The organism is Exiguobacterium sp. s193 (assembly GCF_018618755.1).
GTDB lineage: Bacteria > Bacillota > Bacilli > Exiguobacteriales > Exiguobacteriaceae > Exiguobacterium_A.
Genome location: NZ_JACSMR010000010.1, coordinates 1 through 115,343, shown reverse-complemented (window position 1 = coordinate 115,343; position 115,343 = coordinate 1). Strand labels below are relative to the sequence as shown.

General features: G+C 48.4%; 103 protein-coding genes, 1 CRISPR repeat array and 2 riboswitches (1 of these 106 running past the window's edge). Of the genes, 63 read left to right on the top strand and 40 right to left on the bottom strand.

The features are described 5' to 3' along the window. The 15 genes from cas3 to KNQ04_RS12110 all read left to right on the top strand — a co-directional run. A protein-coding gene (cas3, locus tag KNQ04_RS12180; RefSeq protein WP_214851037.1) for a CRISPR-associated helicase Cas3' crosses the window boundary here: on the top strand, nt 1–1,567 show its 3' portion. The gene continues 755 nt to the left of window position 1, outside the view; the window shows 1,567 of its 2,322 coding nt (coding positions 756–2,322); its start codon lies off the left edge, out of view; it ends in the stop codon at nt 1,565–1,567. A gap of 20 nt (nt 1,568–1,587) precedes the next feature. After that, entirely contained in the window at nt 1,588–2,286 is a 699-nt protein-coding gene (gene cas5c, locus KNQ04_RS12175; RefSeq protein ID WP_214851036.1) for a type I-C CRISPR-associated protein Cas5c, read from the top strand. A 15-nt stretch (nt 2,287–2,301) separates the two neighbouring features. Continuing rightward, complete coding sequence (gene cas8c, locus KNQ04_RS12170) at nt 2,302–4,167, top strand: type I-C CRISPR-associated protein Cas8c/Csd1 (protein ID WP_214851035.1); 1,866 nt, start codon at nt 2,302–2,304, stop codon at nt 4,165–4,167. After that, nucleotides 4,164–5,021 (top strand): type I-C CRISPR-associated protein Cas7/Csd2, encoded by an 858-nt coding sequence (cas7c, locus tag KNQ04_RS12165; protein WP_214851034.1) that lies wholly within the window; start codon nt 4,164–4,166, stop codon nt 5,019–5,021. Before cas8c ends, cas7c begins: the two co-directional genes overlap by 4 nt. Continuing rightward, complete coding sequence (gene cas4, locus KNQ04_RS12160) at nt 5,011–5,670, top strand: CRISPR-associated protein Cas4 (RefSeq protein WP_214851033.1); 660 nt, start codon at nt 5,011–5,013, stop codon at nt 5,668–5,670. The genes cas7c and cas4 overlap by 11 nt, the downstream gene beginning before the upstream one ends. Next, nucleotides 5,667–6,698, top strand: coding sequence for a type I-C CRISPR-associated endonuclease Cas1c (gene cas1c / locus KNQ04_RS12155; protein ID WP_214851032.1), 1,032 nt, complete (start codon nt 5,667–5,669; stop codon nt 6,696–6,698). Before cas4 ends, cas1c begins: the two co-directional genes overlap by 4 nt. 13 nt (nt 6,699–6,711) lie before the next feature. Next, on the top strand, nt 6,712–7,002 hold the full coding sequence (gene cas2, locus KNQ04_RS12150) for a CRISPR-associated endonuclease Cas2 (RefSeq protein ID WP_214851030.1): 291 nt from the start codon (nt 6,712–6,714) through the stop codon (nt 7,000–7,002). A gap of 181 nt (nt 7,003–7,183) precedes the next feature. Further along, a CRISPR array of direct repeats spans nt 7,184–13,695; the repeat unit is 32 nt; unit sequence GTCGCACTCCTCGTGAGTGCGTGGATTGAAAT. A 153-nt stretch (nt 13,696–13,848) separates the two neighbouring features. Then, nucleotides 13,849–14,856 (top strand): NAD(P)/FAD-dependent oxidoreductase, encoded by a 1,008-nt coding sequence (locus KNQ04_RS12145; RefSeq protein WP_214851028.1) that lies wholly within the window; start codon nt 13,849–13,851, stop codon nt 14,854–14,856. A gap of 106 nt (nt 14,857–14,962) precedes the next feature. Then, a complete protein-coding gene (locus tag KNQ04_RS12140) occupies nt 14,963–15,814 on the top strand; it encodes a PPK2 family polyphosphate kinase (RefSeq protein ID WP_214851027.1) in 852 nt (283 codons plus the stop codon). A gap of 136 nt (nt 15,815–15,950) precedes the next feature. Next, the gene (locus tag KNQ04_RS12135; RefSeq protein ID WP_214805641.1) at nt 15,951–16,289 is read left to right on the top strand and encodes a zinc ribbon domain-containing protein YjdM; all 339 of its coding nucleotides are present in this window, start codon (nt 15,951–15,953) and stop codon (nt 16,287–16,289) included. 143 nt (nt 16,290–16,432) lie between these two features. Beyond that, nucleotides 16,433–16,858 carry a DMT family transporter gene (locus KNQ04_RS12130; protein ID WP_214802732.1) on the top strand — a complete coding sequence of 142 codons (426 nt, stop codon included), beginning with the start codon at nt 16,433–16,435 and terminating at the stop codon, nt 16,856–16,858. Between the two features lie 12 nt (nt 16,859–16,870). Continuing rightward, on the top strand, nt 16,871–17,539 hold the full coding sequence (locus KNQ04_RS12125) for a Crp/Fnr family transcriptional regulator (RefSeq protein WP_214851026.1): 669 nt from the start codon (nt 16,871–16,873) through the stop codon (nt 17,537–17,539). A gap of 12 nt (nt 17,540–17,551) precedes the next feature. Beyond that, nucleotides 17,552–18,022: a DMT family transporter gene (locus KNQ04_RS12120; protein WP_214851025.1), complete on the top strand. Its 471-nt coding sequence runs from the start codon at nt 17,552–17,554 to the stop codon at nt 18,020–18,022. 3 nt (nt 18,023–18,025) lie between these two features. After that, nucleotides 18,026–18,727, top strand: coding sequence for a YjjG family noncanonical pyrimidine nucleotidase (locus tag KNQ04_RS12115; RefSeq protein WP_214851024.1), 702 nt, complete (start codon nt 18,026–18,028; stop codon nt 18,725–18,727). Between the two features lie 63 nt (nt 18,728–18,790). Further along, complete coding sequence (locus KNQ04_RS12110; RefSeq protein WP_214851023.1) at nt 18,791–19,270, top strand: GNAT family N-acetyltransferase; 480 nt, start codon at nt 18,791–18,793, stop codon at nt 19,268–19,270. Between the two features lie 50 nt (nt 19,271–19,320). On the opposite strand, the gene KNQ04_RS12105 is transcribed toward KNQ04_RS12110, so the two are convergent. Both KNQ04_RS12105 and KNQ04_RS12100 read right to left on the bottom strand, forming a co-directional pair. After that, on the bottom strand, nt 19,321–19,881 hold the full coding sequence (locus KNQ04_RS12105) for a hypothetical protein (protein ID WP_214851022.1): 561 nt from the start codon (nt 19,879–19,881) through the stop codon (nt 19,321–19,323). A gap of 45 nt (nt 19,882–19,926) precedes the next feature. Beyond that, nucleotides 19,927–20,532, bottom strand: coding sequence for a hypothetical protein (locus tag KNQ04_RS12100; RefSeq protein WP_214851020.1), 606 nt, complete (start codon nt 20,530–20,532; stop codon nt 19,927–19,929). A 124-nt stretch (nt 20,533–20,656) separates the two neighbouring features. On the opposite strand from KNQ04_RS12100, the gene KNQ04_RS12095 reads away from it, so the two are divergent. The 3 genes from KNQ04_RS12095 to KNQ04_RS12085 all read left to right on the top strand — a co-directional run bounded on the left by KNQ04_RS12095 (nt 20,657) and on the right by KNQ04_RS12085 (nt 23,591). Next, the gene (locus tag KNQ04_RS12095) at nt 20,657–21,700 is read left to right on the top strand and encodes a YcjF family protein (RefSeq protein ID WP_029332308.1); all 1,044 of its coding nucleotides are present in this window, start codon (nt 20,657–20,659) and stop codon (nt 21,698–21,700) included. A 64-nt stretch (nt 21,701–21,764) separates the two neighbouring features. Further along, nucleotides 21,765–22,400: a peroxiredoxin-like family protein gene (locus KNQ04_RS12090; RefSeq protein WP_214851019.1), complete on the top strand. Its 636-nt coding sequence runs from the start codon at nt 21,765–21,767 to the stop codon at nt 22,398–22,400. A gap of 237 nt (nt 22,401–22,637) precedes the next feature. After that, nucleotides 22,638–23,591: a type I phosphomannose isomerase catalytic subunit gene (locus KNQ04_RS12085; RefSeq protein WP_214851017.1), complete on the top strand. Its 954-nt coding sequence runs from the start codon at nt 22,638–22,640 to the stop codon at nt 23,589–23,591. Nucleotides 23,592–23,677: 86 nt separating this feature from the next. On the opposite strand, the gene KNQ04_RS12080 is transcribed toward KNQ04_RS12085, so the two are convergent. Further along, the gene (locus tag KNQ04_RS12080; RefSeq protein ID WP_214851016.1) at nt 23,678–25,012 is read right to left on the bottom strand and encodes a sugar phosphate nucleotidyltransferase; all 1,335 of its coding nucleotides are present in this window, start codon (nt 25,010–25,012) and stop codon (nt 23,678–23,680) included. Nucleotides 25,013–25,053: 41 nt separating this feature from the next. Here KNQ04_RS12080 and KNQ04_RS12075 point away from each other — a divergent pair, with 41 nt between their 5' ends. Next, on the top strand, nt 25,054–25,668 hold the full coding sequence (locus KNQ04_RS12075) for a response regulator (protein WP_214851015.1): 615 nt from the start codon (nt 25,054–25,056) through the stop codon (nt 25,666–25,668). On the opposite strand, the gene KNQ04_RS12070 is transcribed toward KNQ04_RS12075, so the two are convergent. Genes KNQ04_RS12070 through KNQ04_RS12060 form a run of 3 tightly spaced genes read right to left on the bottom strand, consistent with a single transcriptional unit; the run spans nt 25,652 to nt 28,844 of the window. Next, nucleotides 25,652–26,518: a glycosyltransferase family 2 protein gene (locus tag KNQ04_RS12070; protein ID WP_214851014.1), complete on the bottom strand. Its 867-nt coding sequence runs from the start codon at nt 26,516–26,518 to the stop codon at nt 25,652–25,654. The genes KNQ04_RS12075 and KNQ04_RS12070 overlap by 17 nt on opposite strands. Continuing rightward, complete coding sequence (locus KNQ04_RS12065) at nt 26,515–27,654, bottom strand: glycosyltransferase family 4 protein (protein WP_214851013.1); 1,140 nt, start codon at nt 27,652–27,654, stop codon at nt 26,515–26,517. Before KNQ04_RS12065 ends, KNQ04_RS12070 begins: the two co-directional genes overlap by 4 nt. After that, nucleotides 27,651–28,844 (bottom strand): lipopolysaccharide biosynthesis protein, encoded by a 1,194-nt coding sequence (locus KNQ04_RS12060; protein WP_214851012.1) that lies wholly within the window; start codon nt 28,842–28,844, stop codon nt 27,651–27,653. Before KNQ04_RS12060 ends, KNQ04_RS12065 begins: the two co-directional genes overlap by 4 nt. 51 nt (nt 28,845–28,895) lie before the next feature. Between KNQ04_RS12060 and KNQ04_RS12055 the strand changes: the two genes are divergently transcribed. Beyond that, the gene (locus tag KNQ04_RS12055) at nt 28,896–30,050 is read left to right on the top strand and encodes a glycosyltransferase (RefSeq protein ID WP_214851011.1); all 1,155 of its coding nucleotides are present in this window, start codon (nt 28,896–28,898) and stop codon (nt 30,048–30,050) included. Nucleotides 30,051–30,096: 46 nt separating this feature from the next. On the opposite strand, the gene KNQ04_RS12050 is transcribed toward KNQ04_RS12055, so the two are convergent. Both KNQ04_RS12050 and KNQ04_RS12045 read right to left on the bottom strand, forming a co-directional pair. Beyond that, nucleotides 30,097–34,563: a YihY/virulence factor BrkB family protein gene (locus tag KNQ04_RS12050; RefSeq protein ID WP_214851009.1), complete on the bottom strand. Its 4,467-nt coding sequence runs from the start codon at nt 34,561–34,563 to the stop codon at nt 30,097–30,099. 246 nt (nt 34,564–34,809) lie between these two features. Continuing rightward, on the bottom strand, nt 34,810–36,336 hold the full coding sequence (locus KNQ04_RS12045; RefSeq protein ID WP_214851008.1) for a methyl-accepting chemotaxis protein: 1,527 nt from the start codon (nt 36,334–36,336) through the stop codon (nt 34,810–34,812). A 207-nt stretch (nt 36,337–36,543) separates the two neighbouring features. Between KNQ04_RS12045 and ypfJ the strand changes: the two genes are divergently transcribed. Beyond that, nucleotides 36,544–37,389: a KPN_02809 family neutral zinc metallopeptidase gene (ypfJ, locus tag KNQ04_RS12040; RefSeq protein WP_214851007.1), complete on the top strand. Its 846-nt coding sequence runs from the start codon at nt 36,544–36,546 to the stop codon at nt 37,387–37,389. A 273-nt stretch (nt 37,390–37,662) separates the two neighbouring features. Here the strand turns inward: ypfJ and KNQ04_RS12035 are convergent, their stop codons facing one another. Then, on the bottom strand, nt 37,663–38,046 hold the full coding sequence (locus tag KNQ04_RS12035; RefSeq protein ID WP_214851006.1) for a nuclear transport factor 2 family protein: 384 nt from the start codon (nt 38,044–38,046) through the stop codon (nt 37,663–37,665). Nucleotides 38,047–38,060: 14 nt separating this feature from the next. Continuing rightward, nucleotides 38,061–38,543 carry an Rrf2 family transcriptional regulator gene (locus KNQ04_RS12030; RefSeq protein ID WP_214851005.1) on the bottom strand — a complete coding sequence of 161 codons (483 nt, stop codon included), beginning with the start codon at nt 38,541–38,543 and terminating at the stop codon, nt 38,061–38,063. Between the two features lie 211 nt (nt 38,544–38,754). Between KNQ04_RS12030 and cydD the strand changes: the two genes are divergently transcribed. After that, nucleotides 38,755–40,485, top strand: a complete 1,731-nt coding sequence (gene cydD / locus KNQ04_RS12025) for a thiol reductant ABC exporter subunit CydD (RefSeq protein WP_214851004.1) — start codon at nt 38,755–38,757, stop codon at nt 40,483–40,485. Next, nucleotides 40,482–42,197, top strand: coding sequence for a thiol reductant ABC exporter subunit CydC (gene cydC / locus KNQ04_RS12020; RefSeq protein WP_214851002.1), 1,716 nt, complete (start codon nt 40,482–40,484; stop codon nt 42,195–42,197). The genes cydD and cydC overlap by 4 nt, the downstream gene beginning before the upstream one ends. A gap of 58 nt (nt 42,198–42,255) precedes the next feature. Here the strand turns inward: cydC and KNQ04_RS12015 are convergent, their stop codons facing one another. Next, a complete protein-coding gene (locus KNQ04_RS12015) occupies nt 42,256–42,759 on the bottom strand; it encodes a hypothetical protein (RefSeq protein ID WP_214851001.1) in 504 nt (167 codons plus the stop codon). Nucleotides 42,760–42,910: 151 nt separating this feature from the next. Here KNQ04_RS12015 and KNQ04_RS12010 point away from each other — a divergent pair, with 151 nt between their 5' ends. Continuing rightward, nucleotides 42,911–43,558: a cyclase gene (locus KNQ04_RS12010; protein ID WP_214851000.1), complete on the top strand. Its 648-nt coding sequence runs from the start codon at nt 42,911–42,913 to the stop codon at nt 43,556–43,558. Nucleotides 43,559–43,802: 244 nt separating this feature from the next. On the opposite strand, the gene kynB is transcribed toward KNQ04_RS12010, so the two are convergent. From kynB to kynU, 4 genes are read right to left on the bottom strand one after another with little or no spacing between them, the layout of a single operon-like run. After that, a complete protein-coding gene (gene kynB, locus KNQ04_RS12005; RefSeq protein ID WP_214850999.1) occupies nt 43,803–44,426 on the bottom strand; it encodes an arylformamidase in 624 nt (207 codons plus the stop codon). A 13-nt stretch (nt 44,427–44,439) separates the two neighbouring features. After that, a complete protein-coding gene (kynA, locus tag KNQ04_RS12000; RefSeq protein WP_214850998.1) occupies nt 44,440–45,279 on the bottom strand; it encodes a tryptophan 2,3-dioxygenase in 840 nt (279 codons plus the stop codon). A 20-nt stretch (nt 45,280–45,299) separates the two neighbouring features. Next, on the bottom strand, nt 45,300–46,682 hold the full coding sequence (locus KNQ04_RS11995; protein ID WP_214850997.1) for an amino acid permease: 1,383 nt from the start codon (nt 46,680–46,682) through the stop codon (nt 45,300–45,302). A gap of 10 nt (nt 46,683–46,692) precedes the next feature. Then, a complete protein-coding gene (gene kynU, locus KNQ04_RS11990; RefSeq protein WP_214850996.1) occupies nt 46,693–47,970 on the bottom strand; it encodes a kynureninase in 1,278 nt (425 codons plus the stop codon). A 110-nt stretch (nt 47,971–48,080) separates the two neighbouring features. Between kynU and KNQ04_RS11985 the strand changes: the two genes are divergently transcribed. Then, on the top strand, nt 48,081–48,707 hold the full coding sequence (locus KNQ04_RS11985; protein ID WP_214850994.1) for a TetR/AcrR family transcriptional regulator: 627 nt from the start codon (nt 48,081–48,083) through the stop codon (nt 48,705–48,707). A gap of 54 nt (nt 48,708–48,761) precedes the next feature. Next, complete coding sequence (locus tag KNQ04_RS11980) at nt 48,762–49,214, top strand: DUF4385 domain-containing protein (RefSeq protein WP_214850993.1); 453 nt, start codon at nt 48,762–48,764, stop codon at nt 49,212–49,214. 148 nt (nt 49,215–49,362) lie between these two features. On the opposite strand, the gene KNQ04_RS11975 is transcribed toward KNQ04_RS11980, so the two are convergent. The 3 genes from KNQ04_RS11975 to KNQ04_RS11965 form a co-directional block, all read right to left on the bottom strand. Further along, a complete protein-coding gene (locus KNQ04_RS11975) occupies nt 49,363–50,559 on the bottom strand; it encodes an MFS transporter (RefSeq protein WP_214850992.1) in 1,197 nt (398 codons plus the stop codon). A gap of 216 nt (nt 50,560–50,775) precedes the next feature. Next, a complete protein-coding gene (locus KNQ04_RS11970) occupies nt 50,776–51,837 on the bottom strand; it encodes an acyltransferase family protein (RefSeq protein WP_214850991.1) in 1,062 nt (353 codons plus the stop codon). Continuing rightward, nucleotides 51,834–53,597, bottom strand: a complete 1,764-nt coding sequence (locus KNQ04_RS11965; RefSeq protein WP_251137025.1) for a CDP-glycerol glycerophosphotransferase family protein — start codon at nt 53,595–53,597, stop codon at nt 51,834–51,836. Before KNQ04_RS11965 ends, KNQ04_RS11970 begins: the two co-directional genes overlap by 4 nt. 311 nt (nt 53,598–53,908) lie before the next feature. Here KNQ04_RS11965 and KNQ04_RS11960 point away from each other — a divergent pair, with 311 nt between their 5' ends. The 3 genes from KNQ04_RS11960 to KNQ04_RS11950 are packed head-to-tail and all read left to right on the top strand — an operon-like array spanning nt 53,909 to nt 56,880. Further along, nucleotides 53,909–54,622, top strand: a complete 714-nt coding sequence (locus KNQ04_RS11960; RefSeq protein WP_214850990.1) for an IspD/TarI family cytidylyltransferase — start codon at nt 53,909–53,911, stop codon at nt 54,620–54,622. Next, nucleotides 54,619–55,644, top strand: a complete 1,026-nt coding sequence (locus tag KNQ04_RS11955; protein ID WP_214850989.1) for a ribitol-5-phosphate dehydrogenase — start codon at nt 54,619–54,621, stop codon at nt 55,642–55,644. The genes KNQ04_RS11960 and KNQ04_RS11955 overlap by 4 nt, the downstream gene beginning before the upstream one ends. 30 nt (nt 55,645–55,674) lie before the next feature. Then, a complete protein-coding gene (locus KNQ04_RS11950) occupies nt 55,675–56,880 on the top strand; it encodes a CDP-glycerol glycerophosphotransferase family protein (protein ID WP_214850988.1) in 1,206 nt (401 codons plus the stop codon). Nucleotides 56,881–57,116: 236 nt separating this feature from the next. Here the strand turns inward: KNQ04_RS11950 and KNQ04_RS11945 are convergent, their stop codons facing one another. The 4 genes from KNQ04_RS11945 to KNQ04_RS11930 all read right to left on the bottom strand — a co-directional run bounded on the left by KNQ04_RS11945 (nt 57,117) and on the right by KNQ04_RS11930 (nt 60,830). Next, nucleotides 57,117–57,674, bottom strand: a complete 558-nt coding sequence (locus KNQ04_RS11945; RefSeq protein WP_214850986.1) for a nitroreductase family protein — start codon at nt 57,672–57,674, stop codon at nt 57,117–57,119. A gap of 127 nt (nt 57,675–57,801) precedes the next feature. Beyond that, nucleotides 57,802–58,344 (bottom strand): hypothetical protein, encoded by a 543-nt coding sequence (locus KNQ04_RS11940; RefSeq protein ID WP_214850985.1) that lies wholly within the window; start codon nt 58,342–58,344, stop codon nt 57,802–57,804. Between the two features lie 122 nt (nt 58,345–58,466). Then, nucleotides 58,467–60,161: a DHA2 family efflux MFS transporter permease subunit gene (locus KNQ04_RS11935; protein ID WP_214850984.1), complete on the bottom strand. Its 1,695-nt coding sequence runs from the start codon at nt 60,159–60,161 to the stop codon at nt 58,467–58,469. 12 nt (nt 60,162–60,173) lie between these two features. Next, entirely contained in the window at nt 60,174–60,830 is a 657-nt protein-coding gene (locus KNQ04_RS11930; RefSeq protein ID WP_214850983.1) for an HlyD family secretion protein, read from the bottom strand. Between the two features lie 193 nt (nt 60,831–61,023). On the opposite strand from KNQ04_RS11930, the gene KNQ04_RS11925 reads away from it, so the two are divergent. Beyond that, nucleotides 61,024–61,638 (top strand): TetR/AcrR family transcriptional regulator, encoded by a 615-nt coding sequence (locus KNQ04_RS11925; RefSeq protein ID WP_214850982.1) that lies wholly within the window; start codon nt 61,024–61,026, stop codon nt 61,636–61,638. Between the two features lie 45 nt (nt 61,639–61,683). On the opposite strand, the gene KNQ04_RS11920 is transcribed toward KNQ04_RS11925, so the two are convergent. Continuing rightward, nucleotides 61,684–62,787 (bottom strand): GGDEF domain-containing protein, encoded by a 1,104-nt coding sequence (locus KNQ04_RS11920; protein WP_251137024.1) that lies wholly within the window; start codon nt 62,785–62,787, stop codon nt 61,684–61,686. Between the two features lie 145 nt (nt 62,788–62,932). Further along, entirely contained in the window at nt 62,933–63,388 is a 456-nt protein-coding gene (locus KNQ04_RS11915) for a MarR family winged helix-turn-helix transcriptional regulator (protein WP_214850981.1), read from the bottom strand. 164 nt (nt 63,389–63,552) lie between these two features. Next, nucleotides 63,553–63,737, top strand: a riboswitch (Lysine riboswitch). Nucleotides 63,738–63,850: 113 nt separating this feature from the next. Here KNQ04_RS11915 and KNQ04_RS11910 point away from each other — a divergent pair. The 5 genes from KNQ04_RS11910 (at nt 63,851) to KNQ04_RS11890 (ending at nt 70,379) form a co-directional block, all read left to right on the top strand. Beyond that, complete coding sequence (locus KNQ04_RS11910; protein WP_214850980.1) at nt 63,851–65,335, top strand: amino acid permease; 1,485 nt, start codon at nt 63,851–63,853, stop codon at nt 65,333–65,335. A gap of 665 nt (nt 65,336–66,000) precedes the next feature. Beyond that, nucleotides 66,001–67,761 carry a solute:sodium symporter family transporter gene (locus KNQ04_RS11905; protein ID WP_214850979.1) on the top strand — a complete coding sequence of 587 codons (1,761 nt, stop codon included), beginning with the start codon at nt 66,001–66,003 and terminating at the stop codon, nt 67,759–67,761. A 56-nt stretch (nt 67,762–67,817) separates the two neighbouring features. Next, nucleotides 67,818–68,000 (top strand): hypothetical protein, encoded by a 183-nt coding sequence (locus tag KNQ04_RS11900; RefSeq protein WP_029332347.1) that lies wholly within the window; start codon nt 67,818–67,820, stop codon nt 67,998–68,000. Between the two features lie 71 nt (nt 68,001–68,071). After that, complete coding sequence (gene msrA, locus KNQ04_RS11895; RefSeq protein WP_214850977.1) at nt 68,072–69,019, top strand: peptide-methionine (S)-S-oxide reductase MsrA; 948 nt, start codon at nt 68,072–68,074, stop codon at nt 69,017–69,019. A 70-nt stretch (nt 69,020–69,089) separates the two neighbouring features. Then, nucleotides 69,090–70,379 (top strand): DUF2252 domain-containing protein, encoded by a 1,290-nt coding sequence (locus KNQ04_RS11890; RefSeq protein ID WP_214850976.1) that lies wholly within the window; start codon nt 69,090–69,092, stop codon nt 70,377–70,379. 85 nt (nt 70,380–70,464) lie between these two features. On the opposite strand, the gene KNQ04_RS11885 is transcribed toward KNQ04_RS11890, so the two are convergent. Further along, nucleotides 70,465–72,123: a glycerol-3-phosphate dehydrogenase/oxidase gene (locus KNQ04_RS11885; protein ID WP_214850975.1), complete on the bottom strand. Its 1,659-nt coding sequence runs from the start codon at nt 72,121–72,123 to the stop codon at nt 70,465–70,467. A 36-nt stretch (nt 72,124–72,159) separates the two neighbouring features. Continuing rightward, nucleotides 72,160–73,125, bottom strand: coding sequence for a Gfo/Idh/MocA family oxidoreductase (locus KNQ04_RS11880; RefSeq protein ID WP_214850974.1), 966 nt, complete (start codon nt 73,123–73,125; stop codon nt 72,160–72,162). Nucleotides 73,126–73,181: 56 nt separating this feature from the next. Here KNQ04_RS11880 and KNQ04_RS11875 point away from each other — a divergent pair, with 56 nt between their 5' ends. The 4 genes from KNQ04_RS11875 (at nt 73,182) to KNQ04_RS11860 (ending at nt 75,330) form a co-directional block, all read left to right on the top strand. After that, nucleotides 73,182–73,448, top strand: coding sequence for a DUF5327 family protein (locus KNQ04_RS11875; protein ID WP_214850973.1), 267 nt, complete (start codon nt 73,182–73,184; stop codon nt 73,446–73,448). 56 nt (nt 73,449–73,504) lie between these two features. Further along, nucleotides 73,505–74,155 carry an SDR family NAD(P)-dependent oxidoreductase gene (locus tag KNQ04_RS11870; protein WP_214850972.1) on the top strand — a complete coding sequence of 217 codons (651 nt, stop codon included), beginning with the start codon at nt 73,505–73,507 and terminating at the stop codon, nt 74,153–74,155. Further along, nucleotides 74,152–74,505, top strand: coding sequence for a thiol-disulfide oxidoreductase DCC family protein (locus KNQ04_RS11865; RefSeq protein ID WP_214850971.1), 354 nt, complete (start codon nt 74,152–74,154; stop codon nt 74,503–74,505). Before KNQ04_RS11870 ends, KNQ04_RS11865 begins: the two co-directional genes overlap by 4 nt. 78 nt (nt 74,506–74,583) lie before the next feature. Next, nucleotides 74,584–75,330 (top strand): thermonuclease family protein, encoded by a 747-nt coding sequence (locus KNQ04_RS11860; RefSeq protein ID WP_251137023.1) that lies wholly within the window; start codon nt 74,584–74,586, stop codon nt 75,328–75,330. Between the two features lie 322 nt (nt 75,331–75,652). On the opposite strand, the gene KNQ04_RS11855 is transcribed toward KNQ04_RS11860, so the two are convergent. The 4 genes from KNQ04_RS11855 to KNQ04_RS11840 form a co-directional block, all read right to left on the bottom strand. After that, the gene (locus KNQ04_RS11855; protein ID WP_214850968.1) at nt 75,653–76,627 is read right to left on the bottom strand and encodes a cation diffusion facilitator family transporter; all 975 of its coding nucleotides are present in this window, start codon (nt 76,625–76,627) and stop codon (nt 75,653–75,655) included. A gap of 35 nt (nt 76,628–76,662) precedes the next feature. Then, complete coding sequence (locus KNQ04_RS11850) at nt 76,663–77,448, bottom strand: glucose 1-dehydrogenase (protein ID WP_214850967.1); 786 nt, start codon at nt 77,446–77,448, stop codon at nt 76,663–76,665. 22 nt (nt 77,449–77,470) lie between these two features. Beyond that, complete coding sequence (locus KNQ04_RS11845; protein ID WP_214851050.1) at nt 77,471–78,322, bottom strand: GRP family sugar transporter; 852 nt, start codon at nt 78,320–78,322, stop codon at nt 77,471–77,473. 129 nt (nt 78,323–78,451) lie between these two features. After that, nucleotides 78,452–80,080: an ABC1 kinase family protein gene (locus KNQ04_RS11840; RefSeq protein WP_214850966.1), complete on the bottom strand. Its 1,629-nt coding sequence runs from the start codon at nt 80,078–80,080 to the stop codon at nt 78,452–78,454. Between the two features lie 165 nt (nt 80,081–80,245). Between KNQ04_RS11840 and KNQ04_RS11835 the strand changes: the two genes are divergently transcribed. Both KNQ04_RS11835 and KNQ04_RS11830 read left to right on the top strand, forming a co-directional pair. Beyond that, nucleotides 80,246–80,851: a trimeric intracellular cation channel family protein gene (locus tag KNQ04_RS11835; RefSeq protein WP_029332360.1), complete on the top strand. Its 606-nt coding sequence runs from the start codon at nt 80,246–80,248 to the stop codon at nt 80,849–80,851. 2 nt (nt 80,852–80,853) lie between these two features. Continuing rightward, nucleotides 80,854–81,222: a DUF423 domain-containing protein gene (locus tag KNQ04_RS11830; protein ID WP_214850965.1), complete on the top strand. Its 369-nt coding sequence runs from the start codon at nt 80,854–80,856 to the stop codon at nt 81,220–81,222. A gap of 518 nt (nt 81,223–81,740) precedes the next feature. Here KNQ04_RS11830 and KNQ04_RS11825 read toward each other — a convergent pair. Both KNQ04_RS11825 and hemQ read right to left on the bottom strand, forming a co-directional pair. Continuing rightward, entirely contained in the window at nt 81,741–81,890 is a 150-nt protein-coding gene (locus KNQ04_RS11825; protein ID WP_204251414.1) for a hypothetical protein, read from the bottom strand. Nucleotides 81,891–81,983: 93 nt separating this feature from the next. Next, on the bottom strand, nt 81,984–82,760 hold the full coding sequence (hemQ, locus tag KNQ04_RS11820; protein WP_214850964.1) for a hydrogen peroxide-dependent heme synthase: 777 nt from the start codon (nt 82,758–82,760) through the stop codon (nt 81,984–81,986). A gap of 345 nt (nt 82,761–83,105) precedes the next feature. Between hemQ and pta the strand changes: the two genes are divergently transcribed. The 8 genes from pta to KNQ04_RS11780 all read left to right on the top strand — a co-directional run bounded on the left by pta (nt 83,106) and on the right by KNQ04_RS11780 (nt 92,641). Further along, on the top strand, nt 83,106–84,089 hold the full coding sequence (pta, locus tag KNQ04_RS11815) for a phosphate acetyltransferase (RefSeq protein ID WP_251137021.1): 984 nt from the start codon (nt 83,106–83,108) through the stop codon (nt 84,087–84,089). 59 nt (nt 84,090–84,148) lie between these two features. Continuing rightward, nucleotides 84,149–84,248, top strand: a riboswitch (purine riboswitch). 74 nt (nt 84,249–84,322) lie between these two features. Next, a complete protein-coding gene (locus KNQ04_RS11810) occupies nt 84,323–84,907 on the top strand; it encodes a xanthine phosphoribosyltransferase (RefSeq protein ID WP_214850963.1) in 585 nt (194 codons plus the stop codon). Beyond that, a complete protein-coding gene (locus KNQ04_RS11805; protein WP_214850961.1) occupies nt 84,904–86,211 on the top strand; it encodes a nucleobase:cation symporter-2 family protein in 1,308 nt (435 codons plus the stop codon). Before KNQ04_RS11810 ends, KNQ04_RS11805 begins: the two co-directional genes overlap by 4 nt. A 228-nt stretch (nt 86,212–86,439) precedes the next feature. Continuing rightward, nucleotides 86,440–87,816 (top strand): amino acid permease, encoded by a 1,377-nt coding sequence (locus KNQ04_RS11800; RefSeq protein WP_214850960.1) that lies wholly within the window; start codon nt 86,440–86,442, stop codon nt 87,814–87,816. Nucleotides 87,817–87,909: 93 nt separating this feature from the next. Continuing rightward, nucleotides 87,910–88,209 carry a rhodanese-like domain-containing protein gene (locus KNQ04_RS11795; protein ID WP_214850959.1) on the top strand — a complete coding sequence of 100 codons (300 nt, stop codon included), beginning with the start codon at nt 87,910–87,912 and terminating at the stop codon, nt 88,207–88,209. 682 nt (nt 88,210–88,891) lie between these two features. Then, nucleotides 88,892–90,871, top strand: coding sequence for a methyl-accepting chemotaxis protein (locus KNQ04_RS11790; protein ID WP_214850958.1), 1,980 nt, complete (start codon nt 88,892–88,894; stop codon nt 90,869–90,871). A gap of 127 nt (nt 90,872–90,998) precedes the next feature. Further along, nucleotides 90,999–92,192 carry a DUF2157 domain-containing protein gene (locus KNQ04_RS11785; RefSeq protein ID WP_214850957.1) on the top strand — a complete coding sequence of 398 codons (1,194 nt, stop codon included), beginning with the start codon at nt 90,999–91,001 and terminating at the stop codon, nt 92,190–92,192. After that, a complete protein-coding gene (locus KNQ04_RS11780; RefSeq protein ID WP_214850956.1) occupies nt 92,189–92,641 on the top strand; it encodes a GDYXXLXY domain-containing protein in 453 nt (150 codons plus the stop codon). The genes KNQ04_RS11785 and KNQ04_RS11780 overlap by 4 nt, the downstream gene beginning before the upstream one ends. A gap of 297 nt (nt 92,642–92,938) precedes the next feature. On the opposite strand, the gene KNQ04_RS11775 is transcribed toward KNQ04_RS11780, so the two are convergent. The 4 genes from KNQ04_RS11775 to folE2 form a co-directional block, all read right to left on the bottom strand. Further along, a complete protein-coding gene (locus KNQ04_RS11775; RefSeq protein WP_214850955.1) occupies nt 92,939–94,732 on the bottom strand; it encodes a carbon starvation CstA family protein in 1,794 nt (597 codons plus the stop codon). Nucleotides 94,733–94,867: 135 nt separating this feature from the next. Then, nucleotides 94,868–95,563: a LytR/AlgR family response regulator transcription factor gene (locus tag KNQ04_RS11770; protein ID WP_214850954.1), complete on the bottom strand. Its 696-nt coding sequence runs from the start codon at nt 95,561–95,563 to the stop codon at nt 94,868–94,870. Beyond that, the gene (locus tag KNQ04_RS11765; RefSeq protein ID WP_214850952.1) at nt 95,544–97,310 is read right to left on the bottom strand and encodes a LytS/YhcK type 5TM receptor domain-containing protein; all 1,767 of its coding nucleotides are present in this window, start codon (nt 97,308–97,310) and stop codon (nt 95,544–95,546) included. The genes KNQ04_RS11770 and KNQ04_RS11765 overlap by 20 nt, the downstream gene beginning before the upstream one ends. Nucleotides 97,311–97,414: 104 nt before the next feature. Further along, the gene (folE2, locus tag KNQ04_RS11760) at nt 97,415–98,320 is read right to left on the bottom strand and encodes a GTP cyclohydrolase FolE2 (protein WP_214850951.1); all 906 of its coding nucleotides are present in this window, start codon (nt 98,318–98,320) and stop codon (nt 97,415–97,417) included. A gap of 307 nt (nt 98,321–98,627) precedes the next feature. On the opposite strand from folE2, the gene KNQ04_RS11755 reads away from it, so the two are divergent. The 7 genes from KNQ04_RS11755 to KNQ04_RS11725 all read left to right on the top strand — a co-directional run bounded on the left by KNQ04_RS11755 (nt 98,628) and on the right by KNQ04_RS11725 (nt 105,498). Continuing rightward, nucleotides 98,628–99,485: a TerC family protein gene (locus tag KNQ04_RS11755; RefSeq protein ID WP_214850950.1), complete on the top strand. Its 858-nt coding sequence runs from the start codon at nt 98,628–98,630 to the stop codon at nt 99,483–99,485. 149 nt (nt 99,486–99,634) lie between these two features. After that, the gene (locus KNQ04_RS11750) at nt 99,635–100,390 is read left to right on the top strand and encodes a TerC family protein (RefSeq protein WP_214850949.1); all 756 of its coding nucleotides are present in this window, start codon (nt 99,635–99,637) and stop codon (nt 100,388–100,390) included. 57 nt (nt 100,391–100,447) lie between these two features. Continuing rightward, a complete protein-coding gene (locus tag KNQ04_RS11745) occupies nt 100,448–101,581 on the top strand; it encodes a YfbR-like 5'-deoxynucleotidase (RefSeq protein ID WP_214850948.1) in 1,134 nt (377 codons plus the stop codon). Between the two features lie 12 nt (nt 101,582–101,593). Beyond that, nucleotides 101,594–102,793 carry a Bcr/CflA family multidrug efflux MFS transporter gene (locus KNQ04_RS11740; RefSeq protein WP_214850947.1) on the top strand — a complete coding sequence of 400 codons (1,200 nt, stop codon included), beginning with the start codon at nt 101,594–101,596 and terminating at the stop codon, nt 102,791–102,793. A gap of 431 nt (nt 102,794–103,224) precedes the next feature. Beyond that, complete coding sequence (locus KNQ04_RS11735; protein WP_029332376.1) at nt 103,225–103,464, top strand: hypothetical protein; 240 nt, start codon at nt 103,225–103,227, stop codon at nt 103,462–103,464. Beyond that, entirely contained in the window at nt 103,454–103,975 is a 522-nt protein-coding gene (locus KNQ04_RS11730) for an NfeD family membrane protein (protein WP_214850946.1), read from the top strand. The genes KNQ04_RS11735 and KNQ04_RS11730 overlap by 11 nt, the downstream gene beginning before the upstream one ends. Next, nucleotides 103,972–105,498 carry a flotillin lipid rafts scaffold protein FloT gene (locus KNQ04_RS11725; RefSeq protein WP_214850945.1) on the top strand — a complete coding sequence of 509 codons (1,527 nt, stop codon included), beginning with the start codon at nt 103,972–103,974 and terminating at the stop codon, nt 105,496–105,498. Before KNQ04_RS11730 ends, KNQ04_RS11725 begins: the two co-directional genes overlap by 4 nt. A 492-nt stretch (nt 105,499–105,990) precedes the next feature. Here KNQ04_RS11725 and KNQ04_RS11720 read toward each other — a convergent pair whose 3' ends face one another. Beyond that, a complete protein-coding gene (locus KNQ04_RS11720; protein WP_214850943.1) occupies nt 105,991–106,839 on the bottom strand; it encodes a DegV family protein in 849 nt (282 codons plus the stop codon). Nucleotides 106,840–106,852: 13 nt separating this feature from the next. Then, on the bottom strand, nt 106,853–107,677 hold the full coding sequence (gene lipL / locus KNQ04_RS11715; protein WP_214850942.1) for an octanoyl-[GcvH]:protein N-octanoyltransferase: 825 nt from the start codon (nt 107,675–107,677) through the stop codon (nt 106,853–106,855). A gap of 146 nt (nt 107,678–107,823) precedes the next feature. Between lipL and KNQ04_RS11710 the strand changes: the two genes are divergently transcribed. From KNQ04_RS11710 to KNQ04_RS11695, 4 genes are all read left to right on the top strand, one after another. Next, a complete protein-coding gene (locus tag KNQ04_RS11710) occupies nt 107,824–109,143 on the top strand; it encodes an HD domain-containing protein (RefSeq protein ID WP_214850941.1) in 1,320 nt (439 codons plus the stop codon). Between the two features lie 190 nt (nt 109,144–109,333). Continuing rightward, nucleotides 109,334–109,600, top strand: a complete 267-nt coding sequence (locus KNQ04_RS15650; protein WP_353049725.1) for a phosphotransferase — start codon at nt 109,334–109,336, stop codon at nt 109,598–109,600. 259 nt (nt 109,601–109,859) lie between these two features. Continuing rightward, nucleotides 109,860–111,038: a NupC/NupG family nucleoside CNT transporter gene (locus KNQ04_RS11700; protein WP_214850940.1), complete on the top strand. Its 1,179-nt coding sequence runs from the start codon at nt 109,860–109,862 to the stop codon at nt 111,036–111,038. 540 nt (nt 111,039–111,578) lie between these two features. Further along, nucleotides 111,579–111,923: a YciI family protein gene (locus KNQ04_RS11695; RefSeq protein ID WP_251137026.1), complete on the top strand. Its 345-nt coding sequence runs from the start codon at nt 111,579–111,581 to the stop codon at nt 111,921–111,923. A 60-nt stretch (nt 111,924–111,983) separates the two neighbouring features. Here KNQ04_RS11695 and KNQ04_RS11690 read toward each other — a convergent pair whose 3' ends face one another. Then, complete coding sequence (locus KNQ04_RS11690) at nt 111,984–112,613, bottom strand: NAD(P)-dependent oxidoreductase (protein WP_214850938.1); 630 nt, start codon at nt 112,611–112,613, stop codon at nt 111,984–111,986. Between the two features lie 92 nt (nt 112,614–112,705). After that, a complete protein-coding gene (locus KNQ04_RS11685; protein ID WP_214850937.1) occupies nt 112,706–112,891 on the bottom strand; it encodes a 2-hydroxymuconate tautomerase in 186 nt (61 codons plus the stop codon). A gap of 174 nt (nt 112,892–113,065) precedes the next feature. Here KNQ04_RS11685 and KNQ04_RS11680 point away from each other — a divergent pair, with 174 nt between their 5' ends. The 3 genes from KNQ04_RS11680 to KNQ04_RS11670 all read left to right on the top strand — a co-directional run. After that, nucleotides 113,066–113,593, top strand: a complete 528-nt coding sequence (locus KNQ04_RS11680; RefSeq protein ID WP_214850935.1) for a hypothetical protein — start codon at nt 113,066–113,068, stop codon at nt 113,591–113,593. Between the two features lie 68 nt (nt 113,594–113,661). Then, nucleotides 113,662–114,156 carry a YwhD family protein gene (locus KNQ04_RS11675; protein WP_214850934.1) on the top strand — a complete coding sequence of 165 codons (495 nt, stop codon included), beginning with the start codon at nt 113,662–113,664 and terminating at the stop codon, nt 114,154–114,156. A 586-nt stretch (nt 114,157–114,742) separates the two neighbouring features. Next, nucleotides 114,743–115,343 (top strand): RNA-guided endonuclease TnpB family protein (locus KNQ04_RS11670; RefSeq protein ID WP_214850933.1); only part of this gene is annotated, 601 nt, incomplete at its 3' end.

Here is a 115,343-nt window from a genome sequence, read left to right as displayed (position 1 = left end):
CCCCAGTGGAGTGTATACACTCTCAATCCCGACAGGCGGAGGAAAAACGCTTGCTAGTTTACGTTATGCACTTCACCACGCAACAACACATCAAAAGAAACGCATCATTTATGTCGTACCGTTTACGACGATCATCGAACAAAATGCACAGGTTGCAAGAGACGTATTAGGAACAGACATGATTTTAGAACATCATTCGAACGTCGTCGAGATCGAAGGTGCTTCAGACGATGTGATGGATATCCAAGCGAAATTACATTTGGCGAAGGACAATTGGGATGCACCGATTATCTTTACGACGATGGTCCAATACCTCAATACGTTTTATGCAAAAGGGAATCGGAATACGCGACGGTTACATCATTTAAGTGAAGCCGTCATTATTTTTGACGAGGTTCAAAAAGTTCCACTCAAATGTATTTCACTTTTCAATGAGTCAGTGACGTTTTTAAAGGATTCATTGCAGTCAAGTGTGGTCCTGTGTACGGCAACACAACCGGCACTTGATTTTGTAAAGTATCAGCTCATCCAAGATGGAGAGATGATTGATGCGTTACCGCAAGTCATGGAGGCTTTTAGGCGAACGGACTTAGAAGTCATCGAGGGAGAGATGGATACAGCGCGTCTTGCTGATGTTGTGACGCGACAGGCAGAAGAAAAAAATAGTGTGTTAGTCATTCTGAATACAAAAAGTGTCGTCAAACAACTTTATGAAGCACTACGAGAACAACACCCGAATGAAGAAGTCATCCATCTCAGTACAGCAATGTGTGCAGCACATCGGACAAAGATTCTTCAAACAATCAATGAGCGACTAGAACAAGGAGAACGCATCATATGTATAAGCACCCAGTTAATTGAGGCAGGAGTCGATGTCAGCTTTGCTTGCGTCATTCGCTCACTAGCGGGACTCGATTCAATTGCACAAGCAGCGGGGCGCTGTAATCGACATGGTGAAGTCGCACGACGAACAGTGTATCTCATCGATCATGCAGAGGAAAATCTAAAATACCTTCCGGAAATTGCCCGTGGTAAGGAAATCGTTCGTGCTCTACTTGTTGATTTTCTCCGTGACGGAAAGTCGTATGAAGGAAATTTGTTAGGAACAGCAGCGATGACCCGATATTTCCAAGAGTTGTATGACGCATCTGAAGTAGAACTTGATTTTCCGGTCCGTGGAAAGACATTGACTTTAGCACCACTGCTCTTTAAGTCAAGAAATGTTCCTGAACTGATGTTATCGAGTCGCCATCGAACGGTCGCGGATCAGTTTAAAGTCATTGAGGATATGACCGAGACGGTGCTCGTTCCGTATGGTGAAGAAGGAAAACGTTTGATTGCGTTTCTGAATGGAGAAGCAGATTGGGAAGACATGCGTAAATGGTTGAAACAAGCGCAGCAATACAGTATCAACTTGCATACGCACGAACGAAAAAAATTAGAAGAAACGCAGGGATTGCACGTCATTTTGGATGGCGCAGTTCTTGTCTTGAGTGAACGTGCGTACGATGAGCATTACGGACTGAACCTAGAGCAGGATTCGATACTAGAAGAGAAGATTTTATGATGTAAAGGAAGTGTTGGAACATGCGGAATACGATTGAGTTTAAAGTATACGGCGATTATGCGTTGTTTACTGACCCACTTACGAAGCTTGGTGGCGAAAAGATGTCGTATCAAATCCCGACATATCAAGCAATCAAAGGTATCGTTGAATCAATCTACTGGAAACCGACGATTTTGATTGTCGTAGACGCTATCCGGATTATGCATCCGATCAAGATGGAAGCAAAAGGGATGCGACCGATTGAATACGGAGGGGGAAACTCACTTGCGCATTACACCTATTTGCGTGACGTCTGCTATCACGTACGCGCCCATTTCGAGTTCAATGAGAACCGTCCTGACTTAGTTTTCGACCGGAATGAAGGGAAACATTATGCAATCATGAAGCGGTCACTCGAAGCAGGGGGACGACGCGACATTTTCCTTGGTGCTCGGGAATGTCAAGGATATGTAGAACCGATTGATTTCGATTCAGGTGACAGCTTCTATGATGGTGCAGATCTGCACTTCGGGACGATGGTTCATGGGTTTGATTATCCCGATGAGACCGGGCGTGACGAACTCGCCGTTCGACTATGGAATCCTGTCATGAAAGATGGCGTCATTGCATTTCCGAGACCGGAGACGTGTTCGCTCGTTAAGACGGTCAAGGTGATGGCCGCTAAGCCGTTTGATGCATCGAACATAACAGGGGTCGAAGAACTGTACGAACAACTCTAAAGGAGGTGAAAATCGATGAGTGTTTGGAAACAGCTATATGATACGTACGAAATGAACGTAAAACATGTCGGTGAGTTCGAAAGTCGTTGGGAAGGACAGGACTTTACATTGCTTCCTGTCTCGCATACGACGCAGACAGCACATGTGACGATAATCGTGACGCCGGACGGAGAGTTTCATTCAGCGACACATATCGAAAAAGGACAGGGAAATACGTTGATTCCGAGCACGGAAGATTCTGCGAATCGTGCAGGCAGTGTCGTTGCCCCGTATCCGTTACATGATAAGTTACAGTACGTCGCAGGCGATTTCTTGAAGTACGGTGGTGTTTATAAAGGGGAGAACGCACACCTTGCTTATCTTCGCCAACTCAAAGCATGGGTTGAAACCGCCCCATACGCGCCACTTGAGAGTATTTATCGTTATGTTCAGAAAGGTCGGTTGATCGAGGATTTGATTCAAGAAGGTGTGTTTTCTGCAACTGAGAGTGGTGAACTTCGCTGGACATGGAAGGAAGCAGGGGACAAGCCGCCGGTTTACGGAATCGTCACCGGCGGACTCGAAGGAACATTTGTCCGTTTTCAGGTACGTTCAACGGACGGCATGCACCGGCAACCTTGGCGAGATCAGGCATTCTTTGATTCATTCATCACGTTTTATGCAGCACGTCCAGGAACGGAGGGTCTTTGTTTCGTAACTGGAAAACAAGAGCGGTTATCCTCGAAACATACGAATAAGATTCGAAATTCAGGGGATAAAGCCAAGCTGATTTCTGCGAATGATAGCTCTGGATTTACATTTCGAGGGCGTTTCGATAAACCGGACGAAGCGGCAAGTATTAGCTATCAAGCTTCGCAAAAAGCACATAACGCATTAAAGTGGCTCATTCAGCGACAAGGTCGTAGTATCGACCAGCGTGTGTTCTTGATTTGGGGAAATCAACAACCTGATCTACCTAATCCACTCGAGAATACCTTGTCACTTGCACAACTCTTTGGTGAAGAAGAGGAATTCGTCGCGCACACGGTTCAAGAGGGGGCGCTTGCCTTTTCGGATGCCTTGCTCGGGTTTAAGCGACGCTTACCAAAACAAGAGGTGAATATCTTGACACTTGATGCGGCGACGACTGGACGTATGGCGATTTTGTACTACCGGACGTTTGATCAAGAGACGTACTTCAAACGGTTAGAACGCTGGCACACGGAGTACCCGTGGGAATATACCTACCAAGATGCAAATAAAAAACGTCAAGTGTACATCGGCGCCCCTTCTTTAAAGGATATCGCCCTGATGACCTATGGAACACGCGGAAATGAAAAATTAATTAAAGCGACCGTCGAGCGTTTATTACCTTGTGTCATCGATGAACGGCGTGTCCCGACGGATATTATCCGTTGTCTCACACAACGCGCATCGAATCCTGTCGGGATGGAGCACTGGGAGTGGGAGAAGACACTTAGTATTGCTTGCGGCATGGTCAATAAAAAGGAGGAGATGACAGTGTCATTGGATCAAGAAATCAACGATCGAGATTATTTATTTGGTAGATTGCTCGCACTTGCCGACTATTTGGAACGGCGTGCGTTAGGACAGGACAATCGGGCGACAAATGCGATTCGATACATGAACGCCTTTTCTCAAAATCCGGCACGGACATGGATGACGATTCAAAGTGCGCTACAACCTTACCAAGCGAAGCTCGGCGGGAAAGTGTTGTTCATTAACCGTCAAATCGATGAAATCGGGGCACGACTGACAATTGAACAATTTACGAACAAGCCGCTATCTGGTAAGTACCTGCTCGGTTTTTATAGCCAACGGCATGAACTGTATCAAAAACGAGAAGAAACCATTAAACAAGAGGAGCGTGTGGAAGTATGAACACATTAGACCGGAAAATTGATTTTACTGTGATCTTATCTGTCGAAAAAGCAAATCCGAACGGAGATCCATTGAACGGAAATCGTCCCCGCCAAAACTATGATGGATATGGTGAGATTTCGGACGTCGCAATCAAGCGGAAGATTCGGAATCGGTTGCAAGACATGGGTGAATCCATTTTTGTACAATCCAATGATCGGAATCTTGATGGGTATGCGAGTTTGCGCGATCGGGCTGAAGCGAACGATACGATCAAAAAACTGATGAAAACGAAAAATGCAAGCGACCAAGTTGCGGCAGAAGCATGTGCGACATGGATGGATGTTCGAGCTTTTGGTCAAGTCTTTGCGTTCAAAGGAGATAAAGCGGGTGGTGTTTCAGTCGGCGTACGTGGTCCTGTCTCGATCCATACAGCGACAAGTGTCGCACCGATTGACGTGACGAGCATGCAGATTACGAAAAGTGTCAATTCTGAGAGCGGAAAGGAACGCGGTTCAGATACGATGGGGATGAAACATCGTGTGGACCATGGCGTTTACGTTCTCAATGGCAGCATCAATACACAGTTGGCTGAAAAAACGAAGTTCACACAAGAGGATGCTGAAAAATTTAAGCAGGCTCTCGTATCATTGTTTGAAAACGATGCGTCATCGGCACGTCCGGAAGGTAGTATGGAAGTGCACAAGGTCTATTGGTGGGAACATGATTCAAAATTGGGTCGTTTCTCTTCCGCAAAAGTTCACCGAGCGGTTAGTGTCCAGGCATTGACGGATGAACCAAAAAGCTTTTTGGACTATGAGATTAAAGTGGATGCACTTGAAGGACTTGAACCGGAAATATTAGATGGACTATAAGCGAGACGATACCTATCTTTTACTATCGGGCATTCAACATTTTCAATTTTGTCCGAGGCAGTGGGCCTTGATTCATATTGAACAGCAATGGGCCGAAAACGTGCGGACGATCGAGGGACAGGCACTTCATCAAAAGGCAGATGATCCGTTTCAACGAGAAAAACGCAAAGAAAAATTGATTGTCCGAGGGATGGCGATTAAATCTGAGCAACTGAACATAAGTGGACAATGTGATGTCGTCGAATTTATCGAGGATGCGTCAGGTGTTCCGATTCACGGGACACCTGGCACGTTTATTCCTGTACCTGTTGAATATAAAAGAGGGAAGCCGAAAGTAAATCCAGCGGACGAACTGCAACTTGCTGCCCAAGCGATGTGTTTAGAAGAAATGTTACTTTGTGCTGTACCAATCGGTTACTTGTATTATCATGAGACCAAACATCGGCATCCTGTTCCGATTACAAAAGAATTAAGAGCGTTGGTTTTAGCGACGGTTTCGAAGATGAATGATTATTACAATCGTCGTCATACGCCACGAGCAAAAATCGGTCCACATTGTAAGAGTTGTTCACTACAAGAAATTTGTCTCCCACGCCTAACAGAACGAGAGAGCGTCGCGGATTATATGAACAGGAGGTTGTGGGAGTGAAGAAGCTTCTGAACACATTGTTTATCAATCAGTCTGACTCCTACTTAGCACTCGATGGAGGAAATGTCCTCGTTAAAGCGGATGACCAAGTTCTAGGTAGAGTCCCTTTGCATAATCTAGAAGGAATCGTCGCATTTGGTTATACAGGAGCGAGTCCGGCTTTGATGGGGCATTGTGCAGAAAATGGGATAGCACTGACGTTTATGACGAAGCATGGGCGGTTTTTAGCACGTGTCATCGGGGAAAGTAGAGGAAATGTTGTTTTGCGAAAAACACAATACCGACGCTCAGATGATGAAACGGCATCGACCCGGCTCGCAAGAAACTTCATCCTAGGAAAACTCTATAATCAAAAGTGGATGTTAGAACGAATGACACGTGATTATCCGTTGCGCCTTGATGTCGAACGGTTCAAATCAACCTCTCAAGAGATGACTGAAACGATGCGCGAAATCCAAGTCTGTGAAAATCTCGAACGTTTAAGGGGATTGGAAGGAACGATTGCTGTTCGATACAATCGGTTGTTTGATTCGATGATCCTGCAACAGAAAGAAGATTTTCACTTCAAAGGAAGAACCCGTCGTCCACCGTTAGATCGAGTCAACGCGATGTTATCATTCGCATATAGCTTACTCGCGCGTGACGTAAGTGCGGCACTCGAAGCAGTAGGACTCGACGCGTATGTTGGATTTTTACATCGTGAACGTCCGGGGCGGGCATCACTTGCTCTTGATATGATGGAAGAACTGCGTGGTATTTACGCGGAACGTTTTGTTCTCTCGTTGATCAATAAAAAAGTCATTCAAGGAAAAGACTTTTTACAAAAAGAGAACGGGGCAGTCATCATGACAGAGAATGGAAGAAAAACATTTTTAACAGCGTGGCAAAAAAAGAAACAAGAAACGATTCAGCATCCTTATTTAAAAGAAAAAATGATGTGGGGTTTGGTTCCGTATGCCCAAGCGTTACTTCTCGCACGACATCTTAGAGACGATTTGGAAGCATATCCACCGTTCCTGTATAAATGAAGGAGGAAATGCCATGTTGGTTCTGATTACGTATGACGTCAGTACCGTCTCACCGGGTGGTAAAAAACGGCTGCGGCACGTAGCCAAACTATGCCAACGTTATGGACAACGTGTTCAAAATAGTGTTTTTGAGTGTATCGTCGATCAAACAGAATTTACATCGCTGAAACTCCGTTTGCAGGAGATCATCAATCACGAGCGTGACAGCTTACGCTTCTATAAACTAGGGAATCAATATGTATCGAAAGTCGAGCATTATGGAATAAAACCCTCCTTAGATATGGAGGGGCCTCTGATTTTTTAAAACATTCGACAGGTGCGAATATGAAGTACACATGAATTCATAGTTCGATTCGCACCTATTTTTTTGCGTAAAAATAAAGGGAAACAGATGATTTGATTTTTAAAAACGATGTTTCCCTACCATGTACGAACGTACCTTCGCTAAAAATGAGGTCATAGTCATTTTTATGACCATTTTAGCTGTCGCACTCCTCGTGAGTGCGTGGATTGAAATCCTAAATCCGTGTTGACGTTCGCGAAAAAATCCTGTCGCACTCCTCGTGAGTGCGTGGATTGAAATGAAGAAGATGACTTCGACGGGGCACTGGTCGCGGTCGCACTCCTCGTGAGTGCGTGGATTGAAATACGTACACGTATCCACTGTCATCCGCACTAAAGAGTCGCACTCCTCGTGAGTGCGTGGATTGAAATAGCCGCATCTCGAGAATCTCAATCTCACTCTTCGTCGCACTCCTCGTGAGTGCGTGGATTGAAATTAACTTGCTCATGTTGTCCTTACTCATATCCAATCGTCGCACTCCTCGTGAGTGCGTGGATTGAAATTCGTGCTGGAGTCGTTCGATTGTCGTTTGGGCGAGTCGCACTCCTCGTGAGTGCGTGGATTGAAATTAGATTGATGACATATACGTTGAAATCCGAATCGGTCGCACTCCTCGTGAGTGCGTGGATTGAAATGCACGCGAGCAGGAATACCTGACGGACCCCGACGTGTCGCACTCCTCGTGAGTGCGTGGATTGAAATGCCATCGCACTACTAAGTGTAGGCGCTCATGTTTGTCGCACTCCTCGTGAGTGCGTGGATTGAAATTCCTGCACGAGGTCGCCGGTGATGTTGAGCGGTCCGGTCGCACTCCTCGTGAGTGCGTGGATTGAAATCATCAAGCTGATCGTCGTCGAATTTTTGTAGCCGTCGCACTCCTCGTGAGTGCGTGGATTGAAATACGTACGAGGCGATGGCAGCGTCGCGCCGTGTCTGTCGCACTCCTCGTGAGTGCGTGGATTGAAATCGGAACTACATCAGCCCTGAAGAAGTCGGCAACGCGTCGCACTCCTCGTGAGTGCGTGGATTGAAATAATGATGGCTTTCTTGATGTCGGCACGACCATAGGTCGCACTCCTCGTGAGTGCGTGGATTGAAATTACTTGTACGTTGTTTTGCAAAGTTGTTTGGAAAGTCGCACTCCTCGTGAGTGCGTGGATTGAAATCCGTCGGAACGCCAAACGGATGGCAGCCATGCGAATGTCGCACTCCTCGTGAGTGCGTGGATTGAAATAGCATACTCAGATAGACAATATACAAAATACGCCGGTCGCACTCCTCGTGAGTGCGTGGATTGAAATATCACAGGCATTTCAAACACGGTAGGGGATGGAAGTCGCACTCCTCGTGAGTGCGTGGATTGAAATCGTCTGTCTTTGCTGCTCCGTCTGTATCTCCTACGTCGCACTCCTCGTGAGTGCGTGGATTGAAATACAAATTTCATGATTATACATAAATAAATGCCCCGTCGCACTCCTCGTGAGTGCGTGGATTGAAATATATCGAGCGAGAACTCCTGACCCGTACGTTCAGTCGCACTCCTCGTGAGTGCGTGGATTGAAATCTTAGCCATGCGATCGTAGTAATTTACAATGACGTCGCACTCCTCGTGAGTGCGTGGATTGAAATACGCGTCATGGAAGCCCTCGGTGGCTTTACAGGCGTCGCACTCCTCGTGAGTGCGTGGATTGAAATAGGCGATACCGAGTTGTTAGATAGCTTGTTTAAGTCGCACTCCTCGTGAGTGCGTGGATTGAAATGTTTACGCGCGACGATGCGAGGTGGTAAAGCCTTGTCGCACTCCTCGTGAGTGCGTGGATTGAAATTCGTCGTCGCAGGAGCAGTCGCCACTGGTATCGGGTCGCACTCCTCGTGAGTGCGTGGATTGAAATAGGAACTTGGATTGGAAATGAGACGACCTGAGAGGTCGCACTCCTCGTGAGTGCGTGGATTGAAATGGTTACCTCGTCAAGCGGCAGTCGAAGAATCCAGAGTCGCACTCCTCGTGAGTGCGTGGATTGAAATTCCGACTGGGTCACCGATACCACTGTTGACGGCGCGTCGCACTCCTCGTGAGTGCGTGGATTGAAATGAACCTTGTAGAGCGGCGACGAGCCGGGCGACGGTCTGTCGCACTCCTCGTGAGTGCGTGGATTGAAATGAACTACGAACCGACGGACCCGAACTTGCTCGAGGGTCGCACTCCTCGTGAGTGCGTGGATTGAAATATCGCATACGAGTACGAGGAACTACGAAAAGGAGTCGCACTCCTCGTGAGTGCGTGGATTGAAATTTCTTGTTCTTTTGCCACAAGTTTTTCAAACTCGTCGCACTCCTCGTGAGTGCGTGGATTGAAATAGTTGATACGATGCGATCAACGGCATCAGCTAAGGTCGCACTCCTCGTGAGTGCGTGGATTGAAATGTAAGCTGGTTACTCGTCCCATCCCCGATATTCAGTCGCACTCCTCGTGAGTGCGTGGATTGAAATCAATAACCTTCGTCATACCGTTCTTCCTTGCAGCCGTCGCACTCCTCGTGAGTGCGTGGATTGAAATCCATGACTCGCGGGAACAGGCGAAAGCGGACGGTGTCGCACTCCTCGTGAGTGCGTGGATTGAAATCGCTTCGTGTAGCTGCTCCCGAGGTCAATCTGTCGTCGCACTCCTCGTGAGTGCGTGGATTGAAATTACAAATAAACGAGGAGGCTACATCTATGTATTGTCGCACTCCTCGTGAGTGCGTGGATTGAAATACGGCCGACGGATCGTAAGGCAGCGAACGTGTCTGTCGCACTCCTCGTGAGTGCGTGGATTGAAATTAATGCGACTCCCCGTTGTGTTCATTTCTGTTCCCGTCGCACTCCTCGTGAGTGCGTGGATTGAAATCGGTCACGCCGGAATCGATGCCGAGCACACGGCTGTCGCACTCCTCGTGAGTGCGTGGATTGAAATAGTAGAGTGTTCAGCATCGAAAACAACTAGATCAGTCGCACTCCTCGTGAGTGCGTGGATTGAAATTAGATGAGCGACTGATTCGAAAAAGATTTTACCGTCGCACTCCTCGTGAGTGCGTGGATTGAAATTCATCCCAAAACGTTTTGATTTCCGCGAGTTTCTGGTCGCACTCCTCGTGAGTGCGTGGATTGAAATGGCTTTCGCGGGCTTCGGTACTGGGACTTTACCAGTCGCACTCCTCGTGAGTGCGTGGATTGAAATATCCAGCGTGATGGGGAGTGGATGCCGAGGGCACGTCGCACTCCTCGTGAGTGCGTGGATTGAAATGCATCGAGCAGGTGGGATGCGTCTGCCATGTGTGTCGCACTCCTCGTGAGTGCGTGGATTGAAATGCAAAGACGGCGGCTACATGATCGCCCGTCACGGTCGCACTCCTCGTGAGTGCGTGGATTGAAATGTCACGGGTGTGGTCGGTGTCATCGGTTTAATCGGTCGCACTCCTCGTGAGTGCGTGGATTGAAATTTGCGCCAGGTGAATCAATTAACAAGTGCATCCCGGTCGCACTCCTCGTGAGTGCGTGGATTGAAATGAACGAGAGTTGTGGGATGGCGGCACGTACCGCAGTCGCACTCCTCGTGAGTGCGTGGATTGAAATGCGTTTGCCATCCTGCCCCGTGAAGGGACGGTCGGTCGCACTCCTCGTGAGTGCGTGGATTGAAATACCTTGTCGTCGACCACCTTCGCATCAACGACCGGTCGCACTCCTCGTGAGTGCGTGGATTGAAATCATGTCTTCGAGATCGTAGCCAGTGAGCGCGTCGGTCGCACTCCTCGTGAGTGCGTGGATTGAAATGTTTTCGTTAGCCATTTTATCCCACCCCCCTTAGTCGCACTCCTCGTGAGTGCGTGGATTGAAATATCCTGTACCTCCTGCACCTGCATCGGAACTTTCACAGTCGCACTCCTCGTGAGTGCGTGGATTGAAATATCGGCACGAAACGCCTTTGTAAACGTCCAGCGAGTCGCACTCCTCGTGAGTGCGTGGATTGAAATGGGAATGAAAGCAATTTTGAGAAAGAACTTATCAGTCGCACTCCTCGTGAGTGCGTGGATTGAAATGTGATGTATTTTCTACCCCCCTGTTAGTATTCGGGGTCGCACTCCTCGTGAGTGCGTGGATTGAAATAAAATGAAAGGTTTTATGTGCGCCAAGTGTATTAGTCGCACTCCTCGTGAGTGCGTGGATTGAAATACGCAGTGGTAATGGATCGCGCAAGGCGTCCTCCGTCGCACTCCTCGTGAGTGCGTGGATTGAAATGGGAAGGTTCCGCTTTGTGCCGATGTCGGGCGAGGTCGCACTCCTCGTGAGTGCGTGGATTGAAATCGCCTTGATCTCGCAAGGTGGACTGGACGAGACAGTCGCACTCCTCGTGAGTGCGTGGATTGAAATGACGTTCGGGGAAGTCAAAGCTACGTTCATTACGGTCGCACTCCTCGTGAGTGCGTGGATTGAAATGGAATGGTTGACCTCACTGGTTGTGAGCTTGCGGTCGCACTCCTCGTGAGTGCGTGGATTGAAATTCACGTGGGATGACGATACGCAAAAGATACAAGGCGTCGCACTCCTCGTGAGTGCGTGGATTGAAATGTGGAGTTTACCTATGACCGCTTGTTGCTAGCAGTCGCACTCCTCGTGAGTGCGTGGATTGAAATAAATGCTCGCTGGCATCGACGCCAAGCGCAAACAATCGTCGCACTCCTCGTGAGTGCGTGGATTGAAATTCTTGCTGCACCCGTCGCATCTCGTCGAGGACGGGTCGCACTCCTCGTGAGTGCGTGGATTGAAATGTGGAGTATGGGACGCGGAAAATGCCAGCGCAACGTCGCACTCCTCGTGAGTGCGTGGATTGAAATGAATGCGATGTCTGCGATCAAGTCCGTCATCTCCGTCGCACTCCTCGTGAGTGCGTGGATTGAAATACGATCCCTGCCTTGCCGAGCCAACGTTTGACGGGTCGCACTCCTCGTGAGTGCGTGGATTGAAATCTTAGCCATCTTAAATCACCTCCGCGATAATATGAAGTCGCACTCCTCGTGAGTGCGTGGATTGAAATTGGCTTGCCGCTGGCTTGCTGTCGTCGAATGGCGTCGCACTCCTCGTGAGTGCGTGGATTGAAATACCAAGGCAGATCCTTATCTTTAGATACGGACATAGTCGCACTCCTCGTGAGTGCGTGGATTGAAATTGATTTAGGTTCTGATATTGGCGGTTGGCTCTCTGGTCGCACTCCTCGTGAGTGCGTGGATTGAAATCGGATGGCTTCGTTCTTCCAAGCACCGCCGTCCGTCGCACTCCTCGTGAGTGCGTGGATTGAAATAGTGACGTCGAAGTCGCGTTCGAACAAGCGTTGCGTCGCACTCCTCGTGAGTGCGTGGATTGAAATATCTATGATGCCCAGTCGATGATTCCATTTAAACGTCGCACTCCTCGTGAGTGCGTGGATTGAAATACGACGTATCACACGGTCAAGAATTACTTTGATGTCGCACTCCTCGTGAGTGCGTGGATTGAAATTTCGTTCTTGCGGATCTCATCCATCGCCCAGCGCGTCGCACTCCTCGTGAGTGCGTGGATTGAAATTCGAAAACGTTCGGTCTGACGAAAGACCAAGTCTGTCGCACTACTCGTGAGTGCGTGGATTGAAATTCAACTGGTTTATAGCGGTAGTAAATCAGATTTAGTCGCACTCCTCGTGAGTGCGTGGATTGAAATGTCGAGGAACTGATCGATGCCTTGAAGTTCATTGTCGCACTCCTCGTGAGTGCGTGGATTGAAATGTACCTGCTTTGACGTAATCAGAATTGATGGCGTGTCGCACTCCTCGTGAGTGCGTGGATTGAAATGACACGGTCGAAAAGAAAGCCATCGATCCGGCGGGTCGCACTCCTCGTGAGTGCGTGGATTGAAATTCTAATATCCTTAACTTTACGAAATCTTGACGTCAGTCGCACTCCTCGTGAGTGCGTGGATTGAAATATGTAGATGACTTCGAGGACACTTGTCGTCTCCGTGTCGCACTCCTCGTGAGTGCGTGGATTGAAATTTGATCACTCGTGAGTAAGTGATTCATCTACCTTGTCGCACTCCTCGTGAGTGCGTGGATTGAAATAGCATGACGTAGGCATCGAGGAAACGTTCGGCGTGTCGCACTCCTCGTGAGTGCGTGGATTGAAATATAGTCGGCTTGTTGTTCGACGGTATCAGCCATAGTCGCACTCCTCGTGAGTGCGTGGATTGAAATGCTGTTGTCTCGTTTTTCCTTCCTATCGGCATCCTGTCGCACTCCTCGTGAGTGCGTGGATTGAAATACTCCTCTGAATTGGTTACTAATAATATAATACAGTCGCACTCCTCGTGAGTGCGTGGATTGAAATGAGGTCAAGACCTTTTGTTTTGTCTTTCATGGCGTCGCACTCCTCGTGAGTGCGTGGATTGAAATAAATCAGAGCCGAGCGTGAAGACGATTCGCGGGCGTCGCACTCCTCGTGAGTGCGTGGATTGAAATCTTTGCTATCGGTCGTGATAACCAGGCGAACATTGTCGCACTCCTCGTGAGTGCGTGGATTGAAATATCGTTATCCTTGTAAATCCATCGACTTTTAACGTCGCACTACTCGTGAGTGCGTGGATTGAAATACGACTGATTGACAGCGGGCCTCTGACCCCCGAAAATCGTACTCTTTGCGCGTGCATGAATGTGAAGCATATTCAAAGGACGTTAAAAAGCGTCACTCAATGATGAAACCGCTATACTTGTGGAAATGAAGCAAGTAGAGGGGGAGATATCAGATGGAACAACCAAAACGAATCGGAATTATCGGCGGTGGACTCGCGGGGACGTTTGCTGCACGCCAATTACAAGTCGAGGGGTACGAGGTCGAGATCATCGAAAAAAGCCAAAGCGTCGGGGGACGCATGGCGACACGACGAATCGATCAGGGAACGGCGGACCACGGTGCTGTCTTTTTCACCGTCCGGACGGATGAATTGGCGCAGGAAGTCGATGAATGGCTCGAACGCGGATTAATCCGGAAATGGTTCGGCGATGATTTTCCGCGGTATATCGCGATTAACGGGATGAATCAACTCGTTCAGTCGATTGCACGTGATATTCCCGTCCACTTGAATGAACAGGTCGGACGGATTGAAGCGGACACGGTTTCCATGCGGACGATTTCAGCGAGCCAGACACGGGTCTATGACGCGATGCTCGTGACAGCACCGGTCCCGCAAGCCTATGACTTACTGCAAGCGTCCCGACTGACGCTGGACGCAACCGATCATACAGCGTTAGGCCGCGTCACGTTCGAACCGACATTCGTCGGCCTGTTTGAACTGAAAGAACCGCTCGAAATTGGACAGGTCGGTCTGGCGGACGAAGGGCTTGTCCCTGGGATGCTGAAGCTCGTCAACAACGCAGAAAAAGAAATCTCGGCGACGCCGTTACTGAGTGTCTACATGACGGGTGAGTGGAGTGAAGCCTGGTATGAAAAAGAAGAGGCGGTCACGCTTGCTGAAATCGAACGGCTCCTCCAAGCACAACTCGGTCCCGTCGAAATTGTCTCCCGTCAGTTAAAACGATGGCGTTATGCCCAGGCACGCGATGTCTTCCGCACGCCATTTCTAAAGCTGAATCACCATCCGCTGTGGCTTGCCGGGGATGCCTTCCTTGAAGCAGATGATACATCGGGACGGACACGCGTTGAGAGTGCCATCATATCCGGTCTCCGTGTCGCAGCGACCATCGATGCGCATTTCAAACAGCTGGTTCCAGTCTCAACTCCACAAAAAAAGTAAGCAGTGAAATGATTATCATTGAAAGTTAAGTTCATCTGAACGAGTTTTTAGGATTCCTTCTCAGGGTATAACTTTCAGAGGAAGTGAAAGTTGAGGGGGAGTAAGAGTGGACATCAAAAAACATCAAGTCACACCTGGCGCAACCGTTCGTTTGTCGGACTATAAGACGTCTGATCCGGACCGGATTTCTGAAGAGCAATTACTCAAGACATACATTCCAGATAGCGTTGAGGAATTGAAAGAGCTACATTGGCGGCTTCATGCAGAAGAAAAGCAGGGCATTCTTGTCGTCCTGCAGGCAATCGATGCCGGTGGAAAGGACGAAGCGATCAGCTATATCTTTTCAAACCTGAATGCCCAGGGCTTGAAGACGATTTCCGTCAAGAAACCGTCAGAAGAAGAACAAAAACATGATTTCCTATGGCGAATTCATGACGGGTTGCCGGCCAAGGGCGAAGTCGGGATTTTGAACCGCTCGTATTATGAAGACGTCATTGCGCCGCGGATTCATAATCTGCTTGAGGAGGAAGAGCTCCCGGACAATCAGGACGTTTGGCAGATGCGGTACCGGCAAATCAATGACTTCGAGCGGTACCTGGTCGAGAACGGCGTCCGTGTCGTCAAGTTTCTCTTTAACGTCTCAAAAGACAAACAAAAGGAACGGTTGCTCGAACGGATGAAAGACCCGAAAAAGAACTTCGAGTTTTCGTTCAGTGACGTCGAGGAGCGGGAACACTGGCAAGAATATCAAGACGTCTTCGCGGACCTCTTGTCACATACATCGACGGGGTATGCGCCGTGGCACATCCTCCCTGCGGACGATGATTGGTTTGCCCGCTACATCGTGACGGAAGTGATGAATGACGTTTTACGCGACATCGATCCGAAGTTTCCTAAAGTGTCGGACGAGGATCAAGAAAAACTAGATGAAGCAATCAAAAAGCTGGAAAATGAATAATTAAAGCCGGTCATCGTCTGACGATGACCGTTTTTTTATTTTTGGTAGAGAGTTGTTCGGATTTTTGACGTACATTAGCATCAGACACGTTATACTAAACAGGGAAGAAACGATGAACGATTTGGAGGAATCACACATGACTGAATATCCAAACTGTCCGAACTGTGGATCGAGCTATACATATGAAGATGGGAATTTGTTCGTCTGCCCGGAATGTGCCCATGAATGGACGCAGGCTGAAGCGGACGTGACGGAAGAGACGGCGGTCATCCGTGACGCGAACGGAAACGAATTGCATGACGGTGATACGATTACGGTCATCAAAGACTTGAAGGTCAAAGGGACATCACTTGTCGTCAAACAAGGAACACGTGTGAAAGGAATCCGTCTTGTCGAGGGAGATCACGACATCGATTGCAAGATTGATGGACTGGGCGCAATGAAGTTAAAATCCGAGTTCGTTAAAAAAATCTGATGTAAAAAACCGCCAGTCAAGTCGACATGGCGGTTTTGTGTTTTCGACGAATGAATTTATGTTCAGGACAAATGTCCTTTATCAATCATCCACCATCGTTTTAGGATAGGATGAAAGAAGATAACGAAAGGAAGGCGATACAGATGCGAGGTATCCTTTTTGCAATCAGCGGCGGTTTTTTCCTGACGCTCCAAAGTGTCGCCAATGCCCGAATCAGTGATGGGATCGGGACCTGGCAGGCAGCGACCGTGACCCAAATGACAGGCTTCATCGTCGCCTTATTGATCACATTCGCCTTACGCGACCGGACGTTTCAAGAGATGCGTCACGTCAAGCCACTTTATCTATCAGGAGGCGCACTGGCGGCAGCTGTTTTGTTCAGTAATATCACAGCCGTGCATTTGATGGGTGTGACATTGACGATTTCACTCTTTTTGATTGCCCAGCTCGGTCTGGCCCTGTTGATTGACTGGAACGGTTGGTTCGGAATGATGAAACGTCGGTTGCAGTTGCCGCAAGTCATCGGAATTTTGTTGATGGTCGGCGGTGTCTTGATCTTGAAACTATAAGGAGGGATTCGCGTGGAGGATGAGCGACTTGCGACATACTTGGATCGTTTTCAATTGACGCATGTCTTTGACGAGCGCTTACGTCGTCATCTTGAATGCGTCAAGGTCGAACCGGGCGAATACTTGTGCCAGCAGGGCGATGACGCGAAACAGCTGTATTTGCTCGTCGAAGGAAAGTTGAAGATCACACATATGTCAGCGGCCGGACGACGGCTCGTCCTTTCCTTTAAGCATCCGTTTGATTTAATCGGCGATATCGAATATGTCCGTCGTATCCCCTTGATGAATACGGTCGAGGCCGTGACACCGGTCCAAGTCTTTCGAATCAGTTATGCGGCACTCGAACAGGTCGGAACGGACAATCCGGCATTCTTACGTTTTTTACTCGAGACGATCACGATGAAATTCGAACTGAAATCCCACTCGATGAGCTTCAACCTGTTATATCCAGTCGAAGTCCGGCTCGCGAGTTATCTGTTGTCGATGACACCGGAAAAACAAACCCTGCCGGTCACGGATTTAGTTGATGCAGCGGATTTGATCGGAACGAGCTACCGGCACCTGAACCGGGTATTGCTCCAGTTCAGCCGGGAGGGATTAATTGACCGGACGAAACGGACGATTGAGATTATCGACCGCGCGGGTTTAATGGAACGTGTCGGGGAAAGTATTTATGAATAGGAGGCAGGCACGATGACACTTGGGATTTTACTCGCCTTATTTGGCGGGATGCTCGTCTGTATTCAAAACACCTTTAACGCCAAAGTCAAAGAACGGGTCGGAGCCTGTGCAACGACGACGTTAGTCCTTGGACTTGGCTTTCTCGCTTCACTGACGATTGGATTGCTCGTTGAAGGGACGGCACTTTTTTCTCTGACCGGTATGCAGCCGTGGTTTTGGTTCAGCGGCATCATTGGTGTCGGCGTCGTCCTGTCTGTGACGCAAGGCGTCCAGCAACTCGGACCGAGCTACGCGATCTCGATCGTCATGGTCTCACAAATCCTCTTTGCCCTGCTGTGGGACACGCTCGGGTGGTTCGGTCTCGAACAGGTCGCCTTCACATGGACGAAGGCAGTCGGCGTTCTCTTGATTGGCGGCGGGGTGCTTTTGTTCCAACTCGGCGGGAAGCTGACAGAAAAACGGATCTTACGAAAAGGAGCATGACGGATGAGCTATACAACATTACTCTTTGATATCGACCATACCTTACTAGATTTTGACGCAACGGAACGCTGGGCACTGCGAAAACTATTCGCGGACGAACAGCTCGAATGGACGGAAGAACGTGAAACCCGGTACCGGTCCATTAACAAAGCTTTATGGGCAGCCCTCGAACGGGGGGAAGTGACGCGAGACGCAGTCATCTCGGAACGTTTCGTGACGTTTTTTGCAGAGCAGGGACGGGTGGTCGACGGGAAACAGATGGATGAGCGTTACCGGACATATCTCGGTCAGGGAACGGATTTGATTGACGGGGCACATGAATTGGTCGGGCAGTTAAAAGGACATTACCGGCTCTACGTCGTGACGAACGGTGTCTCGCGGACACAACATGCGCGACTTGCTGGTTCAGGACTGTTGCCGTACTTCGACCAGATTTTTGTTTCGGAAGACACGGGCTATCAAAAACCGATGCGTGCCTTCTTTACGTATGTATTCGACCGGATTCCGGCATTCCGTCCGGACCAGACACTGCTCATCGGCGACTCCCTGACTGCAGATATCCAAGGCGGCATTTCAGCTGGAATTGACACATGTTGGTTCAATCCAAGTCAGGAAACGGATCCTGATGAATTGACGCCGACCTACACCATTGAACGGCTCGAACAGTTACTTGATCTGTTGCGGACGACGGAACGAGTCCGCTGACGAAAATAGGTCAAGATTGTGTGACGGTGAGGCGATAAAAGACTAGAAAAGGAGCAGAGTGTCATGAAGTTACGGGCAATGACCGCAGCAGATTATCCGGAAGTCGGACGGATTTACCAACAGGGGATCGAGACGCAGAATGCGACGTTCCGAACGGAAGTACCGCCGTTTGACTACTGGAATACCCATCATCACGTACACAGCCGGATTGTTGCGGAGGAGGCGGGACGGCTACTCGGTTGGGTCGCCATCAGTCCGTTTTCATCGATTCCGGCCTATGCTGGTGTTGCCGAAGTCAGTTTGTATATTGATGAAGACGTACGGGGAAAAGGAGTCGGGACGGCATTGATGCAGGCGCTCATTACGTCGAGTGAAGCAGCGGGCATCTGGACGCTGCACTCGCAAATCTTTCCGGAAAACACCGCCAGTCTCAAACTCCACAAGCGATTCGACTTCCGTGAAGTTGGTCGTAGGGAACGGATTGGACACTTGGCTGGTGTCTGGCGGGATACCGTGTTACTCGAGCGGAGAAGTGAAATTTAAAAAATGGGGCTGGCGCATAGGTCAGTCCCATTTTATTTTGCTGATGTACGTCATGTGTCGAGGGGGGATAAAACAAGCGCAAAAATCTGTTCCCCTTTTTTTACATCGATATCTCCCGGACCATGTATATCTTTAATCGAATAAGTACGCAATTCATTATTGACCGACAACTTACGCAGCAATAAAACATGGTAATGACTGAGTGTAATTTCATCATTCAGATGTTCTGAACTAAAGGCGTCCGGCTTTCGCTTTAAGACGTCATGCCCCCGCATACTGGTACCCTCGAGGTTTGCACCGAAGTGAATGTATTTCGCAGATGAGGATTGGAGGACGCGAAGCGTCGAATCGTATGTCTTTGGATTGATTTCCATTGAAAAGAGCGTCCGTTCCTTATGGTGTGGGAGGTACTCGACTCCTTTTAATAAATAGGTTTTGTTTAGTTTACCTTCCAAATGAAAAGCGGCGATGTCTTGACCGTTGATTTGCGCAAAGGCTTCTTCACCAGCTTTTATTCCAATCGGTGTCACAGTCAGGCGATCGTTTTCAGGTGAGAGACAGCCACTCAGTAATAGAGTGGCGAATAAGCAAGCAATACCAAACTTCTTCATGCAGTAACACATCATTTCTTAAGAATATTGTAGGAACGTCAGATTTTACTTTTGATTGGATAATACGATTCCGAAAATCCGCTCTCCTTTTTTGAGTGGCACGTCAGCGGGACGCGTGATTTCATTTAAATTAAATCCACGTATTTCTTCATTTTTCGACAGATGATAAACCATCAAAAGATTATAAGGGGTCGCCGTAGCCGTTTTTGAGCGGAAGTCGGCACCACGGACGATGTAATCGTCGAGATGCGTAAACGTATCGTCACCGAAAAGTACCGTATCACCGACGTCAATTCCAAATTTAATCAGATTGTCCGAGAACGACTGGGAAAACCGGATTGCGGTATCGTACTTTTTCGGTTCAAGTTCCATCGAGAAGAGGACATGTTCTTGTTTGTTCGGGAGATATTCGACACCTTTTAGCCAGTGGGTCGTCGTTAATGTTCCTTTTAACTGAACGGCACCAATCTGTTGGTTGGCAAGTGCCGCGAATTTTTCTTCCCCTTCTGTAACGGACAGGGGAGCGAGTGTGAAAGTAGAAGCAGGATGGGTGACAGGTGCTTTTTTCGTGGCGGATTCGATTTGATCGTGATTTTGGCTACATCCCATCAAAATTAATGCGGCAAGTGGTATGTACATCCAGTTTTTCATAGATGAAGCTTCTTTTCTTTATGTATTGGAAACATTATCCATCATTAAGCTTATCGTTTTTTGGGGGTGATTTCAATCAAGAACGGGAAAAGACTGACAGCACATATTTTCAGGAGGGGTAACGATGGATGATTTTTTCGGTGAAGGACTTGAGACGAATGAACAGAAACGGAAATCAAAGCTTGAGGAAGTATTTGATCAGTCGTTTGAAGCAGAACGGCGCGATTTTAACCAGTCGCTTAATCAAGAGGTGACCGTCGCCCTGATTGGAGACGTCAATGCTGGTAAATCGTCGACATTAAACGCGATCCTCGGGCGTGACGTCGCGACAGTCGGGGCACAACCGGGAGAAACGACACGCATCGATCAAATCCGGCAGCACCCGGAAGATAAAGTCATCTTCGTCGATACGCCGGGACTCAATGATGCGAACAGCTTAAATTCGGATACGACATGGCAATTTTATGAGAGTGCTGACGTCATTTTGTATTTCTTGAATGCGGCGGGGACCGTCTTATCGGAGACGGAAACAAAAAACTTTAATAAGATTTATGCTCATAACAAAAACATCCTCATCGTCGTGACAAAAATTGACGCGACAAATGACTTAGAGACCGTCACCCGGCACATCGAATCGAAGTTACCGGGACCGACCCTTGTCCCTGTATCAGCGAAGGACGGAACAAATATCGACCGGCTGCGGCGTGAGGTGCTCGACATCTTAAAAAAGTTCGATAAGGATAATCTATTTGTCCGCGAAATCGATCCTTCGTTACGGGGGAAAATCGCCAACAACTGGATTGTCGGGGCCGGGACAGCAGCGGGAGCGATTGGTGCGGTCCCGTTCCCGGGCGCGGACATCATCCCTTTGACGTCGATTCAAATCGGCTTGATGCTGAAGCTGTCGAACTTATACGAACGCAATTTATCGAAAGAGAGCGCAAAAGAATTGCTTGTCGTGACGATTGTCGGTAATTCAGGAAAAACGGCGTTTCGTCAACTGGCAAAGATGGTACCCGGATACGGGGCTGTCTTCGGAGCAGGAATCGCCTCGACGGCGACGCTCGCACTTGGTTACGGAACGAAATATGCCTATGAAAACAAAATTGAACTGACACCGGAAAGTTTGATGGGATTCGTCAAACGCTTCCGAAAGAAGTCGGAGTGAGCAAAATCTCAGTCATTTGTCAGACGCCCTGTTATGCTAGGAAACACAACAGGGAGGGATTGTCATGTCTACATTATTAGAAGAGATTCAAGCCTATCAGGAACAGTTCCGTCAGAAAGCGCCGGCTGAAAAGCAGCGGCTGATGACGCAGGCAACAGAAGAACTCGCAGCATCGAACGGAGCAAAAGGGTTAACCGTCGGTGACGAGGCGCCACGCTTTACGCTACCGAACGCGGCAGGAACATCCGTCGCTTTAGCAGATTTACTTACACAAGGTCCCGTCATCGTCACGTTCTACCGCGGCGGCTGGTGCCCATACTGTAACTTGGAGCTTCGTGCGTACCAACGTGAACTGGCGAAGATTCAGGAAAAAGGGGCGACACTCGTCGCGATCAGTCCGGAGACACCCGATCATTCGCTTTCGACACAAGAAAAAAATGACTTGGAGTTCGCCGTCCTCAGTGACGTCGACAATATCGTTGCTAGTCAATTTGATCTCGTGTTCGAGATGCCGGATTATTTGATTGAAATCTACAAAGCATCCGGTCTTGACGTCGCTGGACACAACGGAAACGAAGACTGGCAGTTACCGAAACCAGCAACGTTCATCATCCAGCCGTCAGGTGAAATTTCATTTGCCGATGTTCCGTCCGATTACACGAAACGTGTCGATCCGTTGACGATCATCTCAAAACTTTAAAAACGTCAGACAGAGTCAGCTTGATGCACATAGGAAACGCCGGTGATCCTGAATCGATCACCGGCGTTTTTTAGTTTAGGATGCCATAAGACGCGGATGAGATAGACATTAAGAAGTTGCAATCAACATAGAGAATTTTTGTTGTAAATTGTATATAAATGGGTAAAGAAAGGTAACGAATTGAAGAAATGGAGGTGCGGCGTCTCTCCTTTCCCTACAGAAGAGTTCGCTACTAGGATGTATAAATTAGAACCGGTATTCAAAGAACGTATTTGGGGTGGTCGTCGTCTCGAGGAGTTGTTTCAATTCGATTTGCCTACGGGTAAAATCGGAGAATGCTGGGCTGTTTCTGCACATCCTAGTGGATTGACACGTCTGACCGAAGGACCGAATCGTGGACAAACGCTTGATGTGTTGTGGGCATCACAACGGCTTGATTTATTTGGCTCCTATGCACTCGATTCGTTTCCTTTACATGTGAAGTTGCTGGATTCTTCCTCTTACTTATCGATTCAAGTCCATCCGAATGACGAAGAGGCAAGACGTCTTGAAAATGAACCGTATGGAAAGAGTGAATGCTGGTACGTCCTTGAAGCGGATGAAGGGGCGGAAGTCATTCTCGGGCACACGTTGACATGCCAGGAAGAACTGAAGCAATGTGCGAAAGAGAAGGACTGGGATAACTGTTTACGCCACATTCCAGTGCGCCGTGGTGATTTTCTTTATATCCCGAGCGGAACGATCCATGCGCTCGGACCGGGAATTGTCTTACTCGAGATTCAACAGATGAGTGACCGGACGTATCGGTTATACGATTACGATCGGTTGGACGAACAGGGAAATCCAAGGGAACTGCATCTCGAAAAAGCGATTGCTGTCACGACGATACCGGACGAACCGGCGATTTTTGAGCCGGTGGAGGAAGTCATGCCTTCGGGAATCAAGACGACACTGCTTGAAGCGCCCTGTTTTACAATCATCCGCCATCACGTGACGGGGGCGGATTATCTCCTTAAAAATCACGAAGTGTTTCGTTTACTGTCCGTTGTCGATGGGGAAGCCGTCGTTCGTCAGGATGAAACGAGCCGGATAATCAAAAAAGGAGAACATTTTTTTATTCCGCGGGCGAGTGGTGACTTTTTCATCACCGGGGAGGTCGAATTCGTGACGAGCGAAGTGTTTCCGCGCTGACTGAAGACTGGGCAATCAAAAAAAAGTGTAAACTTCCGTCAATACGAGGGAGTTTACACTTAATTATTATGAAGCGAAAAGAAAGGTTATCCTTTAGAACGTAACGAAATGGGTAGAGGATAGTTATCTTCTTCCGTCCAATCGACGGAGTATTTGACTTCAATCATGATCAAATCGTCGAGTGTCTTTAACGTATGCGGGACACCTTGCGGAATGTGGACGACAGACGTCGGTCCGAGGAGTTGCTGTTCCCCATCGATGATGGCTTCGGCCCGTCCTTTAAGGATGCTCCATGTCGAATCTGTATGTTCATGGTAATGGTGACTGATCATTTGGTCCGCCTTGATGTGCAGACGACGTGTAACGGCGTAGCGTCCGTCATCAAGTAATTGTTGATGCAAAATTGTCGCGTAACCCCAACGTTTCCACTCGAATTGAGGAGGAAGGTCTTGGTCGACAAGGTATTCTTTTAAGTGCGGGGTCTCGTCTTTTGAAGAGACGAGAACGCCGTCCGGGCTGACCGATACGACGAGATCCTCTAAGCCGATACCGAGCACCGGAATTTGAAGTTCGTTGACGATATGGGTGTTCTTCGACTTCAAGATTCGTGCATTGCCATGAAGAACACTTGGCATTTCTTCCGTCAACGTGTTCCACGTTCCGAGGTCCTTCCAGTAGCCTTCATAGCGATGGACATAAATCGATTCCGTTTTTTCGACGATCGCATAGTCAAATGAGGTTTTCTCCAAAGCATCGTAGGAGGCAAGGAGGTCACGGTATGCGGTCGGGACATCTTGCGCAGTCAATTGCTTCATCAGGAAACTGAGTTGGCAGGCGAAAACACCGCAGTTCCAAAGGGCACCTTCTTGAATCAACTGTTCCGCAACAGCCGTCGTCGGTTTTTCTTGGAACTTTTTGACGCGTGCCATCTTGTCTCCCGTCTCCGGTATGATGTAGCCATATTTCGGCGTCGGATGCAGCGGTTCGACCCCCATCAAATGTAACGCCTCCGGATGGGCATGGACGGCTTCGTCGAGTGCTGTGAACGTCTCGAAGAATGAGGTATCGACGTACGGGTCGACAGGCATGATGACGATCGTTTCCGTCGGATCGACGATTTCCGCCAAGTAGCTTGTCGCGAGCATGATAGCGGGGAACGTATCGCGGCGCGAAGGTTCACAGATGACGGCGACATCCTGACCAAGCTGATGTTCGATTGCATCGAGCTGTGCTTCTGTCGTTGTGATGACCGTCCGTTCGGATAAACCGACCTCCTGTAATTGAAGAAACACACGTTCCATCATCGATTGTTTTTGTCCTTGGTTATCTTCTAAAATTCGTAAAAATTGTTTCGAGCTTAAATCATTCGAAAGCGGCCACAGCCGTTTTCCCGAACCACCAGATAATAAGAGAATATACATTGTCATCCATCCTTTCGATAAAAAAATGGGGGTATTTATACATGGCACTTTATTTATTGGTAGATCCACATGAGCCGACTCGGAAAATTTTACAACGAAAGTTGCTTGCACATCAGCAAGCCGTCATGGAAGCAGGATCAGCGGAAGAAGCACTGGACTTGCTGGAACAATACGACATCGATGTCGTGATCACGGAACTGCGTTTACCGAAAATGGACGGTGTCGAACTTTTGAAGCAGGTGACGCTCGAGTATCCGGTCATCCGCCAAGTCGTCTTGACGGATTATGTCCAAATCCATACGTTGCTCGCAGCGGTCAACTCGGGTAACATCAGTCGTTTGATGACGAAACCTTTGAGGGTTGATGCGACGATTTTAGGGATTCTTGAGAAAATTGGGGCAGAAGTCGTTGAGCTGAAGTCACGTAAAACAATCATTTCGACGGCTTTTAATGAAGTCTTGCTGAACTCGAACCGCCCGTATTGCTTGTTCTTTGAAGATGGGACGATCATCGGTCAGCGTGAACTTAATCTTGCAGACAAAAATGCACCGAGTGACGAAGAAAAAGATGGATTGCGCCGGCTTGAATTTCCGACGCAATTCGGGACGTATATCTTGTATCAGTCGGTCACGAAAATGATCATGAAGCCCGTTTGAAGAGAAGGGAACTGACGCCGATTAAGCTGAGGCGGACATACATGTAGATCACACCAGCCGTCAACTTCGGATGCGTGACGTACTTCTTCATATTTGTCGGATGATAGAGAACCGGACGGAAGAAGTACCAGCGTTTGAGGGCTTTTAAAAAGCCGCCGTCTTCACTTGCGAGTGTCGTCGGCATGACGTCAAAATAATAGCGTTTTTTCTTCAGCAGGTCGGCGAGTTCGACCTGTTTTTCGTTGTGTCGGACGTGGGTGAACGTCGCCCGGCGGATTTCCCCGCCTTGTTCGAGGTAACGGATTGTCGGTTGTGTCTCTTCGAAGCTGATTTGGGTCGGATCGATTTCACCTGACTGAACATAGGCGGCAAGTCGCCAAAAACGGGCTGCCTCAATCGAGTTGGCATCAATTCGGTCGTCCGGTACGTTAAAAAGGTTACGTTCAAATACTTTGACCTGACTGAAATAGTTCGAATAGTCACTGTAAGCCTGTTCCGGAATGATCAGGGCTCCGATGGACGGGTGGGCCTCGAGATAGAGCAGGCAACTTTTCAGTAGACCATCTGCGAGGACCATATCGGAATCGATGACATAGAGATACGAGACGTTCAACGCCTTCAAACGGTCGATGGCTGTTTTTCGGGCGATGCCGCGCTCACCATGTGGGAGGGCGACGACTTCGAACCGTTCATCACCTTCCGTCATCTGGCGCATCAAGGCGACGGTGCCGTCAGTCGAACCATCGTCAGCGATGACGCACCGGAATGCTGCTTGTTGGAGCTTGAGCGAAGTAATCGTTTCATGGATGATGGCTTCATTTTCATACGTCGACATGGCGATTCCAATCATTCATATTCCTCCTTGAATTGTGATGGGACAAGTACGGTATCGAGCCATTCTCGAAAACGGTGTCCGGTATTATCCCAGTGCAGCGTCTTCGCAAAACGGTGGGCGGCAAATTGAATCGCTTCGTACTGTGCCGGGTCCTGAATACACGACCGCATTTCAATCGCTAACGCACCTGGCGTCTGTGCAGTCGCTAAGTAACCGGCTAACCCATACTGGACGGCGTCCCGTAGTCCCGGGGCATCGTAGACGATCGTCGGTGTTCCGACAGCCGCTGCTTCACTGACGGTCAATCCCCAACCCTCCCGTTTTGACGGGAACAGCAGGGCCGTCGCCCGACTCATCCGTTCGAGCTTCTCCTCTGCACTGACGAATCCGAAGTACGTGATATCTTGCCGCATCTCTTCCGGAACAAGTGGATTCAGTTCGTTTTCGATATAGGCGTCATCTTTTTTACCGATTACCCAAAAGCGGGCGGCAGGAAATTCTTGTTTCAGCGTCACGAACGCTTTGATCGCATCGTTGATTCCTTTATAGGCAGACATGCGCCCGACATAAAGGAAGGTCGGATTCGCTTCTTTTGCTTGCCACTGCTCTTTCGGCCACGGAACGAAGTCGAGTCCCTCGGGCAAAATCGTGACGTGTTCCGGTGTAAAGCCGATGTCGATCAAGTCGTCCGCCGTCGACTTGCTGACAGTCAGAGCTAAATCGTTTCGGTAGAGACGGAGGCGTGGAGTCTCCGTCCGCTCTCCTAACCAGGCATAGGGTTGTTTAACGTTGATGTTCCAAATTTCACGCGTCAATTGATGAATGAACAAGACGCGTTTCGCCCGTGGTACGTAAAGGGGCGTAAAAAATTGATGGGTGTTGACTTGATCGACGACAAGGTCGATCGTCGCCGCGTGCGTTTGGTAATAACTGAAGGCATAAGGAATGACGGTTGAGAGCGTTCCGCGCCGGATGTAGGTGACGCCGTCGAGGAATTCGACATCATGTCCCCCTTCGAAGCGAGGCGAGATATGTGTGATTTGGTAATCATCCGCGACACGTTTGAGCATCTCGTGTGTGAAGACTTCCGCACCACCTGCTTTCGGGTGCTTGATGTCACGCCAGGATAAGAATAAGAGATGTGGTTTCATTCGTCTTCCTCCTTCAAAGTAGTAGTCGGTACGCGGTGTTTTTGTAAGATGAGCCGTAGGAAAACGGCACTTGCGAGAAAGACGATGACTTGCGCCGTCAACCAGATTTCAATCGTCTGGCGGAACAAGAGTAAGGAAAGGACAAGTACGACTAAGATGCCCCAGTACCACTTTAAGTAGCCGGTCCGGTGTAAGGAAAATTGAACGAGTGCTTCGTATTGAATCAGAGTGATCCCCGCATAGACGAGTGCCATATATTTTACATATTGTCCCGATTGTTCATACCCGTCTCCGAATAAAATCGGAATCAAGTACGGAACGGCGAGGAAGTAGAAGAGGACGGAACAGGCAAGTCCACCGACAATCAAAAAATACAGTTTTCGTTCCCATGCGATGAACGTATCCGACTGATTCAAACTGCTGAGTCGTGGTAAAAGTAACTGAGAAAGTGAAAGCGCGACGAACAACAGCAATTGACCGAACCGGAGGGCGACGGAGTAATCCCCTGCGAGCGTCGGGAAGAAGCGGGTGACGAGCAGGCTGTCGAGTGTAAAGAACAGCGTCATGACGACTTGGGTATGGATCATATGGGTCAATCCGTGCCATTTCGTCTTGCCGGAGCTTGCTGGAAATGATACTTGCACCAAACTGCTGAGATACGCGAGAATCATTCCGAGCAAAATGAAGAATAGGGCGAGCGTGACGTCGGTGTAGCTTAAGAAAACCCACGTGGCCGCTACCTTGACGACCGACTCGACGTAGTAGGAAAAATTCAACGCATAAAACCGTTCTTCTGCTTGAAGAACACCCCGCCGAAACGATAGCAGGATATGGATTAAGATTGTAAGTGTGATTAGAAGAAGGTTTATTTTGGTAAAAGGTAGAATGAATGGTAATACGTACATTAAAATAAGTAAGATGAATCCGGTGTACAGAAGTAAGCGAAGACGTAACTGACGGTATTGATTGTTCAGGCGCTGGCTGAGGTCACGGGTGACAGTCCATTGTAGAGCACTACCGATAATCAACAATAATCCAAGTAGAGCGAGGTACGCGTTGAGTAGTCCATAATCGACGCTCGATAACTCTCGGGCGAGTAACAAATGATAGGCATAGTTGACGACGTTCAATAAGACATCAAGTAGCGGAAAGATCAAAATGACCGCATGACGGTTTAAAAAGCTTGTCAATGTAACCCCTCCAGTCGATCGATTTGCGTGAAACGGAAAGGATGATAGTGAATGAATCCAGGTCATATTGCAGTCTTTAGCGATCAAGCACGGCAAATTCCCTATGAGTCATTGATTTCGTACTATTCAGTACTACTTTACACACAACCGGGCAAGTGTCCTGCTTCTTTCGAACAAATTGCATTGACGGAAGTCAAAGAGGCGGAAAGTGAGCATAATATTAAACTCTACATCATCGACTATTTGAAGCGTGAGGATCAAATCCAAGTCATCAATCAAATTCGTGATGGCAGACCACGCGCTAAGATTCTCGTCATTAAAGATGTCGTCCGGATGAAGGGGGATTTTCCGTACCAGGAAATTCACGGGGATGGTGTCTTCCGTATCTTTTCTTATCGCCCGTCCTATCCAAATGAATTGTTCGCTGAAATTCAACATTTGCTTCACCCTGAATATCCCATTTTAAAAGATACTATAGCCTTTATATTACCAATATTTAACGAAGAGAAACGTTTTGGGCATGTCAAAGAATTTTTAGAGAGTCTCGCCGCGCTCGTCAGTGAAGATTATATTCAAGCGTCGATCAATTTCTTTGATGATGCATCGTCTGACCGCTCGCAGGATTTGCTCCATGATTATCGTTCAATCGTCATGGAAGCGACAGATACCCTCTTTACGGTGGGATACCTCGAAGTGCACCAGGTCGAGCACAATACACGGAAAGCCGGCTTATTCATCGAAGGGATGAAAAACATCTCAAGCGATTATTATGTGTTCGTTGATGCGGATAACTCCTTTAAGATTGAAGACATATCCCGCCTGTTGACGATTGCACAGGAAGGATATTACGATCTCGTCACCGGAACAAAGGATTTGACGATTGAGGACCGGGGGATGGTAAGGCGGCTGCTCAGTTTCGCGAAACGGAACGTCACGCGACCCTTCTTACCGAAGGGGGTCACCGATTCCCAGACCGGACTCAAAATCATCAACCGCCGGGTCGTCCACCGGATTTTACCGTATCTCCATGTCGAAAGTGGACTGGCAATCGACTTAGAATTGATGTATGCCGCCAAAAAGGAACGTCTCCGAGTCTTCCAACAGCCCGTGACCTGCATTGAGCGGGAAGGGTCACACGTCAATATCGTCAAGGATTCCCTCGCCTTCTTGAAGACGATGGCACTGCTTTATAAACGGCATCATTGATAAAACCCGCCTGACTCTAGAAACATAGAGGCAAGGCGGGTTTTGGTTAGCGTTCTTTTTTGAAAGGATTTCTAAACGACGGACGGAACGAAAAACGATGTCGCAGACGCGTCCGCCATGTTTCCGGTCGCCGTCCCGTCATCCACCAGATAATCAAAAAACTGAGTGGGAAAGCGAGTATCAGTAGACCAAGTCCCCCGTAATAAATCGGACGTAAGACAACAGTCACAGCCGCTTCTTTTTGGGACGAACGGTACAGCTGACTGACGCCGTTGAGGGCGATGTTCCCTCGCATCGGGGCGACACCATCCTTTAGTTCGAACAGCGGTGTCGGGGAGTCGTTGACGGTGAAGCGACCGAGCGTGTCCTTGCTCGTGAGTTGTCGGCTCATCCATGACTTGTCGACCGATAGCGTCTCGGGCGCTGCTGTTGCGAACAACGGCGTGCCCGTCTGTTCTGCCACCATGAATTGATCGACGAGAATCAATTTTTCGTATGGCAGAAATTCAAGGTTTTTCAGCTTGAGTTTGCCAGCCGTCTTTTCATTTCCCCGCGTCCAGATATGAAGTTGCATCCGGACCGCCTTTTTCGGTGGAATCAAAATCTGTTCATAGTGATTCCAGCGGCTTTTCTTATCTTCTTCAACTTCATTGATGAAGTCCGTTCCGATGACACGGTCGTCCGCATCGAGGTAATAGACCTTCAAGTGACGCTGGCGGACATTTTGACTGACCGCATCGAACTGTAGCAAATACTCGTGGTTCGGTTTTGCCTTGACCTTTTGTGATGCATAGATGTACCAATCACAGGAACAGGTCGGATCATAGTCAATCGTATAGACGCCGTCCCGTTCACTGTCGCGGAACATGTCCTCAGTGATCGAGACGCACGTTGCACAGTTGGCGGCGGCTTCCGGCTCCGCCAGTGGTTTATCGGTCACGATCTCATTCGGGTCGAACTTATGCAAATCATCCATCGTGACGAGGGACGGGACAGCGCTTGAATAGGTGAGCTCAATCTCATACCGTCCGCTTACTAACGGAATATCTTCGAGGGTGATTTGATGGAGCGCACGGTAGACGTCCGGCAAGGATTCGAGCTGGTACGCGAAATCCCGGTGCAGCGGGTCAAACGTAATCGTATTTTTACCGAGATCCGTCTTTCGGATATCGGCCGCTTTAAAGTCGGAAGCAGTCAAGACACGCCGATAGACGACATCCGTCTCGTTGCGGATCAAAACGGTCAGCCGACCTTTCGGATTCGTCGGTCGGGTCGCTTTCAGTTGAATTTCGTAATTTCCATCCTCCCGGATATCGATTGAACGTTGCAAGGTTCCACGCTGTGCCGCGATTCCTTTTCCGAAGCTCAGCCCCGGATAGTTTCGCTCAGACTGAATATGTCCCGTATAGTCGAAGGCGGTCTCCGCTTCGAGCACCATCATGGTTTTTGTGATGGGCAGTTTTTCGTCGAGCTGCTCCGTAAGCTTCGTCAACTCGGGTTTCGGAATCAAGACGATGTTTTGAATCGCATTGAAGCCAAGCGTGTTCGTGATGCGTAACGTCGAGCTCTTTCCTTTAGCGACGAGATTTCCGAGCGGTACCCACACGAGCTTGGCACCTGCCGTCTGTTTCGTATTGATTGGAATTTTTTGTCCGTTAAATTCAAAGTCGAGTTGTCCACCGTTTTTATTCAGGAGCACGCGAGCGTACCCGGCGTAACGACCGCGAGCGGTATCCTTCGTCATTTCAATCGTGTTCGGGACCATGTAATCCTCAAAACTGTAAATCTTGATGTCATGGACCCACCAATATGTCTTTCGTTCCGGACGCTGGAAGCTCAGCAAATCAATCCGCATCGTTTTCGCGTCCTTCGGCGTGACATATTCGCCTTGTAAGTGAATCGCGTCGACGTCACCCGAGTCTCGCGGAGCAACGACGTAAGTCTGATTCAACTCACGGTCCTTCGCATCGTAAAAGCGGACCTTGACGTGCAGGCGGTCGACACCACGTCCGGAAGCGGTGATATCGAAGCGGTAAGCATTGTTCGGTAATGCTTTCAGCTTCCCGGACTTCGCGACTTGCCAGATGTATTTCGGGTCTCCTTCCGCGACTTCCGCCCGCAGGACGGGTAAGTTGTTTTCCTTAGATAAGGGGTTCGGTGACAGGTCGACGATGTCCGGGTTATCAGCTTTAAAGAATGTTTCATCTTCGAGCATCGAGTTGAACGAAGCAACTTGTTTCGTTTTTAACTGATCGAGCTTATAGACCGGGGCGTCAATCTTTGCAGAGGCAAACGAAAGCCCGATGCCGTCCCCGAAGTCGAGATCAAACGACGGATTCGTGATACCTTGCGTCCGGAGGTACCAACGCCAATCGCTGTTCGCTAAAAACGTTTTCCCCCAGTTTAAAAAGGAGTTGGCAGAATCGATGGCGTTGAACGGTTTCCAAAAATAAGCATCCGGAACTTGGCTCAACAGCAAATCGTTTTCTTCCGCCATCTCGATGATGTCATCTTGTTTTAGCCATGCCAATCCGTCTTGGTGCGCCTGTGTCGCATAGAGAATCGACTGTGCGCCAAGCGAATAACCGTCAAGTGTCGAGAACGTAACGGAGCGTTCGAGCCCGTACGGCGTCAAAATCAATTGTGGCACGGTCCGTGTGTCGAGTGGTTCGATTAAATCGAACAATGTGAATAAGCCGACTTGTTTTGTCGCGAGTAAATCATGTTGTGTTTTGAGTAATTGTTTATTAAAGGCTTGCCGTTCTGCCATCCCGGCATATTCGGTCCGGTAGGCGAACTGCTCGAGTCCGAACGCCTTGGCGATTTGTCCGGCTTGGTCGGACCGACCTGTATCGAGTAGATACTGCAAGAACGTCATCATATAACCGATTGTCGGAGAAGAGCCCTCGTGATGAAAGACCGTGTCAGCCTGCGACCCGTACACTTGAACGTCACCCGTCGCCTTCACTTCTCCGTCCGGATTCGGATTTTTGTTCCAGGTCGGCGTCGCAACACCCGTTCCTGGTTGTGTCATCTCGTCTGCGATCGGAAATTGGAGCCACTTGCCGTCAATCAAGGAGTGGACGGTCGTATATTCTTTTGGCATCGTCACGGGACGATAAAACCCTTCCATGTAGACACTGCGGTAAGGTAAGAAAAACAGACTGAGTGCGACGACCGTGATGCCGATTGCAAGTGTCCGGTACAACGGGAGCGGGAGCGTCTTCGAAGGGCGATTAAAAATCGTCGCGAGACTCGACGCAAGCAACAGGCTGTAACTGACCATCAAGAGACCAACTAGTTTGTTCGGGTCACGGAACATCGCCCCGATCAAAGGGGTTTTCGTGACGAACAGGACGAAGAAATCAGCGACCTGTTCATGGGTGCCGGTCGCAAAGACGATCAACGGCAAACTGAGTCCGGTGAAGAATAAGTGAATCGGTTGGCGGTACGAGACGAGTGCTCCGAGCAGAATCAACAAGAGAATGAGACCGCCGCCAAGCCAAAAACTGAGAGGAAGCGTCGTCAAATCGAACATCGGCCACCAGTAGCTCGTCAAATACAAGACGTTTGACCAGGACGAGTTCCGGCTGAACAACATCAATGTATCGGAGACGTTGATGTTGTGCTGGGAAGCTTGTGATCCGGTCAAAATCGAACCGACGTACATAAAGAACCAGTAGGAATTAAATAAAAGAAAAATCAATCCGAAAGCAACCGTCGACCGGACATAAAATCCGATCAAGGGTTTGACGATGTTCTCCTTACGGTGTGTCCAAAATGTCTTCAGGAAAATCAATCCGACCATGATGCCCATGTAAATCAACGAAAAGAAAAAGTAATGGATGCCACCTGCCATGAAAGCGAAAATGACAGCGAGTCCGACGAGATCAATCCATGTTCGTCGCGTCAGACGTCCCGACAGCGTGAAATTCGGGTTCAACTGTTGACGGAACTTCGGGTCAAAAATATTTAGGAACAACAGCAAGGCAAGTGGAAAAACGGAATAGCCACATAAGAGATAGATGTGCTGGATGCGGGTGATGATCCAAGGATTCAAGGCGTAAAATAATGCCGCGATTCCAAATGCGACGAGTGATAACAGTGAAAAATGTGCCGAGACATAAACGGAGTGTAACCGTTTCGTCAAGGCGAACATCGAGACGGCTGAAACAATCAACAGTCCGAAAATAAACGATTTAATCAAAATCGGGCCAGAAGCGCCGAATGCTAGACTTAACAGATAAAATGGGAAAATATAGAGCAGGCGTGGGACGTTGAGGAGCGTCGTCGTACTCCACCGGTTATTCCAGGCGCCGAAGATCTCTTCTAAATACCGATTCGAAGATAACCCAAACGACATATCACTGAAGACGACCATCCCGGGTCGAAAGAGGGCTGCCCCGTATAAGAAAATGACGAGGAGGACACCTGATAAAACGGTGGCATCTTTCCAGTACGTCCGTCCGAACCGGATGAAAGAACCCCTCAGCTGTTTAACGAAAATCTGCATCAAAGAACTCCTCTCTAAAAAAGGTCAGTCTTACTAGTTATTCGGTGTAGAGAGGTGGGATTCCTAGAAATGATTTGTGTGATTTTTAAAAATAGACAATTGGTTCCAGACGGTAGACAACCTCTTATGAAAGTTGGAGAGCTATTGTCTTGTTGTTATGAAAGAGAAGCCTACATACAGAAAACACCGATGCTTCCGTATGAAAAACGGGAGCATCGGTGTTTTGGTTTGTCCAGGACGGAACGTTTATGATCGTTCGACGTGGTTCGTCAATTCATCGACGAGCAGTTCAAGTGAATCCGTCATCTGATCGAGTGATTCGGTCATCGTCTCGAATTCGTGTTGGACGCCGGCTTGTTCTTGCAGTCCGGCAGCTGTCGATTCAATCCCGCGACGCACCTCAAGCGAAGCGACACGTGTCGTATCCATCCGTTCTCCGATATCAAGCATCTGTGTGCCGACACCTTGACGTGCCGTTTGAATGGAACAGATGCTCTGTTCGACATGTTGGATCATCCCTGTGATATCCGCGAACGTCTGACCGACCCGTTGCGTCATTTGTCGGTTTTCCGTCAGCGTATCGGCATAGGCTTGAGCCGTCGTTTTGATTTGTTCCGTATCCTCGACGAGGGCATGCAAGACGTCCGTGACTTCATTTGCGTAGCTCCGCGACTGGACGGCGAGATGACCGACCTCGGTTGCGACGACGGCAAACCCACGTCCCGCTTCACCAGCCCGTGCTGCTTCGATAGCTGCGTTGAGTGCAAGCAAGTTCGTTTGCCCGGCAATCGCTTCAAGGCTCGCGAGAATCGTTTGGATTTTATCAGAGCGTCCCGTCATCGCCTCGACCGATTGGTTTAAGCGATTCGTCGCTTCGACCATCGCTTCGACCCGTTGCTCCATCAACTGCATCTCGTCGTTCCCGCCACGGGCCGTTTCCGTCATTCGGACTGCCGTCTCTGCCGTTGCGGCCATCTGTGCTTGAATCGTCGCGATGGCTTGATTGACTTGTTGCAGCTGGTTGGTCCCGTGTTGCATCGATTGATGTTGTCCATCGGCTGAGTCGACGATCGGTTCGATGGCAGCAGCGATTTGATTCGTCACGACAACAGAGTTCGCTGCCGCTTGTTTTAAGTGTGTCGTATTAGTTTTTAAATGACTGACGAGGGCTTCGATTTGTTGGCTGACATTCGTGATCAGCGCATCAGCTTCTGTTTCACGTGTCATCGCAGCCTGACGTTCCCGGTTTTGGACGGATATTTGAATGATGAGAGCACCACTCGTCAAGAGTAAGAACACAGCGTGAATCATCAATAAGCTAAACGGATAATCGTTTGTGCCGCAAATCAAAGTCGGGGCCAAAAAGAACCCGGCAAAATGTTGAATCGCGAATAACACCGTGCTGATTAAAATTAAGTCAATCCGACGGAAGTAGGCAATCAATGCCAAGACCATGAAAATCGAGAAGTGATATTCGACGAGTCCTTCTCCACCAGCAACGATCGACATACTCGTCAAGGTGAGGGATAGCGTCAGGAGTAGAGCGACGTGCTTACCCTTCGGATGAAGGCGGTAAAGGATAAAAGCACCGATTAGAAACAGCACAGGGATTACGGCGATTACCGTTAATGTCGCGAATGATGCAAGGTGGGTTCCACGCAATTCGGAAATCCCTTCTCCGAACGCCGTGAAACGATGGAGCCCGTGGACAAGCAAGGATAAAACGACGATAAGAGACGTGATGCCGAGCATGAGTTGATGACGACGTTTCATAAAATAAAATTCCTCCGATTTCTAGTTGAAAGTAAAACAAAACAGTTTCTTGTTTTGTTAAGCGTATCAAGACTATCGGTCGCGCCAGAACGTTTGTTGAGTGGGAAAAAAAGTTATTCGCACATTCATTATTTTTCTAAAAGAATGTGCATGAACCAATGCCGGAACGGGTATATAAAAACATCGAAATTTGTAGGAGGAAAACGCATGAAGTGGAAGGGAAGAGAACGAAGCTCGAACGTAGAAGACCGTCGGGGGATGGGCGGGAAAGGAGTCGCCGGAATTGGGGGTGGACTCGGAATCATCATCTTGATCGTCGTGACGTTGATGGGTGGGAATCCGGCTGATTTGCTCGGTGATTTATCCGGTTCAGAAAGCGGTACGAACTCAAATTATCAAGAAACAGCGAAAGAAAAAGAAGCTGCCGACTTTGTTTCGGTCGTGCTCGCCGATACGGAACGGGTCTGGACGAAGGAATTCAAACAAGACGGGATGACCTACAAAGAACCGACACTCGTCCTTTATACCGATCAAGTCAGTTCCGCGTGTGGACAAGCCGGAAAATCAGTCGGTCCTTTTTATTGTCCGGGTGATCAGAAATTATACATTGATTTGAGCTTTTATGATGAATTACAAACTAAATACGGGGCACCTGGCGACTTTGCGATGGCTTACGTCATTGCCCACGAAGTCGGACACCACGTCCAGACGCTACTTGGGACATCAGACGAAATCATGCCGCTCCGCCAAAAGATGAGTGAAGAAAAATTCAATAAGTATCTCGTCCGCTTCGAACTGCAGGCTGATTATTATGCCGGTGTTTGGGCGCATCATGCTCAAGGCGAAAACTTGTTAGAAGAAGGAGATCTCGACGAAGCACTGGGTGCTGCCAATGCTGTCGGGGACGATACGCTTCAGAAAAAAGGGCAAGGATATGTCGTACCGGAAAGTTTTACGCACGGGACATCGAAACAACGAAAAAGCTGGTTCCAAAAAGGTTTTGATAACGGAACGATTGAAGGTGGCGACACGTTCAAGGCAGCAAACTTATAAGTGGGTGACTTCAAAAAGAGACCGTTCCGAGTGGGGAACGGTCTTTTCAGTTTGTTGTATGTCTTGACACTACATGTTAAGGAATCCCAAAACCAATTCGTGATTTTTTTTGGGTTCAAGGCAATGGTAAGCATCGCTTGAAGCGGCGCGATGCTTGTCCCAGGAAAACGATTCGAGGTGAACAAAAAAAGCGCAATCCTTCTCGTTAGAGAAAAATTGCACTTTGTCTTCAGTCTGAAGAGACCGTTCCGAATGGAGAACGGTCTCTTTTGGTTAGTCGTTGTAATTGTTGAACATCTTCGCATCATCCGGCACATTCGCAAGATAGACGATTTTTCCGTCCGCATCAAGGCGGGCGATATCCGTCCCGTCCTGCGTGAAGACCGTTCCGTCAGCCCGCTTGCCGCAGACGGCCCAGCGTGTCTCGAATGTATCGGCATCTGCTGACGGCAGCCAGGCTTCATACATATGTTTGATGTCCTGGTTGGCAGTGAAGACCATCCGGACGAAGTTTTTCCAGGCGTCGATGCCATGTTGCTCGTGTCCGTTCAGGACGAACGTGATGTCGTCCGAAAAGAGGGAAACGAGGTCACTAAAAGCTTGTTCGTCGGTCCGGGAAGCGTCAAATAAATCAAAGTAGCGGTCAAGTGTAGTCATGAATAAGTCTCCTTTTAGTTGCGAATCATTTGTTGTTCGATCAAGGCTTGCAATGTCGTTAAGTGGTCAGAGGGACAGTTCCGATCGATTTCCTGTCGGAGCGACCCGATTGTTTCGCGTTTTAAGGTCGATTGCCAAGCGTCTTCTGCTTCCGTCATCAAGTTCGACAAGAGACGGACGTTCTGTTCCTTGATGCCCATTAAGTCTTCAAAGACACCACTTGAAGCATAAAGGGATTGTTTTCCTTCGATGGCTTCGTAGACGTCAAAGATGCGAATCCGGTCGGAAGGTTGATTCAGACGGAAACCGCCTTTGACCCCCGGGACAGACAGGAGGAGGTCGGCACTGACGAGTTTACGTAATAGTTTTTGAAAGTACGTCGGTGAAGCGCCGAGCTGCTGACTGATGAACTCACCGGGTAAAAGTCCTTTCTCCGGCAAAAAGGTCAGTAACAGCATCGCGTAGACGGATTGTTCGACTCCGGTTTTCATTTGCATGGTAATTCGTCCTTTCTGTATAACGTGGATAACTGTTGTCTATAATAGTGAACGTTAGCAATTTTGTCGAGTAAAGTGCTTCTCACAAAACCGTCACACCTTTGGAGCGGCATTCTCATGGCAACTAAACGAAGGATTCGGTATACTGAATGTACGATATGTGAAAATATTCACTAAAAGTCGTTCACAATTTGTGAAGGGGCGTTTTTATATGAATCCACTTAAAGGAATCATCTCGATTCCACGTACGATCATGTTGCAATTGATGCTGGCGGCTGTCCTGATGGGGATTGCGGTCATCGGTCAATCGTACTTGATCGTCATCATCGTCGACCGCATTTTTCTCCAAGGGGACGCCTTTGCGGCAATCGTTCCGCTACTCGGTGTCTTACTGCTCATGCTGATGTTGCGGGTCGCTGTCACGTACTGGAACGGACGGCTCGGGACGGTCCTCGCGGCGCGTGTCAAACAAGACATTCGCCAGGCGCTCGTCGCGAAGTATACGACGAGTTCCGTCGAAGTGATGTCGCAAGGACAGTCGGGACAAAAGGTCAGTGTATTGCTTGACGCGGTCGATGAGATGGACAGCTATTACAGCCAATACTTGCCGAAAGTCATCCAGACGTCGATTGTTCCCTTGATGGTGCTGATCGCAGCATTCAGTTATGACTGGATTACGGGTCTCGTCATGATGATTACGGCACCGTTCATTCCCTTGTTCTACATCGTCATCGGGATCATGACGCAAAAGCGTGCCGATACGCAGCTCGAGAAGATGACGGCGTTCTCGGGGACCTTCCTCGATACGCTGCAAGGCATCACGACGTTGAAGTTGTTTGGTCGCGCGAAAGCACAGCAGGATGTCATCGAACGGAGTAGTCTCGACTTCCGCGATGCGACCTTGACCGTACTGAAGCTCGCCTTCTTGTCATCGTTGATGCTTGAGTTCATCTCGATGCTCAGCATGGGGATGATTGCGCTTGAGGTCAGCTTACGGTTGATTCTCTTCCAAAGCATCACCTTTGTTCCGGCCTTCTTGATGCTTGTGCTTGCACCGGAGTATTATTTGGCACTAAAAGAGATGGGGGCAGCATTCCATACCGGACGGGGAAGTGTTGCGGCGGCGAAACAGATTGCGTCTGAACTGACACAAGATGACCGGGGTGTAACGTTCGGGTCGGTTGATTTACCGACTGCGACCCCACCGCGGATTGAACTGAAAGACGTGGACTTTACGTATCAGGATGAGCGGTTTGCACTGACCGACGTCACGCTCCGGATTGAACCGTATCAAAAGATCGCCTTGATTGGACGAAGTGGTGCCGGGAAATCGACCGTCCTGCAGTTACTCGCGGGACTAGCGGATCCAAAGAACGGCGAAGTGCTCCTGAATGGTCAGCCACGCGCACAAATCACGGAAACGAGCTGGTTCGGACAGCTCAGTTATATCTCGCAACATCCTTACCTGTATGCGGGGACACTCGCCGACAACATCGCCATCGGTGAATTACGGGAGGCGACGCGGACAGACATCGAGCGTGCGGCAACTGCCGCAGGACTCAAAGAACTGATTGCGAGTTTACCGGACGGGCTCGACACCGGAATCGGTGAAGGGGGGCGCGGTTTATCAGGTGGCGAAAAACAACGGGTCGCACTCGCCCGTGCCTTCTTAAAACGACCGAACGTCATCTTGTTCGACGAACCGACGACGGGACTCGACGTCAAGACGGAACACCTGTTACAGCAGGCAATCGAGGAACTCGGACGGACGGCGACCGTCATCACGGTCGCACATCGTCTGCATACGATTGAACAGTCAGACAACATCGTCATTTTAGAGGCCGGCCGGATTGTCGACCAAGGCACACATGAGGCGCTACTCGCGCGGGATTCAGAGTATGCACGGATGCGTGCCGTCCAACGAGGGGAGGAAACACGATGAAGGAATTGATGGGTATTTTTCGATTGATGCTGCACCAGAAACGGGATATCGTCCTCTCGATTCTCTTTGGTGTCCTTGCCGGGATCACGGCGGTGGGTCTGTTTGCAGCAAGTGGCTTCTTGATTTCCAAAGCGGCGCTGTTGCCACCGATCCAAACACTCGCTGTGCTGATTGCCTTACAAAAAATATCAAGCCTGACGCGTGCCGTCAGTCGTTATGCAGAGCGTTATTACTCGCACCGGGCGACGTTTACAATTTTGAGTGATTTACGGACGACGTTCTACAAACGACTCGAACCGCTTGCTCCGGGAATCTTCGCGAAGTATCGGAGCGGTGACTTACTCGCACGAATCGTCGGCGATGTCGAGAGTCTGCAAAACACGTTTTTACGTGTCGTCTATCCGCCGATCATCCTCGTCCTCGTCTTTCTGTGTACAATCTTTTTCGTCAGCTTCTTCTCACTGAGTGTCGCGCTCGTTCTCGTGTTCGGACTGTTCTTGACGGGATTCATCATCCCGGGCTGGTTCGCTTACCGGGAACAGCGTTTCGCACGGACCGTTCGCGCACGGCGCGGGGAACTCTCGACGGAAGTGACAGAGTTGTTCCAAGGTTACCGCGACTTAAAAATCTATCAGCAACTCGGAAACAAAGAGACGGAACTGAACGAAGTCGCAGCCCGCTATGTCGCAGAAGAACGGCGCAACGGACTACATGCCGTCTCGAACCTTGCGCTCAACACACTGGCGACGTTAGTCATCTCGTGGCTCGTCCTCGGACTCGGTGCCTACCTCGTCGCGGACGGTCAACTCGATGGTGTCTTCCTTGCATTGCTCGTCATGACCTCGTTGACGGTGTTCGAAAATGCGGCACCGATGGCGATTTTACCCGGCTTCTTCGAAGACAGTCGTCATGCTGCACGACGGCTCGATGATGTCGTGACGGACGAAGTCATTCCGACATATCCTCCGTTTGAACTGGGCGCGGCTCCGACGCTTACGGCGACGGACGTCACGTTTTCATTTCCGGGTGAAGTCCGGCCCGTCCTCCGTGACGTCAGCGTGACGTTCCCCCGTGGCTCGAAGACGGCGATCGTCGGCGCGAGCGGCTCCGGGAAATCGACCTTGCTCCAACTGTTGCTCCGGATGTATCCAGTAGACGGAATCACGATTGATGGTGTCCGCGGAGAAGAAATCGATCCGGAAGCCTTGTGGCGACAAACGAATGTCGTCCTGCAACAGAATCATTTCTTTTACGGAACGATTCGTGAAAACTTGCAACTCGCACATGAGGAAGCGACGGATGAAGCGATGGAATTGGCGTTGCGGCAGGTTGATTTGACGTTTAGTCTGACTGACAAGGTGCTCGAGAAAGGGGAAAATCTATCGGGAGGCGAAAAACAACGGCTCGCGCTTGCCCGGATTTTCTTACGCGAAGCACCGCTGTACTTGTTGGATGAACCGACGTCATCCGTCGATGCCTTGACGGAACAGATGATTTTACGTCAACTGTTCGTGCGTGCGACAGACGCAACTGTGTTACTCGTCAGTCATCGTCTCGCAGGCCTTGAACAGATGGATCAGATTGTCGTCATGGAACAGGGACAAGTCATCGAAGTCGGAACGTATGATGAGTTGATGAACCGACAAGGTGCCTTCTACGCATTAAAACAAGTCGAACAATCTGTCTTTACACCGGATCAACTCGCCTATTAAACAAATAGGATTCGCTTGTGCCACGAACGGCGCCAGCGGATCCTGTTTTTCGTCTGGTTTACCGAGGTACGTTGAGCCACCAGTGGTGGAGGAGCAGGAACGAGCTACTGACGAGGAGGATGGCATAAGTAAAGATAAAAAAAGTCGCGCCATTAAAAATCTGATCATTCATATGGATGTCGAAGACGGATGTGATCGAGCGAATGTACTCTAAATCATGTGTCATCCCTTCTCGGTGCATCAAGTGATCAATCAAGTCAGCCCGGTACGTCCGGTAGTGATGGATTTGATAGATTGAACCGAACAGTACGGAACTCCCGCTGAGCAGCAGCAAAATCGTCAATCCGGATGGACGGACTTGAAGACGGTGCAAGAAACGGATGACGGAACGGACGCTGGTGACGAATAAGAAGATTAACAGCAATGCGAATAGAATGGCCGGATTGCCGTTACCGGAACTGACTTCAGGTGAAACGGACATCGCATGACTGAAACCAAACAGACCGGCTTCGACGAACAGGAGACCGACAGCGATCAATCCATCATTTCGTTTGGAATCCATTTTGCACCTCCGGAGAATATGTAACGGATTCAGTGTACAAAACAATCGCCGGCGCCAGGTGACGATTTTTCTGCAAAATGGGAATGTGATTTTAATGGACCTTGTAAGGAATAGATGGTAAAGTAAGGAAAATTTAAAAGGGGGAAGCTCGATGGACATCCGTCACGAAACGATTGCAGTTGGGGAGCAGCTCGTTTCATATACGCATTATTATTCTGAGTCATCGCACGTCTGTTTTTTATTGTCAGGTGCAAGTTATGTCTACAACCATCCGTACTTTTACTATAGTCGGATGATGTTGCTGAATCATGATGTCAATATCATTGAGATTCACTATATGTCGGACGACGTCTATGATTTGCCGGACGAGGAAGCGGACGACGAAATCCTTCGCCGGATCGATGCCGTCATTACGAAAGTCTTACAAGAAAAAACCTATCTGGCGCACCAGTTCATCGCGAAATCCCTTGGAACGGGTCCGCTCGTTACGTTGATGCAACGACCGGTTTTTTCGGAAGCGACAGTCATTTTACTGACGCCGCTTTTGACCGTGCCCTTCATCGCGGAAGGAATTGCGGCAAGCCGGCAACGGGGATTACTCGTCATCGGCGATGCGGACCGTTTTCATGAAACGTCGGCACTCGAACGGTGCCGGGCCAGTAACTTAACGGTTGAGCTGATTCCTGGAGCGAATCATTCGTTAGATATCGGTTTTCAAGTCGATCAGTCGCTTGCGACGGTTGCGCATGTGACGAAACGGATTGAAGAAACACTTTTTCCCGTGACGGTAATTCGTTGAACGGTGTTGTCTATCGTTTCTAGGCGAAGTGAGTGACTGACAAACGCGTCTTCCTTCTCGTGCTTTCCTCGGGTGAGGCGCAAGCCGTTGCTACCAAGTAGCAGGGTCTTGTCTGCCTCTGACAGCGCAAAAATCGTGCGCTTTTCCCCGTAGGAGTCACGAAAAGTAAAACGTTTGTCTGAAGGTTACTTCACTACAGTCAAAAAAGAACGTCCTCGAAAAAACGAGAACGTTCTTTTTTTATTCAATATGGACGTAATAACGCACGGACCGGGCTGCCGTCACCATCGACGAGTGGGAGCGGGACAGCGTTCAGGTGGTAGTCTCCAGGTGCGATTCTATCGAGGACGAGGCCTTCTAAAATATGCACACCATGGGTCGCAAGTGCGTGATGGGCAAGCATCTCTTTACTATCGATCGCATCGACGGACGGAAGGTCGAGACCAATCAGTTCGATTCCGAGAGCACCGAGTCGCTCTGCGAGACTGGGTGTCAGGACGGGAATCGACTCAGGGAAAACCGATTTATCGACCCAGCCGTCCGTCTTGATGATGAGACGGCGGACATCGGTCAAATCGAATCCGTCGAGGTCACTTGCGACGAGTTCTGTCCGACCGGGTAAGTAGATGACCCGCGCATGACCGATATATAGATCGGGGTCAAGTTCGATGACTTTCTTGCCGGCATCGTCAAAGTGAAACGGCGCATCGATATGTGTACCGGTATGCAAGCTCATCGTGACCTTACCGACGTTGACGGACCCTGTGTCGGCTTTACTCCAACTGATCGTATAGTCGAACTTCGTATCTCCCGGCCATGTCGTCACGGACGAGGACAGTGGTTGTGAAACATCAATCCAGCGGTTCATCAGGAATTCCCCCTCATAATTTTGTGCGGACGGACCAGAGTTCCGGGAAGAAGCGGTGGTCAAGGACACGACGTAGGTAACTGACGCCGGACGAGCCGCCCGTACCCGGTTTTTGTCCGATGATCCGTTCGACCGTACTCATGTGATTGAAACGCCACATTTGTTGTTGGCTGCCGATATCGAGTAACTTCTCACCGAGTTCGTACAGGTCCCAGTATTGTTCGACATCACGGTAAACTTCACCCCAGGCGGCTTCGACACTTGCGTCAGCTTCCCAGTCCTGTGTGACATCGCGTTCAAGGATTGCAGAATCAATCGCGAGACCGCGTCGTGCCATCGCACGGACGGTCTCATCGTAGATGCTGGGTGTTTTTAAATCAGTGTTCAGCTGGGCGAATAATTCTGTTTCATGTTCGTAAACACGCAGCATCTGCGCGTTTTTAAAGCCGAGTGCAAATTCGATTTGCCGGTTTTGATAGGACTGGAAACCGGACGAGTGCCCGAGGGAATCCCGGAACTCAAGGTACTCTGCCGGTGTCAACGTCGAGAGGACGGACCAGGACTGAATCAATTGTTGCTGAATCTTTGAGACACGGGCGAGCATCTTAAACGAACGTTCAAGTTGATCGTCCGCAATCGCCTTCGTCGCAGCCGTCATCTCGTGCAAAATCAACTTCATCCAAAGTTCGCTCGTTTGGTGGATGATGATGAACAGCATTTCGTCATGATGATCTGATAAACGGTGTTGGCTGCTGAGTAAAGGATTTAGCTGTAAATAATCCCCGTACGACATATCTTTCTTAAAATCCGTTTGAATCGTCGACTCGATTCCATTTTGACCGGTCTGTTCCATTCCAATCGATCCCCTTTACGTTAAAGTGATTGTGAACGTTTCTGTTGATCTGCTTGCGGTGGATGATTTCGTTTCCAAAACGCGTAGGCAATCGTCAAGAAAATCAACCATGGGATTCCGAACTTCAGGACAATTTGGAAGTCCGTGAACCATGTCGTGATGACGAGCGCAACTAACAAGATGGCACCAAGCGCCGTCAAATACGGATAACCCATCATCCGGACAGGTAGTTTCCGCCCACCGTCCCGTTCCCAGGCTTTGCGGAAGTAGAGGTGGGAAATGAAAATCATGAACCATGTGAAAATCGCACCGAACATCGAAATGCCCATCATGAACGGGTACGAGACGCTCGACTGGCTGCTGATGACGGCAGCAAGGAAGATGCCGAGTGTTGAGACACCGAGTGCGAACAAGGGAACACCTTTTGCGTTCAGACGACTAAAGATTCTCGGTGCATAGGTTGCTTTTGAGAGTGAGTACATCATCCGCGTCGAAGCGTACAATTGACTGTTCATCGCCGACAAAGCTGCTGTCAGGATGATGAAGTTCATAATCCCGCCTGCATAGGGAATTGACAGGAGCTGCATCACTTTGACGAACGGACTTTGGTCAATTCCGCCGGCTTGTTGCCACGGGACGATCATTAACATAACGGCAATCGTCAGGACATAAAACGTCGACAGGCGGAAAACCGTCGCTTTTAATGCTTTCGGCACGGCAACGTCAGGGTCCTTTGCTTCACCCGCTGTGACCGCGATTAATTCTGTCCCGATAAAGCTAAAGAGTGAGATAAAGACAGCGACCCACAGACCGGAAATTCCGAACGGCATGAATCCGCCATCGTTCGTGAAGTTTTGCGGACCGATTTCCGGTGCCGGACTACCGATGATCAAGTACGTACCAAGGACGATGAACATGAGAATGGCACTGATCTTGATGACGGAGAACCAGTATTCAAACGTCGCAAACGTGTGGACCGTCGTGGCATTGATATAAATGAGTGCACCGGCAAACAATAAAATCCATAAGTACCCGGGAACATCCGGGAACCAGTACTTCATGTAAATCGCGATCGCACTGACCTCGACCCCGATGGCAAGAACGTTCGCGACCCAGTACGAGTAGCGGACGAGGAAGCCGGCGTAGGGACTGATATACCGTTCGGCAATCGTTCCGAATGCACCGGAAGTCGGATGGGCGACCGTCATTTCAGCGAGGCAGCCCATCAGTAATAAGACGATGAAGGCGCCGATCGCATAACTAATCAGCACACTGGGTCCGGCAAGGCTGATGGCGAGACCGCTTCCGAGAAATAGCCCTGTCCCGATGGCAGATCCCATCGCAATCATCGTCAGTTGACGTGTTTTTAAGTCACGTCGTAGTTCAGTAGGGTGTTCTTTCATGATGTCCTCCTTACGCGACGACTTCGCGTTCATTTGCGAATTGCGCGTATTCCTTCTCTTTCATAATGGTCTTCAGCGTCGCAACGACGTCGTAGACATCGCTAAACGTATTGTACAACGCGACCGGTGCGAGGCGGACGATGTTCGGTGCACGGAAGTCGGGAATGATGTGATGGGCTTTTAACGCTTTACAGATCCGTGCCGCTTCCCGATGTTCGAGACTCAAGTGGGCACCACGTTGCTTATGATCGCGAGGACTTCCGATGAAGAAGCCGTACGGTGCAAGTTCTTCATCGACAAGACGCATCATATAATCCGTCAAGGCGAGTGATTTTTTCCGGACGGCGTCAATTCCGACTTCTGCGAACAGTTCGAGGGCACCGATTTGCGGCGCGAGACTTAAGACATGTGGTGTTCCAATCTGGAAGGCACCCGCATCTTCTGCTGGCGTCAATGTGTGATCCATGTCGAATTGTTTGTCCTTGCGCGAACCGAACCACCCGGTTAAACCGGGGAGTGTCCCGAAGTGCCGCTCATGGACGAATAGACCACCGACGGTTCCCGGTCCACCATTTAAATGTTTATAGTTGCACCAGTACGCAAAGTCGACGCCCCAGTCGTGAAACGCATGGGGGACGGCGCCGACGGAGTGACAGCCGTCAAAGCCAATCAGGATGCCCCGGTCATGGGCGGCTTTCGTCAAGCGTTCCATGTCGAGGACTTGTCCACTTCGGTATAAAACGGTCGGGAGGACGATTAAGGCGATGTCATCCGTCATTGCGGCAATTAAATCCTCTTCGTCAAGGAAACGTCCGTCACGACTCTCGACTTGGACAAGGTGCTCGGCTGGGTCGAGTCCACGTAAGCGAAGTTGGCTTTGCAGTGCATAAATGTCTGACGGGAACGTCAGACTGTCCGCTAAAATTTTCGTCCGTTGTCCGCTCGGCGCAAAGAACGTCGAGACGAGTTGATGCAGGTTGACGGTCGTCGATCCTGTCACCATAACTTCGTTTGCGCGCCCGCCGACAAGGGGGGCGTTTAAGGTCGCGAGTTTTTCCGACAATTCGAACCACGGATGACGCCCCTGCATCCAACCGTCAATCCCGAGTTCGCGCCAATCAGCAAGCGACTCCAGTAATGTCTGTTCGGCACGTTTGGATAAGAGACCAAGTGAGTTGCCATCCATATAAATCGATCCTTCACGGAGATAAAATTCATTGCGGTATGGTGCAAGCTGGTCTTGCTGATCCATTTGGACTGCCTCTTCACGGTTTGCGGTAAGTGTCATCTCGGTTCCTCCTCGAACTGAATCCTTAATCAATTTTGACAAAAGCGTAGCAAACAAATTGACACTGTGTCAATATTATTGGATAACGAAGCAAAAGGAGTGGTGTGAGGATGAAGGAACCAGCACAGGCGAAAGTCGACAAACGTCATCTACGGACGGTACGAACGCGGGAGAAGCTGCTCGTTGCGGCACGTGACGTCTTTTTGTCGCAAGACTTTCAAACGGCAACCATCTCACAAATCATCAAACAAGCGGGAGTCGGTTACGGAACGGCATACGTTCATTTTGAAGGGAAGGATGAATTGTTGATCGTCTTGATGGAAGACGTCATGGACCGGTTTTACAAAATTGCCGAGCAAGTGTTTGAGCCACGTTCGCGTGCGGACGCAAAACAGCAGATTTTGGAACAAGCGACGGCCTTTCTTCGGCTCGCAGACGAGGAGCGGGCGATGCTCCGTGTCGTCGAGCAAGCGATTGGCGTATCGTACGTCGTTCGGACGAAGTGGAAACAAATTCGGGAACGGTTCATCGGACAAATCAGCCAAGACATCTTATATGCCCAGCAGCAAGGGCTGGCCCGAACGGATCTTAATCCGAAACTCGTCGCCCGCGGGTGGTTTTTCGCAAATGAAATGTATTTGTTTGAAGTCGTCCGGGGAGAGACGACGGCGGCGATTGATGAGATTGCGCGGACGCTGACGGAAGTGTATGCCCATGGATTGTATCGAGAAGATTAAGCGAAGGCATGGCGGGGAATTGTCCTGTAATTACCAAAAAGGGATGTGGGAACCGTGGCGTTTGATTATGAGATCGATTTCGAGACAACGGACTTTCGGAAAGAACCGGAAAAGTACCGAGTCGGACGGGGAGAGCAAGGTGTCCTGCTCGTCGAACCGTACAAAGGTGAAATCCTGCCGCATTGGCGGTTCAAGACACCGGACATTGCAAAGGAATCCTCCGAGAAAATCTATGCGATGTACTTAGCTTACAAAGAAGCAGGGGATTTTGTCGGGATGGACATGGCGCGGAAGTTCATTCAGATGGGACACACGCGTGCCCGCCGTTATGCGAATTATCCGGGAGGACGGAAATATAAGGATAAAGAAAAAGGCGAGCTGAACGAACGGGACATCGACCCGGAAAAAGCAAAATCCGCTGAAATCTTTCAAGAGAAGTGGGATTTGATCCGGGCCGATGAAGAGTACCTGAAGTTAAAAAAAGCCCATCAAAAAGCATATGGTTGAAAGGAAAAGAGCGACGAAGTATCGAGAAGAATCTCATTAAAAATTCAAGTAGGCTGTCAGTCTTCTTAGATATCGTACGACAAACAAAGAGTAGGACGGTCTCCGCTTTACATCCGGAGACCATCCTACTCTTTTTGGTGAATTTAACTTAAGAAGTGCGTTCGACTTTTTCAATCAACCGGGACTGACGGCGTTGCCATACGACAGAGCCGACTAACGTCACGGCGAGGAAGACAAGTCCAAGCATGAACGGATATAAGATATTGACGTCATACAGCAGACCGGCAAGTGTCGGTCCGAGGACGTTTCCGATGCTCATGTAGGCATTGTTCATCCCCATCGCGAAGCCTTGCTCGTTCCCGGCGAGTTTTGAAATCATCGTGTTCAAGACGGGCCGTAAAATCGACGTCGCGAGGAAGATGACGAGCGTAACCGCAAAGAACCCACCGTAACTCGAGGCGAAGAGTGAGACGAGGAACCCGAGTGTCGCAATCAATAAAAAGATATTTAATACTTTACCTTCACCAAGACTCCGTGTGATCTTGTCGACGATAAAGATTTGAGCAATGACACTGATGATACCGGTCGATGTCACCATGACGGCGATATCTTTCGGTGAAGCACCGAATTGGTTATCGATGAAGAGGCCGAGGACGGATTCATACGCCATCAGACCAAAACTCATGACCAGTGTAATGACGAGCGGGACGAAGTATGGTTTTTGGAACGACGCACCGATTTTACTGAGCATCGATCCTTCGTCCGGTGCCATCGCTGTTGCATCATGGACATCACTTTCTTTGAGCAACAAGATGCTGAACAAGACGGCGAGCCCCGAGACGAGAGCTGAGACGAGTAGCGGCAACTTTAAGTCATATTCGGCGAGGAATCCGCCGATTCCCGGTCCGATAACGATTCCGAGCGACATCGCGGCTGAAACATAACTGTTTCCTTTCGCCCGTTGATCCATCGTCGTGATATCGGCGACGTAAGCAAAGATTGCCGGAATCAGCAAGGCGGCACCGATTCCGCCGATTGCGCGGGACAGATAAAGAATCGCGACCGAGTTCGAGAAGTAAAAGACGAACATCGACAGTGTCAGACCAATCAGTCCATAGATGATCATCTTGCGACGGCCGTATTGATCGGCCCATTTTCCGGCAATGGGAGACATGACGAGCTGGGCGCCGGCAAAGATGGCGATCATCAGCCCGGCAGCCGTTCCCCCTTGCCCGATGGAGGCGAGATAAGCGGGCAGAATCGGAATGATGATCCCGAAGCTCCCGACGGCGATGAACATGTTGATCATCAAGACCGTTAATTTTTTACGTTGATCCGCTTGCAAGGGGACCCCTTCTTTCTGCGCGCTTATGTAAGCGATTATTGTGTCATCCTTATCATCTTAGTTTCAAGAGAAAGTCTGTGTCAATTTAGAGAGCTGAAAAAGCTGGATTGATTTTGAAATGGATACGGAAAAAGGGATTGCCATCTGAAAATCGATGGACAATCCCTTTTTTTCTCTGGATGAAGTCACCTGCTTCTAGACGTATCAGGTAAAGCATCAGCTTGTTTTCTTGAATAACCAATTCACATTCGGCGATAACAATGGGCGCAAAATTCGGACGACCGGGCGACTCGACAGGACAAAGACAAGAACTGTCGCGAGCAAGAGCCCTAAGCCGATCAACAGAAACGGTGATTCTGCGATGGCCGGTGGTAAGGAATCGCGGAAGAGACGGACGATGAACGAATGAAGTAAATAAATCGCTAACGTCTGAATCCCGATTTCGTCAAACCGTTCACCGAAGGAGCGTCTTGGGATGATCAGGAGCACAGAGAAAATCATGACCGTACTGATGGCATAGAGAAACAGCTGTATGGTTGCTCCTTTGAGGAGTGAAACGTCGAACTCACCATACGTATCCCGGTAAAAGAGCCACGCCGTATCAAAACCGTTTTTCGTCCACATCGCCATAAAGACGGCAATCGATAGTGAAACAACGAGACCTACGAGACGTCCGGCAGGTCCCGTCAACCGATCACGGAAGCCGTCAGCTGCTAGCCAGCCCCGTTCCTTGACAAGATAGCCCATCAAGAAGAACGGGTAAAAGCTGATCACCTTTTGAAGCGACAGGAAATTTGTGATTGCCCCCGGATTCGCATTGATCAAAAGCGCAACGGCCACACTGATCACGAGCGGGAAACGTAAAATAAGAAACCCGGGCGTGACGATTTGCCAGATGATGATGCCGAGCAAGTACCATAACGTCCAGCTCGGGACGAGCGGATGAAGTAACCCGTCGACAAGTCCTGTGAGCGTCTTATCGTTAGCATATGCCAGGTAAACTTCATGAATCGATTGCCAAATGAAATACAAAACGACGAACGAAATGATTCGTTTTGGTCGGACTTGTTTGAAGAAGTACCCACTCATGAAAATGAAGGCAGGCATGTGCAGCAAGTAGATGACATTGTAGGCGATTTGAACCGAATCATTGCCATCGAGATTACGGAACGTCTCAATCAAATGACCGAAGACGACCGTAAAAATCAACAACACTTTGTAATTCCCGAGCCAGTGATCGTAAGCCGGCACGGGAATCGGCTTTGGAGCAACGGTCATTTGTTCTCTCCGAGAATGATTTGATCAACGAACCGGGCACTGGATTTCCCGTCCTGATGTTCAAAGAAATACTCGGCGAATGCCTTGACATTGTCCATTTCAAAGTCTTCATTTTTAATCCGTTCAATCAATTCGTCTGACGTTTTGACGATAGGTCCAGGTACGAATTCTTCGAAGTCATAATAGAAATCACGTTTTGAGATATAGTCGTCTAAGTCATAGGCGAAGAACAACATCGGTCGGTTCAAGAGTGAGAACTCAAAACATGTCGACGAGTAATCCGTAATCAAGATATCTGAGACAAACAACAATTCGTTAATTTCACGGTGATCCGTCAAGTCGATGAAGAAATCCGCATAGAGTTCTGGAATTTCCATCCGGCGTCGGACGAACGGATGCATCTTCAAGACGAACACATACTCTTCATGGAAGGCTTCGTATAAAGCATCCAAATCGAGTTGGTCGAAGTCGTAATAGGCACTCTTCGCGCCATTACCGCGGAAGGTCGGTGCAAACATGATGACTTTTTTTGTCTTGAACGTTGGATATTCTTCATAAATCCGCTCTTTTGCGGCAGCGATGTACTCTTCGTCGAAGAACATGTCCGTCCGCGGGATACCAGTCGCGACGACTTGATTTTCGCGGAGACCGAATCCTTCCGCGTAGTGACGCGCGACGTTGTGTGAGCTGACGATTGCTTTCGTATAGTTCCGGTGGCTAAGCGAGTTGGCGCTTGGACCGCCTGGTTTACCGAGACGGCTGTAACCGAACGTCTTGAATGCTCCGACGGCATGCCAGACTTGGACAAGATCCGTTCCTTTACGGATGTTGAGCGGATAAATCATCGGATAAAAATCATCGACGAGAATCGTTTTGGCTGTCGCCAAGTGATACGGCAACATGAATTTATCACGCCAGTCGCGACGGGATTGAAGATTTGGTTTGAAGAATGTCTTAACGTCAAGGTTCAAATCGCGCCGCTCGATTTCGTCGAGAATGTAGGCGAAGTTTCCACTGACATCACTTCGTGAATCGGAAGCCAGTAACACTTTATTCTCTTCGATCGGTTGCGTCCATTTCGTGACGTTATAGATGGCTTTGAACATAAAACGACGGAATTTGAAGGCCCGTTTCCGAAAATTTTTTTTGTATTTATTATAGCGGTCAAGCAAACGGATTAGACGTTTCGACTCTCCGCGCTTTAGGGAATGGAAACTTAAGGTATTACTGTATTCTGAGTGCTGAACGACCAGTTCATATTCAAGCTTAAGCAAGACATTACTGTGTTTTGTATCGACACGGTAAAGGACCGGAATCAACGAACGTGTGTCGCCGAACGGGGCTTCATGTAAAATCGAATCACCTTGGACGATTGCGAAAAACGCATCAAAGTACCCCATCGGTAAAGGACGTCCTGTCGGTGTGATGTGATTGAGGTCTAACTGACCACTGAACGTTTCTTCAGTCCAGTCCCCCTCGAACGGGAAGCGGAGAATGAACGTCCGTTTATTCCGTTTGTTCCGGAAGATGATGGCACGCTCCAAAGGAATCGCTTCTTCTGGTGCCTCTGACTGAATGTAGTCATCTTCTTGCTCGATTTCTTCTTGTGGATGTGTCGTTGGATTTTCAAAAAGAAGTTGCTCCGCCTGAAGAAAATCAGTTAATCCAAACAGACGTGCCTCAAAACGAAATGTAGTTCCAGCAAGCTCTAAATAGTCGACTTTTGCTTGTAAAGTCGGCAATGGTGTTTCTTCTGTCAAAACAATCTCTCCTCACTCAAATGATTACAATGTATTTACACAAAAGTAATAGGTTTTTAAAATCACCACGAACATAGTATAGTTGTATTAGAAATCACCAATCATTATATCGTGACAAAGCAAAAAAAATAGTGCTTTGTATATTTTTTTTGTTTTTTTAGTCAAGACCGTGTACTTGTAATCCAACTCTAATTGAAGATATACCCACATCGCTGGCAAGTGGAAACAAAAAAAGATTTTTGACAAGGGAGGGAAGCAGGTCGTTTCATGACAGCGCCGTCACGCGACGGATGAGGCATCTGCGATACAAGATGATTTATGCAGCAATTTTAGCTGGGGGTAAAGGAACACGCATGGGGAACGTCGATCGTCCGAAACAATTTCTTTCGATTGGGGAGCGCCCGATTCTCGTCCATACGGTTGAAAAGTTTTTATTGAATGACGATTTCGACCGCGTCATCATCGTGACGCCAACTGCTTGGATTAACTACACACGTGACATTCTTGAAAAATACATTGGTCAAGATGAGCGAATCGTCATCACAGCAGGCGGAAACGACCGTAATGAATCTATCATGGCTGCGATTAACTGGATCGAAGAAAAAAATGGCATCACAGACGAAGATATCATCGTCACGCACGATGCGGTCCGTCCATTCTTGACACACCGTATCATCAAGGAAAATATTTCGACAGCGCTCGAGTATGGTGCGTGTGATACCGTCATTTCAGCCATCGATACGATCGTTTCTTCGACGGATGGAAAAACGATTACAGACATTCCGGTCCGTGATCAAATGTACCAAGGACAAACACCACAAAGTTTCCAAATCACGAAGCTTAAATCACACTATGAAGCGCTATCTACAGAAGAACGTGCGATCTTGACGGATGCCTGTAAGATTCTCTTGCTGAAAGGCGAAGATGTTGCACTCGTCACAGGCGAACTCTTCAACATCAAAGTCACGACACCTTATGATTTACGTATTGCTAACGCAATCCTGAAGGAGCGGATTAACCAATGATTAACCAAGTCTACCAACTCGTTGCACCTCGCCAAATCGAGGTGACGTACGATGAGCGGTCATTGAAGTCTGATCGTGTTGTCGTCCGACCGACTTACTTGTCGATTTGTCATGCGGACCAACGTTACTTTACAGGCAGCCGCAGTGCGGAAGTACTTGCAAAAAAATTACCGATGGCGATGATTCATGAAGGAATCGGAAAAGTCGTTCATGACCCGTCAGGTACGTTCGCAAAAGGAACACTTGTCGCGATGGTACCGAATACGCCGTCTGAGACGGACGACATCATCGGCGAAAACTATTTGCGGACAAGCCGTTTCCGTTCGAGTGGATATGACGGGTACATGCAAGATTACGTCTTCATTCAAGCAGATCGTCTCGTCGAAGTACCAGCAGATCTCAATCCAGAAGTCGCAGCCTTTACGGAACTCGTCAGCGTCGCGGTTCATGCGGTAACTCGTTTCGACCAAATCGCACATGCACGCCGCGAGACGTTCGGGATTTGGGGAGATGGAAACCTCGGATTCATCACAGCGTTATTGTTACGCAAACTGTATCCGGACGCGAAATTATATGTCTTCGGAAAAACCCAATCGAAACTCGATTATTTCTCATTCGCGGATGAGACGTACCATATCGATCAAATTCCGGCAGATGTCTCTTTCAATCATGGTTTTGAATGTGTCGGCGGCATCGGGAGCCAGTATGCGATCAATCAGATGATTGATTACATCATCCCGGAAGGAACGATGGCATTACTTGGTGTGTCGGAAGAACCGGTCGCTGTAAACACGCGGATGATTCTTGAAAAGGGATTGCGTGTCTACGGATCGAGCCGCAGTACACCAACCGACTTCGCACGGACGATGGAATTGTATCAAACGTATCCAGATATTCCGGAATACTTGTCGAACTTAGTCGCAGGTGTGTTCCAAATTCGTCAAATCGAAGACATCCACCGGGCATTCGAAAGTGATTTAACGAATCGTTTCGGAAAAACGGTCATGGAATGGTCGATGTAATATAAGTAGAAGCACCAGAAGGGATCACACATGAAACAAAAAATACGGTTAATTCAACGCCGGACGGTACATTATCTGCTCGTCATCACCTATTGGCTCGCGAGACGATTGCCGCTCAATCCCAAAAAAGTCGTGTTTGCGACGTATCGTTCTGACAAGTTAGTCGATAACTTCCGGGCGGTCTATGACGAGCTCGAGAGCCGAAATCTCGGATACACGTATGTGTTCCTATTGAAACGGTTCCCGCAAGGTTTACTCGGACAAATCAAGTATGTCTTCCATATGATGCGGGCGACGTACGAACTCGCGACGGCACGCTACTTCATCATCGATGATTACTACTATCCGGTCTATGTCACACCGCTCCGGAAAGGAACAGAAGTCATTCAACTTTGGCATGCGTGTGGCGCCTTCAAAAAATTTGGATACAGTGTCCTTGATAAATCCTATTCGCCGGACGACGACTATTTGAAGATGGTACAGATTCACCGAAACTATTCAAAGGTCTACGTCTCAGGTACGGCTTGTATTGCACCGTATGCTGAAGCATTCGGGATGGACGCAGCACGTGTTTATCCACTCGGTGTCCCACGGACGGATCAACTTTTAAATCCTGCCCGTAAAGCGCAAGTTGAACAGAACCTGTATGCTGCACATCCAGAGTGGCGCTCGAAGAAAATCATTCTTCTTGCTCCGACTTTCCGTGGCAACGGTCAGACGACGGCACATTATGATGAAGAATTAGATTTTGAACAGTTCCGTCAAGAACTGGGCAGTGACTATATCTTATTGTTACGGATGCATCCGTTCGTGCTCAATCGGCCGGTTGTCCCGGCTGAATTTTCTGACCAAATCATCGATATGACGGATTATCCCGATATCAATGATTTGATGCAGATTTCAGACATTCTCGTCACGGATTACTCGTCCGTCATCTTTGAGTTTGCGTTACTCAAAAAGCCGATGATTTTCCTCGTCAACGATTTGACGTCGTATAAGGAAGAGCGAGACTTTTATTTCCCGTATGAATCATTTGTCCCGGGACCGATTGTTTCCTCATTCAACGAGGTCATCGCTTGGGTTAAGCAGGGGCAGTTCGAGTCGGAGAAGATTGAGGAATTCGCTCGCCAATTCTTTACGTATCAAGATGGACAAGCGACGAAACGGATTGTCGATCATCTGTTAGGTGAGGTTCAGCCAGCTAAAGTCGTGTCTGAGCGAACGACGCTTGTCTAAAAATAATGCTTATGGAAGTCCATGTGATTTTCCGCTTTTCACAAGGCGGCGGATCATGTGGACTTTTTTTATTCCGTTTAATGAATATACTCTGCTAGGGAAGGTGAAAAGTGTAAAAGAAAAAGCGATTATTTCATCAACTTCGTTTGGGGGAGAAGTTGTAAAATAATCGCTTATGACTGTATAAATGGGGCTTGATTGGCGCGAGCAGGGGTAGCTCGCAGGATGCGCACTTCTTAAAAGTGCGTTAACTTTTCACGGGCGGGTGTCCGTTTTTTTAGTGGTGGAATCATCGCGGGCCAACCGAGTTGGATGACACCGGCAACACGCTCTTCATCGTTTGCTCCGACAAGTGTCGCATACTCATCCGTAAACCAGTGTTTTCCGCTTTTCCAACAGCTCCCTAAGCCAAGCTCAGACGCAAGCAGTTGAATGTTTTGGATCATCGCGGCGGTCGCAAGTAAGTCTTCCGTCTGCTGATCGTCCGTTCCTTGGACTTGATAGAGAACGGTCAGGTAAACGGGCACTTCACTGAATTTTTCTTTTGCAGCGCGTCGTTGCTCGTCTGTCTTTTGGTCGAATTGACCGCGTGCTTCGAGGAGCGTCATCAACTGTTCGACATAACGAACTTGTCCTTCACCAATTGCGAGAATGAAACGCCATGGTTCGCGTAACTTATGATTCGGCGCATAAATCGCGGCCTCTAAAATCTCTTCGATCATTTCGGACGGAACGGGTTGATCGGTGTAAGCACGGACCGAACGTCGTTCTAAAATGAGTTGTCGTGTATTCATCACTATCATCTCCTGATCTAAGTACTCTTAAAATATAAATGATAACGATTATCATTGTCAACGTTAATTTTTAAAAATAAAACGAACCGCGCTTCTTTTTAGGGAAAACATCGATTCGTTCATCTCGTCATTGTTCTTTATTAGAGCCGACGGCAAGTTTTTTCTTAATCTGACGCAGGCGGATTAATGCGACTAAATAATGTGCAAAGTAAATCGTGAAGCCAAAGAAAATGGGGATCGCAAGACTCATTTGTACGCCGGGGACAGCGGTTAAGTTGATATAAAGCAAAACCGTCATCGAGACCGTATAGAGACACGCTTCGAGCAGCTGGGGCATGATCCGTTTACGTTTTAAGAAAAATGACCGGACGAGCGGCAAGATGATCAGGCTAACGAGACGGTCGATCAGACCGATCACAAGGACGCTGATGACAATCGACAGACCACCTTCGAACCGTAAGAGGTTCGGGAAAACATAATACGAGACAAGGACGAGCGGACCGACCAGTAAGAAAATCGAGACCGAAGCACGGAAAAAGACGAACAGACCATTGATACTCGTTAGAAAGGCACGCGTGATTTTTTGCGACCATGAAAGGGACGGTCGTCCAACCTGCCACGCGAAGCAACAGGCGAAGATGAACGCGTAAAATTGAAGGAAGGCAACCATAAAGCATCTCCTTTTGATATAAACTCAATGAACCTAGTGTAGCGATATTACGAAAGAAGTGCAAAGATGAACGATTAAAAAGCCAGCTGACGATGTGCCGTCAACTGGCTTTACAAGACACGTTAATCTAAATTCGGTTCTTTTTTTCCATGAAGGAAAAATGACAAGATGAGTGCGAGCGCGGACAAGACGGTCGCCACCCAAAAGGCATCGGTGATTCCACTGATTGTCGCTTGTTTCGTCAATTGTGTTAACCAACTGACGGAAGCGGCTTGTGGGCTACCAAGCTGTTGTCCGAGCTCACCAAGGTGTTGCGAGAGCGTCGGGTCAAGCGTCGTAAACTGGTTGGCGTCGTCTGCTAAGTGCGCCGTCGTTTGACGGGTCATGACCGTGACGAGAATCGCAGTTCCGATTGACCCAGCGACTTGGCGCAACGTGTTTTGTGTCGCATTCCCGTGCGGAATCATCTTCATCGGTAAGGCATTCATGCCGGCCGTCATGATCGGCATCATGATGAAGGCCATCCCGAAGGACCGAAGTACGTAGATACCCATGATGGAATTGTAAGACGTGTTCATGTCGAGCTGTGTCAATTCCCATGTCCCGTATGTCATCAACGTCAAACCGAAGATGGCAAGCGGTCGGATGCCGAACCGGTCGAACAGCCGTCCGGCGAATGGACCAGTGACTCCCATGATCAATGATCCAGGCAGTAACAAGAGACCCGAATCGACTGGAGAAAAACCGCGGATGCTCTGCAAGTAAATCGGGAGGAGCAACATGCCGCCGAACAATGCCATCGTGACGATGACATTGATGAAGAGCGTAAAGGAAAACTCCGGTACTTTCAAAACACGGATGTTGAGCATCGGGTCGTCCATCGCGAGTTCACGCAGTGCGAAGGCTGCAATCCCGAGAAGTCCGATGACGATCGTACTGATGACGACGGGACTATCCCAGCCATCGTTTCCTGCTTCACTGAATCCGTACAGGAGACTACCAAAACCGATCGTACTGAAGAGAACACCGAGTGCGTCGAACTTTGGTTTCGACAACGGTTGGACAAGTTTGAACCAGGCAAGACCAAGTAACAGCGTCAAGAGACCGAAGAAGGCCATCGCATAAAACATGACATGCCAATCGTAGTTTTGAATGACGTACCCAGTGATGGTCGGTCCGACCGCAGGGGCAAGGATCATCGCGATTCCGAGCATGCCCATCGCAGCTCCCCGTTTATGGGGTGGGAACAGCGTCATGAAGACGTTTGTACCGAGCGGCATCAAGACACCCGCTCCGGCGGCTTGGACCACACGTCCAATCATCATGACGGGGAAGTTCATCGCCATCGAACAGATGACGGATCCGAAGAAAAACAACGTCATCGAGACGAGGAACAGGCGGCGGAACGTATAGCTCCGCATGAGAAAGGCACTGATTGGAATCAAAATCCCGTTGACGAGCATGAATCCGGTCGTCAACCATTGCGCCGTCGACGTCGAGACGTTGAAGTCATTGATTAAAACAGGTAAGGCGACGTTGATTAACGTTTGGTTTAAAATCGCGATGAACATCCCGATCAAGAGGACGGTCAACACTTTTGGAATACTGATATTTTCAGTCGAAATCGTCGCCCGTTCTCGCGGTGCAGGAGCGGCAGGAATCGCGCCAGTCGCTTCTGCTTCAATGATTGTCTCATCAAGGGCCGGTCCTTCTGCGCCAACTACCCGCGGTTGACGTGTCCGGCGTGCAATCAAGTTGACCGCAAGGAACGTGACGACCATGAATGCAATATATCCAAAGAGGAAGGTCGTAGACATAAGCGTCCCTCCTTAATCCTTATGAATGCGGACGGTCACATTCATACCAGGGCGAATGTCGAGTGATTTTTCTTGTGAGAGCGAAACCTTCACAGGAATCACTTGAGCGACTTTTGTATAGTTGGCATTTCCGTTTGAAGAAGGCATCATCGAGAACGTGCCGGCTGTTGTCATACCGATTTGTTCGACTTCACCTGAAAGTGTCGTATCCGGGTAGCTGTCGACATAAACATCGACGGTTTGACCGACTTTGACTTCATCGATTTCTGTTTCTTCGACATTTGCTGTGACCCATAATTCATTTAAGTTAAATCCGTAAGCGAGCGGTGTGCCAGCACCAACAAAACCGTTCTCTGTCGCCATCGACTGAACGACGGTTGCTTTTGCCGGCATTTCGATTGACGCATCGACCGGCTTTTGACCGGCTTGTGCCATCATGACGTGGCCGAGTGTCGCCCCGTTATCGAGTGTTTGACCTGTTTTTGCCGTCCAGTCCGTAAGTTTACCAGCACCCGGACTAGCAATCGTAATCATCTTGCCATCGATTTTGGCATTTTCTGTTTTGACGTAACTTGTTGCTTGATCGTAATAATAGTAACCAATCGCGCCACCACCAATTAAAACGACAAGCGTTAAAATATTGATGATTAATAATTTCTTCATGTTCATAAGTGAGTTGCATCCTTTCCGTTACCTGTCTGCCTCTAGGTTTGCTGCATAAAAAAAACTCCGCTAGAGGGAGGAGTAATTAATATAGTTAATTATATGGACGGAAGGAAAACAAACAACCAACAATTTCCGACAAAATGTTGGAAAAGTCCTTGTTAGCGGATACAATACACAAAAAGGAGCTGAATATCAGATGAATCCGTCACGCGATCCACGACCTAAACGTTCACGTGAACGTATTACAACAGAACTTTTTCGTCTGCTCGAACATCATTCCTTTTCGACGATTACCGTCAAAATGCTGACAGATGGGGCTCACATCAACCGTTCGACATTTTATGCCCATTATAAAGATAAATACGATTTGCTCGACCAAATCGTCGATGAACAGATGACCACGCTCGCAGAAGCGATTCGCATTACAGGTGGACAACCATCTGAACCGCCGACAGTCGAGCGGGTCAGTCGCTACTTTGCCCGTCTGTTCATTCATATCGAACAAAATGAACGCTTTTACCGGACGATGTTGTTACAAGTCCCGATTAAAACGTTTATCTCCCGTTTCTTAGATACGCTGAAGGAAAACTACCGTCTCGCTTTCCGTGAGACGACAACGAACATCTCGATGCTCGTCGATCGCGACCTTTTACTCAACTATGTCATCGGCGGTCAACTCGGTCTCTTGATGTCGTGGTTACGAAACAATCGTCCCTATTCTTCCGAATATATGGCGAATCAGCTCAGTCAGATGATTGTATTCGGTACGGTCGAAAGTATCGGTTTTCCGAAAGTTCTACCGGAGCAGTAAAAAAAAGCTCCTTCCCGTGTAATCAGGGGAGGAGCTGCTTCCGAGTCATGCTTGGCGGAATTCGAGTTGCTTTGAATAAATCGTACTTCGGTTGCGACCGCTCTCTTTTGAATAGTAGAGAGCTTTATCCGCTTGTTGTAACGCTTCAAGTGACGTATGCGAACCGCTCGAATGTGCGATTCCGAGTGATATCGTAATTTGAAGATCTGGATTGCTTGTCGTCGGGAACAGGTTGCGGGCGACCGTCGTCCGTGCGATTTCGGCAATTTTTTTCGCATCGGTCAGCGAAGTATTCGGTAAGATGATTAGAAATTCTTCGCCACCATACCGGCCGACTAAGTCATCTGGTCGCACGAGTGTCGCGAGTGTCGTGCCAAGCTGGCGTAAGACATCGTCTCCTGCATCATGCCCATATGTATCATTGACGTGCTTGAAGAAATCGATATCGATCAAGATGAGTGAATAGCCATTGTCGTCTGATCCGACAAGTGAGAGTGAATCATCCAGACGGCGCCGATTCGCAAGCCCTGTTAAGGCATCAGTCATTGCGAGACGTTGCTGGTATTGAATATTTTCAAAGTGACGTCGAAGTTCAGTCAAAAGACGGAAGGTGACGAGTGCAGCAAGTAAGTTAAAGAAAATATAGGAAATTGAAACCTTAAAGAATGTTCCCCAACTATTTGTCAGCGCATAGATAGCGGGTAGGGAATAAAGAATCCCGATTCCTGTCATCAATTCAAAAGATGCTAAGGTCATCCGTAAAAACTTACGTGCAATACCAATCGTCAAGATGAAGAGACTGATGATGACGGACGCAAGGATGGCACCTTCGATTTGGTCAATCGGCGTGATTAAAAACCGTGTCCCGATGATCATGATGCCTGTGACAAGCGCACTTGGCAAACCACCGAAGAAGGTGGCGATCACGACGGGGATAATCCGTAAATCAATCCGGGCGACATCGATTTGAATGCTATTGAACATGAGCAGCACAGCGATGGCACCGGCGACGACACCTAAAATCAGTCGTGTCGCGAGGCTGGCGTTTGGCGTAACGCGCGGTTGATTACGAAAAGGTAAAAATAAGAGTGTAATCGTTGTAAACAATAAACAAAAATTTATGATGAAGTTATTCATAATTGATAACAAATCCTCCAAACTCCTTCAGAAGCATATTTCCAATAATATACTTTGAGTATACTCACTCTACTAACGGTATGGCAGTATAAAATGTTTAGAAAAAAAAGAAAAACAGATGATGTAAACTGTTTTCCTTTAGCACGCGTATAACTTATTAATTTGATGAGGGTACTTCTTCATCCATCGTCGCGAGGATTTTATCGAACACATGAATCATCGTGTTCAATTCTTCTTCAGTTAAGGTACCGAAACGTTCTTGTAAATACGTGCGGCGAACAATTTCTAAATTTCGAAATGCGGCTTCTCCCTCATCTGTCAAGGCGAGCACGATGGAACGGCGATCTTCCGTCGAACGCGTCCGAGTGACGAAACCGGTTTTATAGAGTTTGTCTGTCAGTGCAGTGACTTGGCTTGTCGCGAGCTCAAATTGTTCCGCGAGCAATGTCGGACGCTGAGGCCCGTTCTCTGACAAACTACGCAAAATGAAGAATTCACTGCGTGTGGCAGTGCCTTCAAAGAGTCGGTTCAATTCCCGACGCAACGTCCGGAGGATAACACGCATTTGTTCTTCTAAACGATATGTCAATTGGTCATGTTGTTCTTGTGGCATACGAGCAACATCCTTTCTGTACGAGCTTCTACCATTTAGTGTACTAAAAATATCGGAATTTTACTATGAAGAGGGGGAGTAAACTAAAATATAAATTGACAAACAAGAAACACTTTATGTAATATGTCGAAGTAATGAATAAACTGAATTAGTTCTCACTCAACCAGTGGGATGGAGGTTGCGATTCTTATGAGTCGGGTTACGGATGTCGTCAAGCGACAGAGGAAGTAGCTCAAAAGGAAGGATTGCCGAAGTCGGTGGCTGCTTTGAACGTCATCGATTGGGATTAGATCAAACAGGTCTAATACTGTCACAAGTCGGGTATGACTTGTGGGGAGCTATCTTTCACGACGGTAGAATGAGACGCATCATCGATATGTTGCGTTCTCATCTTCCTCTTGGAAGGTGAGGGCGCTTTTTTGCGTCCTCTCAAAAAAATATAAAAAGAGAGAAGCGACAGACATGAACAATTTACAACAGCAAAAACAACAATCCCTTGATTCCACAGCAGAAGGACTGCAACGTGGACTTCAAGCCCGACATATGTCGATGATTGCGATTGGCGGAGCAATCGGGACAGGATTATTCATCGCGTCAGGTGCTTCAGTCGCTGCGGCAGGACCGGGTGGGGCATTACTTTCCTACTCGATCGTCGGATTGATGGTCTACTTCTTGATGACGAGCCTCGGTGAGATGGCCGCGTACATGCCGGTCGCAGGATCATTTTCGACGTACGGGACGAAGTTCGTCGATCCTTCATTCGGCTTTGCTTTAGGCTGGAACTATTGGTACAACTGGGCCGTCACGATTGCCGTTGAACTCGTCGCGGCACAAATCGTCATGCACTACTGGTTCCCAGACATTCCGGGTGTCTATTTCAGCGCCTTATTTTTAATTTTGATGGTTGGCTTAAATTATTTTTCAGTCAAAGGTTTCGGGGAAGCCGAGTATTGGTTCGCGATGATTAAGGTCGTCACGGTCATCATCTTTTTGATTGTCGGTGTTGCGATGATCTTTGGTCTCTTCACATCGGAACCACCGACTGGGTTCAAAAACTTTGGCTTAGGTGATGCCCCGTTCGTCGGAGGAATTCCGGCCGTCATCGGTATCATTCTTGTCGCGGGCTTCAGCTTCCAAGGGACGGAGCTCGTCGGTATTGCTGCTGGCGAGTCAGAAGATCCGGAAAAAAATGTCCCGAAAGCGGTCAAACAGGTGTTTTGGCGGATTTTATTGTTTTATGTATTTGCGATTTTTGTCATCGGAATGTTGATTCCGTATACAAGTCCGAACCTTGTCTCAAATGATATTACGGATGTCGCCGTCAGCCCGTTCACACTCGTCTTTGAAAAAGCAGGACTCGTATTTGCTGCCGCATTAATGAATGCCGTCATCTTGACGTCCGTCTTGTCAGCCGGGAACTCCGGCATGTACGCCTCGACGCGGATGCTTTACACACTGGCACGGCAAGGTGATGCACCGAAACTGTTTGCGAAAGTCTCAAAAAACGGTGTGCCGCGGAATGCGCTACTCGCGACCGGGGCAATTGGTGCGCTTTGTTTCTTGACGTCGATGTTCGGCGGGCAAGTCTATCTTTGGTTACTGAATGCTTCCGGAATGACAGGATTTATCGCTTGGCTCGGTATCGCAATCAGTCATTACCGTTTCCGGAAAGGATTCGTCGCCCAAGGCCATGCGTTAAGTGACTTACCGTATGTTGCACCGGCATTCCCGTTTGGTCCGTTGTTCGCATTTGGACTGTGTTTCCTTGTAATCATCGGTCAGAACTATGCCGCGTTCCTCGCCGATCAAATTGACTGGGTAGGAATTGCAGCAACGTATATCGGGATCCCGTTGTTCCTCGTCTTCTGGCTCGGACATAAAGTCAAACACCGGACATCGGTTGTCCGGTATGATGAGATGGAGTTTCCGAAACATCCGAAAAAATAATAGGATAAGATAAAGCACCCTCTCGCTTGCGAGAGGGTCAGCGTGTAGACAAACGCTTATGAAGCGTGAAAATACGATAACGAGAGACAATCCGGTCGCGCTTCCCTGTCTCGCCTCGTCTTCAAAGCGGCAATCGATCACGCCGCTACAGCAAAGCTGCAGGGTCGCGACCGATTGCTTTTCGCGGTTCTAAGCGATGCGAGACGGATTGCTCCCTAAACCGTTTGCATGACTGAATTTCCGTCATAGTGTTACCTAAAATGCGTCACGTTTCGTTGACTCCTACGGGGAAAAGTGCGTTTTTAACGCACGTTCAGAGGCAGGCAAGACCCTGCTCGTTGTCCGTGAGGATCAAGGAGCAACGGCTTGCGCCTCGCCCGAGGAAAGCAACGAAAAAAGACGCTTGATCTCCCGATGGCACTTTGTCTACAGCCTGACCCTCTCGCTTGCGAGAGGGTTTTGTGTGTAAAAAAAACGAGTAGTTATCAAAAGACTTTTTTAGTTCCTTTCGATGAGATGCCCCATCAAGTATGTCGATCCGTCATTGCATTATTTCTTTTTAACAATTTTATTTTTATTTAAAAATATTGTTTCAAAAAAGTAAAAACAAGGAATTAATTTTGTACAGAAAACTTACTAAATCATTAGGATGGAGGAAGTGTGGAATGAGTACATATGAATTGATTTTGACACTCGGTTCGGCAGCCTTTTTTATGGCACTTGTCGCGTATGTGTCCTATCGGCTGACGCGAGGGAAGGAACAGGGGGTGGATGAATACTTTTTAGCAGGCCGTGGACTAAGTGGGATTTTTATTGCCGGGTCGTTACTCCTGACCAATCTTTCGGCAGAACAGCTGATCGGTTTGAATGGTCAGTCGTTCATGGGAAACATGTCGAGTATGGCATGGGAAGTCACGGCAGGATTTGCTGCCATCATCATGGCGATTTATCTGTTGCCTAAGTTTTTAGGGATGGGGATTTCGACATTACCTGAATTTTTAAGTCACCGTTACGATGAGACAGTCCGCCGGATGACGGTCCTCTTATTCTTACTTGGCTACATGTGCGTAACGATTCCATCGATGCTGTATTCCGGCGGGATTGCGGTTTTGCAATTGTTTAACGTTCCTGAATTATTTGGACTGAGCTATACACAATCGTTGTGGCTCGTCATTTGGATTGTCGGAATCATCGGGGCCATTTATGCAATTTTTGGAGGTTTGCGTGCTGTTGCCGTCTCCGATACGTTGAATGGGATCGGTCTTGTGATTATCGGTTTCCTCGTTCCGATTCTCGGCTTTTTTGCACTCGGGGACGGAAACATGGTCGACGGGATGAAGCGTCTTGCGACGACACACCCTGAAAAGTTGAATGCAATCGGGTCGTCAACCGATGCTGTACCATTCTTTTCGATTTTCACGGGGATTTTGTTTGCAAATCTCTTCTATTGGTCACTTAATCAATATGTGATTCAGCGTGTGCTTGGAGCAAAGGACTTAAAAGAAGGACAAAAGGGTGTCTTGATGACAGGATTCCTCAAATTACTCGTTCCCGTCTTCATGTTGATTCCGGGTGTGATTGCATATCATCTCTATGGAGACAATCTGGCGAGTGGCGACTTGTCCTATCCGAAGCTGATCACCGAGTTGCTTCCGGTCTCATTGATGGGATTCTTTTTAGCCGTCTTGCTAGGAGCAGTATTTAGTTCATTCAATTCACTTTTGAACAGTATCGCGACGTTGTTCGTGCTTGATATTTATCGTCCTGTCTTTGCGAAGGAGGCGACTGACCGACAATTGATTCGTGTCAGTAAAATCTTCGGAACGATTGTTGCCTTGATTTCTTTTGTCGTCGCTCCATTCTTAATGTATGCACCGGATGGTCTCTGGAGTTTGATTCGCCAGTTCACAGGATTTTTCAACATTCCGATTCTTGTCATCGTCATGATGGGCATGCTCGTGCGGACGATTCCGCCGATTGCTGCCAAAATCGTCATTGTGTTTCACGTCATTGCCTACTACTTCTTTGTTTTTGGATTGAAACAGTTGTTTGGAATCAATCACGGTATCAGCTTCATCCATGGATACGGGATTTTGTTGGTGATTGAGGCATCCTTCATGTGGTTCATGGGAAAATACCGACCTGCTGTGCCGACAATCAGTCGTCGGCCGGTGCGGACGACGGGGATGACACCTTGGAAATACGCGATGCCGGTTTCGGTCTTACTCGTATCAAGTATCATCATGATGTACGTGCTCTTCTCGAAAATAGGACTCGCCTATCCGGAAGGCATTGTTTCAGGCTGGTTCTGGCCGATCACGCTTGTCTTAGGCGGCGGAACGGTCTTCCTCTGGCGCTTCGCCTTGAAGTCGTGGCATACGCGGTATACGACCTATCTCGAGGAAGAGTACGAACAAGCGGAATAAGTTCACTGTTCGCGTCCCAAATCGATTAAGATAAAAGAAAAACGGAGGCGAGCATCGTGAACTACTGGTACCACTTTAAACGGGCATTCATCCCGATCGCGATTTTATTGATTACATTAGCGATTTATCAAATGATTTATCGCATGAATAACATCTGGTATTCGCTCGGCGGATTGATTTTAGTTTTTGCAGCGATTTATTTTGTCATGCGGCGCCTGAAGGCGAACCCGGAAGATTGAGTGAGCAAGATAGTAGGGACATGCTTTAAAAAGCAGTAGACTAAAGAGATAGAAAGAGGAGGGGAAGATAGATGGCAAAAGCAATATTCGCAGGTGGTTGTTTCTGGTGTATGGTCAAACCGTTTCATAAGTATGATGGTGTCGACCAAGTAATTTCTGGCTACACCGGTGGTCATACAGAGAACCCGACCTATAAAGAAGTTTGTTCTGAGACGACGGGACATCTCGAAGCAGTCGAGGTGACATACGATCCGTCCGTCATCACATATGAAGAATTACTTGAAGTATTTTGGCGTCAAATCGATCCGACTGATGGTGGTGGTCAGTTTAACGACCGAGGTCAGTCGTATGAACCCGCTATTTTTTATGTCGATGAAGCGCAAAAACAAGCAGCGGAACAATCGAAAGCAGCACTCGACGCTTCTGGTCGCTTCTCAAAACCGGTTGCCGTCGACATCCGTCCGGCAGCACCATTTTGGCCAGCAGAAGATTACCATCAGGATTACTACAAAAAAAATCCGTTCCGTTATCAAATGTATAGTGTTGGATCGGGGCGTGCCAAGTTCGTCAAAGAAGCGTGGAAAGATCAAGGTAAGGAGCAGGAACTGAAACAACGTTTAACACCCATCCAGTATAAAGTGACACAAGAGAGCGGGACAGAACCAGCTTTCCGAAATGAATACTGGGATGAAGAACGTCCGGGACTCTATGTCGATATCGTCGACGGAACACCACTTTTCACGTCAAAAGATAAATTTAACTCGAGTTGTGGATGGCCAAGTTTCGCGAAGCCAATCGCAGAAGATAAGATGGAAGTGAATCTCGACACGACGCATGGCATGACGCGGACTGAAGTTCGTTCAGCTGATGCTGATAGTCACCTCGGTCACATCTTTGATGATGGTCCAAAAGAACTCGGTGGGCTTCGTTACTGCATCAATTCAGCTGCTCTCCGGTTCATTCCGTTAGAAGAGCTTGATTCTGCAGGATATGGGGAATATAAAAAACACTTCGAGTAAGTAAAATCAAAAGGCAGCAAAACGAATTCGTTTTGGCTGCCTTTTTTAAAAGCGAAAAGGAGGTCATAGGATGTTTACGACAGTGTATGATGACATTCGACAGATGACAATTGCCAAAGTATTGGACTTTTATGACGATGAAATCCGTCGACTCGATGAAGCATCGCGCAGACAAAAATACGAGAAAATGAGTCAAAGTCCGTTTCTGTTTTTTCGTGGCAGCTCTCATTTATTTTACTATGATTTGACGCGGATTCCATTAGGATTCGACACACCGAGTGAGACGCCGACATGGATTCAAGGCGATCTCCACTTTGAAAACTTTGGTGTCCATGGAAACGCAAAAGGAGAAATCATTTACGACGTCAATGACTTCGATGAGGGATATCTCGGTTCGTATCTTTACGATTTGATTCGGATGGCCGTCTCTGTCCAACTGTTCGCAGAAGAGGTCGGTTATGATGCGGAACCGGCGATTGCCGCTTACATTCAACACTACTTACAGGACCTTCGTAAATATGCAGAAGGAAAAAATCCGAGCGACGTTTGTTTTACGGTCGACAACACGAAAGGACCGATTCGGAAGTTAATTAAAAAAGCAGAAAAAAAGAAAACAGAATTACTTGGAGAACGGACAGCTGTAGTGGAGGGACATCGAAAATTCCTTGATTTACCGGATATGAAGCCGGTCAGTGCAGAGACATATGCAGCGATTGAAGCGGTCTGGCCGTCCTACATGAATTCAATCGATAAAAATGACCGACGGGACGAGGATTTTTATGTCATTAAAGACATCGTCCATAAATTAGATAGTGGGACTGCCTCGATTGGTCTGGAACGTTACTATATTTTGATTAATGGCGGAGGGAAGGGTCAGCCGGACGTCATTCTTGAGATGAAACAGGCACAATCCGCCGTTCCGTCCCTGTTCGTTCCGGTCTACCGGGAAGATGTCGAGACTGTTCATCAAGGATTACGTGTCATAACCTCTCAAAAAGCGATGCAAGCGTATGAAGACCCGCATCTCGGATATGTGACGATGAATCAAAAAGAATATTACATTCGTGAACGGTCACCGTATAAAAAGAAATTGAAGGCGAAGCATATCAAAAATCAAGACGACCTTGAAAATGTCCTATCGATTCAAGGACGGATTACCGCAAAAATCCATGCAAGTGCTGATATGGATGCAGGCATTAACGCAACGGTCCTCACCCATCACGCCGATGTTGCAATCATTGAAGCGATAGGAGAGTCAGAACAGGTTTTCCTTCAACAAATTCAACGCTGGTCAAATGCTTATGCCGCACGAACGAAGCTAGATTTTCAAGTGTTCTTGAACTGGATCGTTAGTCGATAAGAAGATGGTCTTCTTGGAACCGGAAAAAGGCAGGAGATACCGAAGTGAACTTCGGCTTCTCCTGCCTTTTTAAGATGATGATTTTTTAAGAAGGAACTGAACTTTTTACACGCACAGCGTCGAACTCACGTTTGATGCTTTCATTCGCTTTCGCTTCTTCTTCAGGTGACCAACCGAGTTCACTACGCATGAGAGCGAGCACGCCGTCAGCATATTTTTCAGCATTCGGGTAATCGAAGAAGACGGCGGATGCCCGGCGATTCAAGAAATCACCCGGTTGCATGACGAGTTCGGCTTCGAGGCCGTAAAGCAATGCACCGAACCAGTGAAGAGGTAACTGATACCGTTCCGCTTCACTGCCACGTGAACGAATGAGTTCATATACCCGTTCGACGTTCGTTCCATAACGTTGGATGAGCCATGTCGTCTCACCCGGCGAGAGACCGAGGGCTTCGCCTTTCGGTTGTTGCTCTTTCAAGTAGCGGGCAAACCCTTTACTACCGTCTTTATGTCCGCCGCCAAGCAAGATATGACGTGTCCGTGATTCAAGATAGATGCGATTTTCTTCTTTTTTGAACTGTTCCGCTACCATGTTGATGATGCGTTCCGCCATTTTCCGGTAACCGGTCAGCTTACCGCCGGCGATTGACATCAAGCCGGATTTCGAGACGAAGATTTCATCTTTACGCGAGAGTTCACTCGGATCTTTACCATCTTCATGAATCAATGGACGGAGACCAGACCACGTTGATTCGACGTGTTCCGGGCGAAGCTCGACATTAAACATATCGTTCGTCGCTTTTAAGATATAATCGCGGTCTTCTTCCGTGACTCCAGGCTCGAGAATGTCACCTTTGTAGTTCGTGTCGGTCGTCCCGACATACGTTTTTCCTTCACGTGGAATCGCGAAAATCATCCGTCCGTCCGAAACATCGAAATAGACGGCTTGACGGAGCGGGAAATCAGCTTGATCGATGACAAGGTGAATCCCTTTCGTCAGGTGTAACGACTTACCGGACTTCGAACCATCTTGTTCCCGTAGTTCATCGACCCATGGACCTGTCGCGTTGATGATTTTTTTTGCGCGAATCGTATATGTCCGGTCCGTTAACAGATCCCGGACTTCGACACCGACGACTTTGCCGTTATGGTAGACGAGCGACTCGGCTTTCGTATAGTTGACGGGGCGACCACCGTAGCTGATGGCAGCTTTTAAGACTTCCATCGTCAAGCGGGCATCGTCCGTTTTGTATTCGACGTAGCGTCCGCCGCCGACGAGGTGTTCCGAACGGAGGAGCGGTTCATAACCAAGCGTTTCTTCTTTCGACAGCATCGTTCTCCGTTCATTGCGTCGTACACCAGCGAGTTGGTCGTAGACGCGTAACCCGATGGAAGTTGAAAAACTTCCGAACGTCCCGCCCTCGACGAGCGGTAACATCATCCACTCCGGCGTCGTGACGTGAGGTGCGTTCTCATACACGATTTCCCGCTCTTTTCCGACTTCTGCGACGAGCTTGATTTCGAATTGTTTGAGATAACGTAGACCGCCGTGGACGAGTTTCGTTGAGCGACTTGATGTCCCCTCAGCAAAGTCCTGCATTTCAATTAAGCCCGTACGCATACCGCGACTTTGTGCATCGAGTAAAATCCCAGCACCCGTGATGCCACCCCCGATGACTAATACATCTAACAGTTCTTGTCCCATTTCTTCTAACCATGCCGTGCGTTCCGTACTTGAAAACATGAATAGTTCCCCCTGTTCATAATGAAGTGGACTGAATTACTCTACTGTTATCCATGTACCCTCTTTTGCACTTTTTTGAGCATAATCAATGATTTTCATGACAAACAAGGCTTGTTCCGTCGTCACGGCGAGTGGCGCTTCGTTGCGAATCGCCCGTGCGAGGTCCCCGTAATACGTAGTGGAAGGCTTGAGGAAAGGGCGCTCTTCAGCAGGTTGTTCCGGAAGTCCGAATGTATAAGTGGACCGTTCCGTATCAACGACATCAACGAAATAACTCGCTTTCGTTCCATGGACGCTCAAGGAACGTCCGGGCATTGGGACGAGTGAGCCGATATGCAAAATGGCACGACGGGACCCGAAAGCAAGAATTAGGTGCGTGTAATCGTCGACAGGACCGTCGATTCGCTGGATGGCTTGATCACAAAAGACACGATCCGGTCGTTCGTCGAATAGGACAAGAGCTTGGTCGATTAAATGTGACCCTAAATCATACAGGAGTCCGGCACCCGGAACGCCTTGTTCCCGCCAGCGTTCCCGGACCGTCGGACGATAACGGTCATAATGGGCTTCGAACGTCTGGACGTCCCCGAGTTCCCCCGTTCGAACGAGTTCGAGCAACGTCTCGAAGTCTTTTTTGTAACGGCGGTTATGATAAACTGTCAGTAAGCGATTCTGTCGACGGGCAAGCTCCGTTAACTCATCTGCTTCAGCAAGCGTCACCGTAAACGGTTTTTCGACGAGCACATGACAATTGGCTTCTAACGCAAGCCGGGCAAGCGGATAATGTTCCGCATTGGGTGTCGCGATGACAACGAGATCAATCGTTTCTGCGGCAAGAAGCGTTTCGAGTGTCGCGTAAACCGGCACATCCGGATAGCTTTGTGCCACTGCATCCGGGCGGCTCGACTGAACAGCGACAAGTTGATAATCAGGCGATGCAATATAGGGGGCATGTAAGTGTTCTCCGGCAAGACCAAATCCAACTAAAGCAGTACGAATCATAAGGACACTTCCTTTTCGGTTAGTCCCTTCAATTTAGCACAAGTGAGGTGAATAAGATGATTACAGAACAACAAGTCATTGAAAAAATGCGGCAGACGATGGCAAAAATCGAACAGACGAGCGGGACGGCACAGGTCGAGCAACTAGCGACAATGAAAGCATACTGTGAGCTGTTGCTTGATCAACCGGGCACACCGGTAGCAAACATCGTGCGTCCACAGACAGCTCCGGCAGCAAAACCGGACGTCGATCCGATGCTCGCACGCTTTATGGGTGTTGCGCAAGAAGATGAACAGAAAGGTCCGTCATTACTCGATTTTTGACTAAACGTCCCGTTTTTTGGGAATACAATGGACAGACAAGTCATAGGAGGGAAAGTATGAAAACAGCAATCATCATTGGAGCAGGTCCGGGAAATGGCGTCGAAATCAGTAAGCGATTCGGGAAAGAGGGCTTTCAGATCGTCTGCGCGGCACGTACACAAGAAACACTTGCCGCTGTCGTCACAGAATTGAAAGAGCACGGCATTGAAGCAGTCGGTGTCGAATGTGATGCGTCACGCCGGGCAGATATCGCCTCACTCGTCGAATGGACGAAAGAACAATACGGACAAATCGACGTACTCGTCTATAATGCATCGATTCTTCACCAGGCATCGGTACTTGATGTCACGGCAGAACAAATCACGAAAGAGTTTGAAATCGATGTCCTCGGGGCACTCGATGCTGCACAGCTCGTTGCGCCAGATATGGTCGAACGGCAAGACGGAGCCATCTTAATCACAGGTGGTGGGGCTGCACTGCATGCAATCAAATCGTTACCTGGACTATCAATCGGGAAAGCGGGCGTCCGTCAACTGACGCACATGCTGCATGATACGTTAAAAGAAAATAACGTCTACGTCGGGACGGTCACGATTGCCGGAGAAGTCAAGCGTGGGACGGCACTCGATCCCGTCAATGTCGCCGAAGCCTTCTATACGCTTTATTCGAACCGGACGGACGTCGAAAAAGTTTTGTCGGCAGAATGAAACAGTTAACCGTCTACTACGATGGTCTGTGTCCGCTCTGTCAAAAATCGAAACGGCTCCTTGAGCGTGTCGATCGTTTCCGGCAGTTGACGTTTTCCGATGCGCGACGGATGCCGGTGGAACAACAACCACGACTGCTTGAACGGATGCATGTCGAAACCGAGCAAGGGGTCCGGTATCCAGGAATCGAAGGCATTCGTCTGTTGACGAAGACACTCCCATTCCTGTTACCGCTAGCTCCATTCGTCTCGTTATCGATTGGCTTACGAATCGGAGCGCCACTCTATGACCGGGTCGCGAAAAACCGCGTCATTCCAATGAGTTGTACGACAGAGTGTTCCATCAATTGATACATTTAGCGAAGCGCCGGCGCATAAGGTCGGCGTTTTTTGAGTGGACAGGTGAACGGATGAAAGAGGAGGGGCATGATGAGCTTTTGGATGAAGGCATTGATGCTGGTCGGACTTTTGTTCAGTACGGGCTGTGCCTTAGAGTCAGATCAGGAAACAGAAACGAAGTTCGGTATCGCACAACCGGATGATACGAAAGCCACGCAAGTGACCGTCGAGCGGGTCGTCGACGGCGATACGATTAAAGTCCGTTTGCCAAATGGGAAAATTGAAGATGTTCGTTTTTTATTGATCGATACGCCAGAGACGGTCAATCCGGAAAAACCGGTTCAGCCGTTTGGTCCGGAAGCCTCGGACTTCACGAAAGAACTCTTACCAAAAGGCAGTGATATCATCATCGAACGGGATCACTCAACGGCGGATCGATATGGTCGTCTGCTTGCCTATGTCTGGGTTGATGGTAAGATGGTCAATCAAGAATTATTACGTCAAGGACTTGCGCGCGTTGCTTATATTTATGAACCGGATACGCGGTATGTCGAAACGTTCCAAGACATTGAACAAGAAGCGAAAGTAACAAAAAAAGGGATTTGGGAAACACCGGGTTACGCGACGAATCGGGGGTTTGACGAAACGGCCTTGCAAAAGAAACCGACTTCTTCGGCAAAAAGTCAGTGTGAAGACATCAAAGGAAATATCAACCGGCAAGGAGATAAGATTTATCATGTCAAAGGCGGACGTTCTTACGCGGACGTCAAGCCTGAAGAAATGTTCTGTAGCGAACAGGAAGCGAAACAAGCCGGTTTTCGACGCGCTGCGAATTAATGATGCACGCCCGATAAGAGTTTGTCCCTTATTGCCTGAAGGGGCCGATGCTACAGGCGCTTCAAACTCAAATTTCATGACGGACATTTCCGTCCTACGCAAACGAAACGCCGATGATCCCGTTTTTCATGGAATCATCGGCGTTTTCTAAACGGTCTGCATGCCCGGCTTTCCGTCACGGTGTTACCTACAAAGCGTCGCGTTTCGTTGACTCCTGCCCGAGGAAAGCAACGAAAACAGACGCTTTATCTCCCGATAGCACGTTGTCTACAGTCTGAGACACCCTGACGTCAGGGTGTCTGCTGTTTGTAGTTCCTCTCTCTTATTCCGAAGGCGGGGAGGGTTTGTAATGCGGAATTTGATCATCCTCATCAAAGGCAATCGTGACGTCGGTCACGCCTTTTAAAATCCGGATTTGTAGTTCGAGACGATCTTTGATGTCATCGGCTTGCGCGATGGTCATGCCACGGTCAACTTCGATTTCAAGATCGACGTGGAAATGGTCACCTTCTTTGATGACTTCGAGTTTTTCGATATCACGGACATCTTTATCACGAAGTAAAATTTCAGCGATTTTTGCCGTCAAAACTTCATCACTCTCACCGAGTGCACCCGCTGCATTTTGAATGAAGACATTATAAACAACAAAGAACATCATCAAGCCAATCAGAATCGAAGCAATTCCTTCTGCTTGGTAAAACGACGTGTAATGCGAAATCAGGACGGCGATGATGGCGATCATACCACCGAGTGTCGCGACAAGGTCTTCTAAAAAGACAAGGCGCGTTGCCGGTTTTGCTTGACCGAGGTTTGAAAAACTCTCCCGGATCAGCGTGAGCCCTCGTGATTTTAACCCTGTTTCATGGGCGATTTCAGTCATCGCTTTATAAAAGACGCCCATTTCAAGGACAACCCCGATTCCGAGTGCCGTCAAAATGATCCACAGTCCACTTGTCTTTTCTCCTGGAGCATGGAGAATATGCAACACACCTTCCCGGATTGTTTCATAAGCAAGAATCGCAACAACGATGATTGCGGCAAGCAGGACGAGGTTGACGAGACGACCGAATCCGTTCGGAAAACGTTTGGTCGGTGCCTTTTTACTTAACGCTGAACCGACGTAAACAAACATTTGATTGGCGGCATCACCAATCGTATGCATCATTTCAGCGAACATAGCGATATTACCGGTTAAGATGTAAGCAATAAATTTAATGATAGCGATCAGTGTATTGACGATAGCTGCAGCTAAGGCAGATTTATTTCCCCGCCTCAATAATGAAAAAAAGTTGGCCATAGAGTCCTCTCCTTTAAAAAAGCAGGGAAGCGGAATTAACCGCGTCCTGCCTGGAATGATGGATAAAGTGTCATGCCGCCATCGGCAAATAATGTGATACCGGTGACATAACTTGATTCGTCAGAAGCGAGCCATGCAGCGACAGCCGAAATTTCTTCAGGCTTCCCGATGTTGCCCATTGGAATCATACTTTCGACTTCTTTACGTTGTTCCGGATCTTCGAATTTCTCAGCATTGATTGGCGTATTGATCGCGCCCGGTCCAATTGCATTGATTCGAATTCCTTTTGGTGCATATTCCATGGCGAGCGTCTGCGTCATCAGTTTGACGCCACCTTTACTTGCAGCGTAGTGAACGAATGTTGGCCATGGAATGATTTCATGAACACTCGACATGTTGATGATGTTCCCTTTGATGTCATGCTCAACAAAGTATTTGAGCGCTTCACGTGCGCCGAGGAATGCCCCGGTCAAGTTGACATCGATAACTTTTTGCCAGTCTTCAAGCGACATTTCATGAGAAGGTGATGGCATTTCGACACCAGCGTTATTGACGAAGACGTCAAGTGTTCCGTAATGAGCAACCGTTTCTTTGACGAGATTAATCATGTCGTCTTCTTTTGAGACATCACCTTGAATGGTGATGGCCTCTCCGCCTGCTTGTTTGATGTCTTCCGCAATTTTCGTTGCTTCTTCCGGGTGGCTACGGTAGTTGATGACGACTTTCATTCCTTCTTCCGCATAACGACGTGCGATGGCCTCACCAATCCCCATTGAACCTCCGGTAACGATGACAACTTTTTCAGTTAAACTGTTATACATATGAACCGACTCCCTTATCAATTTATTGTTTCGTAAATCCAATCATGATCCCACCGGCGACAACGAGAATACAGCCGATGATGACGAATGTCATTTCTTTTTTCGTTTTTGATTCTTTTAACAATAAGACACCACCAATGGTCGAGATGACAACACCGGTTTGTGAGAGTGAAAAGCTCGTTGCGACACCGACACGCGCTGTTGCGAAGAGCAGGGCAATGTTACCGACAGCCCACATGATACCGGCGATTCCGTTTGTGAACGTCTGTTTCGCAAACAAATTCCCTTTGCGTAAGGAGAGCAAGATGGCACTGACGACCATCCCGATGGCTTGCGGTAAGACGGCTTCCCAACCGTTGATATTAAACCAACGGGCGATGACGACATATCCGACATAACCGACCGTTGAGATAACGAGGAGAAGCAATCCTTTTCCGATGTTCTCATCTTTTTTACTTTTATCTTCCTTGTACGAGGTAAAGGCGGCACCCGCAACGATCAGGACGAGCGCGCTAATTCCGAGAATAAGTGCAGATGTACTCGACCACTCACCGAAGGCGAGGACACCGAACAGTGACGTCCCGACGAGCTGCATGCCGGTTGAAATCGGCATCGTTTTCGAGACACCCATCTGTTTGAATGCTGCGAACTGATTCATTTGACCAAGCGCCCAAAAAGCACCGGAGAAGAATCCAGCAATCCAAGCGGTCGTCGACATTTCCGGACTGACGAAGAAAAACGTCACGAGAGCGAAAGCGAGCGCACCGAGTGTCGTACCGATAATTTGTTGTTCAGTTGATCCGCCGAGTTTTGACACGACGAGTGGCAATGTCCCCCACATCAAGGCAGGAACGATTGCGATTAAAATATCAATCAAGTGATTCACCTCTTCCATTTGTTCTATCTACTTGAAGTTGTACCCGATGAATCCCCATGAAAAACATCAAAAGCGTACATAAAGTTATTTCAAAATAAAAAACGCCCCAAGAATGGGACGTTAAAATCATTTGAATGGTTCATCGGCGATGCGGACGATTTGTCGACCGATTCTTCGGGCATTCCATAACGCGACGACGGCAATCGTTAAGGAAATCCCCATTAAGTCATACTGGGTCAAGAAATACCCGACGTAGCTGACAGGTAAGCTGACGATACCGACGAGCGAACTCGTCCATTGGCGAATCTTGAGCGATTCCATGTTCGCGACACGTGAGAATTTTTGTTGTTCGAATAAACGCCAACGTGTCGGTTCACTGAGCGCATCGTTAACGAGACGCGGAAAGGCAAGAAGTCGTGCACCGTACGATCCGGCAATTTGTAAGTAGCGATTCTGATTTTTACCTTCTTCATCCAGCCATCGGCGGACCATCGGCTTCGCGAGTTCAAGCAAGTTGATTTGTGGAGACAGGATTTGTAAAATCCCAAGGATCGTCGACGCAGCACGTCCGAAAAAGGCGAACTCAGCAGGGAGCTGAATCGGTTCATTGCGGACGAGTAACTCGATATCAGACAGGACTTTTTCGATCAATTTCGTATCGACATTTTCCATATCACTTTCGAGATAAAACGTGACAGCCTTTTCAATCGCTTGACGGATATTTTGTTTATTTGCGTTTGGTAAAAGGAATCGGAGGTCTTCGAGACCATCGACAATCGCATCATAATCCAGTGTGACGAATGATTGCAAAATACCTTGGATCGCCCGCATGTCGTCCGGTGTCGTCGCCCCGATCATCCCGAAGTCGAGCAAAACGATTTTTCCATCTGTTTGGACGAGGACGTTACCCGGGTGGGGATCGGCATGGAACTTCCCGCCGAACAGTAACTGCTCACCCGCATTGAGGAAGAGGTTCCGTGCAAGTTCGTCACGATCGATTTGATGTTCTGCTAAAAACTCGAGGTCCGTGATGCGTGTGCCGTCAATCCATTCCATCATCAACACACGATTCGTACAGTGTTCTTCATAATAGTCCGGAATATAGATGACCGGATTCGATTCGTACATTTTTTTAAAGTACAGCCCATTTTTCAGTTCAGTCCGGTAATTCAATTCGTCACCGATGACGAAGACCATTTGGCGATACAGGCTTTGGAGATCTGTTGATTTATTGAGCGACGTCCGTCGAAGCATCGCGATGACGAGACGCATCGCCCGGAAGTCCGTTTTGATAATTTGTTCGATGTTCGGCCGTTGCACTTTAATTGCCACTTTTCGACCGTTTGATTTTAAGGTCGCACTGTAAACTTCTCCGATTGAGGCAGAAGCGATGGGACGGGGACTGATATTATCAACGATGTCTTCAATCGGGACGCCCCAGTCCTCTTCGATGATTTTCCGAGATTCTCCGAGTTTGCTTGACGGTACCTTATCGACGAGTTCAGTCAGCTCCATCAAGACAGACGGTGGGAACAAGTCGGCTCGAATGGAGAGGAACTGTCCGAGTTTGATGAGAAGTCCCTCGAGACGAAGTGCTTTTTTCTTATAATCACGCGCAATCGTGATCATGATGCGCTCAAATTCTTCATTATTCGTACCTGGTCGGTTTTTCCGAGTGAATCGATAAATTGTCCAAATGTAACGAGCGAACATCGTCACGATGATGAAAATCCGGTAGAGCGCCCAACGTTTCATACGGTCACCTAGCTTCCTGTACAGTTTGTTTCAGTATAGGTTACTTTACCTAAAAACGTCACTTACAAACGGCTGAAAAAAGAATCGTAAAAATAAGGTGGACGTTACGCTAAAAGAGAGTATAGTAAGTAATGGAATTTCAATGTGGAAAGGTGAAATGTGTGCATGTCCTGGGACTTATTAAATATCATCGGCACGGTCGCATTCGCGATGAGTGGCGCGATTGTTGCGATGGAAGAAAAATATGATTTGTTTGGGGTTTGGTTACTTGCATTAATCACGGCGTTTGGCGGTGGAGCAATCCGGAATTTGTTGATTGGCGTACCCGTCTCGGCACTTTGGTCGCAAGGTGGATTGTTTTTGATTGCGATTTTAGTCGCGTTATTAATCTTTGTTTTACCTCAATTATTCTTACCGCATTGGTCACGGTGGGGCGTACTCGCCGATGCACTCGGTTTATCCGCATTTGCGATTCAAGGTGCACTCATGGCATCTGCAAAAGGATTACCTCTTTCAGCGACGATTTCGGCAGCAGTTTTAACGGGTGTCGGTGGTGGTGTCATCCGGGATTTACTGGCCGGACGCAAGCCGCTTGTCCTGCATAAGGAAATCTATGCGATGTGGGCCGTCATGGCAGCGCTCGTCATCGATCGTTTCCAACTGACGAATCCTCTGCATTTGTTCACATTACTCGGACTCATTACGATTTTACGTATGCTATCTTATTATTATGAATGGAATTTACCAGCACGACGTTTAGGGGGAGAATGACAATGAAAGTATTGATTATGATTGGTTCTTTATCGATGATGCTTGCGGTCGCACTCGGTGCGTTCGGAGCGCATGCGCTAAAAGATATGTTATCTGAGCGGATGCTTGCGAACTGGCAGGCAGGTGTCCTGTACCAAATGGTCCATTCACTTGGTATTTTGGCACTCGGTGGGATGTTACTGAAAGTTTCGATTTCACAATTTTCGCTTGCGGGTTGGCTGATGCTCGCCGGAATCGTCTTTTTCTCCGGCAGCTTATACGTCATGGCGCTGACAGGGATTACAAAACTCGGTGCAATCACACCGATTGGCGGCGTTCTGTTCATCGCAGCATGGATTTTTGTCGCGATTGGTGCGTATAAAGGATTATGATTGATCGACTGACTTGAAAGTTGGTCTTTAAACGAAAGTAAGGGAGTGGCTTTTATAGTCACTCTCCGTGATATCGGTAGTTAAAAGCGTCTTTTTTCATTGCTTTCCTCGGGCGAGGCGCAAGCCGTTGCTCCTTGATCCTCACGGACAATGAGCAGGGTCTTGCCTGCCTCTGAAAGTGCGTTAAAAACGCACTTTTCCCCGTAGGAGTCAACGAAACGCGACGCTTTTCAGGTAATATCCTGAGGGAAATCCAGGCACGCAGACTGTATAGGGCGCAATCCGTCTCGAGTCACTTTAGAACCGCGACCGATTGCCGCTTTGAAGGCGAGGCGAGACAGGGAAGTGCAAACGAATTGCATCTCGATATCGCATGCTCAAAGTTTGTCTACATACTGGGAGTGGATGTATATCCACTCTCTTTTTTTGTCTTTTTACGACGATTACGCCATCGAAAGACAAAAAAACGGTCAAGAGACATTACTGCTCCTTGACCGATTACGATTGAGGCGACTGCCTCAATGCTTTATTGGTTGTGTTTTATTTAGCTTCGATAATGCTTGCTCATAGCGATCCAGTACACGTTGTGCAACTGGCTTTAGCTCTTTTGAAAGCACAGCGAATTGCAATTCACGCGATCGAGTTGACCGGTTCATAGCATTCCCCATGATAATTCCTCCTTAACGTATAAAACGTACATCTTTTATGGCCGCAAAGAGTATATTCCCATAGGGTTTTTCTATGAAACGTCTTTTAGCATATTAAAGTGCGAAATGTGTTTCGAGCTCACTTGACTCAAGACGGTTTCCGATGAAGAATTCACCAAATTCACCGTATTTTGCGCTAACTTCGTCAAAGCGCATTTCATAGACGATTTTTTTGAACTGGAGGATGTCATTCGCGAACAATGTGACGCCCCATTCCCAATCGTCAAAGCCAGTTGATCCACCGATGATTTGTTGAATCTTCCCAGCATAGCTCCGTCCGATCATACCATGACGGTACATGAGCTCTTTCCGTTTCTCCATCGAAAGTGTGTACCAGTTATCGCCATCGCGACGTGATTTACTCATCGGGTAGAAGCAGATGTGCTTCGATTTCGGCAAGATTGGATAGAGACGGTCGCGGACGTATGGATTTTCATATGGATTCCCTTCGCCAGATCCACGGTATGTGCCAAGTTCGACGACGGAGACATATGAATACGTCGGGATGAGGTAGTCATACAAATCGAGTTTTTGCATTTTCACTTCAACGGCTTGAATGTCTTCCATCGTCGGACGGAGGACCATCAAGACGAGGTCAGCCTTTTGACCAATGATCGTGTAAAGGGCGTGGCTGCCTTCTTTTTGTTCTTCGACTTGTCCGAGTTCACTTAAGAACGTTTGGAATTCGTTAATCATGTTTGTCCGTGTAGCTGCGTCGACTTGTTTTAAGCGTGACCAGTCAATCCGACGGAAATCATGTAATGTATACCAGCCGTCGAGTGTCTCGGCGGCTTGCTGTGTAGCAGTTGGTTCAGATGTTTGATGATCCATGAAAAAAACCTCCTGAAATCTATAATAAAAAGTATATTCTCCAGTGCTAATCTTATCACATATCGGACGTTCCATCGCAACAAAACGACCAGCTCTCACTATGGAGTGAGACATGAACTGACGAGAATCGGGGTATGAACTAAAAGGGTGCGCTGAAACGTTTGAAATGCCTTCTGTACTATTCATTGAAATAACTGTAACAGTTGGGAAAAGCCGCTTGTTAGAATGGTAAAATAACTTTTTTGCAAATTGTTTTAATAACGAAACAGAACTGTGTATAATGAACGATGGAATGGATAAACAATAGAAGTCGACACTTGATTGACATAAAAGGAGAGAAAAATCATGCAATTATTCGAAATGCTTGAGACAAAAGTAAAAGCACACCAACCGACAATCGTTTTCCCGGAAGGAATCGACGCACGTGTTCTTGGCGCTGCTGTCCGTCTGAAAAAAGATGGTCTTGTCACACCTATCGTCATCGGACCACGAATGAAGATTGAAGAAACGGCTTCAGCGAACGGAATCGATGTAACAGGTCTTGAAACGATCGATCCTGCTTCATACGATGCCATCGAAGAACTTGTTGCTTCTTTCGTCGAACGCCGTAAAGGAAAAGCGACAGAAGAACAAGCACGTGAAGTCATCTTAAAGGACGTCAACACGTTCGGTACGATGCTCGTCCATACCGGTAAAGCAGAAGGACTCGTTTCTGGTGCAATGCACGCGACAGGCGATACGGTACGCCCGGCCCTTCAAATCATCAAGATGCAAGAAGGTTACAAAAAAACATCGGGTGTCTTCATCATGGTTCGTGACGATGAGCAGTACGTCTTCGCTGACTGCGCAATCAATATCGCACCTGACGCAAACGACTTAGCAGAAAATGCGATTGCATCAGCTAAAACAGCAAAAACATTCGGCATCGAGCCGAAAGTGGCATTGCTCAGTTTCTCGACAAAAGGTTCAGCGAAATCACCGGAAACAGAACGTGTCGTCGAAGCAACACGTCTCGCAAAAGAACGTGCCCCTGAACTTGCAATCGACGGAGAATTACAATTTGATGCAGCGTTCGTCCCGAGCGTCGCGAAATCAAAAGCACCGGAATCAGATGTTGCCGGTCAAGCGAACGTCTTCATCTTCCCGAGCCTTGAGTCTGGAAACATCGGCTACAAAATCGCACAACGTCTTGGTGGATTTGAAGCGATCGGACCGATTCTCCAAGGTTTGAACAAACCGGTCAACGATTTGTCGCGCGGCTGTAATGAAGAAGATGTCTACAAACTTGCGATCATCACGGCAGCTCAAGCAGTTGAAGCGAAAGCATAAAACGGAAAAGTCTTTACTTTTTCAAAGAACATCGTAAAATGAAACACATCATGCACGAATCATAAACGTATAGCAACGCTCGTATAATAGTGGGGATTGGCCCACGAGTCTCTACCGGATCGCCGTAACGATCCGACTACGGGTGGTGAGTTACTGCTCTCTTCTTTGGCGTACAGTGGCTGCCCCCGGGGTAGCGCTGTACGTTTTTTTCGTCAATAAAGGAGAAATCAGTTATGAAACGTTTAGAAGAAATGATTAATCAAGAAGGCATCGTCCTGTCGGATCAAGTATTGAAAGTCGACGCATTCCTTAATCACCAGGTCGACCCGACACTGATGTGGGAAATCGCCTATGAATTCATGCATCGTTTTCAAGATGCGGGGATTACACGAATCTTGACGATTGAGGCGGGTGGAATCGCGCCGGCGATGATGACAGCACTTCGTCTTGGCGTCCCGATGGTCTACGCGCGAAAAACGAAATCACTGACATTGAACGAAGGAACGATTTCAGCGGAAGTCTACTCGTTTACGAAACAACAGACGAGTACGATCACGGTCGCTGAAAAGTACTTACAGCAAGGAGAACGGGTGCTGATCATTGATGACTTCTTAGCGAACGGTGAGGCGGCGTTTGGTCTTGCCAAATTAGTCGAACAGGCTGGAGCGGAAGTCGTCGGCATCGGCATCGTGATTGAAAAATCATTCCAACCGGGACGCGAGAAATTGGTTCAGGCAGGGTTCCGCGTCGAATCGCTTGCACGGATTGAAAAACTAGAGCACGGGAAGGCGACGTTCGTCCGCTCGGTGAACGTATGAAATCGTTATCGAATCTTAAAGCGGCAGGACTCGGACTCCAGCATGTCCTTGCGATGTATACGGGAGCAGCCATCGTTCCGTTAATCGTCGGCAGTGCAATCGGCTTATCCGGGGAAGGACTCGCATATCTCGTCGCGATTGACTTATTCATGTGCGGAATCGCGACGTTACTCCAAGTCTTCGTCACGAAGTATACCGGTGTCGGACTTCCGGTCGTGCTCGGATGTACGTTCACGGCAGTCGGGCCGATGATTGCTATTGGTAGTCTGCAAGGTATTACAGCCATTTATGGTGCATTAATCGCAAGTGGCATCATCATTTTATTAATTTCCGGACTCTTTAGCCGGATTGCGATTTTATTTCCACCGGTCGTGCTTGGGTCAGTCGTGACGATCATCGGAATATCACTCATTCCGGCAGCAATCAATGATATCGGTGGTGGACAAGGCGTTAAAGATTTTGGTGACTTCCGTTACCTCGGTCTTGCCGGACTAACGATTGCCTTAATCTTGGTTTTAAATCGGTATGGGACTGTTTTTTCAAAAGCAGCTGCTGTCCTGATTGCCGTGCTCGTCGGGACACTTGTCGCATTCGGTATGGGGATGATTGATTTTAGTCCGGTCGCTGATGCCTCGTGGTTCCAGATGGTCACACCGTTTTACTTCGGTGCACCGACGTTTAATATCACGGCGATTTTGACGATGACGCTCGTCGGTCTCGTCTCGATGGTTGAATCGACAGGCGTCTTCTTAACGCTCGGTGAAATCACCGATAAAAAACTCACGAAAGATGATTTAGCACGCGGTTACCGGGCAGAAGGTGTCGCGACGATGATCGGCGGGATGTTCAATAGTTTTCCATACACGACCTACAGTCAAAATGTAGGACTCGTTCAATTGACGGGCGTTAAAACACGAAAAGTCATCATCTTTGCCGGGTTGTTTTTAGTGATTCTCGGTTTCTTACCGAAAGTCGCAACCTTTACGACGTTGATTCCAAAACCAGTCCTTGGCGGGGCAATGCTCATCATGTTCGGGACGGTTGCCGCGAGTGGAATCCGGATTTTGTCGCGTGTCGACTTCGCAAAAAATGACCACGTCTTGACGGTTGCCTTATCGCTTGGTGTCGGACTTGGTATCAGCATGAACCCGGCAATCGTGTCCGGCTTACCGGAACAGATCCGTGTCTTGACGGATAGTCCGATCGTCGCCGGTTCGTTGACGGCCTTGTTATTAAATGGGTTGTTCCGTCTAGCAGAGCGAAAACAACGCTCTCGGGACGAGAATTTCGCAAAAGCTGAATAAAAGTTGTAACCTTCCTGGTGGAGCTGTCCTGTATACTATCTAGTAGCAGGAAGCTCCCTTTTTTTGTTCAAACCGCTACACAAATCAGAATATTTCGAGTATGGGAGAAAAGTGGTAAATCTCACTTGAAAACGTTTACAAAGAAGACACAACTTCTTTATACTGACAACGTAGCGGTTTTTGGGGAACTGCTAAGAACGATCGAGAGACAGGAAGGACGTCGTACGGATGAAACAACAGACAGAGCTAAATCGGGGACTGGAAGAGCGTCATATTACGCTGATGTCGCTGGGGGCGGCAATCGGTGTTGGACTCTTCTTAGGATCAGCAAAAGCCATTCAACTGGCAGGACCAGGGATTCTGATTGGTTATTTGATCGGCGGTATCATCATCTTCATCATCATGCGGGCACTTGGGGAGCTCGCAGTACGTGAACCGGTGGCGGGAAGCTTTGCTGAATACGCCCGGAAATATGTCAGTCCACTCGCTGGATTTTTGACCGGGTGGAATTATTGGCTCCTGTGGATTTTTACATGTATGGCAGAAATCACAGCAGTCGGAATTTATATGCAGGAATGGTTCCCGCAGTCGGAACGCTGGATTTGGGCGCTTGCGGCATTATTACTTATGACGAGCATTAATTTCATCGCCGTCAAATTTTACGGTGAATTCGAATTTTGGTTCGCCTTGATTAAAATCGTCGCGATTGTCGCGATGATTATTCTTGGAACGTTGACGATTGTCGTCGGACTTGGTAACGGAGGCACACCGGTAGGGATTTCTAATCTTTGGTCGCATGGTGGATTCCTGCCAAACGGATTCGGGGGAGTCCTGCTGGCGATGCAAATGGTCATGTTTGCGTTCTTAGGCATTGAAGTGATTGGGGTCACAGCTGGGGAAGCTAAAAATCCGAAGAAAACGATTCGGAAGGCGGTCAACAACGTCTTTTTACGGATTTTGATTTTCTACATTGGTGCGCTGTTCGTCATCTTGTCGATTTATCCATGGGATCAAGTCGGACAAAATAACAGTAGCCCATTCGTCTTATTGTTTCAGCAGCTCGGTATTCCGGCAGCAGCCGGTATCATCAACTTCGTTGTACTGACAGCAGCCTTGTCGTCATGTAACTCGGGGATTTTCTCGACGGCACGGATGATGATGAATCTGGCACAGAACGAAGAGGCACCAAAACGCTTCGCAAAAATTTCGAAAAATGGTGTCCCGGCACTCGCGACGATTCTTTCAGGGATTGCGCTGCTCGTCGGCGTCGCCTTAAACTATTTCTTACCGGAAAGTGTTTTTGCAATCGTCACGAGTATTGCGACGTTCGGAGCCGTCTGGACATGGGCAATGATTTTGATTTCGCAAATGCGGGCCCGGAAGGTGTATGGTACAGCAGAATTCGCTGTTCCGTTTTTCCCGGTCGCGAACTACATCGCCTTGCTTGCACTGGCTGGCGTCATTGTCTTGATGGCGTTTGATGCCAGTACACGCATTGCGCTCATCGTCGGACCACTTTGGTATGTGATTTTGATTGCGGTCTACTATGCACGGGGAATGCATAAACAGACACGACGCACGTTCGAACGGGCATCAGGGGAATGAATCGGGGAGACCGGCTTTGGCTGGTCTCTTTTGTTCTGTTTCGGCGTCAGTTTTGCTACACTGAACAAAGATGAGATAAGAGGAGGAACTACGATGAAAACAATCCATGTCGATGAGTTACAAGAAAAACTTGAAGCCGGTGAAGCCTTACATGTCGTTGACGTGCGCGAGCAGGATGAATATGACGCGGGTCATATTCCGAGTGTCCGTTTTTTACCGATGTCCGAAATCGGTGAACGCTATACGGAGCTTCAAGAAGGTGAAACATATTACCTGATCTGTAAAGCAGGTGGACGCAGTGAAAACGTCGGACGTTTCCTCGAGCAGTACGGATACGATGTCGTCAACGTCGAAGGCGGGATGATGAACTGGAAGGGCGATCAAGAAGCGTAAAATGATCGTGTTTTTAGACGGACTCAAAAGTCGCTCCAGCATCACTCTTCATGATGGATGATTTTACGATGCAAATGACTTGAAACGCCGATGATCCCGTTTTTCATACGGAATCATCGGCGTTTTTTTGTCCATCTTCATTAATTTACATGAGCATTTTTCTGCAGACTAGGTAATCTATGGAAATGGATTCCCTCAGCGTGTAGACAAACTCTTATGAAGCGTGAACATGCGATAACGAGAGACAATCCGGTCGCGCTTCCCTGTCTCGCCTCGTCTTCAAAGCGGCAATCGGTCACGCCGCTACAGCAAAGCTGCAGGGTCGCGACCGATTGCTTTTCGCGGTTCTAAGCGATGCGAGACGGATGGCGCCCGAAACCGTCTGCATGACTGGCTTTTCGTCATGGTATTCCCTAAAAAGCGTCACGTTTCGTTGACTCCTGCCTCTAAAAGTGCGTTTTTAACGCACTTTTAGAGGCAGGCAAGACCCTGCTTCTTGTCCGTGAGGATCAAGAAGCAACGAAAAAAGACGCTTGATCTCCCGATGGCACTTTGTCTACAGCCTGAGGTAATCTATGAAAATGGATTAACTACTTTTTCATTTAGTTGTGAAAAAAGACACGTTCTGACCGATATATAGATTAGAACAGCGAGTGTAAAGTCTCGGGAAGAGGAGTTTTGTATGGAACAGACAAAAAAACGTTCGATGAGCATCAAACAGAAATTAATTATCACGTCTTTGCTTTTATTATTGATTCCTTCATTATTGATTGGTTTTGTTGCATACAATCAAGCAAAACAAAAAGTCACGAATCAAATCTTACAATCGGCACATGCCGGTGTCGACCGGATGAATGATGAGATTATGAACATCGTTGATCCGATGCGACGAGATGTTGCGTTCTTTGCAGACCGGATTGACGGGATGCTTTATAAAAAAGGTAAACAAAATTTAGCGTTAAAGGAAAAGATGACGGAGTATCTCGATACACATCCGCAAGCGGCGAATATTTATTATGCGACGACAGACGGTGAGATGACGATTTATCCGGAGCAATCGTTGCCGGAAGATTATGATCCACGCGAGCGTCCTTGGTACAAGGCTGCTGATGAGGCGGGGGGAAAGGTCGTCATTACGGACCCCTACGTGGATGCCTCATCAGGAAAAATGATGGTCACACTTTCACAGACGGGTGGCAACGGTCGTGGTGTCGTCGCCGTTGATGTCGATGTCGACCGAATTTCTGAAATCGCCAAAAAAATTAAAATCGGTAAAGAAGGCTATGTGACGATTCTTGATTCAAACAAAAACTTCGTTACCCATCCGACAATGAAAGCGGGAGAAAAAGCGTCAGGCGACTGGGTGACTTCTCTCTATGCCGGGGAAAATGGCCAGTTCTCTTATGAGTTTGAGGGCGAAGGAAAGAAAATGGATTTCATGACGAACGGACTGACGGGCTGGAAAGTCGCCGGGACGCTGTACGATAAAGAAATCACGAATGAGACGTCCGGCATTCTTTGGACGACGGTCGCCGTCATCATCGGAACATTTTTACTAGCCGCCGTCTTAATCTACTTCATCCTCCGTTCAATCCTCCGTCCGCTGAACCGTTTAACGGCAAGTGCGGAACGGATTAAAGAGGGCGACTTAACAGAGCAAGTCGTTGTCGAATCAAACGATGAAATTGGTCAAGTCGCGCAAAGCTTTAACGTCATGGTGACGTCGCTCCGCTCAATCGTCACGAATCTTGATCAATCGATTGGGCAAGTCGCTGCCTCGTCACAAGAACTGATGGCGAATGCTGCACAAACGACAGCTGCTTCTGAACAAATCTCCGGTTCCGTCCAACAGATGGCGGCAGGAGCAAATCATTCGAAACGCCAGCTTGAAGGAAATGCCGTTTCCCTCCAATCGATTACGTCCGGTGTCATGCGGATTGCGGAAAGTTCGACAGACGTATCCGAGTTATCACGTGCGACAGCATTAGAAGCGGAAGATGGAACGGTCGCAGTAGGGAAAAACGTGACACAGATGAAAGCGATTGATGCATCGGTCGAAAACTTCGGGGAAGTCATTCAGTCCTTGGCACATCGGTCGAATGAAATCGGGAAAATTGTTGATGTCATTAACGGAATCGCCGCCCAAACGAACTTACTCGCCTTGAATGCAGCGATTGAAGCAGCACGGGCCGGTGAGAACGGAAAAGGCTTTGCCGTTGTCGCGAGTGAAGTCCGGAAGTTAGCCGAACAATCGCAGGAATCAACAAAACAAATTTCGCATTTGATCACGAACATCAAACAGGAAACGGAACGTTCCGTTTCCTTGATGAAAGAAGTTTCGCACAACACGAAAGCAGGACTTGAGACAACGGAAGACTCCGCGGAGCGCTTCAAGAAAATCATGTTACGGACTCAAGAAATGACGCCGCGAATCGAAGATGTCACAGCGACGGTCGAAGAAATCGCGGCGAACGTTCAAGAAGTGTCAGCTTCTGCGACAGAAATCGCGAATATTGCAGATGAGAATTCAACAGCATCTGAACGTGTCGCGACGACGACGGAAGAACAGCTTGGTTCGATGGAAGAAATCTCGCAATCTGCGAAAGCCCTCTCGGACATGGCAGAAGAATTACAAGAAATGGTCGCCCAATTCCGGGTGTGATCAGCAAAAAAAGTGACTACGTCTATGAGCTCGAATGACGTAGTCACTTTTTTTCGTCGAACAGCTTGAAAGACGTAGAAAACGGGAAAATATTAAAAGACGGCTTTAGTCTGAGGAGGTGTCAATGATGGCGCGATTGACGAAGTTAAAGGAATGGCAACAAGCAGGATTACTGGATGCGGAGGTCGTCAAGCGGATTGAAGCGTATGAGCAAACACGTCATGCAAAAAATCGGACACCGCTGCTATTGATTGTCGGGTTGACGTTTGTCGGCTTAGCATTACTCAGTTTTTTAGCGGCGAATTGGCAAGTCATTCCGGCATTGGTCAAAATCGGACTCGTTCTTGTCATCATGATCAGTTGTTATGTGCTGGCTGATATTTCAGAACGTCGGACGATTTGGAATCCCGTGGCGTTCCGGATACTCGGGATGCTCGCATTTCTCGGCGCATTGGTCGTCACGGTCCAGAGTTTTCATATGTCGCTTGAAAGCTCATTCATTGCCTGGGTAATCTTTCTTATGGCACTCGGTCATTTTTTCGTTTGGCGTCACGCTGCCTACGCTGTCGTCGCTTTTTTGGCAGGATTGAATATTTTTACGGGAATCGGCAGCTTCGGGAACGAGTACGCGACGTTTCTTGACTGGACGTCATTTGTCTGTTTAATCATAGTCGCTGTCGCCTGGTTCTATTTCAGTCAAACGTTTCCGTCACTGATCTTTAGCTGGTTGCTTCTTTATTTCGCAGGATTGGAATTGTTTTTCCTCGTGTCCTACGAAGGCATTCTTTGGCCGATTTGGACTTTATTTTTACTCGTTCCATTGCTGTTACTTGTTCGAGAGGAACAAAAGCGCCCGCTCCTTTACGCACTTTATTTAGTCACGGCAGCCATTAACTCACTGGTCTATCTATCTGTCCGTGCAGAAACGACAACTGTTCCGGTTTCGCTCGTCGAAGCCTTATTCCTCGTACTTGCCGCAGTCGCGGTCGGAAGTTTGATTTATGCACGTTACCGTCCGCTCCTTTTCATCGTACCACTTGGGTTGATTGGACTCCTTTGGTTCGAGGAACAAGCGATTTTAATAGCGATTTTAGTTGAGGTCATGGCATTCATCTATTTAATCGAGCGGGAACGGACAGGGCACCGTTTACTGATTCCCTTCCTTTATTTTATTGCCGTCCAACTAACGATTTACTTCATTTATGCGTGGAACCGGCTCAATATGTCACTCTTTTTCTTAGTCGGTGCCTTACTCGTATTCCTGATTGCCGCTGTACTCTGGTGGATGCAACGGCGTCGTGAAGGAGGTCAACCCTCATGAAAAAGTACGGATTTGCGGTTATCCAGACATTGATTGTTTTGCTGGTCGTGCTCAGTTTTTACGCGATTTCGTGGTTCGGTGAAAGTTATCGTTTTCGGGCAGAACCGTTTGATCCGTTCGATCCGATTTACGGGGAGTATGTCATGCTGCAATATCCGGATTTGAAACCGGATGCTTCCGTCAAACAGGGACTTGTTTACGTCACATTTGCGACCGGGAAAGACGGATACGCGAGAATTGATCAAATTTCGAATAAACGTTTTTTCGGTTCGGTTGCTGGTGAGTATTACGATGAATATGTGACGATTCCCCAGTTGACCCAATATTACGTCGAACAGGGTGCGGGTAAAGGATATGAGGATGCCAAAAAATTAGAAGTCAAAGCTGATGTTTCGCCGTGGGGAACGGTCCGGGCGACAGATTTGGCAGTACGAAGCGAATCAAAATAAATGAGAGGATGACCCCATCAAAGGGGTCATCCTCTCGTTTCAGGCTGTAGACAACGTGCCATCGGGAGATCAAGCGTCTTTTTTCGTTGCTTTCCTCGGGCGAGGCGCAAGCCGTTGCTCCTTGATCCTCACGGACAACGAGCAGGGTCTTGCCTGCCTCTGGCAAGCCGCGTGAATCACGCGCTTTTTCCCGTAGGAGTCAACGAAACGCGACGCTTTTTAGGGAATACCGTGACGGAAGACGAGGCGAGACAGTTAGCGCGACCGGATTTTCTCTCGTTTTGATGTCGTATGCAATTAAGCTGATTTCTTCATGGCTTCCCAGCGTGGTGAATTCAGCAATTCAATCCATTTCCGGACGGCAGAGATCGTAATGACGACAGCGAGAATGCCCATCGTGACGGAAAGAATCGTATTGAGGATGCTGAAACCGGCTGATGCAGGATTTGCGTAAACATTTGCGACCATCCAGATGTCCGCGAACGTCACGGTCACAAGCAAGTAGACGAGTGGGATGAATGTCGTTAAGGCATACACTTTTTTATCGGCAATCTTCAAAATGATTGTCGTTCCGATGATTAAGCCGATTGATGCCATCAACTGGTTCGAAACACCGAACAGTGCCCAGATGGAGCCGATGTCACCAGAGAATAAGAGGTAGCCCCAGAAGAACGTCCCGAGTGCGCTAGCGAAGATGGCACCCGGAATCCAGTCAATCCGTTTGAGTGGTTTATAAAATTCTCCGAAGAAATCTTGAATCAAATACCGGGCGACGCGTGTTCCGGCATCGATTGCTGTCAAGATGAAGACGGCTTCGAACAAAATGACGAACTGGAAGAAGTAGCTCGCGATTTCCTTGAACCAGGGAATCGCCCGGAAGATGAAGGTCATCCCGACGGCAAGCGATACGGCACCGCCTGTCCGGCCAGCAAGATCGAGGCCGATTTCACGCGACAATTCATCAAGATAAACCGTACTCATACCGAGTGTCGCAAACGCTTCCGGCGTCGAGTTAATCGCGAAGTAATCACCGACTTCGAGTGATGTCGCAGCAATCAATGCCATGACAGCAACAAGACATTCGACGAGCATCGCTCCGAATGCGACCGGTTTGATATCGCTCCAGCGGTTGATCATCTTTGGTGTCGTCCCGGAGCCGACGAAGGCATGGAAACCGGAAATCGCGCCGCAAGCAATCGTAATCGAGATGAACGGCCAGACCGGCCCGGCAATGATAGGACCACCGCCATTAACGAACTTCGTAAAGGCAGGGAAACGAATGTCCGGGTTGATGATGAAAACACCAACGATCAAGGCGAAAAAGACACCGATTTTCATGAAGCTCGATAAGTAATCACGTGGTGCGAGCAATAACCAGACCGGAAGTGCTGCCGCGAAGAATGCGTAAATCGGTAAGGCGATCGCCAGTTGACGAGAGGATAGGTCGAACCATGTTCCGATGAACGTATCCGTCAATTGTGGACCAAAGCCGATTGCAGCAAGAATCAACAAGAAACCAACGATCGAAGCAAAGGCGAGGTTGCCACCTTTTCGTAAGTAAATCCCAACGGCCATCGCAATCGGAATCGTCGAAAAGACGGCGAATGTGCCCCATGGATTGTGTTCAAGGGCGTGCAGGACGACCATCGACAACCCGGCCATCGTAATCGTGATGATGAAGAGCATCGCGAGTCCGGCACAAAAACCAGCAACTGGACCGAGTTCCTTTTTGGCGACTTCTGATAACGATTGACCGTCTTGACGCATCGAAGCGAACAGGACGACCATGTCGTGCACGGCTCCCCCGATGACAGCTCCAATCAAGAGCCAAAGCAGACCAGGTAAGTATCCGAACTGTGCTGCGAGAACAGGTCCGACGAGTGGACCGGCAGCAGCGATGGCTGCGAAGTGGTGACCAAACGAGACCCACTTATTTGTCGGGACATAATCTTTTCCGTCCGCTAACTTATGGGCTGGTGTTTGTCGGTCATCCTTGATTTTTAGAACTTTTGCGGCCATAAAGGTGCCGTAAAGACGATACGCAATCAATAAAATACAAATGACGGCAATAACGATAGGTGTGGCGCTCATGCGTAGTTCCTCCTCCGTAGTGGTATGGAAAAAGTGTAACTGATTTGAAAGCGCTTTCTTTGATTTGCAAGATGAACGGTCGTTATTTGAGGATGAAGTGTCGGAAATCGAAGATGAACTGAAAAAAAGAAGCACTCAAATTCCGAGTGCTTCCTTTAAAACTTTGACATAGGTCCGACTAACGGGAACATCAATCGTATGGATTTTGATGTTGTAAGCACCGTTGAACCACGGTTCGATGGCATCGATTGCCGACAAGTTGACGAGGTAGGACCGGTGGACACGGAGGAACCGATGTTCAACTAACTTTCGTTCGAGTTCTTGTAACGTGTCACTCGATTGATAAGTTTGTTGGCGCGTGACGATGTTCGTTTTTCCGCCCTCGGCGACGATGTAATCGATGGCATCCGGAGATAACAACTTTAACTGTTCACCGGACTCGACGGCGAGTCGTTCAATTCGGGGTGACTTTTTCAGCGGCTGTCGAATGATCTTTTCAAGCGCCCGTGTAATCCGGACGGGGTCATATGGTTTTAAAATATAGTCATAGGCATTAAGCTCAAATGCTTCGAGCGCATGTACATCATAAGCCGTCACAAACAGAATCGCCGGAGGACGCGGCATCGATTGGAGTCGTTTAGCGAGGTCAAGTCCACTTCCGTCCGCGAGTTCGATGTCGAGGAAGACGATATCTGGTTGCAGTGACCGAATGAGTTGTTCGGCTTCTACTATACTGGCGCTTTCTGCGATGACCTCGAGACCGGCACGCGTGACATGGTAACGTAATTCGTCACGGGCGAGGGGCTCATCCTCAATTAGAATCGTACGCATACGGCAACTCCTTTCCGGTTTCGATGGGCAGATGCATCGTAATTTTTGTGCCATCCTCTAAGCGGCTCTCAATTAGAAAAGCGCCTTGCTGACCGTACAGACTACGGATTCGTTCAGCTGTATTGAATAGTGCGGTCCCTGTACCGCTCGACGGAACGACTTCACGTCCGAGTCGGGCGAGCCGTTCCTTCTCAATGCCTTGCCCGTTATCGACGACTTCAAGTAACAGTTGTTCCCCGATTATTGACGCCGTCACACCGACGTAACCGGTCTGATCCGGCAGGAAAGCATGTAAAAAGGCGTTTTCGATCAAAGGCTGGAGGATGAACGGGGGAACAAGAAGCTGTTCCGTCCCTTCAACTAAATCAATGTCGACAAATGGGCGGTTCGGAAACCGGGCTGCCTCAAGTGAGATGTAGGCCTCGATATGTTCAAGTTCCTTTTGCAGCGGGATTTTTGCAGACCGTGCACCTTGTAAGTTACTCCGGAAGAATGTCGACAGTTCGAGTAAGAGTACCCGTGCCCGCTCGACGTCCGTCCGGCAAAGTGCATAGATTGTATTGATCGCGTTAAAAAGAAAGTGCGGATGGACTTGTGCTTCAAGGGCACGGATTTCGGCATCTTTGAGTAATCCTGCCTGCCGTTCAGCATTTCCGAGTGCGAGTTGGGTCGAAAATAGCTTTGCCAATCCCTCAATCAACTCGACTTCGACGGCATCAAGCGACTCCGGGTGCGGATAGTAGACTTTTAACGTTCCGACCGTCGCTGCGCCAATCGTCAGAGGGGCAATGATTCCGGCTTGGAGGGGACACTCGTGTTTTGGACACCCGATCTCACTCCGGTCAGTGACGAGACGTAATGTACCATCCGTCAAGACGTGTTCTGTCGGACGCGTCGTCCAGTGGGTGCCGGCACGATGATGGTCACTGCCGACACCGATGTGCGCTAAAATGACGGATCGGTCCGTCAAAGAGACAGCATTGGCCCGGGTCTGTTCGAGTAAAACAGTTGCGACTGCTTCAGCAGTTTTACTGTTTAATCCACGGGTCAACTGCGGTAACGTCAAATCAGCGATGTGGAGCGACCGTTCTGCTTCCCGTGCCCGGACGGATTCTTCTTCCCGTGCTGCGAGACGAATGATCGACAAAAATAACCAGACGCCTAATACATTGATTAATGTCATCGGGAGGAAGATGAATTGTACAAGCTCGAATGCAGCTTCAAACGGTTTAGATAATAACAAAATCAGTGACATTTCGAGCACCATCAAAAAGCCGGCGAGACAAACGGGCAGCAGCGCATGACTCCCGAGACGGTCACGCCAGTAGGGACGTAACATCCCACTGATACCGCCTGCGATGACGGTCGAGAGGGCACAGGCGAACGCCGTGAAACCGCCGAGTGAATAACGGTGGAGACCAACGAGAACCCCGGTGATTGTTCCACCGATTGGACCAGCGAGCAGACCGCTGATGACGACGATCATCGTACGTGTATTTGCAATCGCAGATGTTCCTTCGACTTCTTCAAGCCATGTATGGGATGAAAATTCGGCTAAGTTCACTTTGACGCCGGTATAATTACTTAAAATGCCGTACGTCGCAAAAAACAAGACGAGGACACTGAATTGCCAGCCGGCTTCCGGTTGTTTTAATAGACGACGTGTCGGACCCCACTGGGCGAGGATGAATGCCAAAATGATCATGATGCCTAGGCGTTCCAGTAAAAACGGTATCAATTCGAGCATGAAACCCCTCCATTCGTTTTTAGTGTAAACGCTACCGAAAACAAGAACAACGAAAAAAAGCTCAAGACGACGGGGAAGTCATCTCGAGCGAATTAATGGATTACTTATTCTGCATCTTTATCGAACGTGATTCGGGCGATCGCATCATGTTGGTGAATCGTTTCTTCGTTACGGCATTCGACGAAGAACGTTGCGATGGCATCCATTTCGTAGAGATCGGCCGCGATTAAGCGGACCATGTCTTCGACGAAACGTGGGTTTTCATACGCCATCTCTGTGACACGTTTTTCATCCGGGCGTTTGAGGACCGGGTGGAGTGGTGCTGAAGCGTTAGACTCAGCAGCATCAAGTAGTTCTTGTTTCCAATCGAAGTCGTCTGCCTCGTCACGAAGTGATGCTTCCATCGTCACATAACCACGTTGGTTGTGGGCGCTGTACTCGCTGATTTCTTTTGAGCATGGGCAGAGCGTCGTGACGTTGATCGTTAATCCGACCGTCAAGGTTGCTTCATTCGTTTCCGTATCGACACTGACCGTTTGCCAAACTTCGGCATTCATTAATCCGCTGAGTCCCGTCGCAGGTGCTTTACGCGTGAAGAACCATGGGTAACGAATCGTCAATTGACCTTCCGTTTGTTCCATCCGTTCTGCTAGTTCGCGCGCGAACTGGATCAAGGATTCGTTCGTGACGACCCAACCTTCTTGATGATACTGGTCGAGTTGCTCCGTTAAGCGACTCATGTTGATGCCTTTACGGTCTTGGACGAGTGATGTCGAAAGTTCGAACGTCGCGACAGTCGCCTGCGTTTTGTCACCATCTTGGATGACGACAGGGTGTTTGACGTTTGAAATACCGACTGCATCCAGTGCGAATAAGAAGTTTTTTGGTGTATTTTGAAGATCAATCATTTTATCTTTTTCAGTTGGTTTTGTTCCTTTAACAGGGGGAACAGAACCGAAAAGCTTATGACGCTCTTCTTTAGTTGGTAGTGTAATCGGGTAGGTAGACATTTTAATTAGCCCCTTTGTCCTTTTGTAGTTGATTAATAGTAATAACATGACAGGAATGCTAGAGACGAGCAACTCTGATGATTCCGCTAATGTGTTCTAACGTTACTAGGAGTGTTGATATGAATTTTATCACGAACTACTAACAAAACGGAACTAGCAAGTCTTCGAATTGGCAGTTTGCTAAAGCAACGGCATTATATGCTTGCAACTGAATGAGTAATCGGATAACATATGTTCATATGAACGTGTAAATTCATTGAGAAGTAGTGTCCGTATAAAACTTATAAGATAGGAAGGAATGAAGTAGATGGATTGGCAGTTAGTACTTCAATATGCCTGGGTAGTCGTCGTTTTAATCGCGCTCGAAGGATTACTTTCAGCAGATAATGCACTCGTCCTCGCCGTCATGGTGAAACACTTACCGGGCGAACAACAGAAAAAGGCTTTATTTTATGGATTGGCAGGAGCATTCGTCTTGCGCTTCGCGGCATTGTTCGCGATTTCGTTCCTCGTCGACATTTGGCAGATTCAAGCACTTGGTGCAGCATACCTGCTCATCATGGGACTACGGCATATCTACAAAACAGCCAAGGCACGGCGGCTCGGTGAAAATCATGGAGCGGATAGTGAGCTCGATCAAGAGCCAAAATCGGACGAACCGGTTTCGAAAGCAGAATTTTGGAAAACAGTCGCTAAAATCGAATTTGCCGATCTTGCGTTTGCCGTCGATTCGATTCTTGCAGCGGTCGCCCTCGCAGTCGCATTGCCTGACTGGGGAGATGGCGCGATTGGTGGCTTGAACACAGGGCATTTCGTCGTCATCTTAACGGGTGGTTTGATGGGTGTCGTCTTGATGCGTTTCGCAGCACGTGTCTTCGTCAGATTACTCGCTGAACGTCCTGGGCTTGAAACAGCGGCCTTTGCAATCGTTGCGTGGGTTGGAGTCAAGCTCGCCGTTCTTGCGTTAGAGCACCCAAAATATCACGCATCGATTGAGGGAACAATCTTCGAAGCGATGAAATTGCCAGAAGGCTTTGCCCACAGTACGCCGTGGCAAGCATTCTTCTGGACGGTCATGGTCGGTTTAGCACTATGGGGTTGGTTCTCTTCACCCAAAACAAAACCGAATCCGGACGCTGAGAAAAAAGTGGATCAACATCTTTAAGCGAAAGGCTCTCCGACCGGAGGGCCTTTTTTAGTGTGAACTTTGAAAAAAGCGGGAAGATAGAAACACAGGATTCAAGTCTTCCGTCTTTTTCTTTTCTGGATGTGGCATTATAATGAACCTAGTGAACAAAAAGGGGATTCGTTTTTATGGATATTGGATTAATTACGCAGTATGCGACGGTCGGGCTCGTCCTGATTATTTTACAAGGGTTACTGTCGGCTGATAATGCGATGGTCATGGCCGTGCTCGTTCGTCCGCTACCGGACGATCAACGCAAAAAAGCTTTGTTTTATGGATTGATTGGCGCACTCGTCCTTCGGTTCATCGCGATTTTCTTTGCTTCGTACTTGGCAACTGTTTGGGAGTTGCAAGCACTTGGTGCCGCGTATCTCTTTTATGTCGCCTTTAAAGGGATTGTCGAGGCACGATCGAACAAACACCAAATACCGGATGCGATGGCGCCGAAAAAAGAATCGCCGAATTTTTGGTGGACGGTCGTCAAGGTTGAACTATCTGATTTAGCGTTTGCCGTCGACTCGACACTCGCAGCCGTTGCCATGGCGACGACATTGCCGATGGTCGGGGGGATGATTGGCGGACTCAACACAGGACAATTTTGGGTCGTCTTCTTCAGTGGAATCATCGGACTGGTCATCATGCGATACTTTGCAAGTTGGTTCGTTGTCCTACTCCAAAAACGACCGGGGATTGAAGAAGCAGCATTTTGGCTCGTCGCTTGGGTCGGAGTGAAACTCGTCATCATGACACTCGCCCATCCTTCAATCGATGTCTTGCCACGTGAGTTTCCTGAAAGTACAATCTGGCAGACGATTTTCTGGGTTGTTCTTGGTTTGATCCTTGTCATCGGTTGGTTCAGAAGTGGTGTCAAAGAAGAAAAATAATACAAAACAGGGCAGGGTCAAAATTCCTCTGCCCTTTTTCGATTTGGGGGAGATTTCATGCAAAACGGTAACTTTATTCGGATGCTGACACGGATGCAGAACGTACCACGTTGGGATGAGTATGCTCCGCGTTTTCAAGACAACGCCGCGAGCCATAGTTTTCGTGTCGCTTTATTTAGTTTAATGGCGAGTTATATCGAACAAGAGCAGCAACCGGTTGAAATCGATCGCCTGCGCTTATTAGGGAAGGCACTGTTTCACGATATGAACGAAGTCATCACCGGTCCAATCAAACATCGGACAAAAAAAGAACCGACCTTGCACGATCACATTCAAGCGATGGAGCAACAGGCAAGTGAGAAACTCGTCGCCTTACTGTCGAAATCGCTTCAAACAGAATTTACGGATTACCTCGTCCATGCCGAAGATGACACGATTGAAGGACGAATCGTTGAAGCGATCGATACATTCGACGCGATGTTGTTCGCAAGACGGGAGGCACGGATGACAGCGTCACCGTTCTTTGAAGCAAAAACGCTTGAACTGAAAAACCATTTACTCGCACACCCGTTACATTCGATCCGTCGCTTGACGACGTCCGTCTTTGCTGAAGACGAGATGGCACATTTCATTGACAATGCCTTGATGATGGATACGATCCGACGCTGGAAAGGCCGCTTCAATACGATTGATGACAATGACGCGACACATGCGTTTCGGGCGGCTTCACTCGGTCTGTTCAACGGTTTGATCGAGTCGAAAAAGTACGGGGTTACGATCGATACGGCTGAAGTCGTGTCGCGTTTGCTCTGTCACGATTTAGTAGAAGGGACGACAGGAGATGTCCTCGGACCGGTCAAACATGCGACACCAATCACGGCAGCTGCCTTTGAGGCCTACGAACGGGCAGAAGGGGAGGCGTTAATTGCGCTATTACCTGACGTGATGCGAACGGAATTCCATCGTTTTCTCGTCGAAGCGAAAGATGAGACGTATGAAGGGCAGATGGTAGATGTCGTCGATAAGCTCGATGCGTTGATTAAAATGAACATGGAGCGCAAATTGAACGGAGTGGAGTATGAGACAGGCTACCGGGCGCAACTGAAGAAAGTCCAGACGGCGTACGAAAATCCATCTGTCGTCTTTTTCCTCGCCTATGTCTTGCACGACTTGGATTATGTAACGACTTAAGGAGGAAATCGGATGGCAGATGTTTCACTCGTAAAAACGAAACGGCTTACCTTAATTTTGATTTTAGGATCGCTCGCGTCACTCGGTCCACTTTCGATTGACATGTATTTGCCGGCTTTCCCTGATATGTCCCGATCGTTCGGGACGAGCGCGTCGATGATTCAATTGAGTTTGACGGCATGTATGCTTGGCATGGCACTCGGTCAATTGATTGTCGGACCGCTTAGCGATGTCCGCGGACGGAAACGTCCATTGATGCTCGCACTCGTTGCGTATCTCCTCGCTTCGCTGGCGTGCGCGTTTGCTCCGACAATCGAAGTGTTGATTGCGCTTCGTTTTGTGCAAGGAGCGGCTGGCGCTTCCGGCATCGTCATCTCGCGTGCGATCGTCCGTGATTTATTTGAAGGACCGGAACTAACCAAGTTCTTTGCTGCCTTATCCCTCGTCAACGGGACGGCTCCGATTTTAGCACCGGTCATCGGCGGACAAATTTTACGGTTCGGGGATTGGCATGTTGTGTTTTATTTGCTCGCGATTTTAAGTACAATCATGCTGCTTGCCGTTGCTTTCCGGCTACCGGAAACACTGCCGGTCCATCACCGGGTCGAAGGAAACCTTTCGACAACGGTTCGGACGTTCGGTCGTTTATTAACGGACCGTGTGTTCATCGGTTACGCCTTTGCCCAAGCATTCGTCATGGGGGCGATGTTCGCCTATATCTCCGGTTCGCCGTTCGTTTTACAAAACATTTACGGTGCGAGTCCGCAACAGTTTAGTTTCCTGTTCGGTCTGAACGGAATTGGAATCATCATCGCGGCTCAAATCGCAGGACGACTCGCTGGTCGCGTCGATAGTGAAAAATTGATGCGGATTGCTTTGGCAATTGTTGCGACGGCAAGCATCTTGTTGTTCCTCGGCTTGACCTTATCCGATGCTTTGATTTTCGTCATGATTCCACTTTTCTTCGTTGTGTCGAGTGTCGGTCTGATTTCGACGCTTGGTTTTACACTTGCAATGCAAAACTACGGGAAGACGGCGGGGAGCGCTTCTGCTTTGCTCGGTCTCTTGCCGATGCTCGTCGGTTCACTTGTTTCACCACTCGTTGGAGTCATGGGCGAGGACTCGGCTTTACCAATGGGGTTGATCATCATGACACTCGATTGTGCAGCACTCGTCATCTACTATGTGTTGATTGTTAAAAGGAAGAAGTGAACGGATTAAAATCGAGGAGCATCGTTTTTTGATTGAGCGTGTAGACGAAGTGATGTCTGGAATAACAGCTTCTTCCTTTTTCGTTGCTTTCCTCGGGGAGGCGCAAGCCGTTGCTCCTTGATCCTATCGGCCAATGAGCAGGGTCTTACCTGCCTCTTGCAAGCGCGTCGTGACGTGCTTTTTTCCCGTAGGAGTCAACGGAAAAGCGAAGCTTTTTAGGCTGTCCTACTTAAAAAAAGATACGGTATCATACCCATGTAACCTCTTTGATCACCGTACGAGCTTGTCTATAATCTGAACCGAGGAGCATCGCTCTTCGGTTTTTTTGTTTATCCGCATGAAAAATGGAAAAAGGAAATTGGTTTTTGAAACCATTTCCAAAAACTAGCGTACATAAAACTGAACGGATTAAACAGGAAAGGAGCACGAAGATGAGAAAACGACGTCAACCTGTCGCGGCCACGCCAAGTCAAGGAGCACTCGAAAGTTTGCTAGCGCGTCATTACGCGGCACAGAAAAAGTATGCACGACGTTTGCAAGAAGACACCAGTCCGCGTGAGCGTGAGCTGGCACACTTGCTGTATGAAGAAAATCGGCATGAATACAAACGGATTTATCATCAGCTGTACGGCTCGAGTGCTTTTATCGAGGTGACGGAAGATGGACGTTAGTACGTTGTATCTCTATGCACTGGCAGCGGCAGGATGTGGCGTTTTGTTATCGGTCGTGTTCTCAGACCTGGTTCCGGGCGTCGATCAAATTTTTCATCCGACGTTGATTTTATCATTCGTCATTTTAACATCTGCTTTCGGATTCGGACTTGAGCATTTAACAGCCATGAGCTCGCTAGCAATCTTATTGCTCAGTGGATTCACGAGTCTTATTTTGACGACCTTATTGCACTTGTTCATTTTTGTACCACTTGCCGAAGCCGAGCAGTCGCTGGGTTTTTCCGAGCAGATGCTAGAAGGAAGAAGTGCAACGGTCGTTTTATCAATCCCGAGTGACGGATATGGAGAAATTTTAGTCGATGACGTCTCCGGACGGATTTCAAAATCAGCCGTTTTATTTGAAGGACCACCACTCGATCAAGGAACGAAAGTCATCATCATTGAAATCAAACAAGGGGTGGCGCACGTCATGACCTACCCGAACCAATGGAAAGAGGAGATGTTTGTATGAATCCAGTTATTATCGTGGCGATTATCGCCGGTGCGCTCATTTTAGCGCTTGTTGCACTATTTATCACAAAATACCGGACAGTGGGACCAGAAGAAGCATTAATCGTTTCGGGGAGCTATCTCGGAAATAGTCCAAGCGTCAATACCGATGAATCCGGTAACCGCGTTAAAATCATTCGTGGTGGCGGAGCATTCATCCTGCCTGTCTTCCAACAGGCGACACCGCTCAGTTTACTGTCGAGCAAGCTCGAAGTGACGACCCCAGAAGTCTATACGGAACAAGGTGTTCCGGTCATGGCAGATGGAACGGCAATCATTAAAATCGGCAGCTCGATTTCGGAAATCGCGACGGCGGCCGAACAATTCCTCGGGAAATCAAAGGAAGACCGCGAAAGTGAGGCGCGGGAAGTCCTCGAAGGTCACTTGCGGTCGATTCTTGGATCGATGACGGTCGAAGAAATCTATAAGAACCGCGATAAATTTTCGCAAGAAGTCCAACGTGTCGCGTCACAAGATCTCGCGAAAATGGGACTGATCATCGTCTCGTTCACGATTAAAGATGTCCGGGATAAAAATGGTTATCTCGAATCACTCGGGAAACCCCGCATTGCGCAAGTGCGCCGTGACGCTGATATCGCGACGGCGGATGCTGAAAAAGAAACACGGATCAAGCGGGCGGAAGCTTCAAAAGATGCGAAAAAAGCAGAGCTTGAGCGTGCGACTGAAATCGCGGAAGCAGAAAAAGAAAATCAATTGAAGATGGCAGACTACCGTCGCGAACAAGACATCGCGAAGGCGAAAGCCGACCAAGCGTATGATCTTGAAAATGCACGCGCACAACAAGAAGTAACCGAGCAACAAATGCAAATCAAGATCATCGAGCGACAAAAACAAATCGAACTCGAAGAACGTGAAATTCTCCGTCGTGAGAAACAGTATGACGCAGAAGTTAAAAAACGGGCCGATGCCGATCGTTACTCAATCGAACAGGCAGCACAGGCGGACCGGGCGAAACAATATGCAGAAGCCGATGCGACGAAATACCGGATTGAAGCGTCAGCGAAAGCCGATGCGGAACGGATTCGCCTTGATGGTCTCGCGAAAGCCGACGCGGAGCGGGCACAAGGGGAAACAGAAGCGGACATCATTCGTCTGAAAGGTCTTGCGGAAGCGGAAGCAAAAGAGAAAATCGCCCAAGCCTTCGAACAATTCGGACAAGCGGCGATTCTTGACATGGTCATTCGCATGATGCCGGAGTACGCGAAAGAAATCGCAGCACCACTCGGTAACATCGATAAGATCACCGTCGTCGATACAGGGAATGGAGAAGGTGGCGGAGCAAACCGGGTGACGGGTTACGCGACAGATTTGATGGCGTCACTCCAAGAGACATTAAAGGCTTCTTCCGGAATCGATGTCAAAGAATTGATTGAGAATTTTTCTGGAAAAGGGACAGCCAAACCGTTGACGGTCAATTTGAATCAAGGCGAACCGGTAGCGACTGGAGCGAAAACAGAAGGATAAGAAGATTGATTGGTTATTCGAAAAAAAGCGACTCGTGCACTTCAGGTGTGCGAGTCGCTTCCGCATATAGATAACGTAGTAGGGGATAAAACCTTCTTCCATCTAAAGACTGTAGACAACGTGCTATCGGGAGATCAAGCGTCTTTATTCGTTGCGTTCCTCGGGCGAGGCGCAAGCCGTTGCTCCTTGGTCCTAACGGACAACGAGCAGGGTCTTGTCTGCCTCTGAAAGTGCGTTAAAAACGCACTTTTCCCGCAGGAGTCAACGAAACGTGACGCTTTTTAGGCAACACTATGACGGAAAGCCAGTTATGCAGACGGTTTAGGGCGCGACCGATTGCGCTTTGAAGACGAGGCGAGACAGGGAAGCGCGACACAACAGCAGACCGAAGAAAACCTTCACTTTTCATAAGCGGTTGTCTACAACATAAAGACTCGCTCACTCATTCGAGTAGGCGAGTTTTTATGTTGTAAAAGAAAAAATGAATGCAACTTAAGCTGGTAAATCATACGCGATGACGATGAGGCCCGGTCCAGTATGGGAACCGATGGCAGCACCTGCGAAGGTAATGAGTATTTCACTCGGATTAAAGTGTGCTTCAATCAATTGCTTGAGCATCTCGGCCCGTTCAACCGAGTCACCATGACCGATGATGATGCGGTGTCCGTCAATCATCGGACGTGCTTCTTCCATCCATTCGACGATCCGGTTCATGACTTTTTTCTGACCACGGATCTTTTCTTTCGGAATCAACTTACCGTCTTCAACCGTCAAGAGCGGGAGAATCGACAACAATCCACCGATGAAGGCGCTGGCGCGGGATACACGCCCGCCGCGCATCAAGTACTCGAGCGATTCGACCGTAAACAAGTGACGGATTGAATTTACTTTTTGTTCCGCATAGGTCTTTGTTTCTTCAAACGTATGTGTTTTCGCGAAGTCCGCGACATCAAGGACGAAGAGCCCTTGACCGGTCGATGCTGTTTTCGTATCGATGACAGCATACGGGACATACGGGTATTGCTCAGCGAGTTCATCCACAAGCATCGCCGCTGTTTGATAGGTCCCGGACAGATCACTTGAAAAGGCGAGATAGAGAAACGGTTCGCCTTGTTCGAAATGTGCTTTGAAGACCTCGACCATCCGCGTGACCTCGACTTGGAAGGTTTTTGGCGCAGCACCGTCACGCATCTTGGCATAGAGCTCTTCCGGCGAAATCGTTTCGCCGTCAAAATACGTGTCGTCTCCAATCAATACACCGAACGGCATGATTGTGATGTCATGGGCATCTAGTAATTCTTGCGGTGCATCGGCACCACTATCGGTAATAAATCGTACCATTGTGTTCTCTCCTTTACTTACCTAGGGCTTTTTCGTTTCGTTCAAGCATCCGGCCCAGGTTTACACCGAATCGTTCATTTTCGACTTCATCGAGGACGGACGGGACTAAGTTTGTGCCGAGTGCCATCAAGGCACGGTAAGCACGGAGTAAACAGTTTTCGACCGTAAGCGGAAGTTGAAGTAACTCTTCAAGAGAAGCCATCGTGTCCGGAATGATGAGCGGATACGTGAATTTTGTTTCTTCGCCTTGCAGGGCGGCTTCATAAAAGTCGCGCACGAGCGCTGCGCGTTTGCTACCGCTTCCGTTGACACATAAATAAATTTGGACGGCGACACCACCTCGGACACGTCGTTGCGAAATCCCGGCGAATTTTTTACCAGATATCGAAAGATCGTAAGAGCCGGGGCAATAAGAGCCGACGACTTCGCCAGCGACGATTTTCTCCGTTTCGTCTCTGAACATGTGCTGCACAAGTGCGAGCATCGCTTCATAGCCGCTGTCGATATCGATGCCGCCCCGTTCTGGTAGAACAAGCGAGATATTCAAGACACCTGCGTCAAGAACGACCGCGAGTCCGCCCGAATTTCGGACGACAGGGTGGAAACCGTGCGCACGCAAGACATCGATCCCTTCTGTTAAGTGAGGAAGACGGGCATCTTGAATCCCGAGGACGACCGTTTCGTGGTGCACCCAAGAACGAAGTGCCGCACCTTCTGTCGCGACGGAAGCACAAAGCGTGTCGTCCATTGCAAACGATTGGGTGGCATGAAACGTCGTTCCGAGTGACGTTTGATCAAAAATACGATATTGTTCTTGTTTTAAGAGTTCGATTCCCATTGTCTCGTTCCTTTTTTTGTAGATTTGCGACATCATTATAGCATAGCCGGTGTAAACTTTATCTAAGAAGCGGATGGTCTGACAGGAACAGACTACTCCTAAACCGAAAACAACGAAGAGAACGACCAGACAAAGGGGAGAATGACATGTATCAGTCACTAGGTCAATTAAAAGAAACAAAGGTCTTTAAAGATCCAGTCCATCGTTACATCTATGTCAGCGACCAATTGATTTGGCAACTGATTGGAACGAAGGAGTTTCAACGCCTCCGGAGGATTAAACAACTCGGAACATCCTTTTTGACGTTTCACGGGGCAGAGCATACCCGGTTTCATCATTCGCTTGGTGTCTATGAAATCACACGTCAGTTGATTGATGTATTTAATGGTCGCGCTGACTGGGATGACCAATACCGTGAGCTGACACTCGTCGCCGCCTTGCTTCATGACGTCGGGCACGGACCGTTTTCCCATGCCTTCGAAAACGTCTTTGGTGTCGATCACGAGGAATGGACGGAACGGATCATTCTCGGTGATACGGAAATCAAACGAGTTCTCGATCAAGTCGGCGAAGGGTTTGCGGAAGAAGTCGCGTCTGTTATCAATAAGACGCATCCGAATCAGTTGCTCGTGACGATGATCAGTTCGCAACTCGACGTCGACCGGATGGATTACTTATTGCGTGACGCCCATTTCGCCGGTGTCAGTTACGGGAAGTTTGATTTGGAACGCATGTTGCGTGTCTTACGTCCGGCACATAATCAGATGGTCGTCAAACAATCGGGCATGCACTCGATTGAAGACTACATCATGCGGCGGTATCAGATGTACTGGCAAGTCTACCTGCACCCGGTCACGCGATCGAGCGATTACTTATTAAAAGCGATTCTCGAGCGGGCGAAAGAATTGCATAACTCGGGGTACGTATTCGACATCCATCCAATCCATTTAATTCCGTTATTCGACCAAACGATGGCGCTGAAGAATTATCTGGCACTCGATGAAACAATCGTTTATTTTTATTTCCAACAATGGATGGACGAGGCGGACGGGACCCTCAGTGATTTATCGCGTCGGTTCGTCAATCGACAGTTGTTCAAGTATGTCGATTATCCACCGGAAAAACGAGAAGCGATTCATGAAAAATTGGCGGAGCTGTTCAATAAAATCGGACTCGATCCGGCGTATTACCTATTAGAAGATAAATTAAGTCGCCTTCCGTACGATTTATATGGAGAGAACGGGGAAATCAGTAAACAGCCCATCATGCTTCAAATGAAAGATGGACAGAAAAAAGAAATTTCACAAGTCTCGCCGCTAGTCGAAGCGATTGCGAATTCAAGACAGACGGATGAAAAGTTGTTTTATCCGCAAGAAATCTTGTATGACTTACGTGAGTTCGCGAACGAAAAGATGCAAATCGATCAACTGTTGCTCGGAGGATACGCAAATGAAACAAGTCATTGAGCAGATTTTAGAATAGGTCGGGTTGTCCGGAATTGAGACGGAAGTTTTACCCGGGGGCGACCCCGTCGCTCGTCTTACGGGCGAAAGCGTTATCCGTATTCATAACAACCAGAACTGGTTGCAGCAAAGACCTCGTCGCGCACGAGGTCTTTGTGCTAGATATGGAAGAGCCGTTTGCAACTGGGCAAGTGTGACAGCATCAGCTTCTAGTGAACAGATTCGGTTCATCCATCGTGATTTTCATTCAGTTAATGTGTTATACGATTCGTTTGAACAGTATAACGTAATTGACTGGATACACGAATATGTTGGACTGATTGAATCTGACGTAGCACATTGCCGGCTGAACCTTGTTTTACCCGAGTTCCGTCGACGTGGCGAATCATTTTTTAGCATTTTATCAAGCGATGAGTGGATTTACGTACGATCGAAGGTGGGACTTGAATACCGTTTTTGATTTTGAACCGGAAACAATGGGTGTTTATTCGGGGTGGGAGGCATATGGAAAGCGAAACCTTAGTCAGGACAATGTTCGGAAACGCCTGGAAAACTTTGTCTTGAAAGTTTATGAAAATAACGAAAGCGGTTACTAAATGAACTTTTCCTATTGCAGTTCTGGCGAATGTTGATTATTCTAGTACTTGGGACAGAGATTAAACGTCAGACATCGTACTTATGTACAACTGATAAACAACTAATAGATTGAGGGGTACTTCATGAAATATTTAATCGCGTTACTCGGACTGGTCGTCGTTTTTGGACTAGCTCTACTCGTCAGCAGCAATCGTAAAAGTATCAAATTGAAACCGCTTGCGGTCATGCTAGTGCTTCAGCTCGTTTTTGGTTTCATTTTATTGAACACATCATTTGGTTATACGGTCATCCGTGGTGTTGCGAGCGTCTTTGAAAAATTACTAAGTTACGCAGCAATCGGGATCAACTTCGTCTTTGGTGGACTTGCGAATGAAGGAGCACAACCATTCTTCATCAACGTTCTTCTACCTATCGTCTTCATCTCGGCATTAATCGGGATTTTACAGTTCACAAAAATTCTTCCGCTCTTAATGCGCGGAATCGGGTTCGTCTTATCGAAGATTAACGGGATGGGACAACTTGAGTCTTACAATGCCGTTGCCTCAGCAGCGATCGGACAATCTGAAGTATTCATCACAGTCAAAAAACAAATCGGTAAATTACCGGCAAACCGTCTCTACACATTGTGTGCGTCTGCGATGTCGACCGTTTCGATGTCAATCGTCGGTGCCTACATGACAATGGTTGAACCGAAGTATGTCGTCACGGCCATCGTCTTGAACCTGTTTGGTGGATTCATGATCGTTTCAATCATCAATCCGTATACGGTCGATCCAAAGGAAGATATTTTGGAAATCGTCGAAGAGAAACAAACGTTCTTCGAGATGCTCGGCGAATACATCTTGGATGGATTTAAAGTCGCAATCATCGTCGGTGCGATGTTGATTGGATACAACGCATTGATCGGAATGGTCAATGATATCTTCTTAATGGTTCTTGGTATCTCGTTCCAAGAAATTCTCGGGTACATCTTTGCGCCATTCGCTTTCATCATGGGTGTGCCGTGGGCAGAAGCAGTCAGTGCTGGTAGTATCATGGCAACGAAATTGATCACGAACGAATTCGTCGCAATGCTCAGTCTCCCTGAGTACACGAAAGAATTTTCAGAGCGGACACTCGGAATCGTGTCAGTCTTCTTGATTTCATTCGCGAACTTCTCGTCAATCGGGATCATCGCAGGTGCAGTCAAAGGTCTTGACGACCGTCAAGGGAGTGTCGCAGCGAGTTTCGGCCTTAAATTATTGTACGGTGCGACGCTTGTCAGTGTTCTGACAGCAATCGTCGTCAGTGTCATCATCTAATGAAAACTTAAAATACCCGCTGACATCTTTGTCGGCGGGTATTTTAGATTGTAGAAAAGTTGATATTGGGTAATACAAGCGTCTTTTTCGTTGCTTTCCTCGGGCGAGGCGCAAGCCGTTGCTCCTTGGTCCTAACGGACAACGAGCAGGGTCTTGCCTGCCTCTGAAAGTGCGTTGAAGACGCACTTTTCCCGTAGGAGTCAACGAAACGTGACGCTTTTTAGGTAATAGCGTGAGGAAAATCCAGGAACGTAGACGGTTTAGAGTGCGATTTGTCTCGATATCGCATGTTCATGCTTCATAAGAGTTTGTCTACCCGCTGACATCGTTGTCGGCGGGTATTTTAGATTGCAGACAAGATCGATATTCGGAAATACAAGCGTCTTTATTTGTTGCTTGGAAAGCGAGGAGGTCGGAAACGTCCGTCGCAAGGAGTGATTTAAGTCAGACTCATGTTGGTTTGCGGAGCATGGGATGGTGGAACTGGTTAATACATCATTTTAGCGACTTTCAAGAAAGGGGAGGCTGAACGTGCTATTCATGTTGATCGTCAAAGGATCAAAGCGTGCGGAAGCGGGTGAGCGTCCGAGCCCGGAGCTGATGGAAGCGATGTCTGAGTACAATCAAGCGTTACTTGATGCGGGTGTTCGTGTAATGGCGAAAGGACTCCATCCGAGTTCGAACGGGCTGCGCTTTTCCTACCGTGGACCGGGGGACCGGCCGATTGTTACGGAGGGACCATTCATGCAGACGGAAGAGCTGGTGGAGGGCTTCATTTTGATTGATGTCGCGTCGCGAAAAGAAGCAATCGATTGGGCGATGCGGATGCCGGATCCGCAAGGGCATGGCGAAGGGGAAATCGAACTACGGCAAGTTTTTGAGTAATCCTCAAACATGACCACGGAGCAACCAGGCAGAGCTGCCCGGTTAATCCGTGGTCATGTTTTATGGACGTGACGCAATCCCGACACGTTTACGACTGAAAAGATGTTCGTTATAGGCTTCAAAAGCAAACCGGGCGACATTGCGACGTGGAATCGGACCCGTTTCTTCTGTAAAACGTCGTGTCTCAAGCAATACATCGTCGATTTCTGCATCCTCCGTCAGTTGCGTTGGACAGATGACGGTAAAGTCGACGTCGGCATCCTTTAGCGTCAAGTAGGCCTTCAAATGATCTTCCGCTGCAGTCGTCGAGCGTCTGCGTGATTCGTTTGACTGGAAGCGGTACTTGCCGGGTTCTTCCGAGGCATCGAGGATTCCTGCCGTACTAACGAAGATGATCCGTTCGATTTGTTGTTCTTTCATCTTCGTGACGAGGTGCGGAATCGCTGTCGAGAGCACATGTTGTTGATCCGTACCGAGACAACTGAAGATGGCTGAAGAACCGTGGATGACGTGCTCCAAATCGTCTGCTTCCGTCGCATCTCCTTGAATGATGGTTAAGTTCGCGTGTTCCGGTAACTGATGTTCCTGTGAGCGGACGAGCACGCGGACGTCGTGACCTGCGTGTAACAGTAAATCGAGTAGCGGTCGCCCGGTTCGTCCGGTTGCACCTAAAAGACTGAGTGTTGCCATGTAAATCCATCCTCTCTACATCTTGATGTCAGTGGTTATATGAAACAAGGACGGTCGAGCAAGTTGCATCGTCCATCCTTTGTTGAAGTAGCTTATTTATCGGCGAACATGATACCTGCTTGTCCATAGTCCGTCTGTTCCATTTCTTCGATGAAGACGGTGATGTTTTCTTTTGGTGCGTCCACAGTTTCTGAGACAGCGGCTGTCACTTTTTCAATCAATGCACGTTTTTGTTCGACGGTCCGTCCTGAAAGCATCTTGACTGTAACGTAAGGCATGAGTCGTTCCTCCTAAAAAAACATAATGGCGATACGCACTCAGTATACCGTATGGGGCGGGGGAGTCGTCAAACGCCGACATCGAAACAGGAAAAGACGGGTATAAGACAGGAGTAGGGTTGTTCAGCAGAGAAGTAGTCAAGACGCGAACTCAGGATGAAGAGGTGAACGAAAATGGAGATGGAAGCCGTCATACGTAAAAAAATTCATACATTACTTATTTTCGACCGGGCTTTACCGGAAGACGAAACGTATCCATTATCAGGAGCGAAAGGGCTGGAAGTTGCGGAAATCGTCTTTTCGCAAAATATACCGTTTGGTCGCCTTGTCACGGATAAGGAATTAGCAGTACTTGTCGGAAATACGGAGGCAAAGCGATACGGAATGGTAACGTTGCTGAAAGAAGATGCCCGCTTTAAGCCGTTGTTCCAAAATCGGAAGTTACCTCCAGAAATTGAAGAAGAAGTGGAAGCACGTGTCCGTGAGCTGGCGAAACAATTACGTGCGATCCGGTCCCGTTGCTCGTCACTCGAACGGATCGTTTTATTCGGTCGGGCGGCGCAGACGTTGTATGACCGGGCGCTAGCTCGACTAGAAGAATCGAATCCACCTGCCCATGAGGAATTGACATCGCTCGAATGTCTTCGGTTACCGACGATTCGTCGCGTGACGAAAGAACAGCTAGCGCAATTGAAGCGTTAAGCGGGGCTTGCGTCAGCAATGGAATGCGGTATGATAGAGGCAACAGTCGTAAAAGGGGTCGAGTACAGATGGAAAAGAAGATTAACTTCAATATCATTTCAGATAATTCAACAGACGGACATGGTGGGTTTGGTGTCGGAACACTCAGCCTAAACAGCATGTCACCGGTCATCATCTCACCGGAGGATGGCGAAGCATATATTGATATGGGCGCAATGCATGCGAAAGCAGCGATTGAGAAACGGATTAAGTTCACGACAGACCGCGCGGACGCACCGAATGGTAAGTTGTACTGGATCGTTTGGGTAACGGTAGGACGCAAACCGGAAGGCTTCTATTACGGAGGCGTTGCGGCATGTGACTTATTGGTCGATGTCGAGGCACGACGCGGTTTTAAAATCTTAGCTGATCATGTCAATAAGATGGATAAATCATTAAAAGGTCGCATCGTCGTTGACCACATGGATGACACGTCAAAAGACTTGCTTCGTGAATTCTTGAAGACCCATAAACCGGAAATGTGGGCGAATGCAGAGCCTGCGTTACATGACGCACTCGCATAACTTAAAAAATCGCTGTCTCTTAGGAGGCAGCGATTTTTGCTTATTGACAAAATTTTATGCAGATTAAATATTTTACGTACATATGTTGTCCTGTCGCGATTCCCTCATCTCGACTCGTCTTCAAAGCGGTAATCTCCCGCACCGCTTCGCTGTAGGGTTGCTTTTCGCGGTTTAAAGCAATTCAAGACGGAAGACACTCTAAACGTCCACATGGCGCATCTTTTTTTCAAAGGACAGCTTAAAAAGCGTGACTTTTCGTTGACTCCCACGGGGAAAAAGCGCGTCTTTGCGCGCTTGTAAGAGGCAAGCAAGACCCTGCTCATTGTCCGTGAGGATCAGGAGCAACGGCTTGCGCCTCGCCCGAGGAAAGCAACGAAAAAGGAAGAAGCTGATTGCCCGATATGACTTTGTCTACACACTGCTTGCTTATGGACAAAGCAGTAGTTGCACAATCAAAGCTTTATTTTTATCAAAATCAGGCGAGAATACGCCCACTTCTAAACGATCCGGTTGAAGCCCGAGTGAAAGTGGGAGATGAATCGCCACCCTCTCTTTCGGGTATATCCTTTGTAAGGAGGTGAACATCATGTTGACTCACAAGGCCTACAAATTCAGAATCTACCCGACAAAAGAGCAGGAAATCCTGATCGCGAAGACGATTGGTTGTTCGCGCTTCGTCTTCAACCACTTCTTGGCGAAGTGGGATGAGACGTATAAAGCGACAGGGAAAGGACTGTCTTACGGGTCTTGTTCGAAAGAACTCCCGTCGTTGAAGCAGGCATTCGACTGGCTGAAGGAAGTCGATAGCATGTCTGTGAAAACGAGCGTCAAGCATCTTGCTGATGCCTTTGACCGCTTCTTCAAGAAACAGAACAAACGGCCCCGCTTCAAGTCGAAGAGCAATCCCGTTCAATCGTATAAGACGAACATTCGGGGCAAGTCTCAACTTCCAGAAGTCTCGATCGTCGGCAACACGATCAAAATTCCAAAGCTGAAGTGGGTGCGTTTCGCCAACTCGAGGCAGGTCGTAGGACGCATCTTGAACGCGACCATCCGGCGTAACGCTTCAGGAAAATACTTCGTCTCCCTGCTCGTCGAGCAGGAGAGCAACGAAATGCCGAAGACGGGCTCATCCGTCGGCGTCGATGTCGGATTGAAGCACTTCGCCATCCTGTCGGACGGCACGG

Coding starts and splice junctions, on each gene's coding strand:
- KNQ04_RS12070 (WP_214851014.1), bottom strand. CDS start 26,518: ATGATTGGAATCGCCATGTCGACGTATGAAAATGAAGCCATCATCCAT.
- KNQ04_RS12085 (WP_214851017.1), top strand. CDS start 22,638: ATGTATAAATTAGAACCGGTATTCAAAGAACGTATTTGGGGTGGTCGT.
- KNQ04_RS11765 (WP_214850952.1), bottom strand. CDS start 97,310: ATGCTCGAATTGATACCGTTTTTACTGGAACGCCTAGGCATCATGATC.
- folE2 (WP_214850951.1), bottom strand. CDS start 98,320: ATGTCTACCTACCCGATTACACTACCAACTAAAGAAGAGCGTCATAAG.
- KNQ04_RS11810 (WP_214850963.1), top strand. CDS start 84,323: ATGAAACGTTTAGAAGAAATGATTAATCAAGAAGGCATCGTCCTGTCG.
- KNQ04_RS11945 (WP_214850986.1), bottom strand. CDS start 57,674: ATGAATACACGACAACTCATTTTAGAACGACGTTCGGTCCGTGCTTAC.
- KNQ04_RS11700 (WP_214850940.1), top strand. CDS start 109,860: ATGAAATATTTAATCGCGTTACTCGGACTGGTCGTCGTTTTTGGACTA.
- cas8c (WP_214851035.1), top strand. CDS start 2,302: ATGAGTGTTTGGAAACAGCTATATGATACGTACGAAATGAACGTAAAA.
- KNQ04_RS12035 (WP_214851006.1), bottom strand. CDS start 38,046: ATGACTACACTTGACCGCTACTTTGATTTATTTGACGCTTCCCGGACC.
- KNQ04_RS11995 (WP_214850997.1), bottom strand. CDS start 46,682: ATGAAAGAACACCCTACTGAACTACGACGTGACTTAAAAACACGTCAA.
- KNQ04_RS12075 (WP_214851015.1), top strand. CDS start 25,054: ATGGCACTTTATTTATTGGTAGATCCACATGAGCCGACTCGGAAAATT.
- KNQ04_RS12065 (WP_214851013.1), bottom strand. CDS start 27,654: ATGAAACCACATCTCTTATTCTTATCCTGGCGTGACATCAAGCACCCG.
- cas7c (WP_214851034.1), top strand. CDS start 4,164: ATGAACACATTAGACCGGAAAATTGATTTTACTGTGATCTTATCTGTC.
- KNQ04_RS11885 (WP_214850975.1), bottom strand. CDS start 72,123: ATGTTTTCAAGTACGGAACGCACGGCATGGTTAGAAGAAATGGGACAA.
- KNQ04_RS11675 (WP_214850934.1), top strand. CDS start 113,662: ATGGAAAAGAAGATTAACTTCAATATCATTTCAGATAATTCAACAGAC.
- KNQ04_RS11960 (WP_214850990.1), top strand. CDS start 53,909: ATGATTTATGCAGCAATTTTAGCTGGGGGTAAAGGAACACGCATGGGG.
- KNQ04_RS12135 (WP_214805641.1), top strand. CDS start 15,951: ATGACTGAATATCCAAACTGTCCGAACTGTGGATCGAGCTATACATAT.
- cydC (WP_214851002.1), top strand. CDS start 40,482: ATGAAGGAATTGATGGGTATTTTTCGATTGATGCTGCACCAGAAACGG.
- KNQ04_RS12120 (WP_214851025.1), top strand. CDS start 17,552: ATGACACTTGGGATTTTACTCGCCTTATTTGGCGGGATGCTCGTCTGT.
- KNQ04_RS11710 (WP_214850941.1), top strand. CDS start 107,824: ATGTATCAGTCACTAGGTCAATTAAAAGAAACAAAGGTCTTTAAAGAT.
- KNQ04_RS11750 (WP_214850949.1), top strand. CDS start 99,635: ATGGATATTGGATTAATTACGCAGTATGCGACGGTCGGGCTCGTCCTG.
- KNQ04_RS11865 (WP_214850971.1), top strand. CDS start 74,152: ATGAAACAGTTAACCGTCTACTACGATGGTCTGTGTCCGCTCTGTCAA.
- KNQ04_RS12080 (WP_214851016.1), bottom strand. CDS start 25,012: ATGTATATTCTCTTATTATCTGGTGGTTCGGGAAAACGGCTGTGGCCG.
- KNQ04_RS11790 (WP_214850958.1), top strand. CDS start 88,892: ATGGAACAGACAAAAAAACGTTCGATGAGCATCAAACAGAAATTAATT.
- KNQ04_RS12145 (WP_214851028.1), top strand. CDS start 13,849: ATGGAACAACCAAAACGAATCGGAATTATCGGCGGTGGACTCGCGGGG.
- KNQ04_RS11940 (WP_214850985.1), bottom strand. CDS start 58,344: ATGGTTGCCTTCCTTCAATTTTACGCGTTCATCTTCGCCTGTTGCTTC.
- msrA (WP_214850977.1), top strand. CDS start 68,072: ATGGCAAAAGCAATATTCGCAGGTGGTTGTTTCTGGTGTATGGTCAAA.
- KNQ04_RS11855 (WP_214850968.1), bottom strand. CDS start 76,627: ATGGCCAACTTTTTTTCATTATTGAGGCGGGGAAATAAATCTGCCTTA.
- kynU (WP_214850996.1), bottom strand. CDS start 47,970: ATGACACTTACCGCAAACCGTGAAGAGGCAGTCCAAATGGATCAGCAA.
- KNQ04_RS11955 (WP_214850989.1), top strand. CDS start 54,619: ATGATTAACCAAGTCTACCAACTCGTTGCACCTCGCCAAATCGAGGTG.
- KNQ04_RS11985 (WP_214850994.1), top strand. CDS start 48,081: ATGAAGGAACCAGCACAGGCGAAAGTCGACAAACGTCATCTACGGACG.
- KNQ04_RS11930 (WP_214850983.1), bottom strand. CDS start 60,830: ATGAACATGAAGAAATTATTAATCATCAATATTTTAACGCTTGTCGTT.
- KNQ04_RS11835 (WP_029332360.1), top strand. CDS start 80,246: ATGTCCTGGGACTTATTAAATATCATCGGCACGGTCGCATTCGCGATG.
- KNQ04_RS11830 (WP_214850965.1), top strand. CDS start 80,854: ATGAAAGTATTGATTATGATTGGTTCTTTATCGATGATGCTTGCGGTC.
- KNQ04_RS11745 (WP_214850948.1), top strand. CDS start 100,448: ATGCAAAACGGTAACTTTATTCGGATGCTGACACGGATGCAGAACGTA.
- KNQ04_RS12055 (WP_214851011.1), top strand. CDS start 28,896: ATGAATCCAGGTCATATTGCAGTCTTTAGCGATCAAGCACGGCAAATT.
- KNQ04_RS11680 (WP_214850935.1), top strand. CDS start 113,066: ATGGAGATGGAAGCCGTCATACGTAAAAAAATTCATACATTACTTATT.
- KNQ04_RS11780 (WP_214850956.1), top strand. CDS start 92,189: ATGAAAAAGTACGGATTTGCGGTTATCCAGACATTGATTGTTTTGCTG.
- KNQ04_RS11925 (WP_214850982.1), top strand. CDS start 61,024: ATGAATCCGTCACGCGATCCACGACCTAAACGTTCACGTGAACGTATT.
- KNQ04_RS11840 (WP_214850966.1), bottom strand. CDS start 80,080: ATGAAACGTTGGGCGCTCTACCGGATTTTCATCATCGTGACGATGTTC.
- pta (WP_251137021.1), top strand. CDS start 83,106: ATGCAATTATTCGAAATGCTTGAGACAAAAGTAAAAGCACACCAACCG.
- KNQ04_RS12050 (WP_214851009.1), bottom strand. CDS start 34,563: ATGCAGATTTTCGTTAAACAGCTGAGGGGTTCTTTCATCCGGTTCGGA.
- hemQ (WP_214850964.1), bottom strand. CDS start 82,760: ATGGATCATCAAACATCTGAACCAACTGCTACACAGCAAGCCGCCGAG.
- KNQ04_RS12100 (WP_214851020.1), bottom strand. CDS start 20,532: ATGAAAAACTGGATGTACATACCACTTGCCGCATTAATTTTGATGGGA.
- ypfJ (WP_214851007.1), top strand. CDS start 36,544: ATGAAGTGGAAGGGAAGAGAACGAAGCTCGAACGTAGAAGACCGTCGG.
- cas5c (WP_214851036.1), top strand. CDS start 1,588: ATGCGGAATACGATTGAGTTTAAAGTATACGGCGATTATGCGTTGTTT.
- KNQ04_RS11890 (WP_214850976.1), top strand. CDS start 69,090: ATGTTTACGACAGTGTATGATGACATTCGACAGATGACAATTGCCAAA.
- KNQ04_RS11875 (WP_214850973.1), top strand. CDS start 73,182: ATGATTACAGAACAACAAGTCATTGAAAAAATGCGGCAGACGATGGCA.
- KNQ04_RS11970 (WP_214850991.1), bottom strand. CDS start 51,837: ATGACCGTTGCTCCAAAGCCGATTCCCGTGCCGGCTTACGATCACTGG.
- KNQ04_RS12110 (WP_214851023.1), top strand. CDS start 18,791: ATGAAGTTACGGGCAATGACCGCAGCAGATTATCCGGAAGTCGGACGG.
- cydD (WP_214851004.1), top strand. CDS start 38,755: ATGAATCCACTTAAAGGAATCATCTCGATTCCACGTACGATCATGTTG.
- KNQ04_RS11785 (WP_214850957.1), top strand. CDS start 90,999: ATGGCGCGATTGACGAAGTTAAAGGAATGGCAACAAGCAGGATTACTG.
- KNQ04_RS11805 (WP_214850961.1), top strand. CDS start 84,904: ATGAAATCGTTATCGAATCTTAAAGCGGCAGGACTCGGACTCCAGCAT.
- cas2 (WP_214851030.1), top strand. CDS start 6,712: ATGTTGGTTCTGATTACGTATGACGTCAGTACCGTCTCACCGGGTGGT.
- KNQ04_RS11905 (WP_214850979.1), top strand. CDS start 66,001: ATGAGTACATATGAATTGATTTTGACACTCGGTTCGGCAGCCTTTTTT.
- KNQ04_RS11935 (WP_214850984.1), bottom strand. CDS start 60,161: ATGTCTACGACCTTCCTCTTTGGATATATTGCATTCATGGTCGTCACG.
- kynB (WP_214850999.1), bottom strand. CDS start 44,426: ATGAACCGCTGGATTGATGTTTCACAACCACTGTCCTCGTCCGTGACG.
- KNQ04_RS11825 (WP_204251414.1), bottom strand. CDS start 81,890: ATGGGGAATGCTATGAACCGGTCAACTCGATCGCGTGAATTGCAATTC.
- KNQ04_RS12130 (WP_214802732.1), top strand. CDS start 16,433: ATGCGAGGTATCCTTTTTGCAATCAGCGGCGGTTTTTTCCTGACGCTC.
- KNQ04_RS12010 (WP_214851000.1), top strand. CDS start 42,911: ATGGACATCCGTCACGAAACGATTGCAGTTGGGGAGCAGCTCGTTTCA.
- KNQ04_RS12045 (WP_214851008.1), bottom strand. CDS start 36,336: ATGAAACGTCGTCATCAACTCATGCTCGGCATCACGTCTCTTATCGTC.
- cas4 (WP_214851033.1), top strand. CDS start 5,011: ATGGACTATAAGCGAGACGATACCTATCTTTTACTATCGGGCATTCAA.
- KNQ04_RS11870 (WP_214850972.1), top strand. CDS start 73,505: ATGAAAACAGCAATCATCATTGGAGCAGGTCCGGGAAATGGCGTCGAA.
- KNQ04_RS12115 (WP_214851024.1), top strand. CDS start 18,026: ATGAGCTATACAACATTACTCTTTGATATCGACCATACCTTACTAGAT.
- KNQ04_RS11755 (WP_214850950.1), top strand. CDS start 98,628: ATGGATTGGCAGTTAGTACTTCAATATGCCTGGGTAGTCGTCGTTTTA.
- KNQ04_RS12015 (WP_214851001.1), bottom strand. CDS start 42,759: ATGGATTCCAAACGAAATGATGGATTGATCGCTGTCGGTCTCCTGTTC.
- KNQ04_RS12090 (WP_214851019.1), top strand. CDS start 21,765: ATGTCTACATTATTAGAAGAGATTCAAGCCTATCAGGAACAGTTCCGT.
- KNQ04_RS11685 (WP_214850937.1), bottom strand. CDS start 112,891: ATGCCTTACGTTACAGTCAAGATGCTTTCAGGACGGACCGTCGAACAA.
- KNQ04_RS11770 (WP_214850954.1), bottom strand. CDS start 95,563: ATGCGTACGATTCTAATTGAGGATGAGCCCCTCGCCCGTGACGAATTA.
- KNQ04_RS12105 (WP_214851022.1), bottom strand. CDS start 19,881: ATGAAGAAGTTTGGTATTGCTTGCTTATTCGCCACTCTATTACTGAGT.
- KNQ04_RS11795 (WP_214850959.1), top strand. CDS start 87,910: ATGAAAACAATCCATGTCGATGAGTTACAAGAAAAACTTGAAGCCGGT.
- KNQ04_RS11880 (WP_214850974.1), bottom strand. CDS start 73,125: ATGATTCGTACTGCTTTAGTTGGATTTGGTCTTGCCGGAGAACACTTA.
- KNQ04_RS11735 (WP_029332376.1), top strand. CDS start 103,225: ATGAGAAAACGACGTCAACCTGTCGCGGCCACGCCAAGTCAAGGAGCA.
- KNQ04_RS11915 (WP_214850981.1), bottom strand. CDS start 63,388: ATGCCACAAGAACAACATGACCAATTGACATATCGTTTAGAAGAACAA.
- KNQ04_RS11800 (WP_214850960.1), top strand. CDS start 86,440: ATGAAACAACAGACAGAGCTAAATCGGGGACTGGAAGAGCGTCATATT.
- KNQ04_RS11950 (WP_214850988.1), top strand. CDS start 55,675: ATGAAACAAAAAATACGGTTAATTCAACGCCGGACGGTACATTATCTG.
- lipL (WP_214850942.1), bottom strand. CDS start 107,677: ATGGGAATCGAACTCTTAAAACAAGAACAATATCGTATTTTTGATCAA.
- KNQ04_RS11910 (WP_214850980.1), top strand. CDS start 63,851: ATGAACAATTTACAACAGCAAAAACAACAATCCCTTGATTCCACAGCA.
- KNQ04_RS11720 (WP_214850943.1), bottom strand. CDS start 106,839: ATGGTACGATTTATTACCGATAGTGGTGCCGATGCACCGCAAGAATTA.
- KNQ04_RS12095 (WP_029332308.1), top strand. CDS start 20,657: ATGGATGATTTTTTCGGTGAAGGACTTGAGACGAATGAACAGAAACGG.
- KNQ04_RS11860 (WP_251137023.1), top strand. CDS start 74,584: ATGAGCTTTTGGATGAAGGCATTGATGCTGGTCGGACTTTTGTTCAGT.
- kynA (WP_214850998.1), bottom strand. CDS start 45,279: ATGGAACAGACCGGTCAAAATGGAATCGAGTCGACGATTCAAACGGAT.
- KNQ04_RS11775 (WP_214850955.1), bottom strand. CDS start 94,732: ATGAGCGCCACACCTATCGTTATTGCCGTCATTTGTATTTTATTGATT.
- KNQ04_RS11850 (WP_214850967.1), bottom strand. CDS start 77,448: ATGTATAACAGTTTAACTGAAAAAGTTGTCATCGTTACCGGAGGTTCA.
- KNQ04_RS11690 (WP_214850938.1), bottom strand. CDS start 112,613: ATGGCAACACTCAGTCTTTTAGGTGCAACCGGACGAACCGGGCGACCG.
- KNQ04_RS12030 (WP_214851005.1), bottom strand. CDS start 38,543: ATGCAAATGAAAACCGGAGTCGAACAATCCGTCTACGCGATGCTGTTA.
- KNQ04_RS11695 (WP_251137026.1), top strand. CDS start 111,579: ATGTTGATCGTCAAAGGATCAAAGCGTGCGGAAGCGGGTGAGCGTCCG.
- KNQ04_RS11740 (WP_214850947.1), top strand. CDS start 101,594: ATGGCAGATGTTTCACTCGTAAAAACGAAACGGCTTACCTTAATTTTG.
- KNQ04_RS11725 (WP_214850945.1), top strand. CDS start 103,972: ATGAATCCAGTTATTATCGTGGCGATTATCGCCGGTGCGCTCATTTTA.
- KNQ04_RS11730 (WP_214850946.1), top strand. CDS start 103,454: ATGGACGTTAGTACGTTGTATCTCTATGCACTGGCAGCGGCAGGATGT.